Consider the following 112,700-nt stretch of genomic DNA (forward strand, 5'->3'; position numbering starts at 1 on the left):
CAACATGATCGGCGGCCAGGACGAGCTGGTCTTCGAGGGCGACTCGATGATCGTCACGGCGGACGGTGAACTGCTCACCCGGGCCCCCCAGTTCGTCGAGCACCTGCTCGTGCACGACGTCGAACTGCCGGCCGCCACCGACCTGCCGGCCACCGGGTCCGTCACGGACAGCATGCGGATCGTGCGCAGCACGCTCGACGGGATTCCGGGCGCACCGACCGGGCCGGCCGCCACCGGCGGTCTGATCGAGCCGGTGGCCGACGAGGCCGAGGTGTGGCAGGCACTGGTCCTCGGTCTGCGCGACTACGTCAACAAGAACCGGTTCCCGTCGGTGGTGCTCGGCCTCTCCGGCGGCATCGACTCGGCGGTGGTGGCCGCGTTGGCCGTCGACGCCCTGGGGCCGGACCGGGTGGTCGGGGTGTCGCTGCCCAGCCAGCACTCCTCCGAGCACTCCCGGGAGGACGCCGCCGACCTGGCCAAGCGCACTGGCCTGGACTACCGCGTCGAGCCGATCCAACCGATGGTGGACGGTTTCCTGGCCAACCTGTCACTGTCCGGCGTGGCCGTGGAGAACCTCCAGGCCCGGGTCCGTGGCGTGATCCTGATGGCGCTGTCGAACCAGGAGGGCCACCTGGTGCTGACCACCGGCAACAAGAGTGAGCTGGCGGTCGGCTACTCCACCCTGTACGGCGACTCGGTGGGCGGCTTCAACCCGGTCAAGGACGTCTGGAAGACGCTGATCTGGCGTCTCGCGAAGTGGCGCAACACCGACGCGGCGCGGCGCGGTGAGACCGCCCCGATCCCGGAGAACTCGATCGGCAAGCCGCCGAGCGCCGAGCTGAGCCCCGGCCAACTGGACAGCGACAGCCTGCCCGACTACGACGTCCTGGACCCGATCCTGATCGGCTACGTCGACGGCGACATGGGCCGCGACGGGCTGGTCGAGTCGGGTCACGACCCGGCGGTGGTGGACAAGGTGCTGCGGCTGGTGGATACCGCCGAGTACAAGCGACGGCAGTCCGCACCGGGCACGAAGATCTCGATGAAGGCGTTCGGCCGGGACCGCCGTCTGCCGATCACCAACCGGTGGCGCGAGCGCGGCTGAGGCGTACACCGTGGGGTGTCGGGTCGGTGGCACGACCCGGCACCGCCTCGCGGCGCTGCCCGCGGCGGCCTCGCGTCGCGGTGGAGTGACATCTTGCACTGGGCCCTGCCATCGCCCCGTCTCGCGGTGCGACGATCGCGACAGAACCCGGGGACCGCGCAGGCGGCCTCGAGGAAGGGAGACAGAGATGGTGGAGTCCACTCCGAACGAGGTGACCGCGCTCTACGGCGGCCCGGCCACCCGACGGGTCCGCACCCGCGACCTGATCGCCGCCAAGGAACGCGGTGAGCGGTGGCCGATGCTCACCTCGTACGACCAGTACACGGCGTCGATCTTCGACCAGGCCGGCGTCCCGGTGCTGCTGGTCGGTGACTCGGCCGCGAACAACGTGTTCGGCTACGAGACGACCCTGCCGATCACCGCCGACGAGTTGCTTCCGCTGGTGCGGGCCGTGGTGCGGGCGACCCGGCAGTCACTGATCGTGGGTGACCTGCCGTTCGGCTCGTACGAGGAGGGGCCGGCCCAGGCGCTGCGCACCGCCGTCCGGTTCATGAAGGAGGGCGGCTGCCACGCGGTGAAGCTGGAGGGTGGCCGTCGCTGCGCCGCGCAGATCGCCGCGATCGTCGGCGCCGGCATTCCGGTGATGGCGCACATCGGCTTCACCCCGCAGAGCGAACACACCCTGGGCGGCTACCGCGTGCAGGGCCGCGGCGACGCCGCCGACGAGGTGCTCGCCGACGCCCGGGCGGTGGCGGAGGCGGGCGCGTTCGCGGTGGTGCTGGAGATGGTGCCCGGCGAGGTGGCCAAACGGATCACCAATGAGCTGCCGATCCCGACGGTGGGCATCGGCGCCGGCCCGGAGACCGACGCGCAGGTGCTGGTGTGGCAGGACATGGCCGGCCTGCGCACCGGGAAGACGCCACGCTTCGTCAAGCGGTACGCGGACCTGGCCGGCGCCCTCACCGACGCCACCCGCCGTTTCGCCGACGAGGTCCGCGGCGGGGAGTTCCCGGCGGCCGAACACACCTTCTGACCCACCCGGGGACCACGGCCCCGGCACGGCCCTCCGGCGGTGTCGGGTCCGCGTTCCCGCACCGGCGGGCGTGTGCCAACAAGCGGGTATTCGCGTTCTGATCGAACGGGCGGCGGCACCTCCGAGATATCGATCATGATGCCGGAAAGTGTCGTACGTCTGTTCTAATCTCGGGTCATGGTGGAGGGGTTGGCGCAGGCGGAGGACGCCGTCGCGGCCTGCGCCGACTCGGCCCCTTGGGCGCTTGCCGAGCCGCACCTCATCGCCGCTCTCGACGCCGTTCACCGCCTCGACCAGCGTCTCGCCGCCGTCAAGCTGGCCCTGGTCCGCGAGCTGGACGGTCGCGGCACGGCCACCGCGCAGGGCGCGTCCAGCACCGCGGTCTGGCTCCGCGAACGACTCCGCCTCACCGTCCCGGCCGCCCGTCGCCTCGTCGATCTCGCCACCACGATCGACACCGGAAACCCAGGGGTACGACAGGCGCTGGCCGACGCGACCATCACCCTCGACCAGGCCCGGGTCATCGCCGAAACGGTCGACACCGTGCAGACCACCGCCGGCGCCGACGCCGCCGACAAGGCGGTCGGTGTGCTCGTCGACTGGGCCGGGCAGTTCGACCCCACCCTCCTGCGCAAGCTGAGCACGCGGATCCTCGACCACGTCGCACCGGAGGTCGCCGACGCCGCCGCGAAGGCCGCCCTGGAGGCCCAAGCCCGCCGAGCCGCCCGCGACCGGCATCTCACCCTGTCCACGATGAGCGACGGCCGTCTCCGCCTCACCGGCACCCTCGACACCGAGACCGGCGGTCTGCTGCGCGCGGCCATCGACCCGCTGACCGCGCCCTCCGGGCCTGGTGACAGGCGTTCGCCGGGACAACGACGGCACGACGCGCTCGCCGACGTCTGCCGACTCTCCCTGCGCACCGGTGAGTTGCCCGAGCACGGCGGCGTACCCGCGCAGATCGTCGTCACCACCGACTACGACGCGGTGGCCGGACAGCTCGACACCGGCGCTCTCGACACCGGTCTCACGCTGACGCCGGACACCGTGCGACGCCTCGCGTGCGACGCCGCCATCCTGCCCGCCGTCCTCGGCGGTGACGGGCAGGTCCTCGACGTCGGCCGACAACGAAGACTGTTCACCGGGCCGGTTCGGCGCGCGCTGGTGCTCCGCGACGGCGGCTGCGCCTTCCCCGGTTGCGACCGCCCGCCGCGATGGTGCGACGCCCATGTGCGCCGTGAGGCGCTGATTGATCGAGTGGAGGTGAGAGACCACCACCGCCGTCCTGTCGCGGCAGGACGGTGAAGCTGAGGGGCAGCCGGGTTCGGGAGGTGCCGGGCCTGGCGGCAAGCGGCCCCTGACGACGCCGAGGCGTGCCAGTACTGCCAGATGGTGCGGGTTCGGCTAGCGAGTCGGAGAGGTGTACGTGAGGAACTGGTGTGTGAAGCCCCCTAATGGACCACCAGCTGGGAATCTGGCAGATGGCTGGGCGCGGTGCGTACCCGCCCCTGATGGGCGGGGAACTCCGGGTCGGTGATGTGGACGGCCGGCTGGAGGCCACGACGAAGTGCCGCGGGGTAGTCGTGGCGATGCCGCGGGGGTAGAGCCAGGCGCCTCCTTCGACGATCGATCGGTCAGTGAACACGGGAACCGTCACGGACGTGCCTGATACCGCGTGGCCAACGCGGGTGGGGCTGGGTCCACCGTCGGCCGATCCGGCCGTGACGGGGCGGAGTCGCCGTAGTAGTCCGAGGTCGGGAGAGCCGGCCGCATGGCGAAGGGCGACAGCGAGGTCAGCAAGGAAGGGACTGTGATGGTCGAAGATCCCGGAGTGAATGTTCCGGGCGCGTGGCCTGACGCCGGGTTGGCGCAGGCGCGGGTACGACGGATGCAGACCAAATTGCACCAATGGGCGACGGCCGATCCGTGCCGTCGCTTCGATGATCTGTACAACCTGGTGTATGACCCGGCGACGCTGATGATGGCGTTCGACCGGGTCGCGGGCAACGCCGGGGCCCGTTCTGCGGGTGTGGACGGCTCAACCGTCTTTGACATTCGGGAGCGGGTCGGTGAACAGGCGTTCTTGGAACGCATTCGAGAGCGGTTGAAAGCGCGAGAGTTTCAGGCGTTGCCGGTGCGGCAGCAACTGATTCCGAAGCGCGGGTCGGGCAAGGTCCGCAAGTTGGGGATCCCGACGGTTACCGACCGGGTGGTCCAAGCGGCGCTGAAGCTGGTGTTGGAGCCGATCTTCGAGGCGGACTTCAAGCCGTCATCGTTCGGTTTCCGGCCCAACCGGCGAGTGCACGACGCGATTGCCGAGATTCAGATGTTGGGCACGAAGGGTTATCAGTGGGTCCTGGATGCCGACATCGAAGCGTGTTTCGATTCCATCGACCACACCGCGTTGATGGATCGGATGCGTCTACGGATCTCGGACAAACGTGTACTGGCCCTGGTGAAGGCGTTCCTGAAAGCCGGAGTCATGACCAGATCCGGTGATCGGGAGGACAGCCTCACCGGCACTCCTCAAGGGGGCATTCTCTCACCGCTGCTGGCCAACATCGCTCTGAGCGTGCTCGATGAGCACTTCGACGCTCAGTGGCGGTCATGGAGCCACGAGCGCCGCAAGACCCGGCGTCGCAACGGGCTGGGCACCTGGCGGATGGTCCGCTACGCGGACGACTTCGTCGTGCTGGTGTTCGGTACCCAAACCAACGCCGAAACGGTGCGCGAGGAGGTGAGCAGGGTGCTGGCACCTGTGGGACTTCGCCTGTCCGTGGCGAAAACCCAGGTGGTGCACATGAGCGACGGGTTCGACTTCCTCGGCTTCCATATCAAGTGGATGCGTAAACGGGGAACGGATAAGAGCTACGTCTACACCTTCATCGCAGACAGGCCAGTCCGCGATTTCAAGGCAAAGATCCGAACTCTGACCCGCAGATTGTCCCAGGCCGAGTACCGGGCAACGCTGATCCGGATCAACCAGATCCAGCGTGGCTGGGCGAACTACTTCAAACACGCGGTGGCCAAACACACCTTCGACAAACTCCAGACCTTCGTCTGGTGGCGCGTCGTGCACTGGGTGATGCGCCGCCAACGCATGCCTTGGAGAGACGTCCGGCGATGGTTACGCGGCCCTACTGGCTGGCGTCCCATCGCCCTGGACGGGATCGAACTGTTCAACATCGCCTCAACACGAGTCAGCCGATACCGGCTGCGAGGCAACACGATCCCATCCCCTTGGCCCTTACAGATCACCGACCAGATGGCATGACCTCGTGGAGAGCCCGGTGCGGTGAAAGTCGCACGCCGGGTTCGGAGAGCGGCCCGGGGAAACGGAGCAGCGGCAACGCCGCCACCGCGCCCCGGGCCGACTCAACCACATCCAGCACTGGGCGGCCGGCGGCACCACCAGCCTGGCGAACGCCGTCCTGCTCTGCGCTCACCATCACCGCCACCTTCACCGCGGCGAGTGGGTCGTCCGCCTGGCCGGTGACGGTCGTCCCGAATTCATCCCACCGGCGTGGCTCGACCCCGACCAACTACCCCGCCGCAACCAGTACCACCGGCGGACGTGAGCACAACCCGCGCCCACCGCCCATCGCCCACCGCGGCGAGGTAGCCCTGCCCGGAACACGGGCCGCACCCACGCGGACGCCAGGAGCACGAGCAGCACCGCGATGAGCCGCCGGTACGGGTGTGACCAAGTCGGCGTTCATGGCGACGATGACGCCGGACGGAACGGCCCGAGCAGGCTTGAGCGAGGGTCCGCAGTGACCGACGTGGCCCGCGTGATCAGATGTCGGTGACGCGGACTCCGGCGTGGGCCTTGTAGCGCTTGTTGATGGCGATCAGGTTGGCGGTGAACGCCTCGATCTGGTGGGCGTTGCGCAACCGGCCGGCGTAGATGCCGCGCATACCCGGGATCCGGGCGGCGAGCGCCCCGACGATGCCGACCAGTTCGCGGTCTTCGGTGCAGATCAGCACGTCCAGGTCGATGCGGTCGACCTCGGGGTCGGCCAGCAGCGGAGCGCTGACGTGGTTGAACGCCGCGCAGACCCGCGAGTCGGGCAGCAGCGCGGCGGCCTGCTGCACGGCGCTGCCCTCGGCGACGGGCAGCGCGTACGGGCCCTGCTTGTCGAAGCCGAGCGGGTTGACGCAGTCGACGACGATCCGGCCGGCGAGCGGTTCGGCGAGGGCGGCGACGGTGGCGGCGTGCCCGTCCCACGGCACCGCGATGATGACCACGTCGCTGCGTCGGGCCACCTCGTCGTTGGCCGCGCCGGTGACACTGCCATCGGCAGGCACGCCGGGCAGTGCGGCGATCTCGGCGGCGGCCTCGGCGGCCCGCTCGACGTTGCGGGAGCCGATCAGCACCGTCTGCCCGGCCCGCGCGAACCGGTAGGCGAGGCCCCGCCCCTGGTCGCCGGTGCCACCGATGATGCCGACGGTCAGCCCGGACACGTCGGGAAGCGTGCTCGCGTCGTATGCCATGGGTTCATCCTCGCAAACCGTCCGGTCCGGCAGCGCGCCAGGCCGTCGAGCGTCAGGTCAGTCAGGCCAGCTCGGAGAGGCCGGTGCGGCACCGAGTCGGGCCGCCGCCGGTCGGGTCAGTCAGGCCAGCTCGAACAGGACGGTGCGGGCCGCCGGGTCGGCGGTGACCAGACGGACCCGGACCCGTTCGCCGAGCGGCAGTTGCCCGAGGCAGCGGGCGCGAACCGGTGGGGTGTCCAGGGCGACGGTGCCGCCGGGTGGTCGGGGCCGGGACTTGCCGTTGGGCGGGGCGTCGACGTCGAGTACGGCAGCGTCGAACGTCTCGCCCACCCGGTGCTCCAACACGGCGGCCTCGGCCAGCTCGACCGCACCCCGGGCAGCCGCCGAGGCGGTCCGGTCGGTGCTCGCCATCACCTCGGGCAGCCGAGGCAGCGCGGCACGGGCCCAGTCGGGCACCGGCCGGCCCGCGTGCAGCGCCAGGCAGACCTCGGTGGCGTACCGGTCGGCCAGGCGTCGCAGCGGCGCCGTGACGTGGGCGTACGCCGCTGCCACGCCGCCGTGCTCCGGCTGCTCCGGCGGCGTCCCGTCGAAGGCGGTGTACGCGGCACCGCGCATCAGCTCGGCCGCCTGGTCGATGAACGCGGCGGCGCGCGGCTGGGCGGCGTCCAGGCCGGCGATCACCTGCCCCGGGCCCACCTCGTCCGGCCAGTGCACGCCCAGCGGCGCGGCGGCGGCCCGCAGTCGCTGCACGGCCTCCGGTTTCGGCGCCGGCATGGTCCGCAGCAACCCGATCCGGCCGGCCAGCATGATGTCGGCGGCGGCCATCCCGGTCAGCAGCGAGATCTGCGCGTTGTGCTCCTCCATCTGCTCCGGCGCGCGCAGCACCAGCCGCCACCCGTCGCCGTCGGGCTCCAGGTCCTGCTCGGGCAGCGGCAGGTTGATCGCGCCACGGCGCAGGCCCCGGGCCGTCAGTCGGTCGCCGATCTCCGGCAGCAGCGCGATCGGCTCGGGTAACCGACCGGCCTCGGCTGCCGCCTGCACCCCGGTGTAGTCGAGTTTGGCCCGGCTGCGGACCAGGGCGCGTTCCAGCTCGACCGCCACGGTGCCGCCGTCGGCGTCCAGGTCGATCGTCCAGATCACCGCGGCCCGGTCGTCGTCGGGCAGCAGACTGGCAGCGCCCTCGCTGAGCGTGTGGGGGTGCAGCGGCACGTTGCCGTCGGGCAGGTAGATGGTCTGCCCGCGCCGCCAGGTCTCCGCCTCCAACGCCCCGCCCGGCCGGACGTGCGCGGCGACGTCGGCGATCGCGTACCGCACCCGGTAGCCGCCGCCGGGGCGACGGGCCAGGTGCATCGCCTGGTCCAGGTCCCGGGAGGTCGCCGGGTCGACGGTGACGAACGGTACGTCGGTGCGGTCGACGGGCGGACGAGGCGGCGCGCTCGCCGCCTCGTCCGCCTCACGCTGGGCGTCGGGTGGGAACTCCTCGGGCAGGCCGAGTTCGCGGCGCAGCGCGCTGAGGTCGATGCGGGGCGCGAGTACGCGTCGGATGACCACGGGTCAATCCTGACAGCGCCACCGGTGATCCGCTTCCGGTGACCGGCCGAGATGTCCGCCCGGCGAACCGGGGCGGCCCGCTCAGCCGGTCGCCTTCCGGGCGGCGCTGCGGGTACTCCGGGGGGCGGTGGCGCGTGCGCCGACCGGGCGGGCCGGCGACTTGCGGGCGGTGGCCTTGCGGGCCGGAGCCTTGGCCGCGACGGTCTTCTTCGCCGGGGCCTTCTTCGCCGCCGCCTTGCGCGCGGTGGTCGACGAGGTGCCGGTCACCTTCGCGGCGGGGGCCTTCTTGGCCGGGGCCTTGCGGGCGCCGCCGCTGGGTCGCGTGGACGCGGCCTTCTTCGCCGGAGCCTTCTTCGCCGGGGCCTTCTTGACGGCTGCCTTGGTAGCGGCCGTATTCCTCGCCGCCGTCTTCTTGACGGCGGACGCCTTCGTCGCGGTCTTCCGCGCCGGCGCCTTCGCCGCGGTGGCGGTCTTCCGCGCCGGCGCCTTCGCGGCAGCGGCGGTCTTCTTCGCTGCGGCGGTGGTCTTCCTCGCCGCCGAGCTGGTGGTCTTCTTCGCGGCGCTCACCGTCTTCTTCGCGGCGCCGGTGGTCTTCTTCGCCGTACCCGTGGTCTTCTTCGCGGCGCTGGTCTTCTTCGCGGTCGCGGTGCTCTTGCGCGTCGCGGGCCGCGTCGCGGCGGCGGTGGAGGTGCGCGATGCGGGAGCCCGCTTCGCGGCGGCGGTCGTCGTGCGGGTGGTGGTCTTCTTCGCCGGAGCCTTCTTGGCGGTCGTGGCCCTGCTCGTCGTGCCGGTCCGGCTCGTCGTGGTGGCCTTGGTCGTGGCCTTCTTCGCGGGGGTCTTCTTGGCCGCCGTGGTGGTCTTCTTGGCCGGGGCACGCCCCGCGCCGCCGGCTGCCTTACGCGCCGGGGCCTTCGCCGCCTTCGCACCAGCGGTGGACTTACGGACGGGAGTGGTCCGGCTCGCCGCCGTGTTGCGCTCCGCCGCGGCGGTCTTCTTCGCGGTGGTACGTCGGGCAGCCGGGCGGGTGGTGGCCTGCTGTGCTTCGGCCATCGTGGTTCCCTCCTTGGGGACGTGCTCTCGCGTGCGTCCTCGCGGAGCACGAAATGCCTCGGCGCGAGCCGTCCCGCGCCGCCTACCTGTCCTCCCCGGCCCAACGAGCGTCCTCGGCGTCCCACGCCTCGTTCCGCTCCTGCACTCGTTGCAGGGCGTTCTCCGCGTCGGCCGCCGAGTCGTACGGGCCGAGTACGTGCTTCGCCGGACACACGTTGTCGTCCGTCTCGACCCGGTGATGCCGGGTGCACCAGTAGAAGTGCCCACCACGTCCGCTGTCGCTCATGGGAATCACTGTGCACCGCGATCCGTCCGGCCGCCACCGGATCGCACAAGTCGCCGACCTTCTCCACAGTAGATATGCATTGCGTTCGTCGGGCCGAAACGGCGAAAGAAGCCCCAGGCCAGGACACTTTCCCCAGCATCGACCGTCGGCTGAACGGCCAGTTCCGCCGTACCGCGGGGCTGGTGCAGGATCGTCCCGTGATCAACACGGTGACCGGTACGGGGGCGTGCCCGGGGTGTGGGGCCACGACGACAGCCGTGCGCGACGCGGTGCCCTGGTGCCCCCGTTGCGAGTGGAATCTGGACACGTACGACCCGGTGCGGCGCGAACGCGAGTTCGGCTGGACCTGGGTCGACAGGTGGACCTACCGGATGGCGTTCCGGGCTACCACTCGGCAGTTCACCGAGTTGGCCGGGCGACCGCTGGGCGCCAACGGGTCCAATCGCGCCCGAATGCTTACCGCGTTGGCGTCCCTGGTGCTCGTCGCGGGGGCGCTCGCGCTCGCGATCACCGGCGTGTGGCTGACCGTGGCGTTTCCGTTTCCCAACCTGGCGATCCTGCCCGGTGTCGTGATGGTCGGTCTGGCGATCGCGCTGCGGCCTCGCTTCGGTCGGCTCGACCCGGACCTGGAGGTGCTCTCCCGGGACCAGGCGCCGGAGTTGTTCGCGCTGATCGACGAGGTGGCCAGCGCGATCGGAGCGCCGGCGCCCGACGTGGTCGGCGTCGACAGCGGGATCAATGCGTACGCGGGCGCGGTCGGCCTGCGGCGACGAAAGGTGCTGTGCCTCGGACTGCCGCTGTGGGGTTCGCTCACCGCCGGGGAGCGGGTGGCGCTGCTCGGCCACGAGTTGGGCCACTTCGTCAACGGTGACCCGCGCCGGGGCCTGCTCACGCAGCCCGCGTTCACCATGCTCGGCTCCGCCGCGGACCTGTTCCGGCCGGTGCAGACCGGCGGCGGTGGTGGGCTGGTGGAGATGGTGGGCGACGCGTTGGGGCGGGCGTTCCAGTGGGTGATGTCCCGGGTGCTGTTCGTCGGCCACCTGGTGTTGGTGAGCGTGGCGCTGCGGGACAGCCAACGGGCCGAGTACCTCGCCGACGAACTCTCCGCCCGGGTGGCCGGTTCGGCTGGCGCGACCGAGTTGCTCGACGCCGCGCTCAGCGTCGAGTCGATGGCGCTGGTGGTGCGCCGGGAGACCCGGGCGGGGCACGGCCCGGAACGGTGGCGTTCGGCGTTGGCCGAGGCCCGCGCCGCGAACGCCGATCGGCTGCCGCTGCTGCGCCAACTGTCGGTCCGCGACGAGGCGTCGCTGTTCGCCGCCCACCCACCGGCCGGACTGCGTCGCCGGATGCTCACCGACCGACAGTGGCAGGACCCTTCGGTGGTGCTCACTGAGGCCCGCATGGAACAGATCGACGCCGAGCTCGCCCGGGAGTACGAGCGCTTCCGCCGTACCGTCAGCTGGTCGGCCTGACGCCCGACGTGACGTGACGGGACGGCGCCGGCCGGTGGGCTCCTGCCTATGATCGCCGGATGGGAACACCGGACTACATCGTGGGCATGCGCAAGCATGTCGGGCACGACCTGCTCTGGCTGCCCAGCGTCAGCGCGGTGGTCCGCAACGACGCCGGTGAGCTGCTGCTCGGTCAGCGTGCCGACGACGGCCGCTGGTCGGTGATCAGTGGTTTCGTCGAGCCGGGCGAACAGCCGGCCACCGCGCTGGTCCGTGAGGTGCGGGAGGAGACGGGTCTGGAGGTCGCGCCGCTGCGGTTGTCCAGCGCCGTCTCGCACCCGCACACCTACCCCAACGGGGACCGCTGCGAATACCTCAACCTGGGCTTCCTGTGCCGGCTGGTGTCCGGCGTCGCCCGGGTCAACGACGACGAGTCGTTGGCCGTCGGGTGGTTCCCGGTGGACCGGCTGCCCGAGTTGGACAAGCACGCCCTGCTGGTCCTCGCGTACGCGTTGCGGGAGAACCCGGTGGCCGGTTACCTGGAGCCGGGCATGACGTGGGACGACGTGCCCGACTGAGGCTTCGCATCGGGGTTGCTACGAGGGGTGGGTACCCGTTCGACGGGAATCCACAGCTCGGCGTCCGCCTCGGTGCCGTCCGCGGAGACCCTGACCCGGGAGATCTCCGGTCCAGGTCGGCTGCGGTACGGGTTGGACGGAAACCACTGGGTGAACACGTCCCGCCATAGGTACTGCACCGCCTGCGGGAACGCGCCCGACGTGGTGAACACCGCCCACGTGCCGGCCTGCACCGGCAACGCGTCCAGGTCCTCCGGCGGGACGGCGCCGGTCACCACCCCGTGCCAGTAGTCCAACTCGGTGCCCTCGGCCCGACTGTCGGCGAGGTTGTCGCTGACGTTCACGATCCCCTTCGGCTCCTGGTCGGAGAGGGCCGCGATCCGCCCGGTCGTCTCCTTGTCGATGCCCTTGACGAACGCGACGATCGCCGGGTTCATCCCCTCGTGCACCAGCGGGACCCGGGCCTTGCGCCCCACCAGCGCGAACGCGTCCTTCTCGACGATCCGGTACTCCATGCTGCCGCTCCCTTCGACGGTGAGTCGGAAGGACATCCGGGGCTGGGCGCGCAGCGTCGCCCCCGTACGCCGAGCTTCTCCGGGCCCCACGCCGTGTACGGCCTGGAACGCCCGGGCGAAGGCCTCGGTCGACCCGTAGCCGTAGTGCACCGCGACGTCGAGCAACGTCCGCTCCCCCGCCAGCACGTCCGCCCCGGCGACGGTGAGCCGACGGCGACGGATGTACTCCGACAGCGGCATCCCGGCCAGCGCGGAGAACAGCCGCCGGAAGTGGTACTCCGACGTCAGCGCGATCCGCGCCAGCTCGGCCAGCTCGATCTTCTGGTCGAGGTGCCGCTCGATGTACGTCATGGCCTCGTTGAGCCGCTCCAGCACCAGGATCTCCTTCCCTTTCGAGCAGTAACGCTAGGCAGCGACACCCCTGCCGCACCCGACATCCGGTGCCCGCAATGGTCGGGTCGACCGTCCTGTCGTAGCCTGGCGGACTTTGCTTCTTCGAGGAGGTCGACGTGGCCGAGTACCCGCAGGACGTCGTGCAGCGCTTCCACGGCACCCCGGAGCAGGTGGACGCCGGCCTGGTCGGCGAGCCGCCACGGACCTGGGGGTCCGTCGTCATCGAGGAGTACGACAGGGCCTGGGCGCAGCTGTTCATCGCCGTCCACGCGTCGCTCACCGAGGCGTTGGGACCGCTGGTCGTCGGTGTGGAACACGTCGGGTCCACGGCTGTGCCGGGGCTGGCGGCCAAGCCCGTCGTCGACGTCGACCTCGTCATCGAGGACACCGCCGAGGAGTTGAGCTATCTTCCGACCCTGGAACGGCTCGGCTTCCGGCTCGTGCTGCGGGAGCCCTGGTGGCACGGGCACCGGATGCTGCTCAGCCCCGCCGAGGACGTCAACCTGCACGTCTGGCCCCGGGGTGCGCCGGAACCCGTCCGGCACCGGCTCTTCCGCGACTGGCTGCGCGCGCACCCGGAAGACCGGGAGCGGTACGCCGCGACGAAGCGACGCCTCGCCCGGGACACCGCGCACCGGCCGCGCGACTACAGCCTGGCGAAGAACGACGTCATCGACGAGATCTACAGGCGCATCTTCGCCGCCTCGGCGGGCAGCAGCGGAGGTCGAGCAACCACCCGGGCCGACGGTTGATAATCCTGGCGGTCACTCAGTCGGAAAAGGGGTCTTCGATGCTGCGATGGCACTGGGTCGTCGGGGTGGTGGCGGCGGCGATACTCGCTGGCTGTGACACCGACGCGGATGCCCCTGTCGACGCCGCGCTACCCCGCGGGGAGAGCCTCGGCGAGCTGCGTCAGCAGGCACGGGAGACCTTGGCCCGGTACGACCGGGCCGTCATCGAGGCAGGTGGCGCTGGCGCCGTCACCCCGACACCACCACCGTGGAACTCCCCGCCGGGAATCGCCATCGAGTCGGCGACCACAACCGGGGCCGGTACGCAGCTGACCGTCGACTTCACCGGCGCCGTCGGGCCGGCGACCGGACGCTGTGGTGCCGACTACCACGCGGAGTCGGTCGAGTCGGCCAACGCCGTCGTGGTCATCGTTATCGCGCAGCACCACAACAGTGGCGAGGTGTGCACCCTGCTGGGTGCCTCGCGTACCGCGACCCTCAATCTGGCCCAACCGCTGGGTAGGCGGCCGGTCCTCGAGATACGCCAAGGGCAACCGGTCCCGCTCACCCTCAGGTGAGCGCGCCGTGCTCAGCGCGGCGGCTGCTGCATGATCCACGTGGGCACCGGCTCCGACAGCGAGCCCACCACCTCCCAGCCGGCGCGGCGGTACAGCTCGACGTTGCCCGGGTTGCTGGTCTCCAGGATCGCCGGCAGTCCGTTGGCGGCGGCGCGAGCCAGCCCGGCCCGCATGACGGCCCGACCCCAACCGCGTCCGGCGCTGTCCGGGTGGGTGCCCAGAACGCCGAGGTACCAGAACGGGTACGTCGGCAGGGCGGCGTGCACCGTGTCGTCGTAGTCCTCGACCCGGGCCAGGACGTCGGCGGGGTACTGGGCGGCGGCGACCCCGTCGCCGGAAGGGACATGCCCGACCGCCGGTGGTTCCCAGATCGCCACGGACGCGCCGCCGTCGATCGTCCAGATCGACGACCGGTGCACCCGCTTGTCGAAGAGGTGGCCGAAGAAGGCGGCGGCGTAGCGCGGGTAGATGTCCTCGTCGGGGAACAGGTGCCGCAGGACGGGATCCTTGACGAACGCGGCGACCAGGGTGCCGACGATCGCCTGGCGGTCGGCCGGGGTGGCGATGGTGATCTCGGGCGTCGTCATGGCAATCGACGAGATTGTAGGCCGAGCGACCCCACCGGCCCGCCACGGGACGGCAGACTCGTCGTATGAACATCGATGACTATCGGCAGCACTCCTCCTACAGCGACCCGGGTCGGCATGCCGCGCTGCTCGACGCGGTCCCGGCCGACATCGCCTCGGTGGCGGCGACTGCCCGCAACGTGATCGTCCACTACCGCGCCGGTGGCGTCGAGTTGCCTCCCGACCGGCTCGCGGAGGTCGACTGCCGTTGGGTGGACCGGATCCTCGACACCGACCAGTCCCGCTTTCCGCTGCCGCTCGGCGTGGAGCGTCCGGCCGTCGACCGGGTGGCGGGCTGTTGTCGGGACCACACGCTGCTCTCCGTCGCGGTGCTGCGTCAGCACGGCATTCCCAGCCGCAGCCGGGTCGGTTTCGCCTCGTACTTCGCACCCGACTGGCACCACGACCACGTGCTGGTGGAGTACTGGGACGGCCACCGGTGGGTCTGGGCCGACCCGGAGCTCGACCCGGCCGGCGACTGGGGGTTCGACGGTTACGACATCGACCCGAAGGCCGGGCTCTTCGACTCGGCGGCGCGGGTGTGGTCGGCGTACCGGGCCGGGACGATCGACCCCGACCGCTACGGCGTGAGCCCGGAGCTGCCGGTCCGGGGCGACTGGTTCATCCACGACTACGTCCTGATCGAACTGGCCCACCGGCAGAAGGACGAGCTGCTGCTCTGGGACGGCTTCGGCGCGATGACCGAGGATCTCAGCACCGCCGACCTCACGCTCGTGGACGAGATCGCCGCGTTGCTGCTCGCCGCCGACGACGGCGACGAAGCCGCGGAGAAGGCCCTCGCCGACCGGTACGCCAGCGACGCCCGACTCCGCCCCGGCCCACAGGTGCACTGCATGTCGCCGGTCTCCGGCAGCGTCAGCGTGGTCGACCTGCGTCGGTGACGGCCGGGGCCGCACTACCCGAAGGTGAAGGCGTACGCGGCCGCGCCGGGCTCACCGAACGTGATCTCCAGGGTCCGCTCGCGGACCGCGTCGTCCTGGCGGACGAGCTGGTAGAGGCGACCGTCCCGGAGCACTCCGTTGCCGTCGGCGTCGACGTCGACGCCGTGCGACGGGCCGGGAGCCGCGCCGTCGAGAAGCACCCGGAACGGGATCGACCGTCCCGGCCCGGGGGCCAGCACGAGGTGGGCGTCACGGGCGTGGAACCGGAAGGCGATGCTGCCGCCGGCCTGGTCGACCACGACGCTCTCCGCCCCGATCGTCCACTCCCCCGTCAGCGCCCACTGGTTGAGGCCCAAGCGCTCAGGCAGCTGGTAGGCGCGGCGTTCGTCGAGCGCCGGGCCGTTCGGCGAGGCGAAGTGTTCGCCGCGACTGAAACCGAGGTACGTCTCGGGCGTCCGCAGGTTCGCCCAGTCGGCCTCCGCCTCCGGGCCGACACCGTCGACGGGTACGGGCTTCCGCTCGATGCCCAGCAGTTGCTGGAGCACCCGCTCGGACTGCTCGTAGCGGCCCTCGCCGAAGTGCTCGTCCCGGAGGACACCGTCGCGGTCGACGAAGTAGAGCGCCGGCCAGTAGTGGTTGTCGAAGGCCTGCCAGATCGCGTAGTCGTTGTCGACGGCGACCGGGTAGTCGATCGACCGTGCCGTGACCGCCCGGCGCACCTGGTCGACATCGTGCTCGAACGAGAACTCCGGGGTGTGCACCCCGAGCACCACCAACCCGTCGTCGCGGTACGCCTGCGACCAGGCCCGGACGTACGGCTCCTGGCGTAGCCAGTTGATGCAGGTCAGCGTCCAGAAGTTGACCAGGACCACGCGCCCGCGCAGGTCGTCGGGGCCGAGTGGATCGGAGTTGAGCCACTCGGCCGCCCCGTCGAGCGGGGGCAGGTGCACGGCCATCTAGCGCAGCGACCGGAAGGCGGTCCGAAGCTCCTCGGAGAAGATCTTCGGCTGTTCCCAGGCCGCGAAGTGCCCGCCGACGTCGAGCTTGTTGTAGTAGATGAGATTGGGGTACGCCTGCTCGGCCCAGCTCTGCGGGGCCTCGTACAGCTCGTCGGGGAAGACGCTCACGGCGACCGGCACCTTGACGCCCTTGGCGGCGAAGAACGAGAGCTTGTTCTCCGCGTACAGCCGGGACGCGGAGACCGCCGTGTTCGTCAACCAGTAGAGCGAGATGTTGTCCAGGATGTCGTCGCGGGTCAGGCCCGCCTTGGCACCCTCGAAGACCTGCGCGATCAGGGCCAGACTCTTCGCGTCGTGGTCGAGCAGGAAGGACGCCAGGCCCACCGGGGAATCCGCCAGCCCGGTGAGCGTCTGCGGACGCGTCGCCATCATCAGGGCGTACGCGACGTGCTTCCAGACGTAGTTGGCTTCCTCGGCGGCACGCATCTCGTCGGCGGAGAGACCGGACGGCAGTGCGCCCATGGCGTTGTTCGCGCCGGTGGTGTCGCCCTGGAACAGCAGGTCGATCTCGGGTGGGATCGCACCGGGCATGTTGGTGTGGATACCGAGCAGTTCCGGGGGCGCCTGGAGGCCCATCTGGTCCACGATGACCGCACCCCAGTCGCCGCCCTGCGCGACGAACCGAGAGTAGCCGAGGCGCTTCATCAGCTCGGTCCAGGCGGTCGCGATCTTCTGCGGGTTCCACCCCGACTCGGTCGGCTTGCCGGAGAAGCCGTGCCCCGGCAGCGACGGGATCACCAGGTGGAAGGCGTCGGCCGCGCTGCCGCCGTGGGCGGTGGGATCGGTGAGCGGTTCGATGATCTTCATCTGCTCGATCACCGACCCGGGCCAACCGTGGGTGACGATGAGCGGCAGCGCGTCCTCGTGCTTGGAGCGCACGTGGATGAAGTGGATGTCCACCCCGTCGATCGTCGTCAGGAACTGCGGCAGGGAATTCAGCCGGGCCTCGACCTTGCGCCAGTCGTACTCCTTCTCCCAATAGCGGGCGACGGCCTGAATGGTCGCGAGTGGCACGCCCTGCGACTGGTCGTCCACCGTTTCCTTGTCCGGCCAGCGGGTCGCCTTGATGCGCCTTTTCAGGTCGTCGAGGTCGGCCTGGGGAATGTCGACCGAGAACGGCCGAATCTCCGTGGTGCCCGGACGGATCTTGGTTTTGACCGCCATGCGTGTTCCTCTCCGTCTAGGTTCGCGCCCTGCGAGGAGAATTCGTGGGCCCGTGCGCCATTTCAGAAATGGGCACGCCGCCGCGATATCTCGGAGCCTAGAACGGCGGACCCGAGGCCCGTGGCGATACGGCGGTCAGGGGGCCGCGACCGCCCGCTCGGCGGCTCGGCTGACCTGCTCCCAGCCCGCCCAGGTGTCCATCCGCCGGCGGGAGATGTCGAACGCGAGGTCGTACACCATGCTCCCGAGCAGGAGCCGCAGCGGCGGGTCGTCGCTGTCGACAAGCCGCAGCAACGCCTCGGCGGCCAGCCGGGGTTCGCTGTCGACCGAACCTTCCGCCCACTGTCGTTCCAGGTCGGCGCGCAGCGGCGCGTACGCCTCCAGCGGGGTGGTGGCGGCGATGCTGGTGTAGAGGTCGGTCCAGTAACCACCCGGCTGCACGATGCTGACCGTGATGCCGAAGGCCGCTGCCTCCATGGCCAGCGCCTCGCTCATGCCCTCCAGGGCGAACTTGCTCGCGCTGTACATGCCGGTGCTCGGGAAACCACCGAGCGCGGCGATGCTGGACACCTGCACGATGTGGCCGGACCGCTGGGCGCGCAGGTGCGGCAGCACGGCCTGACCGACCCAGAGCGCGCCGAAGAAGTTGACCTCGAACTGGGCGCGCGCCTCGGCCTCGGTGAACTCCTCGACCATGCCCATGGACATGGTGCCGGCGTTGTTGACGACGATGTCGAGCTGCCCGAAGTGCGCGGCGGCGGTGTCCACGGCGGCGACGACCGCCGCCCGGTCGGTCACGTCGAGGGGCAGGGCCAGCAGCCGGTCGGCGTGCCGCTCGGCGAAGTCGCCCGCGGCGATGCTCCGGGACGCGGCGACCACCCGGTCGCCTCGGTCGAGCGCGGCGTCCGCGAAGGCACGGCCCAGGCCACGGCTGGCGCCGGTGATGAACCAGGTACGCATGGAGGTCTCCCCGTCACTTGCGAGACGAGACGGTCCGTCTCGTTAACCAGAACGTTAGGCGCTGCTGACGCCGCCGTCAAGACGAGACGGTCCGTCTCGCCACTGGTATCGTGTCGGCCATGACGCCCAACACGGCCCGCCGCAACGAGACGTCGCGGCGCGCCATCCTCACCGCCGCCTTCGACCTGCTCCAGGAGATCGGGTACGCGAAGGTCAGCATCGAGGGCATCGCCACCCGGGCCGGCGTCGGCAAGCAGACCATCTACCGCTGGTGGCCGTCCAAGGGCGCTGTCATCTTCGACGCCTTCCTCCTGCTCAGCGAGAGCGCCGAGGGCGAGCCGCCGACGCTGCCGGACACCGGCGACCTTGCCGCGGACCTCAGCCTGGTGCTCCGCGCCACCGTCGAGGAGATGAACGACCCCCGGTACGAGCCGCCGATGCGCGCGCTGGCCACCGAGATCACGCTCGACCCCGAGCTGGCGGCGGCGTACGCCGAGCGGTTGGACGGGCCGTTGCGGGAGGCCAAACGGCAACGCCTCCGCAGCGCCCAACAGGCCGGGCAACTCGCCGACGACCTCGACCTCGACGTGGCGGTGGACCTGATCTGGGGGCCGGTGCTCAACCGGTGGCTCTACCGCACCGGTCCGCTCACCACCGAGTACGCCGACCGCGTCGTCACCACCGCGCTGAACGGCTTGCGACCCCGCCGATTCGGCGAGTAACGGCCTTTGCGTTGCCGCAGCCTGGTGCGGCAACATCAGGCGCCGTGACGGCACCAGGCGCGGAACCGCAGAACGACACCCCGGCCAGCACACAGCGGATCAGCCGGCGGGTCCGGCACTGGTTGGCCGGCGCCGGCATCACCGCCCTCGCCGCCACCCTCGGCATCACCCTCGCCGTCCGCGGCGGCGCCACCCCGGCCTGCGCCGCGCCGCCGTCGGGGAACACCGTCCACAAGGGAAAGGCCAGCTTCTACGACGCGGGTCGCTCCGGCGGCAACTGCTCCTTTCCCGGCCCTCCGGCGGATCGGCTCTACGTGGCCCTCGGCGCGTCGCAGTACTCCAAAGGAGCGGCCTGCGGCAGCTACCTGGACGTGACGGGCCCCAAGGGCACGGTCCGGGTCATGGTCATGGACCAGTGCGGCGGCTGCGGGCCGACGAAGATCGACCTTTCCACCGAGGCGTTCACCCGGATCGCCGACCGGTCGCAGGGCATCGCGTCCGTGACGTACCGGGCGGCACTCAACCCGCCGCTCGACGGCGGCCTCACCTTCCGGATCAAGGGCGGCGCCTCGCAGTGGTGGTTCGCCGTGCAGGTCGGCAACCACGGCAACCCGCTGCGCTCGGTCGAGGCGAAGGGGACCAGCGGCGGCTTCCGCAAGGCGATCCGCCAGACCGACAACTACTGGACCGTCGAGGGCGGGCTCGGCCCCGGGCCGTTCAGCATCACGGTCACCGACGTGTACGGGCACCAGGCGACGGCCACCGGCATCCGGATGGTCACCAAGCAGGTGCAGCGCAGCACGGTGTCCCTCGTCAGCCCGGCCACGCCCAGCAGCTCACCCTCGCCGTCTCCCCCGGCCACGCCCTCGGCCCCGTCCTCACCGAGCGCTGCCCCGCCCTCGCCCGCGCCCACGGCGACAGTCGAAGCGCTCGCCGGGCCCGCGCCGCTCGGCAGCCCGCGCTGCTGACCCGGTACGCCGAGGACCCCGGCTCGCACGCCGTGCGCCCGGGAGTCGGCGGCGGGCCGAAGCCCGCCGCCCCCGGCCCGTTCCGGTTCGAGCGGACCTAGACGTCCCGCACCAGGCGTACGCAGCTATAGGCGACGTACCCGAAACATCCCAGGCAATCGGGGTGCACGACGATCCATCTGTTACCGCCACCGCAAGCCGAGTAGGAACCACCGGAGACATTGGAGCAGGCCGAAGAGGCCCACGTGCCGGAGCGGAGAACACCGTCAATCGGGTGGTTCGTGCCTGCACCGAGGCGGATGTTGATGTTGCCCATTCCAGACTTCGGCGTCACCGCGCAGGACGCCGCGGCCGCATCGACGGACCGGTTCGGCTCGGCGGCCTGACCTGGTGCACCTGACACCAACAGGAGTGTCGCGACGGCCACGGCGACGACCCCCGACTGCCTGATCCCCGTTCGGAATTGCATAGGACTTCCTCTCCAGGTGTGCTCACGAGGTGGTTCCTCTAATCGACATTCTTGTATAGGTGAAGCCCGCAATCACATGAATGTCGCGTCCGAGACAAGGAGCATTCCTGACAGATCGATGCGCTGCCGACGCAGAAGTCGGTCCGACGAGCCGGCGACCACCGCGCAGAGACGGTCCGAGCGCCACGGCCCATCAGCACTGGTCAGCATTCGTCCTCTGCGAGGCTCGCGAACTCCTCCATGGACACGGTCCGCTGCTCGTCGAGGTTGTCCACGACCTCGGTGATCAGGATAGATCCGGGCCGCAGGTCTGCCACCTCAGCGAACCGGAAGCTCACCGCGTGCGAGGTGAAGCTGTTGTCATCGGCGACTCCGTACATCCGGAAGGCCTCGTCCGGCTCAGGGGCCGGATCAGGTGGGAACCCCTCCAGGCGTACCGCGGTCGGCGAGGTCGCGGCACGCGGCACGGCATACCGTTGTCGCAGCCAGGAGGGCTGACTCTGGGAGGCCGCCGTGCCGGACGGCGAGGGCGAAACCGAGCGTTTCTCGGCAAGGAGGATGACCTTGCCTGGTGGCCGGTCCGCGCACCAGGACAAGACCGCGAAGGGCCGACCGTCAGCGTCCACGGTCAGGCCGGTGACGGCCTTGATCACAGGAGTGCAACCGGTCGCCCCGGCCAGCACGAGCATCGCAACGATCAGCGAAGCGCTGATCCGCCGCGCACTCATCAGCATCTGAGTCGTCACACCCCGACGGTCGCAGCACCACGTCAATCTCCGACCCCGACCACGTCACAGACCGATGACGGTTAGTGACCATGTCGCACCCGAGGCTGTTCGCGTTCGGCCGCCGATCGTGCGTTGGAGGTGGCCCGCGATCGACGTCCGATCCGTTCAGTCGGCGAAGGGCAGCGGGCAGCAGGAGGTCCCAGCGCAGGCGATCAGGTCGTCGCAGCCAGCCGAGATGGCGGCCCGCAGGGTGTCGCGGACGACTTTCAGGTCCGCCAACTTCTGCTCGACCTCTATCAGTTTGTCGCTGGCGCGTGCCTGTAAGCCAGTGCCGGACCGCCGATGCCGGAAGGCGTCGACCAAGTCGGCAACCTCGTTGAGGGTGAAGCCCAGACGTTGCGCGGTCTTGATGACTCGCAGCAGGGTGACCGTCTCGGTCGGGTAGAGCCGGTGCCCGCCCGGTGAGCGCTGCGGCGGGTCGAGCAGACCCCGACGCTCGTAGTAGCGCAGCGTCTGCTGGTTGACTCCGGCCGCGTCGGCCGGTTGCCCGCTGCGTAGTCCCGGTCCGGTCACCGATGGCCCCGAACAGACGCGGCCCGCTCGGCGAGGGCGTCGAGCACGTCGGCGTGGGCCGCTGGGACCCGAACGTCCAGCGACAGCGAATTCCCGTCTGGCCGGGAGAGGTCGAAGGTGAAGAACGAGCAGCAGGACGACTCCCGGGCCGCCAGGTCCCGCGTCGTCTCTTCGACCTGCGTACCGCCGTCGAGATATAACCGCAGATGCTGGGCCGACAGCCGGTCGAGGCCCCGTACCGCCTCGGCGATGAACTGGTCGAACTCGGCGAGCCGCAGCGGCCGTTCCGCCGTCGGCAGGGTGCAGGCCTCCGGCACCCAGGCGTCGTCAGTAGTGATGTGGTGGCCACTCATAGCCCGACGGTAAGCCTGTACCTACGTATCGGATGCAAGCCCGAGAGCCTTACAGCGCGCGCCTGCCATACGGGCACGGACCACCGACGAAAGAGAGAAGGGACACCCTCGGAGGGCAGTTGACATGCGTTTCGCGCCAGTGACAGCGTTGTCATCGACTCATTTCCTCCATTTGAGACGAGGAGCGCATCTTGCTCTATCGGAACTCACCGCGCCGTCGCGCGACAGCAGCCGCCGCAGCCGGCATCCTCCTCACCGGGCTGGCGCTCGCCCCGTCCGCGCCGGCGCAGGCCAGCCGTCACAAGGCGCAGGACGGAGCCGTTCGGTCGGGCAACGCACGTTTCGAGGTGCTGTCCCCTACCCTGATCCGCACCGAGTACCAGAAGGACGGCAGGTTCACCGACGCCGCCACGTTCAACGCCATCGGGCGCGACGACTTTCCCCGTACGCGTTTCACCAAGCACGTCGAGCACGGCTGGCTCACCATCGACACCGGTGCGATGACGTTGCGCTACCGGGTCGGCTCGGGCGCGTTCACCGCCGACAACCTCACTGTGCAGCTCAAGGCCGGCAAGCAGCTCGTGCAGGGCCGACCCTGGGCCGACCACACGGCTCCGGCCTGCGCGTTCGGCGCTCTTTGCGAGGCCGAGTCGCTGCAGCTGAACGGCCCCGGCGTGGCCACCGACCACCAGGGATACACGGGCCGCGGCTTCGCGGCCGGCTTCGCCTCGTCCGGCGACTCGGTCACCTTCGCGCTCGACGCGCCGGAAGACGGCACGAAGCAGCTCACCGTCCGCTATGCCAACAGCACCGGCGGCGACGGCCAGAACGTGGCCCGCACCCTGACGGTGCAGCTCGACGGCGACGCCGGCCGCACGCTGACGCTGCCGCCCACCACGAACTGGGACACCTGGGGCCTGGCCAGCGTGCCGGTCGACCTCACCGCGGGCCGGCACGAGATCAGCGTCGTTCGGGGTGCCAACGACTCCGGCAACGTGAACATCGACAGCCTCGCGCTGGTCAACCCGGGTGATGCGTTCCCCGCGCCGTCCACGCCCCAGCCGCAACCGCTGCGGTTCGGCACGCTCGGCGAGGCCGAGACCGGCGCGCTGACTGGCGGCGCACGGCCCGCGAACGACCACAACGGCGCTTCGGGTACGGGATTCCTGGCCGGCCTGGAAAGCACCACCGCCGCCGTGGCACTCACCGTGACCGATGTTCCGTCCGCGGGTGACTACCGGGTGCAGATCCGGTACGCCAACGGCCAGGCCGGCGCGCAGCCGAGCCAGACACGCACCATGTCGGTCACGGCCGACACGGCGACCCCGGTCACGGCAACCCTTCCGCCCACCAGCGGGTGGGACTACTGGAACACCGTTGCCGTCCCGGTCCACCTCGACCGCGGCACCAACACCGTGACGTTGGGCTGCCCCACCGACGCCAGTTGCAACGTCAACGTGGACACGGTCGCCGTCACGAGCAAGGCCTCACCGCTGCTCGCCCCGCACGCGCCGCTCGGCGGCTACCGCCGGGGCCTGGACGGCGTGACCGGTTCCGCGCTCACCGCCCCGGGCCTGCTCTACCAGGACGGCTGGTACCTGCTCGACGACTCCGCCTCGGCCCTGAGCACCACCAAGCCCCGGCCCAACCCCGAGCAGGACGGCTACGTCTTCGCGTACGGGCAGGACTTCACCCGTGGCCTCAAGGACCTGTCGACGCTGACCGGACCCACGAAGCTGCTGCCGAAGTGGGCGTACGGGGTGTGGTACTCCGAGTACTACGACCGCACCGCTGCCGAGTTCCAGGACCTGGTGGCCCGGGCGACGGCCGAAGGCGTACCCCTGGATGTTCTTGTCCTCGACACGGACATCAAGGCGCCGGACAAGTGGAACGGCTGGAGCATCGACAGCACCCGGATCCCCGACCCGAAGGCGTTCTTCGACTGGGCCAGGAAGCAGGGCCTGCACACCGGCATCAACATCCACCCGAGCATCCTCGGTTCGGACCCCAAGTTCGCGCAGGCGCAGGCCACCGCCAAGGGCAAGCTCCAGCGCGTCGGCTGCAACGGCGGCCCCGACTGCTACACGTTCGACCTCGGGGACCCGGACCAGCTCAAGGCGTATATGCAGCTCCACGACGGAATGCTGCCCAAGGGCACCAAGGGCCCGGACCTGTGGTGGCTGGACTGGTGCTGCGACAACACGACGTCGTCGCTCGCCGGGGTGACCGCCGACGCGTGGATCAACCAGCAGTACGCCGACAAGACCGGCTTCGCCTTCTCCCGGGCGTACGGCTCGTTGCAGGCCGGCGGCTACAGCAGCCCGACCCCGGTGTCGACCGGCCCGTGGGCAGACAAGCGCACCACCCTGCACTTCACCGGCGACACCACCTCCGACTGGTCGACCCTCCAGATGGAGGTCGGCTACACGCCGGGCGAGTCCGCCGCGACCGGGCTGGCCGCGGTCAGCCACGACATCGGCGGGCACACCGGCGGCCTCCAGGAGCCGGGCACCGAACCGGGCAGCACCAAGCTGCCCGACGACCTCTACGCCCGGTGGGTCCAGTTCGGCACGTTCCAGCCGATCGACAGGCTGCACTCCAACCACAGCGACCGGCTGCCCTGGCAGTACGGCCCGGCGGCGAACGCGTCGGCCAAGAAGTTCCTCAACCTGCGCAAGGAACTACAGCCGTACACGTACGCCGCCGCCAAGGAGGCCACCCGCACGGGTACGCCCATCGTCCGCTCGATGTACCTCGCGTACCCGAACGAGCAGGCCGCGTACGCCACCGCCGGTTCCCAGTACCTCTACGGCCCGGACTACCTGGTGGCACCGGTGACGACGCCGGGCACCACCGCCACCACGTCGGTGTGGTTCCCGCCGGGCAACAGCTGGACCGACATCTTCACCGGGAAGACGTACCGGGGCGGCACCACGCAGAACATCACCACCACGCTGGACACCATGCCGGTGTTCAAGAAGCACTGAGGTCTTAGGGATCCGGTTGCCGGCCGGGTGGGGGCGACCCACCCGGCCGGTTCTTTTCCTGGCTATCGGTGTGGCCGGCGGGCCAGGGACAGCCAGCCGAGGAACCGGGCGTGCAGCGCGGGCAGGTCCGGGCGCAGACCCAGGCCATACACGTCGTCGATCGCCTCCTGCATCGACGCGGCCAGGTAGAACGCCAGCGCGATCGAATGACCGTAGAACTCGGTCGCGAGATCGAGCCGAGCCCTACCGCACGGCCAGGGCGCGGCGCAGTTGCGGCACAACCACGCCGGACGCATCGGCAGGTGCGGCGTCATCCGACCCGCACCAGACGTCGGCGGCCTCTGGCCGGCAGGGCCTGCATCCGCACACCCGCGCGCATCACGTACAACTCGCGCCGCGCGACCGCGTCGCCCGCCGCGTTCAGCTGGTAACCCTCGATCCAGACCCAACTGTGGTACGTGTGCCGCTCGGGCAACTCACGGATGACGCGCACGAAGATCGGGCGCAGAAACCGCACGCTCGCCGCGGTGGTCAGGTAGATAACGTCGCCGGCCGTCATCTTTTCAATCACGGCAACCACCAGGGGTACGCGTAAGCGCGGTTCGCGTGCGGTCGGCTCGCTGGATTCGGCTCGGGCTTGTCGTCGGGCACGCTCTCCCCCTTTGTGCCGTTGGGAAGGGGCCGCTCCCGTGAGTGCTCGTCCGACAGGGGCGGCCCCGCTGCGAACGCGACCACCAGGTTTCGTGGTCCCTACCAGCCGCGCCGCCTGGTGACACTCTGCTGTGGAGGCCACTACGCTCGGAAGGCATCGCAGGTGGTCGGGCCGGGGCTGGCGGGACAGGCTCCAGGCGTGTGGCACCTCGGGTAGTCGATCTCCGACGTGAGGAGCATTGAATGGCTGACGTGCCAAGTCCGCTCGCGAACTTCGTCGTGAGCGAGATCCGCCGCGCCCGTGGAGCGTCGGGGATGACGCAAGAGTCGTTCGGCCGTGCGGCGGGGTTCAGCGCCTCACACGTCAGCGCCGTGGAGAGCGGCACCCGAGCACTGACGATGGACTTCATCAAGGGCGCTGACCGGGCGCTGAACAACGGCGGACTCTTCGAGCGCCTGGCAACAAAGTTCGGCGCGCCGTCGTGGTTCCTGCCCTGGCTGGATGCCGAGCGAGAGGCGACCCAGCTTCGCTACTTCGAGCCGAACCTGATTCCCGGGCTGCTACAGGTGGAGCACTACGCCCGTACTGTCCTCCGGACAGACGAAAGCCTCACCGATGACGAGGTTGAGCAGCGCGTGCAGGGGCGTATGAGCAGGCAAGCGATTCTGACAGGCGAGCGCCGGCCACAGTTCGTCGCCGTGCTGGACGAAGCCGCGATCCGGCGCACGGGTGATGGTCTGGGCGGGATCATGGCCCAGCAGGTGGCTCACCTGGTCGCGACGGCCGAGCTTCCGCACGTTCACGTCCACGTCATTCCGATCGGCAGCGGCCTGCACATCGGGCTGTCCGGACCGTTCGCCCTGGCCCGGTCCAGCGAGGGCGTGTGGGTTGGGCACCTCGAAAACCAGCTTGGCGGTGACGTCATCGACAAGGACGATGAGGTAGCTACGCTTCAGGCAAGGTGGGAGAGCGTCCGAAACGAGGCTCTACCGCGCCGGCAGTCCATCGACCTGCTGAAGGAAGTTGAGAGCCATCATGGACCTCAGTAACGCCCGGTGGCGCAAGTCCAGCCGCAGCGGCGCAAGCGGTGGGAACTGCGTCGAGGTCGCAAGCAACCTGCCCGGCGTCATCGGCGTCCGGGACAGCAAGGACCCCGTAGGTCCGGCCCTCACCTTCGGTCCGGCGGCCTGGCGGGCGTTCGTCGCCCAGCTCGCCGAGCGGCCATAACCAGCGCACTACAGGCGAAAGCGTCCGTGCCAGACGCCAAGGCTGGCACGACGTGGCGTGTCCCGGCATCTGCCTGTGATACGGCAACGCTCCTGCCGCTCAGCTGGTGGCACAGAAGCCGTCACGTATTAGGTGAGACCTTGATGGTCGGCGCGATCGGCGAACAGACTCGCGGCATTGTTCGAGCGTGGCCCCCAGTGGCGCAAGGGACCTGCGGACGGAGTGCCATTGAGACCAGGGCGACGATCCCGCCCCGGTCACCGAGCAAGTCCATGCGACGTGGTGGGACGGACGATCTTCGCCGTCGAGACTCACCCAGAGTGGGTGGCGCATCTGGCCTGTAGACCTGCCGCCGTTGTGCGGCCGTCCACGTCCGAGCCGACCTCTGACCGGCCAGGACGAGAGTGACCCTACATCTACACAGGAGGAACCTGGCCACCTTGCCGAGGAATGATGCTGACATATTCACAGACCTGGGTCAGTTGGATCGCCTTGGTAACCATCCACTCCCTGTCCGCGGCCCCACCTTTAGCGGCAATCACTATCTTCGCGTTTTCGGCCAGTATCATTCCTCGGATGTTGACCTCGCTGTAGGACGATTTGGCTGCGGTCTGACCGATCGACAGCATCTCCTCCGGGTCCAGATCGCCTCCAGCACGCGTGGCTTTCGCCACCTGGTTGCATGCATCCTTGGCGTAGTCGTCGACCCCGACAGCCACAACACCAGTGGGAGTCGGCGCAGAGGCACTCGGGGTGACTGCGGCCGAGGCAGTGGCCTGGGTTTCCGGACGGTCGGCCCCAGAGCAACCCCCCAAGCTGGCGATAGCGGCCGCAGCAGCAACTCCGATGACGCACCTACGCACCAGTTGGTCCCCCTTGATCTGCGGCCACACCCGTTGGCGGGATTGCCCCGGGAGCGTACGGGGCTCTGCGCGAGATGATCAAGAGGTGGCTGCCAGCGCGGAGAAAGACACCGGCACCCTGACTGCTAGTCGTCAAACTCAAACCCGCTCACCTTGGCCTGCGAGACCAACCGCCGCAAGCGTTCGCCGTCGGTCGCGACCACGTTCATCCGAGCTGCCACTCTTCCAGCGCGCCTCGATCGGCGCCGTCGGCGCAGAACATGCCAGCCTCGGAGTCATAGGCAAACCGGCCTTCGAGCGTCTGGGCCTCGGTGCTCACCAGAACTTCCGCGACGCCTTCCCAGAAGTACCCGTTGGGCTCGTGATCGAGCTCCCGAATCAGGTCGTCAACCGGTGTGGTCCCCGCCTCCAGCAGCAGCGAATACTGTCCTGAAGTCGTCTCGATCAGGCTAAGCAAGGTCATCTCACCGCGCCGGCAGCTTCCATGATCGGCACGCTAGCAGCGAACACCGTTGAGGCAGATCGGCCTGTCGGCGAACACCAACCCACGGACAAGCCGGCGGCCGACCATGTCGGATCTCAGGACCTGCGTGACAGATCAGTCTCGGGACGTATGTGACACGTCCGGCTAGTCGATCTTGTCGTCTTGTAGCTCCGTCAGGATCGAGGACTCACGGGCTGTCCTCGGTCAGGATGGGGAACTGCTGGCGGACGTTGGCGGCGATGCCAGCATGGCCATGTCGACAAGGAAGCAGGCGACAGCGCCGGTAGTCGTACGACCGATCCAGACCGGATAGCCGCCGTCGCCCCAGCCGGTGTTGAACGCGATGAGGTTGGCGCCGGAGGCGCGGTCATGCAGCTCGACCGGTCGGTCCGCCTGGTCCACGTAGTAGGACGGGTCTTCCTCTGTCCGTCGGGCCATTGCCTCAAGCGCCACCGTGTCGAACAAGGCGATGGTGGCCACATCGACGCCGACAGTGAACACCTCACCGTCGCGAAGGGTGCCGGGGTCCTGACCGGGTCGTAGCGCCATTTCCCAGGCCGCTACGGGCTGGTCGTGGATCGTCAACTTCGCCGCCGCCACGCGCTTGTCCTCCGGCCCTTCCACCAGGGCCAGTGTCAACGGATACCTGCGGGGCGGCACCGTTGCAGTGAAGGAGGCAATGCCTGATCGTTCCCAGCTCCAATTTCTGTCAAGAGAGCGGGTAGGCCGCGGGTCATGCCGCGTCGATCAGCAGGTGGCCGGTCGGGGAGTAGTCGATCTTCCAGTCGGTGTAGACGCCAAGGGTGCCATCCTCGGTGCAGCGGAGTCCGACGCTGACCCACCGGACTTCACCGTCGGTGCGCAGGGCGAACCCGACGGCGACCTGGAAGGCTTCGCCGCCGCATGGGCAGGCGCATTCCTCAGGGTCGGCGTCTTGCCAGTAGTCGGCGCTGTCCGCGATCAAGGCGTGGTCACCGCATGTCAGACACCGTGTCTGTGCGCACCCGTTCTCGTCATCGGCGAGGACCGCGAAGCTCTTGTCGCCGCACCGTTGGCAGATCATCTCCCTAACCCGAGCCACTGGGTAGCCGCCGGGCTGGTACTCGCGGAGGTAGTCGGCGAGGTCGGTGAAGTTGTCGCCGCGCCAGAATGTGCCGGTGGTGTCGATCGCCACCGGTGCAGCGTGCCTGATCTGGCTAGTGGTGTCGAGACCGATGTTGGCTATCCGGAGTTCGTGAGCAGCCGGTAGGCGTCTCGGGCGATGTTGCGCTTCAGGCAGCGCATGATCTCGGTCATGGTCTTGCCTTTTACGGTGCGGCGGGTGACGTAGTCCTTGGTGGGTTGGTGGCAGCGCATGCGGACGAGGGTGATGCCCCAGAGGGCGCGGTTGGCGTCGCGGTCGCCGCCACGGTGCAGGCGGTGGCGGTCGGTGCGTCCGGAGCTGGCCGGGATGGCGGCGACGCCACAGAGCCGGGCGAAAGCCGCTTCGGAGTGCAAGCGGTGGGGGTTGTCGCCAGCGGTGACGAGGAGTTGCCCAGCGGTGTCGACGCCTAAACCAGGCAGCGCGACCAGATCCGGGGCGGCGGCGGTGACGAGGGCGACCAGGTGGCTGTCGAGGTCATCGATCTCGGCCTGAAGGGCGAGCCAGCGTCGGGCGAGGCTGCGCAGCGCAAGCTGGTGGCAGTCGCCGGATCAGAGACCGTGCCGGGCCTGAGAGCGGCGCAGAAGCGGCTGACCTGGCGGCGGTGGCGGGATTGCGGTCACTGCGCCTCCGGCGGGGGCGCTCCGGCTCCAAGATGGCGTGGGGATCGTCGGCGGGTCGCGGTCCGTGGGTGGTTACGCGGGCCATCCCGCCCGCCACCGACCCGGGCAAGCCGAGCAGACCACCGCCCGCTCCCCACGAGGGCGGGTCGACGGCAGACACGGATGGCTCGAACCAGCGATGTACGCCTCCAGGGCGGGACGACACGTCACGAGAAACGAGGAAGCCGAACCGCCATGTCCACCGTGCGGCAGAGGCCCCGGTAGAACTCGACCATCTTCTCGTCTGTCGGCTCCTGCTCCTGCGTCTTCTGCAAGGCCCTGCGGGCACCCACGGACAGCGCACGCACGAGCCGCTTGGCAGCCTCCGGATCTTCGATCTTCCGGATGTCCAGATATCCCATTGCCCGGCCGGGGCTGAGCCACTCGTCGAACTCATCGACTGCGGCCACGTCGGCGGGGACCAGCCTCATGACGTGCGACAGCACCCTGCCCTGGATCCACCACTCCAGGTCGTCGTCGAACAGCACCGCCAACACCAGGACCCCCATGCCGAGCAACAGAACTGGAATACCAGAAGCCGATGCGGATGACGTCTTTCCGCCCCTAGGCGTCGGCTCTCTTCGCCATCGCGATCCGCCACTCCATCGGATCTGCGTACCGGATGTCGACCACGGCCACCGTGATGTTCCGCTTCAACGTCTGACACCCTAGCTGGGTGACCAACTGAGTGACGATGAGCACGAGCAACGCTGGACTGCGGTGGACCGCCCGGACAGCTCAGCCGTGCTGCTGGCCCAGCTCATGCGCTTGAGCTGATGCAGCCGGCGGACCATGGCGGTAGCCGACACCTTCCAATATGCCTTCAGTTCCATGACGTCAGGCAGGGAAGGACTTCCCACAAGCTGAGGGATAAGTCCGTCCGCAGGCATCAAGAAGGTGCTGGCGAATGTCTTGGCATCCAGCTCGTACTGACGATTCCTGTTCGTTCGTACGTCGCGATGAATACGGAGGTGGCCAAGTTCATGCGCTAGATCGAACCGCAGCCTTTCGGGCCGAATTCTCTGTTTTGGATCAAGCCCGGCCGGCGGCAAGCCGCCCCGGCCGCCTACGGCGCCGGGGCGGTGAGCCACCGACAGCCGCCGGGACACGCCCTACAAGCCGCCAGAATCGTCGAGGCGGTTGGAGCGTAGAACTGCTGCTAGGGCCCTCAGTCCTCGTCAAGGAGGCCGAAGCTCTCCGGCAGCTCATCCAGGAGCTCACGCACGGCACCGGTCGCCTGGATCGCCCGCTCCCGCACAAGTCTGGTAAGCACCTCACACTCGTCCGGGCCCAGAGCATCGAGGATGCCGGCCACTCGATGTTGGACCGACGCCGCCTCATCCGGATCGACCACATCGTCATCGCTCAGCTCCAGGAACACCAGACACTCAAGTAGGGCATCCAGAAGCACGCCAGTCAGCATCGGGCGATCGTAGCGCCGGGGTACGAAGCCGACGCGGGTGGCGTTCGTCGAGGCCAGGGCTTCCGGCTGCCGCGCCCGTCCAACCCCGGGACTGGCTTGCCGCCGGATCACCGGGTCGCGGCACCAGCTCCACCGCCAGGACGTGCCCCGTCCCTCCCCCACCGCGGCCGTCTCCACGCCGAAACCACCGAGGCAGGCCCTCAGCGGCCCACCGCCGTCCAGCCAGCCCGACCCGAGATCGAGGTCAACTGAGCCGGCGCTCAGGGCGTCTCCAAGGCGTCAGGGCGTCGTCAGGGCGTCAAACGCCGGCCAAAGTTGACCAACGACGACCATCGACGCCCGGACATAGAACTAGGTCAGAGCCTTGATCAAAGCTCTGAGCTGGTGGGCGACGGACGAGTCGACCTGTACGCCGGATTCTGTGCGCGACGCGTACCCCGAGGGGGTTGCGCCGGCGGCGGCCATCCATCTCGGCCTGCCGTTGCCGGCAGGCTCTAGCGGCCTACCCGCAGACATCGGGCGGGCAGCCCTCAAGCGTCTGCGCCGGGTCGTCATCTTGCGGTGACGGCCCTTGCTTGGCCTTGCTCCGGGTGGGGTTTACCGAGCCACCCCGGTCACCCGGGGTGCTGGTGGGCTCTTACCCCACCGTTTCACCCTTACCGTCCCCGTTGGGGTCGGCGGTCTGTTTTCTGTGGCACTGTCCCGCGGGTCGCCCCGGGTTGCCGTTAACAACCACCCTGCCCTGTGGAGTCCGGACGTTCCTCGGCGGCGGGCCGGAGCCCGCCGACGCGACCGCCCGGTCGACTCGTCCGTCGCGCTCTCATCCTAACGACGAGCGTGCTGCCGGTATTGCCGCCCCGCCTGAGCAAGATCGCGCAGCTCACGGGCGGTCCGGCGGAGCTGCCTCGCAAGGCGACGGCTAGCCTCGTGGGGCTATGGATCTCTCCCACGCCGCGCTGCTGCTCGCCGCCGGTCTCGCCGCTGGCACTGTCAACGCGGTGGCCGGTGGTGGATCGTTGATCACTTTCCCGGCGATGATCGCGGTCGGGTTGCCCCCGGTGCCGGCGAACGTCAGCAACTCGGTCGCCGTGTTCCCCGGGTACGTGGCCAGCGTGGCGGGCAGCCGGCTGGACCTGCCGCGCCCCCGCGCCCTGGCCACGCTGGTGCCGACCACGATCGTCGGCACGATCCTCGGGGCGTTGCTGCTGCTGGCCACGCCAGCCCGCGCGTTCGAGGTGGTCGTACCCTTTCTGGTCCTCGCCGCGACAGCGGTCCTGGCGTTCCAGGATCCGCTGCGCCGGCTGGTCGGTCACCCCCGGGACCTGTCGCCACGCCAGCGGACGGTCGCGGTGCAGACGATGGTCGCGCTCGGTGGGGTGTACGGCGGGTACTTCGGCGCGGCGCTCGGGGTGATGCTGGTCGCCGGGCTGGCCCTGGTGCTCGACGCGACCCTGGCGCGGGTGAGCGCGATCAAGAATCTGCTGTCCGCGGTGGTGGGGTTGACCACGCTCGTGGTGTTCGCCCTGTTCGGCCCGCTGAACTGGGCGGCGGTCGCGGTGGTCGCGCCCGCCACCCTCATCGGGGGGTACGCGGGCGCGCGTCTGGTCCGTCGGCTGCCGCCGGTGCTACTCAAGTCGGTGATCGTGGTGTTCGGTACGACGATCGGCCTCTACCTGCTCTACCGCGCCCTGAACTGAGGGCGCCCGCGCCGGCGTCAACGCCAAGATCCGCGCAACTTCCGGGAAAGTGCTGCCTCAGCAAGCCCGGAGGCAGCACCATCCCCGAAAGTGCGCGGATCTTGCGGGCACCCGCGGGACGAGCCCAAGCGTCAGTACGCCTCGCCCACCGGCTCTTCGGCGGCCTTCTCGGTGCTGGCGGCGGCGCGGTTCCAGCGGGACCAGAGGACCCGTTCGCCGTAACCGGCGGCCATCACGTGCGCAAAGGCCAGGTAGACGAGGACACCGGCGGCGAGCACCCCGAAGCCCACCCAGAACGGCAGGGCCAGTGAGTGTTCGGCGAGCTTGCCGGAGATGATCGGGGCCGGCGCGGCGGCACCCCAGCGGACCAGGTTGAACGCGCCGGTGGCGACGCGCCGGTCGGTGGACCCGAGGCCGAGGGCCAGGTCGGTGAGGTTGGCGTTGGCCAACCCCATGCAGAGGCCGGCGAGCACGAGCACGACGAGCGACTCGGCGGTGCTGGTGGAGGTGGCGAAGAGGACCATGCAGACCAGCAGCCCGGCGATGGCCACGCCGACGGTCTGCACCGCGCCGATGCGGTGGGCCAGGCGGTGACCGATGACCAGGATGCCGGTGGCCAGGCCGAGACCCCAGCCGGTGAACGCGAGCCCCAGCGGGATGATGTCCAGGCCGAGGAAGAGCGGCGTGTAGCCGAGCACCACGAAGAACACGAAGTTGTACGCGGCGGTGACCACGCAGAGGGCGATGAACGCCGGCCGGCGGTAGGTGGCGAAGATCTGGCCGACGCGTACCGGCTGTTGCCGGTTGGTGGGCTCGCGGAGCTTGCGGGAGGCCACGCCGAGGGCGAGGACCATGAAGACGCCGCAGACGAAGAACGGCAGCCGCCAGCTGATCTCGCCGAGCAGGCCGCCGATCAGCGGGCCGACGGCGAAGCCGAGCCCGAGGGCGGTCTCGAAGAGGCCGACCACCCATTCCCGGTCGACGGCCAGGTTGACCAGCACCACCATTGCGGTGGCGAAGAACATCGCGTTGCCCAGGCCCCAGACGCCGCGCAGCACCGACAGCTGCACGATGTTGTCGCTGAACGAGGCGAGGATCGCGGCCAGGCCGACCACGGAGACGCCGGTGATCAGCACCGGCTTGAAGCCGAACCGGCCGCTGGCCAGCGTCGCCGGGATCATGCCCAGGGCCATGACCGCGATGTACGCGGTGAACAGCAACTCGACCTGCCAGGCGGTGACCCCGATCGCCTCGCCGATGGCGGGCAGGATCGGGTCGACGACGGCGATGCCGGCGATGGCGAGGAAAGCCACCAGGGTGGTGGCGTAGATGGCACTGCGGTTCGGTTCGGAACGCCGATCCACTCCGACTCCTTAGATAACTGTATAGTACAGGTACTTATTCTGTATCATACAGCTATGAGCGACGACCACGAGATCACCCTCGGCCGGATCGAGACCGAGGTGGCCCTGTTGATGCGCTTCGGCGAGGCGACCCGGCGGGCCACCGGCACCGCCGAGCACCGGGTGCTCGACCGGGCCGCGTACGTGATCCTGCGGCACCTGGACAACGCCGGCCCGCAGAACGTCTCCGCGCTCGCCGCCCAACTCAACCTGGACGGCTCGACCGTGACTCGGCAGGTGTCCGCCCTGCAACGCGACGGCCTCATCGTCCGCGCCCCCGACCCGACGGACGGCCGTGGCACGGTCATCTCCCCCACCGCGGCCGGCCTGCAGCGGATGGCCGCCGTGCAGACCGCGCGCACCCGGCTCTACGGCGACATGCTGGCCGACTGGAGCGACGAGGACCGGGCCACGCTGGCCACCCTTCTGGGCCGCCTCAACCAGGCCCTGGTGCGCCGCAACCGCCGCCGCTGACCACGCGCGGCGGTGTCGTGGTGGCCCATCGCTCCACCCGGCCACACCACACGCTCTTCCACCGCCTGACCGCCGCCGGCGTCCACGGTGATCGTCACAGTCGCCACGATCGCCCAAGATCCTGGTTGTAGTGGCCTGCTGCGTGGTCCGACACCACTACGACAAGGATCGGGCACGATCTTGGCAGCCAAGGCGCGCTCGGTCGCCGGTCTGGCCCGGCCCGGCAGCCCTCGCTGACGGGGCAACCCTCGCTGCCGATGTCGGAGGTCGCGTGATTCGTTTACGGCATCAGCTCGATAGCACCTGAAACCACCTCACCGCCCCGCGACAACGACCCCCACGACGACCACCCCGCCGACGCGGCCCCCAGACGACGGCGCCCAGACGACGGCCGTGGACACGGATACGCCCGGGCACCGACCGACGTCGGCACCCGGGCGTACCAGCGGTCAGGCGACCGGTTCGCGGGCCGAGTCGGCGTCGCGCTCGGTGCCGGGGGTGATCCGGGGGTCGCCCTCGTCGGCGAAGTAGTCGTCCGGCGTGGTGCCGTCCACTCCCTCGTCCGCCTTCGCGGCTCGCAGCGCCAGCGTCACCAGGGCAGCGACCGCCAGGTTGACCACCACCGCCACGATGCCGACGTAGATCGTCTTGGTGGTGTCGAAGCCGAACTCCGACAGCGGGAACGCGGAGCCACCGAAGTGCTTCCGGGTCGGGCTGGCGACCTGGTAGAGCATCCACATGCCCAACCCCATGCCGACCGCCCAGCCGACGATCAGGCCGGTGCGGTGGAACCAGCGGGTGTAGAGACCCAGCGCCACCGCCGGCAGCGTCTGCAGGATGATCACGCCGCCGATGAGTTGGAGGTCGATGGAGAACTGCGGGTCGAGGAAGACGATGCAGGCCACCGCGCCGACCTTCACCACCAAGGAGGTGATCTTCGAGACGTTGGCCTCCTGGGCCGGGGAGGCGTCCCGCTTCAGGTACTCCTTGTAGATGTTGCGGGTGAACAGGTTCGCCGCCGCGATCGACATGATCGCTGCCGGCACCAGTGCGCCGATGCCGATCGCCGCGTACGCGACGCCGGCGAACCAGTCCGGGAACTGCTGGTCGAACAACACCGGTACGACGGTGTTGTTGTCGACAGTGCCCTCCTTGGCGCCGGGCAGCGGCTTCACCCCGGACGCGATGGCCATGTAGCCGAGCAGCGCGATCAATCCGAGGATCAGGCTGTACGCCGGCAGCGCCGACATGTTCCGCTTGATCACATCCCGGTTCCGGCTGGCCAGCACACCGGTGATGCTGTGCGGGTAGAGGAACAGCGCCAGCGCCGAGCCGAACGCCAGGGTGACGTACTGGAGCTGGTTGTTGGCGTTGAGCAGGATCCCGTCGTTCGGGTTCTGCGCCGTGGCCTGGAACTTCGCCTCGGCGGCGTCGAAGATGCTGCCCCAACCGCCCAGCTTCTGCGGCAGCCAGATCACCGCGACCAGGATCACCACGTAGATCAGGGTGTCCTTGACGAACGCGATCAGCGCGGGCGCGCGCAGCCCCGACTGGTACGTGTACGCCGCCAGGATGGCGAACGCGATGATGATCGGCAGGTGCCGGGCCAGCGCGCTCTCGCCGGTCACCCCCATCGTCTTGAGCACCGCCTCGATGCCGACGAGCTGCAACGCGATGTACGGCATGGTGGCCACGATGCCGGTGATCGCGACGAGCAGCGCCAGCACCGGCGAGTCGAACCGACTGCGGACGAAATCCGCCGGGGTGACGAAGCCGTGCCGGTGCGAGACCGACCAGAGCCGGCAGAGCACCAGGAACACCATCGGGTAGATCACGATGGTGTACGGCACCGCGAAGAAGCCCATCGCGCCCGCGCCGAACACCAGTGCCGGCACCGCCACGAATGTGTACGCGGTGTAGAGGTCGCCGCCGACCAGGAACCAGGTGATCCAGCCGCCGAAGCTGCGCCCGCCCAGGCCCCACTCGTCCAGGTGTGCCATGTCCTTCGGGGCGCGCCAGCGGGCGGCCACGAAACCCATCGCGCTGACCAGGAGGAACAACAGGGTGAAGACGATGATCTCGGTGAGATGGTCCCGCCACATCAGCGGTCACCCCGCTTCTTGGTCATCTGGTACACCAGCGTCGTCGTGCCGACGCCGAGCAGGATGAACGCCAGTTGCAGCCAGTAGAAACGCGGGAACCCGAAGATCCGAGGCGAGTCGGCGTTGAAGAAGGCCGGGACCAGCGGCACCACGATGGGGATGAAGAGCAACCAGTTCCAGGGGCTGTGGTCCTTCGCCCTGGTCGGCGCCGTGGTGGGCGCCTCCGGTTCCGGTGCAGCCATCTGACACACCTCCGGGGAGTCGAGGCTCTCGATGTAACGGCCGGAGGCTACGACTTTGTGACGGCCGTCACGCGACCCGTTCGGAGGGTGCTGCGCCGAACGGCTGGCCGGCTGCGCCGAACGGCGCGACCGACCAGCCGAAGGGTGAACGGCTCAGAGAGCGGCGAGGTGGGAGGTGTCGTTGACCGTGCGGACGGCCACTCCGCCGTCGGGCCACATGTCGAGCACCGAGATCCCGGCCGCGTCCAGGAAGAGCCGGTGCAGGAACCCGTCGCCGGCGGCGAGGGCATCGCGCAGCACCAGCTTGATCGGCGAGACGTGCGAGACGATCACCACGGTCTCCCCGGGGTACGCGGTGAGCAGCCCGGCGACGACACGGTGGGCGCGTTCGGCGACGTGGGTGAACGACTCCCCTCCCGGCGGGGCGATCCGGGGTGAGGCGAGCCACGCGTCCATCTCCCCCGGCCACTGCTGGCGCACCTCGGCGAAGGTGCGCCCCTCCCACTGACCGAAGTCGCACTCGATCAGATCGTCCTCGGTGCGCACCGGCACGTCACCGAGTGCCCCGGCGATCGCCGCCGCGGTGGCCGTACACCGGGACAGCGGTGAACTGAGCACGGCCGCGACGGACGGGGCCAGCGCGGCCACCCGGGTGGCGGTCTCGCGGACCTGGGCCCGGCCCTTCTCGGACAGTGGCACGTCGCCGCGACCGGAGTAGCGGCGCTGCTCGGTGTACTCGGTCTCGCCGTGCCGGACCAGGATCAGCCGGGTGGCGGTGAAGGTCGGCCGGGGTTCCCAGGACGCCGGGGCGGTCGCCGGGTCGCTGCCGGTCGCGGTCGCCGCCGAGGGCTGGCCGGTGACCGCAGTCGCCGCAGCGCCGCCGGGGGCCGCCGGCGTCGTCGCCCGGGCGGGGGTCGCGCCGGCCGGGGGACGACCCGCGGCGGCGTCCATGGCCGCGTTGGCGAGGGCGTCGGCGTGCCGGTTCTGGTCGCGGGGGATCCAGGTGAACCGCACCGCGGCGAAGCGGCCCACCAGCCCGGCCGCCTGGGCGGCGAGGGGCCGCAGGCCGGGGTGCTTGATCTGCCACCGGCCGCACATCTGCTCGACCACCAGCTTGGAGTCCATCCGGACGTCCACCTCGGCGGCACCCAGCTCGGCGGCGGCGGTCAGCCCGGCGATCAGCCCTTGGTACTCGGCGACGTTGTTGGTCGCCGTGCCGAGCGACTCGGAGCGCTCGGCCAGCACCGCGCCGGTCTCCGGGTCACGGACCACAGCGCCGTAACCGGCGGGGCCGGGATTGCCCCGGGACCCACCGTCGGCCTCGACGGTGACCACGCGCGGCGCCACGACCTACAGACCCGACTCGTTGGTGCGGACCATGATCCGTCGGCAGTCCTCGCAGCGGACCACGTCGTCCGGAGCGGCCCCGCGGATCCGGGCCAGGTCGGCACCGGAGAGCTCCAACCGGCAGCCGCCGCAGCGGCCCGCGGTGAGCAGCGCGGCACCCAGCCCGGTGTCCTCACGGATCTTGTCGTAGAGCTTGACCAGGTCGCCCGGGAGGTCGGCGGCGAGCGGCTGACGGGCCCCCCGCTTGAACTCCTCCTCCTTGGCGATCTCGGCCATCGCCTCGTCGCGGCGCTGCTCGGTCGCGGCCCGCTTGTCGCGGGCGTCGGCCAACCGCTGCTCCACCCCGTCGAGGACGCCCTGCGCGGTCTCCCGCTGCTCCATCAGCTCCAGCTCGGCGTCCTCCAGGTCGCCCTGGCGGCGGTTCAAGGAGACCAGCTCGTGCTGGAGCGCCTCCAACTCGCGGGCCGGGCCGGTGCCGGCGGCGAGCCGGTTCTCGTCCTTCTCCTTGCGGGCCCGGACCTGCTCGACGTCCTTCTCCATCCGGGCGATGTCCCGGTCCAGGTCGTCGACCGCCACCTGGGCGCGAACCCGCTCGTCCTCCAACGCCGACAACTCCCGGGCCAACGCCTCCAGCTCGGCCCGCTCGGGCAGCGACCGCCGACGGTGGGCGAGCTGGGCGAGGTTGGTGTCGATCGCCTGGAGGTCGAGCAGGCGGCGCTGCACCTGAGGGTCAGCCTTCACGGTCGGGCTCCTTGTCGTCCACAACGGGTGCGGCGGCGTGCACTGTCCACGGGTCGGTATCCAGGTCGGACACCAGCGTCTCGACGCCCAGCGCCTCCCGGAGGAGGGCGGCCAGGTCGTCCAGCCACGGTCGTTCGGTCGCCCAGTGGGCGGCGTCGATCAGGGCGGGACCATCGGCGGCGAGGTGCTCGCCGGCCGGGTGGTGCCGCAGGTCGGCGGTGAGGAACGCGTCCACCCCGGCGGCGGTCGCGGCGCCGAGGAAACCGTCCCCCGACCCGCCGCTGACGGCGAGGGTACGAACCATACGCTGGGGATCGCCCGCAGCGCGAACTCCCCAGGACGTGACGGGAAGCACGGCGGCAGCGTGCCGGGTCAGCTCGGCGAGGGTCATCGGCTGGGGCAGTTCGCCGATCCGACCGAAGCCCCGGTCGTCGCCGTGGGCGGGCGATCCGGGCGCGGGTCGCAGCAGCGGACGCAGTTCGGTCAGCCCGAACCGGGCGGCGAGGGCGTCGGAGACGCCGGGGGCGGCCACGTCGGCGTTGGTGTGCGCCGCGTAGAGCGCCACCCCGGCTCGGATCAGATCGTGGATGATCCGCCCCTTGAAGGTCGTCGGAGCGACCGACGAGACGCCCCGCAGCAGCAGGGGATGATGCGAGACGATCATGTCCGCGTCGGCGGTCAGCGCCTCGGCGACCGTCTCGGGCACCACGTCGACGACGCAGAGCACCCGGCGCACCGGCGCGGACGGCTCGCCGAGCACCAGGCCCACCCGGTCCCACTCTTCGGCCCAGGCCGGCGGAAAACGCCGTTCCAGCTCGGCCACCACCTCGGCCACCGTCGGCGCGGATCCGCTTGTGCTCACGGCGGGCCAGCTTACCGGCGCGGGGGCCGTCGGGCGGTGACGCCCGCCCGGCCGGGTCGAGCGGAAGCCCAGCCGTCGAGCCCCCAGGCGGCGTGGCAAAGCCCCGCCGTCGGACCCTAAGCGGCGTGGCAAAGCCCCGCCGTCAGACCCTAGGCGGCGTGGCAAAGCCCCGCCGTCGGACCCTAAGCGGCGTGGCAAAGCCCCGCCGTCAGACCCTAGGCGGCGTTCGCGGCGACGGTGTGCAACGCGGCCAGAGGCTTCGCCCACGGGAACGCGGAGAGGTGCTGCTCGCCCGTTCCCGGCGGGTGCAACGCGACCACGTGCTCACCGAAGAGCACCGTGACACCCCACTCGGCCAGCCGGGCCACCCCGGCCCGAAACGCCGGGTGGGCGGCCATCGCCACGTTGGTGTACGGCACGGCCACGATCGGCACGCCCTTGCCCTGCGCCTCGACCAGCAGGCCGAGCGCGAGGGTGTCGGTGATCCCGGCCGCCCACTTGTTGACCGTGTTGACGGTGGCCGGGCAGACGATCATGGCGTCGGCGGGCGGCAGCACATCCGGGTCACCGGGGTTCTTGTAGTGCGTCCGCACCGGGTGCCCGGTCTGCCGAACCAGTGCCGACCGGTCGACGAACTTCGCGCCGTCCGGCGTGGTGACCACGCAGACGTCCCAACCATCCTGTTGGGCGAGGTCGACCAGGAGGCCGACGTGCCGTGCCAGCGGCGAGCCGCAGGCGATGACATAGAGCACCTCGCGGTGCCCACTGGTACGCGGTGAACCGGCCATCACACCGGCTCCGCGCTCATACCCCTACTCCCATGTGCTCAGCCAACTCCGCTACCGGAGAAGGCGGCGCACCACGTGTGCGACGCAGGACGTCCGACATCACCTCGTGCGCGATCGGCCGGCAGCGGATCTCCGACGGGGCGAGCCGATCGCCGAGCAGCAGCATCTCGCCGGCGTTCGCCACGTCGCCGATCTGGGCGTACCCGCGGGCGATGTCGAGCAGGTGGTGGGCGCGGCGTTCGGGCAGCAACGCGTTGAAGGAGGGCTCCGCGATGCGCAGCTGGTGCACCTCCACGGCCCGACCACCGTCGCCCAACTCGACAGCGGCGGCAGCCCGGTGCAGCTCGACATTCGTCGGACCGAAGGACGTCCAGTAGTGGTTGTAGTCGCCACCGAGCAGGGTGGCGGCCTCCTGCGCGCAGTTGATCAGGTCGTCGACGCTTGCCGTGTCGCCGATCCGCGACGCGGCCATCGCACCCTGGAGCAGCAGCATCCCGTAGACGGAGAGCCGGGCCGGGGAGACCTCGTTGCCGCCGCCCGGGGCCAGCCGGTTGGCGATCTGGACGTTCAGCTCCAGCGCGGGCCGGGCCCGACCCATCGCGACCAGGGCGTTGCAGACCCGGGTGGTGGCGATCCCGGCCAGCAGCGGGTCGTCGGCCCGCTGGGCCACCGCCATCGACCGGTCGGCGGCCAGCCAGGCGAGCTCGCACTCGCCGAGCTTGCGCAGCACAGAGGAGGCGATCTGGTAGACCTGCCCGAGCAGGTGTGCCGCCTCGACGGCCCGCTCACCGCCGTACGCGGCGTCGGCCGCCTGGGCGTCCCGCAGCAGTTTGGGTAGCGCCCGGGTGAGCATCCCGTAGCGGCCGTACTGGTAGGTGAGCCAGGCGTGGTTGACGGCCTTGCGCATGTCGTCCAGCGGTGGCGGGGAGGGCGCCGCGTCGAAGTACGCGCTCATCGAGTCGTAGCGCTCCAACGCCGCCCGGATCTCCTGCACCTCGACCTGGTCGATGCAGTTCAGCGCGTCGGTACGCCGCTCCGGGTCCTTGCCCATGAGGAGTTGGACGTCCACCTGGAGGATGTCGGCGATCTCGTACAGGACGGAGAACTTGTCCAACCGGCGGACGCCGCGTTCGACCTTGTCCACCCAGCTCTTCGACTTGCCCAGCCGGTCCGCGAAGACCTGCTGCGACATCTTGCGTCGCCCGCGCCAGTAGGCGACCCGCCGTCCAATGGGTAGCTCGTCCATCTCCCCATCCTCCCCTGCGCGACGACCGATCGAGCCGAAGCGATGTACACGGGCGCGGCGGCCTTCATTCACATTCACGTTTCCGCTGGTCGCACAGGATGTACGTCAGCCGGACAGCCAGTCCTCGTACTTTTCGTGCAAGTTGCACGAGCCGTTCGTCAACCTCAACGATCGTGGGTTACGGCAGTGACGGTGCTCGACATAGGACCTGGCGAACGCCGGGCCCGACGAGGGGAGATGGCACACATGTGGGGGAACGTCGCACCGCGCGTCGCCGAACTGTCGCCGCTGGAACGGGTCCGGCTGCGCCGGGTCGCGACGCGGTACGCCGCACACGGCTGGCAGGTCACCCCGGGTGCCTGTCTGGCCCGCAGCCGCTTCGTCTGCGGGCGGGCCGGCTGTCCCACGGTGGGCTGCCACCCCGCTCTGGAAAACTGGGAGCTGGCCGCCAGCACCGATCCGGCCCGGGTCGCGACCTGGTGGCGGAACCGCCCGCACGGGGTCCTGCTGCCCACCGGCCGGGCCTTCGACGTGTTGGAGGTGCCCGCCCACCTCGGTCGGCTCGTCCTCGACGCGGTGCAGATCCACCCGGCCGGCACCGGCGTACGCGGACCGGTGCTGGCCACGCCCACCGGGCGGTGGATGTTCCTGGTCCGCCCCGGCGACCCGCTCCGGCCGGAGTTGGAGCACTGCTTCCACGTGGTCCGGCACGGGCCGGGCTCGTGGATTCCCGCGCCGCCCACCCGGCTGCCCGAGGGCACGGTCCGTTGGGCGGTCGCCCCCGAGCAGGCCCGCTGGCGACTTCCGGACTCGTACCTCGTGCAGAACACGTTGATCGGGGCACTGCGCGCCACCGGGGTGACGCTCGCCCCCGACCTGATACCCGGTCACCTGCCGCTGCCCCGACGAGGAATGTGAGATAGGAGCCGTCCGACGGGTCCATCCGGTGCCCGACAGCGTCGCCGGGGCGTCGGTCCTCGTTGACAGGGGGACGGCGCGAACGCGCCACGATCGGGGGAAAGATGTCCACGCACGACAGAGCGTCCCATCCCGGCGGCACCGAACCGCCCCGGCGCGGCCACCGACGACACCGCTGGGCCGGCACCCGACCGTCCGGCTCGCGCCCCGGCCGTCCCCGCCCCACCGGGTCCCGCCCCGCCGGCACCCACCGCCCGCTCCGCTAGTCGGTCACGGGCAGGCCGGCGGAGTGGTACTGCCGGGCGTCGTCGGTGACGACGGCGTGGGCGTGGTCGTCCCGGCGGTCCAGCCAGCCGCGACCGGCGGCCCCCATGGCCAGGGCGGCGGTGGCGTACGCGTCAGCCACCCCCAGGTCGGTGCCGACCACGGTGACCGAGCGCAGCCCGCCGGCCGGCGCGCCACGGCGCGGGTCCAGCACGTGCCGCCCCCGCTCGTAGACACCTGAGGTGGCCACGGCCAGGTCGGTCCCGGTGAGCACCAGGCAGGTCGCCATCGCGTCCCACGGGTGCCGGATACCGATCCGCCACGGCTCCCCGGACGGGGACAGGCCCCGCACCCGCACGTCGCCTCCGGCGTTGACGCAGTGGTTGCCGGCTCCGGCGGCGAGGAGCCGATCCGAGGCGACCTGGGCGGCCCAGCCCTTCACGAAACCGGACGGGTCGAGCCGCCCGGTGGCGTACGCGTCGAAGAACCCGTCGGTGTCGCCCCACAGGTCGGCGCAGGCCTCCAGCACGAACCGCAGGTCCGCCGACGCCTCGGAGAGCAGCACCTCACCCCGGTCGAAGCGGCACACCTCGCTGTCCGGCTTGTACGTGCTGAACCGGGCGTCCACCTCGCGCAACCAGGCGAAGACGTCGTCCGCCAGCTCACGCAGGGTCGCCGGGGGCAGGTCGTCGGCGAGATCCACTGTGATCGCCGTACCCATGATCTGCTCGACCCGGCACAACCCCGGTCGGGTCAGCGTGGCCCGCACGTCAGAACGCCTGCTCGATCGCGGAGCGCAGCGACTGCTTGTACGAGTTGCTGGTCTCGGTGGCACCGGAGACGGTGTTGAGGTTCGCGTTCTGTTTGCGCACCACCTCGCCGCCGGTGCCGTCGTACGCGCTGCTGACGTCGCCGCTGTGGATGTCGGATTCACCCCCGCTGGGCAGCGACAACGCGACGGCGTCGACGATCCGGCTGCCGGAGACCACGATCTGCACCTGCACGTACCCGTACTCGTTGTCGAAGCCGGCGCCGGTGACCCGGCGGTTGGTCGACTGGGGTGGCTTGGTGGTGCGCGGCGCGCTGGGGGCCTTGGTGGCCTTGGTGCCCGACGGGCGGGCGGTGGTCTTGCCGGGCTTGGGCGACACCGGCGCGTCGGCGCTCTTCGACGGGGTCGCGCCATCCGTCGGGTCGGTGCCCGGCGCGTTCGGGTCGGCGCTCGGGTCGACGCCCTGTCCGGTGGGGTCGACCGGCTGGGCGGTCGGCAGGTTCTGGGCGACCTGGTTGGTGGCCGGGGAGCCCTTGAAGACCACCAGTGCGGTGGTGCTGGCGGCGAGACCGGTGATCGCGAGGAACGCGCGACGCATGGGGATGCCCTTCCTACAGCTCGAACGTGGCCAGGTGGATCTGCCGTCGGGGCACGCCGGCGCGGCGCAGCGCGCGCACCGACTGTTCCACCAGCCCGGGCGGCCCGCACAGGTAGACGTCGCGCCGGGCCACGTCGGGCACCAGCTGACGCAGCCCGTCCGGGCTCATCAGCTGACGGGGACCGGGGTCGTCGCGGGAGCCGATGACGTACCAGACGGAGGTGTCCCGTTCCTGGGCCAGCCAGTCCAGCTCACGGCTGAGCAGCACGTCGGCCGGGGTACGGGCCCGGTAGATCAGGGCGGCACCCGGGGGCAGCTCCTCCAACATGGCGCGGATCGGCGTGATGCCGCTCCCGCCGGCGATCAGCAGGGCCCGCTCCCGGACCCGGTGCGCTGCGGTGAAGGTGCCCGACGGGCCCTGCGCCCAGACCCGGGTGCCCTGCTCCAGATCGCGCAGGTCCGCGGTGTGCGTGCCGACCACCTTGACGGTGAGCCGCAGCCAGCGACCGTTCGCGGCGGCGGAGACGGAGAACGGGTGCGACTGCCACCAGCATCCCCGGGTGAGGAAGCGCCAGCGGAAGTACTGGCCGCCGAGCATCGTCAGCCGACCGAGACGGTCGCCGGTGAGGTAGACGGAGATGGTGTCCGGGCTCTCCGCGACGACGTCGGCGACCCGCAGCTTGTACCGCAGGTTGAACGCCAGCGGCACGATCACCCGCCCCCAGAGCAGGGCGGCGACCACCAGCACGTACATCGCGATCCAGCCGGTGCGTACCGGGCCGGGCTTGTAGAGCTGCGCGCCGTGGGTGAACTGGTGCCCGAAACCGAGCAGCAGGATCAGGTAGCTGGACCGGTGCAGCAGGTGCCACAGCTCGTAGGGCAACGCCCGGCGGATCGCCCGGACGCTGCTGAAGCCGACCAGCATCATGATGCCGGTGGCGACGAACGCCGAGACCATGTCCTCGTAGTCGCCGAGCAGCGTGCCGACCTCGGCGAGGATCGACTGGTTCCGCAGGTCCGCGTAGCCGACGAGGATCAGCGACATGTGCGCCAGCACGGCGACCAGCAGCGTCGCGCCGACGTCGCGGTGCCAGCGGGCCATCTGCTCGCCGCCGATCCACCGTTCCAGCACCGGCAGCCGGCTCATCATCAACACCTGCACCAGCAGCAGGTATCCGGCGACCAGGCCGGTGATCCGACCGGCCGCCGTGACGGTGGCGGCGGAGCTGCGCAACGAACCGGCGGGGGTGCCCAGCCACCACGGCAGCACGCTGGCGATCAGGCCGACCAGGAGCAGCGCGGCCAGCAGCCGCCGGCCGCCGGGTCCGCGCCGGTCCGGGATCTGCGGGGGTACGGGTACCGCCGACCGGCCGCCGTGCCGGGACGAGGTCCCGGTACGACGGCCGGCGGCGTGGGTGTGCTGGTACGTCACGCGTACAGCTTCATCGGGGCGTACTTCTGGCGGGGGAAGACCTTCTGGACCTCCGCGTTGGTGAGCCCGAACCGGCCCTGGGCCACCGCGCCGTACACGTTGAACATGTTGTTGTACTCCGGCACGTCACCGGAGTCCAGCTTGTCCAGACCGTTCCAGGTGCCGAGCAGGGAACCGGCCAACTTCTTGCCGGAGAGCACCGTGACCACCCCACCGTGCCCGTGGTCGGTGCCGCCGGTGTTCGAGCCGACCCGGCGACCGAACTCACTGGACACCATGATCGTCACGTCCGCGGCCTGCGGGCCGAGGTCGGTGAAGAACGCCGCCATGGCGCTGGCCAGCTCGTTCAACCGGCGGTGCAGTTGGCCGCCGGCACTGGTGCCCTGGTTCTCGTGGGTGTCGTAGCCACCCATGCCGACGGTGGCGACCCGGACGTTCGCGCCGCCCTTGATCAGCTGGGCGAGCTGCTTGAACGCGTTGCCGACGCCCTCGTACTTGACGCCCTCGGCAGGCTGGTACGGCTTGGCGGCCAACTGCTGGGCGGTGGCCAGCGCGCCCATGCCCTCCTGCACGGCCTCCTCGACCGGGTGGTTGATCCCGGTGAAGAGCCCCTTGATGGCCTTCTCGGTGGCCGCCCGGTACCGCTCGTCGCCGTTGAGCCGCAACGATCCCACGCTGTTCAGCGACAACGCGCCGTTGGTGCCGACCAGCGAGCGGGGCAGCGTGCTGCCGATGCCGACGCTGCGGAACGCGGTGCCCTTGCCCAGGTGGTCGACCAGACCGTCCAGCCAGCCCCGGCCGCCGGTCTCGTTGGGCAGGCCACCCAGGTTGCAGGCGTCCGCGGCCTGGAAGTGGCTGCGCGACAGCCGCTCGTCCGAGGTCCCCGGGATGAAGCCCAGCTGACCGGCCGTGAGCCACTTCTCCAGCGGCTTGAACGCGCTGGTCAGCTTGAAACCGCGGTCCAGGGCCAGCGAGTCGTTGCCGAGCAGCAGGTCGGGGCGGGCCTTGGTGAGCACGGCGTCGTTGTTCGGCGCGACCAGGCTCAGCCCGTCCAGGCCGCCGTAGAGGAAGACGTGGATCAGCGTGCCGGTCTTGGTCGCCGCGAACGACGCCGACGTGGTCACGAACTGGGCGGTGGCCAGCGCGGTGGCGGTGGCCGCGGCACCCGCGACGAAGGTGCGGCGGGTGACGCCACGACCGTCCTGCTGGGCCTCCTCCAGGTTCTCCAGAGTGCGGTAGCGGTCGCGCTCTGCGGCGCTCTCGGCGGCGACGATGTCCGCCTCCGCGCGCAGCAACGCCTCGGCCGGGTTGTCGGCCAGCCGCCGCACGTCGGGGCATTCGGGGTGCAGGGGGAAAGAGTTGTACACAGTCTTCTCCATCGGGTGCCTCACCGGAGGTGGTGCTGGGGGGAAGCGAGGATCGCCCGCGCGACGGCGGTGATGGCCCCGTTGAACGTGGCGTCGACCTTGGCGGTGGCCGCGACTCCGGCCACACCGAGGATCAGGTTCTTCTCCCGGGTGCTCAGCTTCTGACCCACCAGGCGCGCCGAGAGCGCGTCCACGTACGCCCCGGCGGTCGCCGGCGGCTTGGCGACCAGCTTCTCCGGTGCCGTGTACGTGAAGGTGGTGCGGTAGCCGGCGACGATCTCGCCCGCCTCGTTCCACCCGTTGACCATGGTGCCGGCCGACGTCCAGGCGACGTAGACATCCGGGTAGCCGTCCGGGGTGGGCTGACCCATCGGGTAGTGGCCCAGCTCGCGCAGCTTGTCGTGGATCTGCCGCAGGCCCCGCGCGTACGGGGTGCGCTTGCTGTCGCCGTTGTTGTGCTTCGGCGACGCTTCCGGCGAGACGCCCAGGGTGCGGTACGTGGCGACCAGGTACTCCATCGGGCGGCGCACCTTCTGGCCCACGCCGGCCCAGAACTCGGTGGAGCAGAACATCGCCATCAGCACCGGCTTGATCAGGCCGTTGTTGGTGATGTAGATCTTGGCCAGGCGGTCCACCAGGGACTTCGGCGGGGTGTCCGAGACGAACCTGGTCGCCAGGCTCTGCGCCACGTACTTCGCGGTCGACGGGTGCAACGCGATGTAGGTGATGTACGCGTCGATCGCCGCGTCGGCCTTCTTCGGGTCCGACGAGTTGTTCGCGTGGCTGAAGCCGAGGATCTTCACCTTGCCGACGTAGTGCTGCTCCGGCTTGAAGACGTACTTGCCGTCCTTGTCGATGCCACGGCCGGTCTGCAACATGGCGGCCTGCCGCACGTCCGGCTCCTTGTAGCCGCCGTCGACGCCGACCGAGTACAGCTCGAGGTTCTCCCGGGCGAGGTTCTCGTTGATCGCGTCCTTGCGGGAGTCCTTCTGGTTCAGGTAGATCAGCAGCGCCGGGTGCTTGTTCGCGGCGATCAGCATCTCCGGGTAGCTGCCCAGCGCGTGCTTGCGCACGACGTCCTGGTCGAACGAGTTGCGGTAGACCTCGCCCCCGTCGAAATCGGCGGCGACGTGCAGGAAGTCGTTCCAGAAGTCGACCATCACCTCGAACAACTGGCGCTTCGACCAGATCTGCCGGGCGATGGTGGCGTCGACCATCTCCCGCTCCGGCTGGGCGCCCTGCTCGTTGAGCTGGTCCCGCTGGGTCCGCAACTGCTGCACGCTGAGCTTCTGGGTGGGCAGCTCGGCGAGCTTCAACTCGGCCTTGCTCGGCGCGATCTTGTCCGGTTCCATCTGGGTACGGATCCAGGCGTCGATGCCCTGCTTCTTGATGTCGGCGACCACCTCGGGGGTGGGCCCGAAGGTGGCCCGCCGAGCCAGGTGCAGGATCGGGTCCTTGGCGAGCACCGTCTTCACGGTGACCTCGGTCGCCGCCGCGGCGGCGGCCGGGCCGGAGAGGGTCCGTCCGCCGGCCGGCGCGTTCTTCTTCAGCGCCTCGCCGGCCCGGGAGCCCATGTAGCTCTCGTTCTGCTCGGTGTAGGTACGCACCGTGCTCGGCTGCTGGCCACTGGGTCGCGCGGCGGTGCCGTCGGTCACCGTGCTGGCGGTGGCGTCACCGGCAGCCTCGCCACCGAAGATGCCGCGCAGCTGCGGGGTCATGGCGAGCGCGGCGCCACCGGCGACGACGGCGGCGGTACCGCCGAGGGCCACCATCGCCTTACGTCGGCCGACCTTGCGACCCGAATCGTCGTCGTCGTCCAGAGTGGGTAGTCCGGTGCCGGACCCGGCCGGAACCGGGCGACCGAGCCCTTCCGGGCCGACCCACTGCGGCCCGCGTGGGGCGGGGGCGGGTTGTCCGGCGTACGCGTAACCCTCGCCGTACTGCTCACGCGGGTCGGCCTGTGCGGGGTAACCGCCCTGGTAGGGGTGCGGCGAGTCGTACCCGTAGGGCGCGGACGCGTTGGGGTCGCCGTAACCGTCCGAGTTGTGGTGCTGGCGTCCGTCCCAACCGCGGTCGTCCCGCGGTCGACGTGGTGGCACATTCTGGTCGGCCATGTACCAATCCCGATTTCTGATGAGCGCCGGAAGCTGCGACCGGGCAGGTGCGGCAGGTGCGGCGACTGTTGCCTGAGGGGGTTGCTACGGCAAGGTAACCAAGCCCTCAGGGCCCTTCAAGGTGGGTCGAACACCCTCGTGAGGGCACTTAAGACAGCCCTCAGTGCGACGTCCACGACCGCCGGCGGGCCGGGGACCGACGCAGACCTTCTCAGCAGGGCAGACGCGCGGCAGCCGGGTACGGATCGGACTCCGCCGCCGTACGCGCCGCTTTCCGCGCCGTTCACGACCACAGACAAACTTAAGGTTCAGGTAAGCCGGACATGAGGCGACCTCGCGACGGCCGCCGCTCCGGACGCCACCCCACCTCGCGAGGAGGAAAAGTAGCGGCAGCAGGCGAGCGTGAGCCGCCACCGCAGCGGGTATGCCGCCGAACCGCTGAACGCGTGAGGGGAAGGCAGCGCCATGCTCAGCAAAGAGGATCAGCGCAGGTTCGACCAGATCACCCGTCAGCTCCGCGAGAGCGACCCGGCGTTCTTCAACCGGCTGGACCACCGGGTCCGGGCCCGTAGGGGCCGTTACCTGATGTTGTTGACCATCGTGCTGTGGGCGTCGCTGCCGGCGATAGCCGTGTTCGCCGGTCGGTTGACCGGCGCGATCTGCGCGGTGGTGCTGGTGGTCAATGCCGCGATCATGTGGCGGTTCCGCCGCCGCTGGACGTGACGGCTCACCGGTCGTCCGGGCCGAACGCCCGGTACGCGCGACGTAGCCGTTCGAGCAGTCCGGGCCCTCCGATGGCGGGGGCCGGCGCGCCAAGCTGGCGTAGCAGCAGGTCGGGGCCGGTCACCAGTCGAGGTGGCCGATCCGGCAACGGCACCGGCGGCAGCCAGAACCGGTCTGCCGCCTCCGGTAGCGGTGTCGTCGGGAGCCCGACGAGCGCGCGGGACGCGCCGACCGGGGCCACCGCCGACTGGTCACCGTCCGGTTCGGACGGTGCATCGACCGTCTCGGGTAGCGCGACCGCGCCGGTGGCCTCCACCCGCCGGGCGCGCAGCTCGTCCAGCAGCTCCGCGCGGGACCGACCACGCCAGTGCAGCAACTCGAACGGATCCGCGTCGAACGCCTCGGCCAGCAGATAGAACGTCGCCGCGAGGTGCTTGCACGGGACCGCGAAGTCGGGGCAGTTGCACCGCTGGGTCAGCTCGTCCACGCCGGCCGGAAACAGCGGCGCGCCGGCGGCGGCGAACAGCTCCTCCAACTCGTCGGGGAGGTCTCCGGCGAGCAGCCGGGCGCTGAAGAACGCCTGCCCGGCCAGCTCCTGCTCGATTCGGGACCAGAGCGCGTCCGGGAACGGCCGCAGCGCGATGGACACCTGGTACGGCTTCGGTCGGGAACCCTGCACCACCGCGCTGACCCGGCCGGGTGCGATGTCGAGCGACAGCACCTGGCCGGCTCGTGCGTACGAGCGGCCACGGGTCAACCGGGTGCCCAGCGCGAACGACTCCAGCACCTCCAGGAAGCGCCGGGACCACCAGGAGCGCCCGATGGCACCCCGGGCGCTGCGCGCCCGCAGACCCCCGTCGACCCGGCGGGGGCGCCCGTAGTCGGCGAACCGGTCGGTGCCCACACCGGCGCTGGGCTCGCTCACTCCACCACCGACCCGGCCTCCAGGGCGAACAACTCCCGCAACTGGCCGGTGGACAGCTCGGTGATCCACTGCTCGCCGGTGCCCACCACCCGCTGGGCGAGGGCGCGCTTGTCGTTGATCATCGCGGCGACCTTCTCCTCGACCGTGCCGGCGCAGACGAACTTGCGGACCTGCACCCGGCGGCGCTGCCCGATCCGGAACGCCCGGTCGGTGGCCTGGTCCTCCACCGCCGGGTTCCACCACCGGTCCACGTGCACCACGTGGTTGGCCGCGGTCAGGGTGAGGCCCGTGCCGCCGGCCTTCAGGGAGAGGACGAACAGCGGCGGACCGTCCGCCGACTGGAAGCGCTGCACCATGGCGTCCCGCTCGGCCTTCCCGAGCCCACCGTGCAGGAACAGCACCTCCCGGCCGAACCGCGCCGACAGGTGGCCGCGCAACATCGCACCGAACTCGGCGTACTGGGTGAACAGCAGCGCCCGCTCCCCCGCCGCCAGCACCTCCTCCAGGATCTCGGTCAGCCGGGCCAGCTTGCCGGAACGCCCCTCCAACGCCGAACCGTCGCGCAGCAACTGGGCGGGGTGGTTGCAGACCTGCTTGAGCCGGGTCATGGTGGCCAGCACCAGGCCACGTCGTTCGATGCCGTCGCTGGTCTCGATCCGGGCGAGCATGTCATCCACCACCACGCGGTACAGGGCGGCCTGCTCGGCGGTGAGGTTGCAGAGCACCTCCATCTCCAGCTTCTCCGGCAGGTCCGCGATGATCGACGAGTCGGTCTTGAGCCGGCGCAGCACGAACGGGCCGGTGATCCGCCGTAGCCGCTCGGCGGCCTCGGCGTCGCCGTTGCGCTCGATCGGCTCGGCGAACCGCTTGCGGAACGTCGCCGCCGGCCCGAGCAGGCCCGGGTTGGCGAACTGCATGATCGACCAGAGGTCGGCGAGCCGGTTCTCCACCGGCGTACCGGTCACCGCCACCCGCTGCCGGGCCGGCAACGCGCGGACCGCCTCGGCCTGCCGGGTGGACGCGTTCTTGATCGCCTGCGCCTCGTCCACCACCACCCGGTGCCAGTCGATGCCGGCCAGGTCGGCGGCGTCGCGGGCGGCCACCGAGTAGGTGGTGAGGACCAGGTCCGCGCCGTGCGCGGCCGCGGCGAACTCCGCTCCCCGCGCCCGCTCCGCCCCATGGTGTACGTGCACCCGCAACGTCGGCGTGAACCGCGCCGCCTCCCGCTGCCAGTTGCCGACCAACGACATCGGACAGACCAGCAGGGTCGGGCCGGACTCCGGTGGGTCCCCGGCGAGCAGCGCGAGCAGCTGCACGGTCTTACCCAGCCCCATGTCGTCGGCGAGCACGCCACCCAGCCCGAGCGAGCGCAGGAAGGCCAGCCAGGCCAACCCCCGCTGCTGGTACGGCCGCAGCGTCCCCTGGAAGCTCGGCGGCGGCTCCAGCGGCGTGAGCCGGCGTTCGACGGCACCGGCGAGCAGGTCGCCCAGCGCCCCGTCGGCGGTCACCTCCAACACCGGCAGCGCACCGGTGGCCTCGCCGTCGGCCAGCCCGAGGCGGAGCAGGTCGGCGACGCTCAACTCACCGGAGGAGCGGAGCAGGCGCAGACCGGCGGCGAGCCGTCCCGGATCCAGCTCCACCCACCGGCCACGCAGCCGCACCAGCGGGGTCTTCATCTCGGCCAGCGCCGCCAACTCCTCGGCCGACAGCGGCTGGTCGCCGAGTGCGATCTCCCAGCGGTAGTCCACCAGGGCGTCCAGACCGACACCCGCCTCAGCGCCACTCACCGTGCCCGGCGCGGTGCGGCTACGGGCGCGCAGGCGGGCACCGAGCCGGGCCGACGGGCGCTGCCACCAGGACGGCAGCAGCACCCCGAACCCGGCCGCGTGCAGCACCGGGGCGCCCTCGCTGAGGAACCGGTGTGCCCCCTCGACGTCGAGTTCCATCACCTCCGGCGCGGCGGTACGCAACGCGGCGTCCAGGTCCGGCCAGAGGCGGCTGGCCCGCCCCAGCTCGGCGAGCAGTGTCTCCTGTGGGCTGGTCGTACGCCCGGTCAGGCCACCGAGCGTGTGCGGTGCCCGCCAGACCTGCCCGGCGTCGACGTGCAGGCCGGGCTCGTCGGCGGCCTGCAGACCGAACTCCAACCGCCAACGCCCGGCACCGATCGACTCGGCCGGCACCGGCGTGCTGTCGCCCGGCTGCGGCGCGGTGGCGGGCTGCGGCCGGGTGGCCAGGATCGGTTCGGTGACCTCGTCGGGGGCCGGCTCCACCAGGCGAAAACTGGCCCGGACCGGGCCACCGGCGGCGTCGCGCTGCCAGGCGTCCAGCTCGGCGTGCAGGGTGGCCAATCCAGCCGGGTCGAGGGTGAAGTCCCGCTGCGGGCCGGCGAGCGCGGCCAACCAGGCTGGTGCCGGCCCACCCGGTCGCAGCCCTCGCGCCAGCGTGGTGGTCGCCAACGCCGCCCGCGCGGCGGCGTCGGTCAAGGCGTCGAGCGCATCCGCGACCAGCGCGGCGGCCGTCAGCTCGGCGGTCACGCCGGCCGAGGAAGCGGCGGCAGGCGTGGGCAGCACAGCGGCGGCCGTCAGCTCGGCGGTCACGCCGGCCGAGGAAGCGGCGGCAGGCGGCAGAGAGGCGGCGCGCGTGGGCACCACAGCGGCGGCGGGCACGACGGTGGCTCGGGCGGCGGGTGGCAGGGCCAGCGCCAGCGACCGCGCCCAGGCGGCGTCCGTGCCGGTCAGCAGCGGACGCCAGATGGCCTGCGCGGACACCTGCCCCCCAGCGTCGATCGTCTGGTCGCTCGCCGTGGTACGGACGCCGGGGAGCACGCGGCCACGGGTCACCAGGTCGGCGGCGAAGTCGGCCAACTCGGCGAAGTGCCGCACTGTGGCTCCGGGCACCGCCGGGAGATCGTCCAGGGCCCGGAGCAGCGACAGCGCGTCGTCCGGGGCGTACACCAGGACGGGGACCCGCCACCCGGCCAGGGTGAGCCGGCCGCGGGCCCCGGGTGCGACGGTCGTCCGGATCAGCTCGGGTGAGTCGGTCGGCGCGCCCGCCAGGGTGGGCAGGGTGAGCAGCGCGGTGTCCAGCCGGGTCGGCTCGGCGGCGTCGGCGAGAACGGCGGCCAGGTCGCCGTGCCCGGCGGCGAAGGGGTGTGGGCGGTCTCGGGCCGGCCGGCCCGGGCGTGCCCGGGGAATCGGCGCGGCGCTGTCCTCGGCCCAGACGGCGAAGCCGCCGCCAGTTGAGCCGTCGCCGGGCAACCACAGCCCGTGGATGACCAGCACCTGCTCCCCCTCGTCGCCGCCCCGGCCCAGGATAGGCCGCCCTGCCGCACCCAGACCGACGCCACCTGCGCGATCTTGCAGTTCGTGTCGGTGTTCGGCGGAGAGTGCCCATTGTGTCGCCACGGAAAGTACAAGATCGCGGGGTCTGGAGGCGGGCGCGGTATCGGGCTAGCGTCGGTGGCGTGGTCGATCTGCTGGTGCTTGGCGGGCTCGGGGTGGATGTGCGGGTGCGGGTGCCGGCACTGCCGCTGCCGGCCGCTGACTCCCACACGGTCGAGCCGATCGAGTTGCGGATCGGCAACACCGGTGCCGGGGTGGCGCTGGCCGCCCGGGCGCTCGGCCTACGGGTGCAGGTGGTCGACACCCTCGGCGCGGACTCGGCCGGTGAGCTGGTCCGGGCGGCGCTGGCCCGGGCCGGGGTCCCGGCGGTGCTGGCCGATCACCGGGGCGGCACCCGTCGCTCGGTGAACCTGGTCGATCCGGACGGGCGACGCACGTCGCTGTACGACCCGCGCCCGTGGCAGGGCGCCGCACCGTTTCCCGCCCCGGAGTTGGCCGCGCTGGTTCGCGACGCCCGGCACGTACATCTCTCGATCATGGATTGGGCGGTGCCGCTGCTGCCCGCGGTACGGGCTGCCGTTGCGGCGGGTGTGACGCTCTCCACCGACCTGCACGACTGGGACGGCGAGAACACCTACCATCGGCCGTTCGCCGAGGTCGCCGACCTGGTTCTGGTGAGCGGGGTGCGGCTGGGCGACCGGGCCGCGTCGCTCGCCGGCAGGCTGGGCCCCCGAACGGTGGTGGTGACCCGGGGCGCGGACGGCGCCGAGCTGTTCCGGGGCGACGGCACGGCGGTGCCGGTGCCACCCGCCACCCCACCAGGGCCGGTGGTCGACAGCAACGGAGCGGGCGACGCCTTCGCGGCCGGGCTGATCGCCGGCCGGCTGCGTGGCGAACCGCTGGCGGAGGCGGCCCGGTACGCGGCGCGGGTCGCCGCTGCGGCCTGCACGCATGACGGGATGGAGTACCCGCCGGGCCTGCTGCCCACCGGTTGACGCCACGCCGCCCGGCCGACGACGTGCGGGCCGGGGCTCAGATCGCGCCGCACTCGCCGTCGGTCAACTCGCGCAGGATGTCCGCGTGACCCGCGTGCCGGGCCGTCTCCTCGATCAGGTGCACCAGAATCCAGCGCAGCGACACCTCACCGAGCTGCGGGTGCGGCACCACATGGTCGAGGTCGAAGCTCGCGGCGACCTCCCGGGATCGGGCGCAGGCCCGCTCGTACGCCTCGACGAGCGCGGCAACGGTGTCCTGGTCGCCCAGGGTGAAGCTCGCCACCGCGTCCTCTTCCGAGTTCAGGTAGACGTCGCCGGGCTCGGGTGCCAGCAGGGTCGGGAACCAGTTCCGCTCGACCAGGGTCAGGTGCTTGACCAGCCCGGCGAGCGTGGTGGCCGAGGGCACCAGCCGGCGGCTGGCGTCGGCGTCGGAGAGACCGCGCAGCTTGCGCAGCAGCACCCCACGGTGGAAATCGAGGAACGAGCTCAGCACGGCGCGCTCGTCGCCGGTGCGGGCGAGCACCGGACCGAGCGATGGATCGATCGTCTGCTCCATCCGCCGACCCTAACCACGGAGCGGGGCAGCCGCTGCCCCGCTATCCGCTGCGGACCGGCGGCACGACGGGCAGGATGGGCGCATGGCTTCAACCGTGCAGATCCCTCTCGTCGGCGGCACGGCGGACGGGCAGACCATCACCGTCGAGCTGGACAGCAACGGCCGCCCCCCGCTCACCCATCACCATGTCGGCCCGGGTGGGCTGGCCGAGGCGCAGATCTACGAGTTGGAGACCGCCCGCGAGGAGGCCCGCGAGTGGCGCTACCGGTGGACCGGCCCGGCGGTGTGACCGCCCCGGCTCAGACCCGGGTGAGGGTCTGGCTACGCAGGCTCTCCAACACGCCCCGGGTGACCTCCGAGGTGCCCCGCGCCTGGTCGCACACCTCCGCGACCCGTCGCGCGGTGCCCTCGGCGCGTTGCTCCCGCTCGTCCCACAACCGGTCGACCTCGGCCAGCAGCGGGCCCTCGACCTCCCGCTCCACGCCGCGCAGGGCCGGCACGCCGAGCCGTTGGGCCAGGTCGAAGACCTTGCCGGCGTACGGCAGGGGCAGGAACGGTGTGCCGACCATCGCCGCGAAGATCAGGAAGTGCAGGCGCATGCCGACGGCCAGGTCGAAGTGGCGCATCAGCCCGAGCACCTGCTGCGGCGAGTAGGTGCCGTGCAGGATCCGACCCCGGTCGGCGGCGACCATGTGCGACAGCACCCCGTGGGAGTGCCGGATGTCGTCGCGTTCCATCGGCACGAACAGCACGTACGCGTCGATCCGGTGCACCAGGAAGTCACCGATCTGGGCGAGCAGCCGGTGGTAGCCGTCCACGTCGAGGCGTTCGGCGGCGCGGCCCGGCTCCCGCACGCTGATCCCGACCAACCGCTTGCCGACCGGCACGCCCTCCTCGGCCAGCAGGTGGGCCGGGAACTCCTCCGGTTGCAGGAGGAACGCCGGGTCCGCGGTGACCGTGATCGGGTTCAGCAGGCCGGCCTCCTCCAGCACCATCCGGGACTCCTGGTCCCGGACGGTCACCTGGGTCGCGCTGGAGAGCGTTTCCCGGACCATGCCGGTGTCCACCCCGTCGCTGAGCGGACCCACCCCCACCGCGTACGTGATCAGCGGCAGGCCGCGCTCCTGGGCGACCCGGACCACCCGCAGGTAGCGGCGGGCCTCCCGGTCGTAGAGGATGCCTCCCCCACCCAGGATGAGCAGGTCGAGCTGGGCCAACACCAGCGCGGAGTCGGTACGGCTGACGCCCTCCCAGGGCACCGCCTCGACATCCGGGTGGGCGGCCCGGGTGTGCTCCGGGTTGCGGGAGAAGACGATGATCCGGGCGTTGGGTTCCTGCGTGCGCAGATCGGTGAGCAGGCCGGTCAGGATCGCCTCGTCGCCGAGGTTTCGCCCCCCGTACGAGCCGAGCACGCCGATGGTCAGTCCGCCGCCATGCGTCATCCGTCGCTCCTCCCCAGGTGCGGTCCGCGCCGGTTTCCCGCTGGGCAGGTGAACAGTCCTGCCGGGGGGACCGTCCTGGGTCTCCGTTCCGGCCCGTGTCACCGACTCAACCGCTGCGCTCGCCCCGGGCCGGGTCGGCTCAACCCGCCGGGTCGATCCGCTTCGCCATCTGCTGCGAGGTGACCTCGAAGCCCAGACTGCGATAGAGCCCGATCGCCGCGGTGTTCGTCCCGAAGACGTTCAGCCCCAACTCGGGTACGCCGCGTTGGGCGAGTTCGACCTCGATGAGCTGGATCATCCGCCGCGCGTACCCGTGTCCCTGGTGCTCCGGATGCACGTCGATGTTGTGGATCCAGGCCTGACGTGAGCCGGCCGCGGCCGGCAGGGTCACCCAGATCCAACCGACCTCGGTGTCGTCGACCCGGCCCACCCGCAGGAGCGCCCCGGCGGTCGCCACGCCCGCCGGCAGCAGTTCCCGGAGCTGCTCGACCGACCGCTCGCGGGCCGCCTCCGGGCTCATCCCCCGGTGTGCCACCAGGTCCTCGGCGTACCCCTGCTCCAGCGACACCAGCAGCCGGGCCAGCTCCGGTGCCGTCATCGGCGTCAACGTCAACTCCACGCGGCTCCCCTTCGTCGTCGCCAGCGGACAGTGGAGCAGAACCGCCCCGGATGCGCCAGCCGGCCCCCGCACCCGTCCGGACGCGACGGCCCGGGGTGCGCGGACCGGCGACGATGGTGCCGTGCGGATCGCCCACGTCAGCGACAGTCACCTCGACAACCCGGAGGGAGTGGCGACCTCGGTCGGCACGACCGTGGCGCTGCTGCGCGCCTCCGGGCACCGGGTCGTGCTGCACTGCCCTGGCCCCCTGTTCCGGCGTCGCCGCCGACCGGGCGAGGTGCCCTCGCTGGCGATGCCGACCCGCCCCTACCGGCTGGCCCTGCCCCGGCCACCGCACGCAGCGGTCGACGTGGTGCACGTGCACACCACCGGTCCACTCGGCGTCGCCGGCCTGCGGTGGGCCGCCGCGCGGGGCGTACCAACCGTGCTGACCTGGCACACCGACCTGGTCGCGTACGCGGCGCACTACCCGGAGATCCCGATCGGGGCCGCGTACGCGGGCCTACGGTTGGGCCTGCGCTGGCGCGCGCGGGACCTGTGGGCGCTCCGGCGCCCCGGCCCTGACCGGCAGACCCGACTGGCGGAACTCGGGCAGTGCCTGCTCGCGCACACCAGTGTCCTGATCGCGCCGTCGGCGAAGACCGCGACGATGATGGCGGCGATGGCGGGGCGTACCCCGATCGTGGTCCTGCCGACCCCGACCGCCGTGCCGCACCCCGACGCCGACGACCGGCGGCGGCTGCGGGCCCGGCTGGGCATTCCGACGGACGCGCCGGTGCTGCTCGCGGTGGGCCGGGCCACGCCGGAGAAGAACCCGGAGCTGCTGCTGGCGGCGTTCGGCCAGGTCCGCCGGACGTTGCCGACGGCCCGCCTGGTCTTGCTGGGTGCCCGACGGAACCGGCTCGCGATCCGCCGGGTGGCTCACCGGTACGGGGTGGCCGGCGCGCTGCACCTGCTGCGCCCGGTGCCCCACGACCGGGTCGGCGCCCACTACCGGGCGGCGGACGTGCTCGCGTTCACCTCCACCACCGACACGCAGGGTCTGGTGCTCTCCGAAGCCGAGGCGTACGGGCTGCCGGTGGCCATGGTGGACACCGCGCTGGCCCAGCGGCAGGGCACCGGCACCACCCGACCCGTCGCCGAACCCACAGCGGCGGCGTACGGCGCGTTGCTGACCCGGCTGCTGACCGAGCGGGAGCTGCGCGCGAATGTGATCCAGGACGGCCGGGCGGCGGTGACGGCCTGGTCCGGCGAGCGCTACCTGGCCGAGCTGGTCAGGCTGTACGAGGCACTGCCCCCAGCGGAGGCGACGGCGTGACAGCGGCGGAACCAGGCCGGGACATCCGCCGGGTCCTGCGGGTGAGCGTCACGGCGGTGGTCGCCGTCGGGCTGGTCCTCGCCCTGGTCGCCGCCCGTGACGAGCCCGTCGAGCTGCTCTTCTACTTCACCGTGCAGGTCAACCTGGCCTACCTGGTGGTGTTGCTGGCCGGTGGCGGTGACCGGCTGCGTACCGCGCTCACCGTCTACCTCGTCGGCACCGCAGTGGTCTTCGTCCTGGTGCTGGCCAACCCGTGGAGCCGCTACGCCATGGTGGCGAACGCCGACGCCCGAGAGACGATCTCCGACGCCGGCAACCTGCTGCTGCACGTCGTGGCACCGCCGCTGGCCGCCGCCCACTGGCTCAGCCGTCGACCCCGGGTCGCGCTGCGCCCGGCGTACGCGGTCGGCCTGCTCGGTTATCCGCTGTTGTGGCTGACGGTCATCCTGCTCCGGGGCGCGCTGAAGGGTGGTGAGGACCGCTATCTCTACCCGTTCCTCGACGTGCCCCGACTCGGCTATCCCACGGTCGCCCTCAACGCCGTGCTCTTCGCCGTCAGCCTGCTCGTGATCGCCCTGACCGCCGTGCACCTGACCCGCCGTCACGCGCGATGAGGCGGCTGCCCGTCAGGGTGCCGTTGGCGCCGACTCCAACTGTCTCGTCAGCTGCGCCAGGTCGTGCAGGCGCAGGTCGCCGTCGAGTCCCTTCAGCGCGGCGGTGAGCGCGCCGGCCGCCCGCCCGGCCCGCAGGCCGACCTCGGCGTCCTCGACGACCAGGCACCGCGTCACGGGTACGCCCAGCAGGGCGGCGGCCCGCAGGTAGCCCTCCGGGTCCGGTTTGCCGACCCGCACGTCGTCGACAGTGACCAGCACCGGGGCGACGATCCCGGCCGCCCCGAGCCGCGCCTGGGCCAGCCGGACGTCGGCGCTGGTCACCACGGCCCAGGGCAGCCCCAACCGGGCCAGTGCGTCCAGGAGTTCGTGCGTTCCGGGGGTGGCGACCACGTCGGACAGGTCGTCGTACTGCAACGCGAGCTGCCGTGCCGCCGCGGTGGCGACCGCGTGGTCGTCGAGGTCGGGCAACAGCCGGCGGATGGTCCGGTCGGCGGGGCTGCCGTGCGCGATGGCCAGCGCCGCTGCCGGGTCGACCGCGTACTCGGCCGCCCACCGCTCCCAGGCCCGCTCGACGGCCGCGTCCGAGTCGACCAGGGTGCCATCCATGTCGAACAGCACCGCACCAATGCCTGCCAGTTCCACGCTCACGCTCCCCTTGTTGCTCGCACCGCGAGGATAGGTCCTCAACCATCGGCCGCACGGGAGGCGTTCTTCTCACCGAGGGGGTGGGCATGACCGAGACGTTCCACGAGTTCGTGGTGCAGCGTTCGCCGGCCCTGTCCCGGACCGCCTACCTTCTCACCGGCGACCACCAACTCGCCGAAGACCTCGTGCAGACCGCCCTGGCGCGCACCTACCGCCACTGGCGACGTATCCGCGACGGCGACCCGGAGGCGTACGTCCGGCGGGTCATGTACCACCAGCAGGTCTCCTGGTGGCGACGCCGACGCCTCGCCGAACGACTCGAAGCCGAGCCCACCGAACGGGCCGGCGGCGACCACACCGACACCACCGCCCTGCGGCTCACCCTCACCGCCGCGCTGCGCCACCTCACCCCCCGCCAACGGGCCGTCATCGTGCTGCGCTACTACGAGGACCGCACCGAAGCGCAGGTAGCCGACCTGCTCGGCTGCTCCGTCGGCACCGTCAAACGCCACGCCCACGACGCGCTGCGCCGACTCCGAGCGGTCGCTCCTGACCTGCTCGACGCCACCGCGGAGAGGAGCACACGATGACCGCCCGGCTCCGCGACGCTCTGCGTTCCGCCGCCGAGGACGTGCCCACCTACCCGGTGTACGAGCGCGCCCTCGCCACCGCCCGCCGAAACCGCCTGCGCCGGGTGGGCGTCGGCGCGGCGGCGTTGGTCCTGCTCGCGGTGGCCGGCGTCGTGGTGCCGCTGACCCGTACCCCCGGCCTCGATCCTGCCGCCACCGCGAACGCCGCGCTGCCCGACCACATCGCCCTGCCGCCGCTCGGCACGCTGCACGTCACCGACCGCCCCCGGCTCGGTCCCGCGTCGGTCGTCTTCGACGGGCCCGCACCGCGTCTGCACGGCTGGAACGACGTGAACGTCGTCGGCGTGATCGACGCGGACTCCGACCGCTACCGGATCATGCGGATCGGCGGTGAGTCCGTGGCGGGCAGGACGGTGCACCTCTCCCCCGACGGCCGGTACCTGGCCCGGCCGGACGGAGTCCAGGACGATCCCCCGGGTGTCGAGGTCGTCGACTTGGTCACCGGGCGGACCCAGCGGCTCTCGTCGCCCGTGGACCGCAGTGTCTGGAGCACACCTGTCGGCTGGTCCGCCGACGGCCGGTCGCTGGTGGTCACTGACGACGTGCCGGTCGCCTTCGAGGGGGCGACGTACACCACAGTGCTGAGTGCGGTGACCCTCGCGGGGAATCACTGGACCAGGCTGACCGCCACCGCTCAGGAGGCGCACGTCGGCTCGACCATCGCCGCTGCCCCGGGTCGGCTCGCCTACCAGTACGGCCGCACCGTCGCCGTGACCGACCTGGCCGGCCGGGAACTCTCCTCGTTCGCCCTGCCCGGCGACACGTGGCTGGCCGGAAAGGGCGCGTGGCGTCCGGACGGCACGAACCTGACGCTGGCCACTCGTGGGGCGGACACCGGGTGGACCCTGCGCCAGGTCGATCCCGCCAGCGGACGGGACGTCGGTCCGCTGGCGCTGCCGGCCGTGTCCGGGGTCGTCTCCATCCGGCTGCTCGGCTGGACCCCGGACGGGTCGGCGCTGGTGGCGGCCTACCTGCCGGACCCCGCCGCCCCCGACCTGCCGCTGGAGGAGCAGACGGACCCACCCACGAGCGACCAGCGCGTGCGTACCGTGCGGGTGCTGGCGCTGACGCCCGGTGCCACCGCGCCGCGAACCGTGCTGACCGCGCCGGACCAGGTGACCGCCGTCGACGTCGCCGACCAGGTGATCCGCAACGGACGCGTCCGCGACGCACAGCCACCAGGCGGGGTGGGCGGGCGGTTCTGGTTCTGGACGTTTCTCCTCACCATGCTGGTCACGGTGGGGGCGCTGTACGCGAGCCGACGACAGATCGCGCTGTGGCTCGATGATCGGCGGGTCAGGCGGGCGCGTCGAGATGGTGGGTGAGAGGCGTCACTCGCCCCCGTCCAACACCTGGCGTACCGCGTCGACGAAGGAGAGCCGGTGCTTCGTCCGTGCCTCGATCGCGGCGATCCACCGCTCCCTGTGCCCCTCGCGTAGCGGCGTCGCCGGGTCGCCCGGCTGGTCACGGAAGCGGCGCTGGTCGGCGTATTCCAGGGTGAGGCTGGTCAGCACCGACCGGGCCACCGAGTCCACAGCCGCCGGGCCCTCCAACAACACCAGGTTGTACGCCTCGTCCACCGCGCGCATCGCCGCGTACGCCTCGTCGTAGCCGGGCACCGGCTCACTCCCGCCAGCTTCGAGCCACCGCCGGTCCAACTGCCGGTACGCCTGGTCGCAGGCGCTCAGGAACCCGACGTACGCGTCCCGGCGGAGCTCGTCCCGGCGCGTCGCCCGGCGCTCGACGCTCTCCTGCCGGGCGACGGTGAGCTGGTGGGCCAGTTGCCGGCGGGTGCTGAGCGCGCCGACCAACCCGGTCAGGCCGGCGGCGGCCAACGTGGACAGTGAGGTGATCAGCGCGACGGCGACAGTGTCCTGCACCGGCCCATCATGGCGTGAGTGGTGCCGCCGGCCGGGGCGGGTCCTCCCCGGTGAGCCCGTCCACCGATTCGCGGATCAGGTCGGCGTGGCCGACGTGCCGGGCGTACTCCTCGATCAGGTCGACGAGGATCCGCCGCAGGCTCGGCACTCGGCCGTCGGGCCACTCGCCCCGGGCCAACTGCTCCGGTCCGGCGTCGGTCAGTAGCTCGGCCACGATGGCGCGGGAGCGGGCCACCGAATCCCGCCAGAGCGTGTAGAGCTGCTCCGGGGTGTCCTCGGCGGCTGACCGCCAGTCCCAGCCAGGGTTCGCCTCCCAGTCGATGGTGTCCCAAGGGGCGCCGGGCGAGCGCCCGGCCAGCTTCAGTGAGAAGTAGAAGCTCTCGACGAGGGCGAGGTGCTTGAGCAGCCCGCCCAGGGTGATCGACGACGGACCGAGCGTCGCCCGCAGACCGTCGGCGTCGAGCCCACCGGTCTTCCACGCGAAGGTCGCGCGCTGGCGCTCCAGGGAGCCCAGCAGGGTGGCGGTCTCGTCGCCCGCGATCGGTGGCTCGCAGTGACCGTGCTCGTCTGCGTTGGTCATGGTGATCGAGGCTAACGAGCCGCCCGAGGGAGGTCCATCCCGCGCGGACACGAATGGAGTTCCGACGGCTGGTTCGGCTGGACCTCAGGCGTCAGGCAATTCGTAACCCGCTTCCTCGACTGTGGCCCGCACGTCGGCGACGTCGAGGAGACGGTCGCTGTGCACCGTGACAGTGTCGTTCTCGACATCCACCACCACGGCGGTGACCCCGGGGATTCGCTCGATCTCCTCGGTGACGAAGCCTGCGCAGTGCCCGCAGGCCATGCCGACCACACGATAGGTTCGGACGCTCACGTCGCCACGCGTCCCTGATCTCCGGCCTGAACGGGAACCGAGCGGGTGAGCATGTGCGCCCGACGCATCCGCCCGTCGTCGGTGAACTGACCGAAGAAGTGAACCTCCACACTGCCCTCGCGCTTCGAGGTCTGGAAATGCAGGGTGTAGCGAGCGGCGATCCGATCCCCGTCCGCTATCGCCTCGTGCACCTCCCACCGGGCGCCGGTCTGGTGCTTGCGCGCCGGACGGGTGTGTGCGATGAGCTTGGCGCGGTCCATCAGGTTGCCGTCGGCGACCTGCACAATGTCGGGCGTGTGGTAACGGTCGACGACCACTGCCGGATCCTCGTCGCCGCGAACCAGGTCGTTCATGAAAGAGGTGAAGAAGTCTGCGATGAACTCTTTCGGATTGGCGCCCTCAAGACCGTTCATGCCACCCACCGATCAGCCCGCGGCAGGCCGGCGCTGCTTCGACCACCGCAGGGCATCCCACCGTTCGCGCGTTTCAGCAGGCCCAGGCCGACGCCCTGCTCCCCTGGCTGGCCACCCGCCTCCGTGACCCGGCGGGCGGGTCAGGGCGCCGTCGGCGTCGACTCCAGGTGGCGTGCCAGTTGCGCCAGGTCGGCAAGGCGCAGGTCGCCGTCGAGGCCCTTCAGCGCGGCGGTCATCGCCCAGGGCAGCCCCAACCGGGCCAGCGCGTTCAGCAGCACGCCTCCCGCCGCAGTTCGCCCCGGCGGGTCGCCCGCCGCTCGACGTTCTCCTGCCGGGAAAGGGTGAGCTGATGAGCACGTTGCCGGCGGGTACTGAACGCCCCGACCATGCCGGTCACGGCCACCGCGGCCGACGTGGACAGTGCGGTGATGAGCGCGACGGCGACGGTGTCCTGCACCCGCCGATCATGGCGGTGCCAGGAATGGGTGTTCAGCGGGAATTACCGCCGGGAGCCGAGCTGCCACGCCGACACGGCCCCCTCCACACCGGGCAAGAGCCGACCTTGCACAGGCAGTCGCATGCGAATAGATTGATCTCTGCGAGAGAGCCCTGTTCCCGAGACCGTCGGGTGGTGTGCCTTCATCCGAACGGGGCTGCTCGCGCATTTGATGCGGCAGATGCCGCACCACCAAGTCACACGGGGGTGTCTATGAAGTTGCACAGGACGAAGCAGGCAATCGGGGCCACAATGGTGGCGTTGACGCTGATCTGGCCGGCAACCGCCAGCAGCGCGGCGGTACCCGACGAGACGGCGACGAATTCATCTTTTGTCACCGATGACGAGACTCGGGCAATGCGGCAGGCGCTGCAGGCCGAGGTGAACCGGCGCACGACGCTGTCCGCGACGGGCTCCGTCTGCTACGCCGTTCACCTTCAGAACATCGACGGTTGGCTTTACCCGTATTGCGATGGGCAGATCGCCGGCACCACCGGCCAGAATCGACAGATCGAGGCGTTCGCCGTCACCGGCACGGGCGGCGTCTGCTATTCCGCCCACGTGCAGAACATCGGTTGGCAGTCAGAACGCTGCGACAACGAGGATGCTGGCACCATGGGCAGGAACCTCCAGTTGGAGGCCTTCAAGGTCAAGGCCACCGGGGCAATCCACCGAATCTGCTACGAGGCCCATGTGCAGAACCTCGGCTGGCAGGGGCAGCGTTGCGACGGTCAGGTGGCCGGCACCGTCGGGCAGAACCGCCAGATTGAGGCAATGGCCATCGACATGAAGTAACACGCGGGGTGTGGTCGCGGGGCCGGCGGCCCCGCGACTGCGCCGTGGCGGCTCGTCGACCGAGGTGCATCGGCCCGTCCTGCTCGGCACCGAAGGACCCCGATGGCCGACCCGGCATCTCGGTCGCCCCTGCCGCCCGCGACCGGCGGCAGCCCTACCGCGAGCGGTCAGCCCGACCACAGCGAGGAGCCTATGGCACAGGGGCCGCAGGCCAGCGCGTACCCGGCGGGGAAGGTCGAACAGACGTGGGCGGGGCGGCGATCGCGGCGCTGCGGAACCTCGTGAACAGGTAGCCCTCTGAAACGGGGCTGGTCGTCCTCATGGTGAAGGGTGGGCGCGGCAGGTTTCGAACCTGCGACCCCTCGCTTGTAAGGCGAGTGCTCTCCCACTGAGCTACGCGCCCGGATCGCCCGTACGGCGGGCCGGTGGCTGGCAAGCTTACCCTGCCCGCCGCCGACCCGGGCGCACGGCGTACCCCGGTCAGATGGTCGCTTCGGCGATGGCCTTGCGCCAGCCCTGCTGGTCGCGGGCCTCGCCCGGGCCGTTCATCTCGGCGAAGCGGACCACGCCGGTCTTGTCGATGACGAAGGTGCCCCGGTTGGCGAAGCCGGCGGTGTCGTTGAAGACCCCGTACGCCTGGGCGACTGCGCCGTGCGGCCAGAAGTCGGCCAGCATGGGGAACTGGTAGCCCTCCCGGTCCGCCCAGACCTTGTGGCTGTAGACCGAGTCGACGCTCACCGTCAGCACCTGGACGTCGTCGTTCACGTACTCGGCGAGGTTGTCGCGCACCTCGCCCAGCTCACCCTGACAGACGCCGGTGAACGCGAGCGGGTGGAAGACCAGCAGGACGACACGCCTGCCCCGGAAGCCGGAGAGCCGGACCTCCTGGTTGTTCTGGTCCTTGAGTACGAAGTCGGGTGCCTCGGCACCAACTTCGACGGGCATGCGGACCCTCCTCGGCTCGGTCAGGGAGACAGCACCAGGCTGCCACCCGGCGGCGTGGACCGCCGGGCGTGCGAAGCGAGGCGGGCTACTTCTTGGCCTTGGCCCCTCGCCGCAGCACCAGTCGTGCCCCGCTCCAGTCCCGGCCGGCGTTCACGGTCGAGGTCTGCTGCAGGCCGGCGGTGGGTGCGGACTCCGCGACCTCGCTCGGCTCGACGTGCCCGTCACGCCCCGCCTTCGGGGTGAGAAGCCACACCACACCGTTGTCGGCCAGCGGGCCGAGGGCATCGACGAGAAGCTCGAAGAGGTCACCGTCGCCGTCGCGGTACCAAACCAGCACCGCGTCGACCACCTCGTCGGTGTCCTCGTCGACCAGATCTCCACAGCGGTCGGTCAGGGCGTCTCGGAGATCCTGGTCGACGTCGTCGTCGTACCCCATCTCCATGACGACCATCCCCGGTTCGATCCCGAACCGGTCCGCCAGGCTGCGTACCCCGTCGGCGGCCTGACCAGCGGTCGCGCTCACTGTCGCGTGCCTCCTCATCTCGTCCCTGCTCGCGGCGTCGGTGCGACGCCGTCAGGCAAAGTCCACACAGTTGTTGGTCTGCGCGCAAGTGGCGCACCGGGTGGAACGGAATTTACCGTGCCAGCAGCGTACGGGCACCGTCGGTAATGGCTTCCGTGGAGACCAGAACATGACGTGCTGCCGGACCTAATGGTACAAACGAGTCAACTCCGGCTACTCGCCGCGCGGCACCGACATATCCGGCGTCGACCAGAGCGGCGATCACCCCCTCGCCGACCCCGCCGGAGCGGCGCGTCTCGTCCACGACCAGCACCCGGCCGGTCGCCGAAGACTCCCGGATGATGTCGGCCACCGGCAGCGGGGCCAGCCAGCGCAGGTCCACCACCCGGGTGCCGACCCCCTCCTCGGCGAGGACGGCCGCAGCCCGCAGCGACATCCGCACCCCGTTACCGAAGGTGATGATGGTCAGGTCGTCCGCCGAGCCGACCTGGTAGACCCGGGCACGGCCGACCGGCACGTGCCCGGCGACCCACGCCCCCGGCTCGGGATAGCCCGCCAGCCACTCCCCGTCACCATCGGCGTACAGGTCGCGGGTGTGGTAGAGCGCGATCGGCTCCACGAACACGCACACGCTGCCGTCCACCGCCGCGCTGGCCAGGCAGGTCCGCAGCATGGGCGCGGCGTCGTCCGGCCGCGCCGGCACCGCGACCACCAGACCGGGCACATCCCGGAGTACGGCCACCGAGTTGTCGTTGTGGAAGTGCCCGCCGAACCCCTCCTGGTACGCCAACCCGGCCACCCGCACGACCATCGGGTTGCGGAACGCCCCCTGCGAGAAGAACCGCATGGTGGCCGCCTCACCACGGAGCTGGTCCTCGGCGTTGTGCAGGTACGCCAGGTACTGGATCTCCGGCACCGGCAGCATCCCGGCCAGCCCCGCGCCCAGCCCCAACCCCAGCACCGACGTCTCGTCCAGCAGGGTGTCGAAGACCCGGGCCGGCCCGAACCGGTCGCGCAGCCCCTTCGTCACCCCGTACACGCCACCCTTGGCGGCCACGTCCTCACCGAAGACCGCCATCTGCGGGTGGTCGAGCATCCCGTCGGCGAGCGCCGCGTTGATGCTCTGCGCGAGGGTCATCGGACCGGTCAGCTCCGGCGGCTTGCCGCCGAACGCCTCCGCCCGGGCGCCCGCGCACGGCCCGCTGGCCCGCGCCGCGGCGTCGGCCACCGCCCGCGCCACCCGCACCGGGCGGCGGGGCGCCAGCGCCGACACCACGTCGGCCGCCGACGTCAGCTTCGGCTCCCCCAGCACCTCCTCGGCCAACCGGCGGACCTGCCAGCCGGTCTCGTCGTACCGGGTCAGCAGCTCCTCGCCGGTCGCCACCCCGGCGTCGACGAGCAGGCGCGCGGTCGCGGCCACCGGATCCCGGTCCAGGTCCTCGGCCAGCTCGGCCGGGCTGCGGTACGCCGACTCCGCGTCCGCCCCGGCGTGCCCCATCAGCCGGACGGTGCGCAGGTGCAGCACCGCTGGACGGCGGTTCCGGCGTACCCAGGCCGCGGCCTGGGCAGCCACCTCGTACGTCCGCACGGGGTCGGCCCCGTCGGCGCTGAAGTAGCGGATGCCCGGCTTGGCCCGCAGCGTCGCCTCCACCCAGCCCTCCGGTGACCGGACGCTGATGCCCAGCCCGTTGTCCTCGCAGACGAAGAGCACCGGAATGCGCAGCCCGGCGTGGTCGTACCACCCGGCGGTGTTGAAGGCGGCGGTGGCGCTGGCGTGGTTGACCGAGGCGTCGCCGAACGAGCAGACCACTATCGCGTCCGGCGGCCACGGGACGGGTGCGTCGCCCGCGCCACTGCCGACCCGCACCCCGGCCCCGGTACGCCGCCCGGCGCTGTCCAGCCGGCGCAGCCGTTCCACGGCCAGTCCCATCCCGACCGCACGAGGCAGGTGCGAGGCGATGGTGGAGGTGGTCGGCACGATGGCCAGGTCGGCCCGGCCGAACACCTTGTGCCGGCCGCCGGCGATCGGCTCCTCGCGGGAGGCGACCATCCCGCGCAGCACGTCCCGGGCCGCGTCCGCGTACACGGCGAACCCACCGACACTCGTCGGAGCCAGCTCGGGCGCGGACGGATCGGGACCGGTGGTCGTCTCGGCGGCGGTCGGCGCTGAACCGGTGCTCGGCTCCCGATCGCCGGCCTCCGCCGCATCGACGGTCGAGCCCCGGCCACCGGTCACCGGCGCATCGACGGTCGAGCCCCGATCACCGGTCGCCGCCGCATCGACGGTCGAGCCCCGGCCACCGGTCACCGGCGCATCGGCGGTCGAGCCCCGGCCACCGGTCACCGGCGCATCGGCGACGGGCCCCGGCGCGCTGGTCGACGCTGGACCGGCGGCGGACTGGGCGGCACGGAGGCAGTAGAAGGCACCGGAGCGGTAGTGCAGCAACGCCGGATCGGTCGGGCGCAGCGCGGCGGCGACCGCGGCGTTGCCCTCGTGCCCAGCCGAACCGATGGTGTAGAAACCCTCCCCGAAGCTGCGCAGCCAGCGGCCGGCCAGGTCGAGTTGCCGGCTGGTCACCTGCGCGTCGAACAGGTCGAGCACCTGCGCGCCGGTCAGTGGGGCGTCGTCGGTGATCGGGTCGGCGGGGTCACGCCGACGCTCGGCGGCGGGCAGCGCCGCCAGCGTCTCCCGGAACCGGTCGTCGAGGTCTTGCGGGGTGGTCACGCCGCCCAGCATTACCGACGGGGGGCCCGCTCGCCCAGTGGGACACGGCCGCCACGGGTCGACTCACTCCGGATCGCAGGGCTCCGGAAAGCCACCGTCGGACACCTTCCAGACCAGGTCACGCAGGGTGCCGAGCTCCGCGTCGCTCAGCGCGGACAGGAGTCGGGAGTCGGACATCACCTCGGTCACCCGGTTCCGTTCGACGCGGCCCCGCTCGGTCACCACCAACGTCTTCTGCCGCCGGTCCGCCGGGTCGGTGCGTCGTTCGACCAGCCCGGCCTGCTCCAACTTGTCGACCAGCACCGTCACGTTCGACCGGTCGCAGCCCAGTTGGCCGGCGAGATCACGGGCCGGCAGCGGGTGATCCGGGTCCAGCTGGTGCAACGCCCGCGCCGCAGCCGGGGTGAGCCCCAACTCGGCGAACGCGGCGCCCTGCCGGTGCCGCAGGGCGTCGCTGACGTGGGCCATCCGGCGCAGCACGTCGGCGGCGAGACCAGCGCGGTCCACCGGTCCACCTGCTACGGAACCCGCCTCCTGCGTCACCGCCACATCGTACGCACCGGGCCCGCCTGATCAGCTCAGCGATCAGGTTCGCGCACGCCGCCCACCGGGGCGACGCCGTGCACGCCTCGGCCCGACCGCGGAGCAAGCCCTCGCCGACAACCCCGACCGATCCGCAAAATCCGCGCAACATCAGGGAAACTGCCGCTTCGGCACACAGCGAGGCAGCACTTTCAGGGAAGTTGCCGCCTCGGCGGGCGACGAGGCGGCACTTTCAGGGAGGTTGCGCGGATCTTGAGGGCCCGACGGCGGAGTAGGGCGGCGATCAGCCGGCAAGGACGGGCGGTGGCGCCTCCGCCTCGCGCAACATCCTGGATGTAGTGGCATCCCCGCGCGACCGACACCACTACAACCAGGATCGAGCACGATCTTGGCGCGGGGCGCGGGGCGCGGGGCGCGGGGCGCGGGGCGCGGGGCGCGAGGCGCGAGGCGCGAGGCGCGAGGCGCGAGGCGCGAGGCGCGAGGCGCGGTCAGCCGGGGAGGAAGGAGAAGCGGACCTGACGGGTCGGGTTGTCGCCGTTGGTGTCGACGAGGCAGATCGACTGCCAGGTGCCGAGCGCCAGCCGGCCGGCCAGCACCGGCAGCGTGGCGTACGGCGGGACGAACGCCGGCAGCACGTGGTCGCGGCCGTGGCCGGCTGAGCCGTGCCGGTGCCGCCAGCGGTTGTCGGTGGGCAGCAGCGCGTCGATGGCGGTCAGCAGGTCGTCGTCGGACCCCGAACCGGTCTCGATGATCGCCACACCGGCGGTGGCGTGGGGCACGAAGACGTGCAGCAGGCCGTCGCCCGCACCGGAGACGAACTGCTGGGCCTCCGCGGTGATGTCGCGGACGGCCGGGCGGGACCCGGTCTGGACGGTGATGACGTCGCTGCGCATACCCCGCATTCTGCCGCAGCGGCGGATCAGGAACTGCCACCACCGCTATCGCAGTCGCCGCCGCACTGGGTCAGCCCGCGCCGGCGTCACCCACCCCGACCCGGGTCACGAACTGCCACCACCGCCACCGCCACCGGAGTCGCCGCCGCCGGACCAGCCACTGCCCGAGTCACTGCCGGACCAGCCGGACCAGCCTCCACCGGCGTCACCGCCTGTACCGCCGACCGATTCGCTGCCGCCGGAGCTGTCGCCGTCGCGCTGACGGTTGACGTGCCACTCGCTGCCGACGTCCCCGGTCGGCCCCGGGTAGACGTGGTGGCCGCTGTCGTCGGTGTCCGGACGGCGTCGGCCGGACCCGCCCGGTACACGGGCCGCGCGGGCCGTGTCCCGGAGGAAGACGGCGCCGAGCACCGCCACGAGCGCGCCGATGGCCGCCAGCCCCACCAACACCGCCTCACCGGAGGCGACGGCCACCACGCCGACCACCAGGCCCACGCCCCCGAGAACAATCATGGTCGCGGCGACCGCGACATGCCTCCTGTTCATGTCCGCAACGGTAGGAGTGGAGGGCAAACCGCCCAGAATCCACAGCGTCGTCGCGCTAAGTTACCGACGGGTACCTGTGTTGAGCGTCGCGTCAGGGGCCCCTAGACGTGACGACAGGTGCCACCAGGGGGCAGGATGGCGCTAGAGACCTATCCCACACACAACCGAGGGAACGCCTGTGGCTACGGAACGCAAGCGCCCGGTGATCAGCGACGGCCTACCGAGCCAGCTTCCGGACATCGACCCTGAAGAGACCAGCGAATGGGTCGAGTCGCTTGACGGTGTCATCGACGAGCGTGGCGCCAAACGCGCCCGGTACGTCATGCTGCGCCTGCTGGAGCGGGCCCGTGAGCGCCAGGTCGGGGTTCCGCCCCTGACCACCACCGACTACATCAACACCATCCCGTCGGAGCGCGAACCGTGGTTCCCGGGTGACGAGCATGTCGAGCGGCGGATCCGGGCGTACGTCCGGTGGAACGCCGCCATGCTGGTGCACCGGGCACAGCGCCCGGAGATCGGCGTCGGTGGGCACATCTCGACCTTCGCCAGCTCGGCGTCGCTCTACGAGGTGGGCTTCAACCACTTCTTCCGGGGCAAGAACCACCCGGGCGGCGGCGACCACATCTTCTACCAGGGTCACGCCTCCCCCGGCATGTACGCGCGGGCGTTCCTGGAGGGGCGGCTCAGCGAGCACCAGCTCGACGGGTTCCGCCAGGAGCTGTCGCACCCCGGCGGTGGGTTGCCGTCGTACCCGCACCCGCGGCTGATGCCGGACTTCTGGGAGTTCCCCACCGTCTCGATGGGTCTCGGCGGTCTGAACGCGATCTACCAGGCCCGGTTCAACCGGTACCTGCAGCACCGGGGCATCAAGGACACCTCGCAGCAGCACGTGTGGGCGTTCCTCGGCGACGGTGAGATGGACGAGCCGGAGACGCTGGGCGCCATCGGCGTGGCCGCCCGCGAGGAGCTGGACAATCTCACCTTTGTGATCAACTGCAACCTGCAGCGGCTGGACGGCCCGGTCCGGGGCAACGGCAAGGTCATGCAGGAGCTGGAGGCGTTCTTCCGGGGCGCCGGCTGGAACGTGATCAAGGTGGTCTGGGGCCGCGAGTGGGACCCGCTGCTCGCCGCGGACACCGACGGCGCATTGGTCAACCTCATGAACACCACGACCGACGGCGACTACCAGACCTACAAGGCGGAGTCGGGCGCGTACGTACGGGAGCACTTCTTCGGGCGCGACGCGCGTACCCGCAAGATGGTGGACCCGCTCAGCGACGACGAGATCTGGAACCTCAAGCGGGGCGGGCACGACTACCGCAAGCTCTACGCGGCCTACAAGGCGGCCACCGAGCACACGGGTCAGCCCACCGTCATCCTGGCGAAGACGATCAAGGGCTGGACGCTCGGCTCGCACTTCGAGGGCCGCAACGCGACCCACCAGATGAAGAAGCTGACGCTGGAGGACCTCAAGACCTTCCGCGACCGGCTCTACCTGGACATCCCGGACTCGGCGCTGGAGGAGAACCCCTACCTGCCGCCGTACTACAACCCGGGTGAGAAGTCCGACGAGATCCAGTACCTGAAGGAGCGGCGCGAGCAGCTCGGCGGCTACCTGCCGTCCCGGCGGACCAGCACCAAGCGGCTGACCATCCCCGGCCCGGAGCGGTTCGCCGACGTCAAGCGCGGCTCGGGCAAGCAGAAGGTGGCCACCACGATGGCCTTCGTCCGCTTGCTCAAGGACATCATGAAGGACAAGGAGTTCGGCAAGCGCTGGGTGCCGATCATCCCGGACGAGGCCCGCACCTTCGGCCTCGACTCGATCTTCCCCACCGCGAAGATCTACTCGCCGCACGGCCAGCGGTACACGTCCGTCGACCGGGAGCTGTTCCTGTCGTACAAGGAGTCGACGACCGGGCAGATCCTGCACGAGGGGATCAACGAGGCCGGTTCGGTGGCCTCGTTCACCGCCGCCGGCTCGGCGTACGCCACCCACGACGAGCCGATGATCCCGATGTACATCTTCTACTCGATGTTCGGGTTCCAGCGGACCGCCGACGGGCTGTGGGCCGCGGCCGACCAGATGGCTCGGGGCTTCCTGCTGGGCGCCACCGCCGGCCGGACCACGCTCAACGGTGAGGGCCTGCAGCACGAGGACGGTCACTCGTTGCTGATCGCCGCCACCAACCCGGCGGTGGTCGCGTACGACCCGGCGTTCTCGTTCGAGATCGCGCACATTATGGAGCAGGGCCTGCACCGGATGTACGGGGACGCGCAGGAGAACGTCTTCTACTACCTGACGGTCTACAACGAGCCGATCCTGCAGCCGGCCGAGCCGGCCGGGGTGGACGTGGAGGGCCTGCTCAAGGGCATCTACCGCTACTCCCCGGCACCGCAGGTGGACGGCCCGAGGGCCAACGTGCTCGCCTCCGGCACCGGCATGCAGTGGGCGCTCAAGGCCCAGCAGCTGCTCGCCCAGGACTGGGGGGTGGCCGCCGACGTGTGGTCGGTGACCTCCTGGACCGAGCTGCGTCGCGACGCGGTGGAGACCGAGGAGTACAACCTCCTCAACCCTGGGGCCGAGGCGAAGATCCCGTACATCCAGCAGAAGCTGGCCGACGCGGACGGCCCGAAGGTCGCTGTCAGCGACTGGATGCGGGCCGTACCGGACCTGATCGCCCGGTGGGTGCCCGGTGACTACACGTCGCTCGGCACCGACGGCTTCGGCATGTCGGACACCCGGCACGCACTGCGCCGGCACTTCCACGTCGACGCAGAGTCGATCGTGGTGGCCACGCTGCGGCAGCTCGCGCGCAGCGGCGCGGTGGCGGCCACCGTGCCGGCCGAGGCCGCGAAGAAGTACGCGATCGACGACGTCAACGCCGCCCCGGTCGGCGAGACCGGCGGCGACAGCTAGACCCGTACGACCAACGAGGGGCCCGGGCGCATCCGCACCCGGGCCCCTCGCCACGCGCACCCCCACGCCCCCACGCCCTCGCGCCCCCGCGCCCCCGCGCCCCCGCGCCCTCGCGCCAGCGTCGATCATGGAGTTGTGGTGGGGACGAAGCGGTTGGAACGCCGCGAATCAGGCACCACAAGTCCATGATCGACGCCGAGCAGCGCCAGCGGGAACGGTGAGGGTGGGCGGAAACGGCAGCGGCGGGGGTCCGGGGTCCCTGGCGGGGATCCGGACCACCGCCGTCGCGGGTGACGCCGGGAGGATGGGCGCTCGTCAGCCGACGGCGGCCAGGTCGGTGAGCCGGGCCAGCGAGTCCTCCAGGTCGGCACCGACCCGACGTAGTCCGAGGCGCAGCAGGGCCGCCTTGACCGGGCCGGCCGGCCAGCGGACCACGATGAGCCGCACGATGGTCCCGCCCTCCTCCTCGTCGGTGGTGAGCTGGACGTAGATCTCGGTGCGTGCCTCCGCCCGAGAGCCGGCGCCCTTGGCCCGTTCCCGCCAGCCGATCAGCGTCGGCTCCTGGTAGGCGATCACCTCGGCCTCGTGCGCCGAGCCGCGCCCCGCCTGGACCAGTTGTCGCCGGCCGAAGCCCTCTCCCGAGAGCACTTCGGCCGCGCGGACCCCCGCCAGCCAGGCCGGCAACTGCTCGGCCCGCTGGACGACATCCCAGACCACTTCAATTGGCGCCGCCACGTGCGCACTGCGTTCAACGAGGATCATTTCCGTCTTCCTCCGGTGAGGACATCACACGATATCGGCACTCTATGCGCTAAATCGGACTTACCTGGACGGGTTTGGAAAAAGACACGCCGATCAGCCATTGCGGATTGCGCCAGGCCGGCCTATGGCGCATTCATCGAGAGCGCTTTAAAGTCCCGAACACGTTTCACGTTGACCGGGAGGGCGCATGTCGACCGCACCGATGCCCCAGTTCCCCACCGGCTTCCGTTGGGGCGTATCCACCTCGGCCCACCAGATCGAGGGCGCCACCACCGCCGGCGGGCGTGGTCCGTCCATCTGGGACACGTTCGCGCGCTCGCCCGGCCGGATCAGCGACCACAGCACCGGTGCGGTGGCCTGCGACCACTACCACCGGCACACCGAGGACGTCGCGTTGCTGGCCGGGCTGGGAGTCTCCGCCTACCGGTTCTCCATCGCCTGGCCCCGGGTCCAGCCCACCGGCAACGGACCGGCCAACACGGCCGGCCTGGACTTCTACGACCGCCTGGTGGACGAGCTGCTGACCGTCGGCATCGACCCGGTGGCCACCCTCTACCACTGGGACCTGCCCCAACCGCTCGAAGACGGCGGCGGCTGGCTGGACCGAGACACCGCCGCCCGATTCGCCGAGTACGCGGACCTGACCGCCGCCCGGCTCGGCGACCGGGTCCGGCTCTGGATCACCCTGAACGAGCCGTTCATCCACATGAGCATGGGCTACGGGATGGGCGTGCACGCCCCCGGCCGGATGCTGCTCTTCGACGCCTTTCCGGTCGCCCACCACCAACTGCTCGGGCACGGGCTCGCCGTCGCCGCGCTGCGGGCCCACACCGCCAACCCGGTCGCGATCGCCAACAACTACTCCCCGGTGCGGGTGCTCGGCGACAGCGACGCCGACCGGGCCGCCGGTGCCGCGTACGAGGCGCTGCACAACCGGCTCTTCACCGATCCGCTGCTCGGCCGCGGCTACCCGGAGCTGCCCGGCCTCGAACCGGGGATCGTCCAGCCAGGCGACCTCGACACGATCGCCGCACCGATCGACGTGCTGGGGGTCAACTACTACAACCCCACCGGGGTACGCGCTGCCGAGGAGGGCTCGCCCCTGCCGTTCGACCTGGTCCCGCTGGACGGCTACCCCCGTACCGCCTTCGACTGGCCGGTGGCCCCCGACGGGCTGCACGAGCTGCTCGGCTGGCTCCGTGACACCTACGGAGACGCGCTGCCGCCCATCGAGATCACCGAGAGCGGTTGCGCGTACGACGACGCGCCGGACGCGGACGGGCAGGTGGCCGACCCGGAACGGATCGCGTACCTGGACGGGCACCTGCGAGCCGTCCGGGCGGCCATCGACGACGGAGTCGACGTGCGCGGGTACTTCGTCTGGTCGCTGCTGGACAACTGGGAGTGGGCCGAAGGGTTCACCAAACGCTTCGGCCTCGTGCACGTCGACTACGGCACCCAGACCCGTACGCCGAAGTCGTCGTACACCTGGCTGCGGGACGTCATCGCGGCCAGCCGGCCGGGGTCGGCGCGGTGACCACCCTCGACCCGACGCCGGCGTCGCTGCCGGCGGCGCTCGCCGAGCCGACGGTGCCGGTGCGGCGCGGCTGGATCGGGCTGATCTTCGCCGCCAACCTCGGCGTCTGGATGGCGTTCTTCACGCCCATCCAGGTGCTACTGCCGCAGCAGATCGAGCAGATCGCGCCCGGCGACAAGGAGAACATGCTGGCCGTGGTCACCGGCCTCGGCGCTCTGGCGGCGGTGCTCGCCAACCCCCTGGCTGGCGCGTTCTCCGACCGGACCTGCCTGCGGATCGCCGGGCGGGAGTTCGGTCGCCGGCACGTCTGGACCGCGGGCGGGGCGCTGCTCGGCGCGGCGGCCCTGGTGCTGCTGGCCCAGCAACGGACCATCCTCGGGGTCGCCCTCGGCTGGGTCGCCGCCCAGGTCTGCTTCAACGCGATGCTGGCAAGCCTCACCGCCGCCATCCCGGACCGGGTGCCGGTGACGCAGCGTGGCGGCGTCTCGGGTTGGGTGGGCATCCCGCAGGCGCTGGGGCTGGTGCTCGGCGCGGTGCTGGTCACCGCCCTGGTCACCGGGAACGCGGCCGGCTACCTGGCCATCGCCGTGGCCATGCTGCTGCTGTCGCTGCCGTTCGCGCTCCTCACCCCCGACGAGCCGCTGCCGCGTACGCATCGGCCGGCGCTGCGCACCCGGGCGCTGCTGGCCTCGATGTGGATCAGCCCGCGCCGGCACCCGGACTTCGCCTGGGCGTGGATCACCCGGTTCCTGGTCCAGCTCGGCAACGCCCTGGGCACCCTCTACCTGCTGTACTTCCTCACCGACGGGGTGCGCCACCCCGACCCAGAGGGCTCGCTGCTGGTGCTGATCCTGCTCTACACGCTCGGCATGATGCTGACCGCGGTGGTCGCCGGCCGGTTGTCGGACCGTTCCGGGCGTCGGAAGATCTACGTGATCGCATCCGGGCTGATCATGGCGGTGGCGGCGCTGCTGCTCGCGGTCGCGCCGGTCTGGCCGATGGCGATCGTCGCGGCGCTGCTGCTCGGCGCGGGCTACGGCGTCTACCTCTCGGTGGACGCCGCGTTGATCACGCAGGTGCTGCCCCGGGCCACCGACCGGGCCAAGGACCTCGGCGTCATCAACATCGCGAACTCGGCTCCGCAGGTGCTCGGGCCGGCGCTCTCCGCCCCGCTCGTGGTGTACCTGGGCGGCTACCCCACGCTCTACGCGGTCACCGCCGTGGTCACCCTGATCGGCAGCGCGTTGGTCGTCAAGATCCGCTCGGTCCCCTGAGCGGTAAGGAAGGGCCCCCTGTACAACACCAGGCGATAAGAAGGGGCCCTTCCTTACTCGGTCGACGGTCGCCGTAGGCTGGGGGTGTGACGGTACGTGTGCGCTTCGCCCCCTCCCCGACCGGTATGTTCCACGTCGGCGGCGCCCGCTCGGCGCTGCAGAACTGGATCTACGCCAAGCAGCAGGGCGGGGTGTTCGTGCTGCGTATCGAGGACACCGACGCGGCGCGCAACAAGCCCGAGTGGACCGAGGGCATCCTCTCCGCGCTGGACTGGATCGGCATCTCCCGGGGCAGCTACGAGGGCCCGTACTTCCAGTCGGAGAACGCCGGTGAGCACCGGGCCGCCGCCGCCCGGCTCTACGAGTCGGGCCGCGCCTACTACTGCGACTGCACCCGTGAGGACGTGCAGGCCCGCACCGGCTCGCAGTACCAGGGCTACGACGGCTACCACCGCGACCGTGGCCTCGGCCCAGGCCCGGGGCACGCGCTGCGCTTCCGTACGCCCGACGAGGGCACCACAGTGGTGGTCGACCTGATCCGCGGCGAGCCCACCTTCGAGAACAAGCTCATCGAGGACTTCGTCATCGCCCGGGGTGACGGATCGCCGGTCTTCCTGCTGGCCAACGTCGTCGACGACATGACCATGGGGATCACCCACGTGATCCGGGCCGAGGAGCACCTGCCCAACACCCCCAAGCAGCAGCTGCTCTGGGAAGCCCTCGGCGTCAAGCCGCCGGTCTGGGCGCACGTTCCGGTGGTGGTCAACGAGAAGCGGCAGAAGCTCTCCAAGCGCCGGGACAAGGTCGCCCTGGAGGCGTACCGCGACGAGGGCTACCTCGCCGGAGCGATGCGCAACTACCTGATGCTGCTCGGCTGGGCCCCCTCCGGCGACCGGGAGATCGTTCCCTGGTCGGTGATCGAGGACGAGTTCCGGCTGGACGAGGTCAACCTCTCCTCGGCGTTCTTCGACGAGAAGAAGCTGCGCGCGTTCAACGGCGAGTACATCAGGGCTCTGCCGGTGGCCGAGTTCGTCGACGCCTGCCAGCCGTGGCTGACCGGCACCGGGACCATCGCGCCACCGCCGTGGCAGCCCGAGGAGTTCGACGCCGACGCGTTCGCCGCCGTGGCGCCGCTGGCCCAGACGCGGATCGCGGTGCTCAGCGAGATCGTGCCGAACGTCGACTTCCTCTTCCTCGCATCGCCACTGATCGACGAGGCCGCGTGGACCAAGACGATGAAGGACGGCTCCGGGGAGCTTCTGGACGACGCCGTCGCGGCGTTCGAGGCGCTGGAGTCCTGGGACGCCGAGTCGCTGAAGTCCACGCTGGAGGCGGTCGGCGCCGAGCGGGGGCTCAAGCTCGGCAAGACGCAGGCGCCCGTGCGGGTCGCGGTGACCGGCCGCACCGTGGGTCTGCCGCTGTTCGAGTCGTTGGAGGTGCTCGGCCGCGAGCGCACCCTGGCCCGGATGCGCGCCGCCCGGCTCCGCCTGGTCTGACCTCCGAGCACCGGGCTCCTGCGCCGTCTCCGCCGCCGGCAGCCAGCCGGGCTGGTGCCCGGCCGCTCAGCGGCGTCGGGCTCGGAGCCACCGCTGCAATCCGACGACGAGTGCGCCCACCAGCAGAGCCGCCACGATGGTCCACAACCAGCCGCGTACCTGGCTGCCCTCCTGCGCGGCCGGCACCGGGCTGGCCGCCGGGGTCGCGTCGACGGCCGCGGTGGCGACCCGGGAAGTGTCGGCGGTCGGACCCGCCGCCGCGGCCGTCGGGGCGGTGCCACCGGCGGTCGGGGCGACGCCGCCGGCGGGCGCGGACGGGTCAGCGGCCGTACCGGTGGTCAGGGTGAACCGCACCTCGCCCTTCACCGGGTGCCCGTCGGAGGACGCGAGCTGGTAGCCCACGATGTAGAGACCCGCCGCTGCGGGCTTGAACGGCACCCGCACGCGGCTGCCGTCGAAGACCGGTGGGCCGCCAGCGACCACATTGTCCGGCCCGGTTATTGTGATCTTCGTCGTTGCCGGTGCCGGCTTGGCGAGGAACCGCAGCTCGATCCGGGCGGGTGCCGTCGCCACTCGGGCACCGTCACGCGGGTCGCTGCCGGTCAACGAGTTGTGCGCGGCCGCTGGCGTCGGCGGTGCCAGAAACGACACACCGAACGCCACGCCGAGCACCACTGGCACAACCCGCGCCGTACGTGTAACCCTGCCCCCCATGAACCCCTCCGTAAGGGTACGATCCGCCCGCTGATCAAACGGCTCCTCATTAGTCGAGCCGAGATCGCAGATAGTTCCAATTACTGTTCCACAAGCTGCAACTCATCGACGTTCCCCGGAGTCTGTAAGGATGACCCCGGCATCCGGTCGGCTTCGCACCGGCAGACCGGTCCGGACGTCACAACGATGCCATCCATCGAACGGGGCGAGGAGGCGGGATGGTCCGACAGATGAGGCGGTTGTCCGCCGTGCTGGCGGGCGCGCTGGCGACGGCGCTGCTGTCACTCGGCACCACAGGCCCGGCCTCGGCGGCGCCGAAACCCGCACCCGCCGCAGTGGACATCACCGGCGTGGGGCTGTCCGCGCCGCTGCGGTTACGCGCGGAAACGCAGCCCGCCCACGTCGGAGCGGTCATCGACCAGGTCAACTTCCTCAGTGGTACCGGCATGGCCAACGGGCCGAAGCCGGCCGACCTCGGTCCGAAGTACACGGTCGTGGTGCTCGCCGGGGAGACGCCGAAGCAGACGTATGACCTCTATCCGAAGGCAGTCGGTGGCCCCCGGGTCTACCGGCCCGCGAAGCAACCGGACGGGCGCAAGATCAGCGCCGGTTGGTTCCTGGGTCGACTCAGCATGTCCGAGACCCTGCGCACCGCCGGCGTGCCGCTGGAACGGCAGTTCGACACGGTCAGCGGCGGCGTGGGCGGCGGCGAGCGGGTGCTCCCGGAGGACACCCTCGACCCGGCCAAGGATCTCAACGAGGCGCTCGGCGACCTGCAACGGCTGCTGCTGCTCAACGTCGGGGTGATGCTCACCATCACGGTCGGCCTCGCCGGGATCGCCCTGCTGATCCGCCGCCGCACGCGCTGATCCGCCGCCGCACGCGGGACGACCGCCGCACGCGCGGAACGACCGCCGCACGCTGCACGGCAGCGCACCCAGGTCAGCGACGGGCGGTGGTCAGCACCAGCGGCGGGGTGGGCGTTCGCGGCGGGTGGCCCGCGGACGCGGCCGGACCGGGCCGTGCCGATGCGCCCCGGCCCAGCCGGGAAGTTCGCTGAGGCAACCAGCCGGGACGTCGACGTCAGACTCACCGAGGACGGTGGGCTCGCCGGAGCGCTGCCGCGGAAGAGGGCTCTCGTCGTCGGCCCGACCGGCGAGCGGCTCCGCCGGGTGCGATGGCACGCCGCCGACCGACCGGCGGTGCTTACCTGCCGGCTGTGGGTCGTGGTGCCCCGGCCGGCCGGGCTCGCCCTGGGCGCAGCCGTGTTCGGCCTCCCCGTGCGCCATCCCCGGTCTCCTCACGTTCGTCTACCCCCGGGTGCTCCCCGACGTGCCCTGTCACCGTACTGGCCGGGACCGACGGGCCGCGCACGGCGTACCCGCGTCAGGACCGGGCGGCACCCGGAGACGACGGTGAGCTCGGGAACCCGTTGCGCAGTTCACAGCTTCTTTTCGCGCCGTTCATCCGTGGTTCGCGACCGGGGCGGTCCGGCGGTCAGTGGACCCGGTGAGCCTCCAGGTCGGCCCGGGTGAAGAGCGCCCGCAGCGTCACGCCGTGACCGGCGAGCGTCTGCGCACCGCCCTCGGCCCGGTCGATGACACAGAGGGCGTGCTCCACCCGGGCATCCAGTTCGCGTAGCTGGCCGGTCGAGATGACCACCTGACCGCCGGAGGTGACCACGTCCTCGACCACGAGCACCCGCCGGCCGACCAGCTCCGCCCCCTCGGCCAACCGGGCCGTCCCGTACGGCTTGGCGTTCTTGCGGACGAAGGCGCAGGGCAACCCGGTGTGCCGGCCGAGCGCGGTCACCACCGGGATTCCGCCCAGCTCCAACCCGGCGAGCACCTCGGTGTCCGTCGGAACGAGAGGTGCCAGCTGGGCGGCCACCCGGTCCAACAGGCGAGGATCCGCCTCGAAGCGGTACTTGTCGAAGTACTCGTCGGCGGTCCGCCCGGAACGGAGCACGAACGTTCCCGTCAGCCGGCAGGTGGCGTCGATCTCACGGGCCAACGCGGCCCGAGCTTCCACATCAGTCATGATGATCATTCTTCTGTCATCGGGGCGCTTTCCGCGTACCCCTTTCGGCGCATACCGGGGACGGCGGCGTCCTCCCCCGGTCGGAGTCCGACCGGGTGCGGCTGTGGTGGGATCGGGGCATGCGTCCGCCACCGTGGCTCGGCTCCGGCACCCGCGGCCGGGATCTGGCGCTGGCCGGGGCGTCGCTGGCCGGGGGCCTGGTGCTGTGGACCCTCGGCTGGCAACCGCAGATCCGTCCGCACCCGGACGTGCCGCCCGCCCTGTTTCTTCCACCGCTGCTGGCGATGTGCGTCGCCGTGGGCCTGCGCCGAGTCGCTCCGCGCACCAGCCTGACCATCGGCACCGCGGCAGTGGTGGTGGACATCGCGCTCGGCGGATCGCTGGGGACGATCCTGATCTACACCCAGGTGCTCTACGACGCCTGCGTCTACGGCCCGCCACGGCTGTGGCGGTGGCTGCTGCGGGCGACCGTCGGGCTGAGTCTGGTCGGTGCGATCGTCGGCGTGGTCCTCGCCGACCAGTGGAGCGGGGTGGCCATCGGGGTGCTGGTGGTGCTCGTCGGCCTGCTGCCGGTCCTGACCGGGATCAGCGTGCGGCAGTACCGCGACCAGGCTGCCGCCGAACGCGCCCGGGCCGAACAGACCGCACGGCTGGTCGAGTTGGATCGGCGGCAGGCGGTGAGCGCGGAGCGGGCCCGGATGGCCCGAGAGCTGCACGACGTGGTCGCCAACCACCTCAGCGCGGTGGCGATCCACGCCACCGCCGTGCTGTCCGTGCCCGGGCTGGACCGCGGCCAGGTCGAGTCGGCGTTGCGGGTGATCCGGGAGAGCAGCGTGCAGGGCCTGGCCGAGATGCGTCAGATGATCGAGGTGCTACGCGAACCGGGGCCCGGGGGCGGGCCCGCCCCGACGGGCGACGGCGCAGCCCTGCCGGAGCTGGTCAGCGCGCGGCTCACCGAGACCGACGAGCTGGTCGAGCGGGTGCGGGCCGCCGGCCTCGCGGTCCGGGTGCACACCGACGGCGCACCGGGGCCGCTGCCGGTGGGGGTGGACCTCGCCGCGTACCGGATCGTGCAGGAGTCGCTGACCAACGCGCTCAAGCACGGTACGGGTGAGGCGGACCTCACGATCGCGTACCGGCCGGCGGAGGTGGTGCTGACGGTGGAAAACCCGGTGTGCCGGGACGGGGCCGGGCTACCCGGCGCCGGCGCCGGGCTGATCGGGATGCGGGAGCGCGCCACCCTGCTGGCCGGTCGGTTCAGCGCCGGACCGCACGACGGCCGCTGGCAGGTACGCGCCGCGCTGCCCATCGGGGAGGACGGGTGAACAGCGACACGGTGGCGGCGACGGTACGGGTGGTGCTCGCGGACGACCAGCCGGCGGTACGGGCGGGTCTGGCCCTGATCCTGGACGGTTCGCCGGGTATTCAGGTCGTCGGCGAGGCGGCCGACGGTGACGAGGCGGTGCGGTTGTGTCGCGAGTTACGTCCGGACGTGGCGGTGCTGGACGTCCGCATGCCTCGTCGGGACGGGATCTCCGCGACCCGGGAGATCGCCACCGACGTGCTCGCCGACGTACTGGTGCTCACCACCTTCGACCTCGACGAGTACGTCTTCGGCGCGTTACGGGCCGGCGCTGCCGGATTCCTGCTGAAGGACACCGACGCCGAAGGTCTGGTGGATGCGGTGCGTACGGTGGCGCGTGGCGACGGGTTCATCGCTCCGCCGTGACCCGCCGGTTGATCACGGCTTTCGCGGCCACCGCGCCGACTGCGTCGGCCGACACCCGGGCCACGCTGGGCACTCTCACTCCACGTGAGCGGGACGTGCTGGCCTGCCTCGGTCTGGGTTTGTCCAACCAACAGATCGCCGATCGGCTGGTGTTGGCGGAGAGCACCACCAAGACCCACGTGAGTCGGATCCTGGCGAAGCTGGGCCTGCGGAGCCGGGTGCAGGCCGCGATCCTGGCCCAGGAACTGGGCCTGCCCGCTCCCCCGCACCCGTGAGCCCCGCGGACCGGTGCCGACGTGGATGGCCTGCTCAGAACGTGTCAGGCTAGGGCGGTGAGCACGCCGGGCGGTGGAGACCTGTCGGCCACGCTGCGCCGGATCGAACGTTCGGCGGGGGCGTTGGCCACCTCCAGCGTGGCCCGGATGGACGAGACCCTGCCGTGGTTCCGGGCGTTGCCGGCCGACCAGCGCTCCTGGGTGATGTTGGTGGCCCAGGCCGGCGCCCGGTCGCTGGTGCAGTGGTTGCAGGACGGCGGCGGCACGGCGGACAGCACCCAGGAGGTCTCGGACGAGGTCTTCGCCGCCGCTCCGCAGGCGCTGGCCCGGTCGATCACCCTCCAGCAGACCGTGGCGTTGATCAAGGTGACCATCGACGTGGTCGAGGAGCAGGTGTCGCACCTGGCCGCCGAGGGCGAGGAGCAGCAACTACGCGAGGCGGTGTTGCGTTTCTCCCGGGAGATCGCGTTCGCCGCCGCCCGGGTCTACGCGCGGGCCGCCGAGTCGCGTGGCGCCTGGGACGCCCGGTTGCAGGCACTGCTGGTCGACGCGCTGCTGCGTGGTGACTCGCCGGACGTGCTGGCCAGCCGGGCCGCCGCGCTCGGCTGGGCGGATGCTCCGCCGGTCGCGGTGGCGGTCGGTCGGTCGCCCGGCGGGGAGGTCTCCGCGGTGCTGCACGTGGTCTACCGGCAGGCCCGCCGGATCGGCGTGGAGGTGATCGGCGGTGTCCACGGCGACCGGCTGGTGATCGTGCTGGGTGGCGCGGCGGACCCGATGACCGCCACCGCCAAGTTGCTGAGCGCGTTCGGGGACGGCCCGGTGGTGGTCGGACCGGCGGTGCCGAGCCTGGACGAGGCGACCGAGTCGGCGCGCGCCGCGTTGTCCGGTTTCCGGGCCGCGCCGGCCTGGCCCAGCGCGCCCCGGCCGGTGCCGGCCGCCGACCTGTTGCCGGAGCGGGCTCTCGCCGGCGACGCCGAGGCCCGCCGGCGGTTGCGACACGACGTGTACGCGACGCTGGTGCGCGCCGGGGGCGAACTGCTGGCGACGCTGGACGCGTTCCTCGCTGCCGGCGGCACTCTGGAGAGCGCCGCGCGGGCGCTGTTCGTCCACCCGAACACCGTGCGGTACCGGTTGCGGCGGATCGCCGAGGTGACCGGATTCTCGCCGTTGTCTCCCCGGGACGCGTTCGCCCTCCAGGTCGCGCTGACCGTGGGCCGGCTGGATCCGGTCGCCCCGCTCACCTCACCCGTCCCGACTCAGACAATGACCCCGGCCGCCCGGAAAACCGCTCAAAACGAGGATGACAGTCGCCGATCTTTGTAGGAAACCTCCAAAGGTTCTAGTGCGGTTTGGTCGGGGGCGGCACAGCGTTACCCGCGCGTATCCGGGAGAGTCATAGGCGTGCTCGCCGTACTTAGTCCCGGCCAGGGTTCGCAGAAACCCGGCTTCCTGACCCCCTGGCTCGACCTGACCGGCACCGAGGCGCGTCTGCGTGAGTGGTCGAAGTTGGCTGGGGTCGACCTGGTGCATCTGGGCACCGACGCCGACGCCGACGAGATCAAGGACACCGCCCGCACCCAGCCGCTGCTGGTCGCCGCGGCGCTGCTCGCCGGCGAACATTTGCCGCTGGGCGACGTCGCGCTCACCGCCGGCCACAGCGTCGGCGAGTTGGGTGCCGCCGTCCTGGCCGGCGTGCTGTCGCCCGAGGCCGCGATCAGCCTGGCCGGAGTGCGTGGCCGGGAGATGGCGGCCGCGTGCGCGCTGGAGCCGACCGGCATGGCCGCGGTGCTCGGCGGCGACCCCGACGAGGTGCTCGCCGCGATCGAGGCGAACGGGCTGTACCCGGGCAACCGCAACGGCGCCGGGCAGATCGTCGCCGCCGGCTCGCTGGACGGGCTCGACAAGCTGGCCGCCGAGCCGCCCGCGCGGGCGCGGATCATCCGGCTCAAGGTGGCCGGAGCGTTCCACACCCCGTACATGGCCCCGGCCGAGGCCGCGCTCGCCGCCGTCGCCGCCGAGATCACCCCCGCCGACCCGGCCCGCCTCCTGCTGTCGAACCTGGACGGCACGGCGGTCGACAACGGCCCCGACCTGCTACAGCGCCTCGTGCGCCAGGTCACCGCGCCGGTGCGGTGGGACCTGTGCATGCGTACGCTGGCCGACCTCGGGGTCACCGGCGTGATCGAGTTGCCACCGGCCGGCACTCTCGCCGGGTTGGTGAAGCGGGACCTCAAGGGCGACGGCGCCCCGGAGATCGTCACCCTGAACACCCCGGACGACCTGCCGGCCGCACGGGACCTGATCGCCCGCATCGGAGGTCGTTCATGACTGGCAGTCGCATCGTCTCGATGGGGCACTACCAACCCTCGCGGGTGGTGACCAACGACGACATCGCCCAGCTCGTCGACACCAACGACGAGTGGATCCGTGACCGGGTCGGCATCGTCAGCCGGCGGATCGCCGACACCGAGACGGTGGCCGACATGGCCGCCGCCGCCGCCGGCAAGGCGCTGGCCAACTCGGGCCTGACCGCCGCCGACATCGACCTGGTCGTGGTGGCCACCTGCACCTCCGTCGACCGCAGCCCCAACGTGGCCTGCCGGGTCGCCGCCAAGCTGGGCATCGCCGCCCCGGGCGCGTTCGACGTCAACACCGCCTGCTCCGGCTTCGCGTACGCGCTGGGCACCGTCGACCACGCCATCCGGGCCGGCGCGTCGCGCAACGCGATCGTCATCGGCGCGGAGAAGCTCTCCGACTTCACCGACTGGACCGACCGCTCCACCTGCATCATCTTCGCCGACGGCGCTGGCGCCGCGGTGGTCTCCGCCACCGCCGACGACGAGCCGGCCGGGATCGGGCCGGTGGTCTGGGGTTCGGTGCCGGAGAAGAGCGACGCGGTCCGCATCGAGGGCTGGCGCCCGTACGTCCAGCAGGAGGGGCAGGCGGTGTTCCGCTGGGCCACCACCGCGCTGGCGCCACTCGCGCTGCAGGCCTGCGAGCGGGCCGGGGTCGACCCGTCGGAGCTGGCCGCGTTCGTGCCGCACCAGGCCAACGCCCGGATCATCGACGGCATCGCCAAGCGGCTCAACATCCCCAACGCGATCATCGCGAAGGACATCGTCGAGTCCGGCAACACCTCCGCGGCGAGTGTGCCGCTGGCCCTGTCCAAGCTGGTCGAGCGCCGGGAGGTGCCCTCGGGCGCGCCGGTGCTGCTGTTCGGTTTCGGCGGTGGCCTGACCTACGCCGGTCAGGTCGTCCGCTGCCCCTGATGACCCCCTCGGGCGCGTACGCGTCCAGGAGTGGCGGTCGGCGACGCCGTCCGCCGGAAACCCCGATGAAAGGAACCAACCGCAATGACCCGTGACGAGATCACCACCGGCCTCGCCGAGATCCTCGAAGAGGTTGCCGGGGTGAACCCGGACGACGTGGCCGAGGGGAAGTCCTTCACCGACGACCTCGACGTCGACTCGCTCTCCATGGTGGAGGTCGTGGTCGCCGCCGAGGAGAAGTTCGGCGTCAAGATCCCGGACAACGAGGTGCAGAACCTCAAGACCGTCGGTGACGCCGTCAGCTACATCGCGGCGCAGTCCTGATCATGAGTCGTCCTGACGTCGTCGTCACCGGGCTCGGCGCGACGACCCCGCTTGGCGGGGACGTCGCGTCGACCTGGGACGCCATGCTCGCCGGCCGCTCCGGGGTGAGTGCCCTCACCCAGGAGTGGGCCGCGCAACTGCCGGTCCGGATCGCCGCCCAACTGGCCGTGGAGCCGTCCGAGGTGCTGGACCGGGTCCGACTGCGCCGACTGGACCGTTCCGAGGCGATCGCGATCATCGCGGCGCAGCAGGCCTGGGCGGACGCCGGCCTCGCCGGCTCCGACCTCGACGGGGAGCGGCTGGCCGTCAGCGTCGGCTCCGGCATCGGTGGCGCCACCACCCTGCTCGCCCAGGACGACATCCTGGAGGCTTCCGGGCCACGGCGGGTCTCCCCGCACACCATCCCGATGCTGATGCCGAACGGTCCGGCCGCCTGGGTCGGGCTGGAGTTGGGCGCGAAGGCCGGCGTGCACTCGGTGGCCAGCGCCTGCGCCACCGGCGCGGAGGCGATCGCCCTCGGCCTGGACATCATCCGCTCCGGTCGGGCCGACGTGGTGGTGGCCGGCGGCACCGAGGCGGTCATCCACCCGCTGCCGATCGCCGGCTTCAGCTCGATGCGGGCCATGTCGACCCGCAACGACGAGCCGGAGCGCGCCTCCCGCCCGTGGGACCGGGGCCGGGACGGTTTCGTCCTCGGTGAGGGCGCCGGCATCGTGGTGCTGGAGCGGGCCGAGCACGCGGCTGCCCGGGGCGCCCGGGTGTACGCGCGCCTCGCCGGCGCCGGTATCACCTCCGACGCGTACGACATCGTGCAGCCGCACGCCGAGGGCGAGGGTGCCGTCCGGGCCATCGCCAAGGCGATCGCGGACGCGGACGTGGCGAAGCGGGACATCGTGCACGTCAACGCGCACGCCACGTCGACCCCGGTCGGGGACATGCTGGAGATCGGCGGGCTGCACAAGGCGCTGGGTGACCACCCGGTGCTGTCCGCGACGAAGTCGATGACCGGTCACCTGCTCGGTGCGGCCGGAGCACTGGAGTCGATCGCCACCATCCTGGCCATCCGCGACGGTGTCGTCCCTCCGACGATCAACCTCGACGACCCGGACCCCGATCTCACCCTGGACGTCGCCGCGCACAAGGCCCGCCACATGGAGATTCCGGCCGCGCTGAACAACGCGTTCGGCTTCGGCGGCCACAACGTGGCGCTGGTCTTCGCCCGGCCCTGAGGCTGCGGTGAAACGGGCCATCTCCGGTCGGAGGTGGCCCGTTCTGCTCGTTCAGCCCCGGTTGCGGGGGTGCTGCTTCGCGGTGCGCTCGTTGCCGTGGCGGTAGTTGCCGGTCCAGCGGGCCATCACCAACTGCGGGTCGTCGTCGACCTCGGCGAGGAATTCCGCCGCCCGGGCACCGCGCAGTGCGCCGGCCACCCGCCCGTGGTGGGTAATCACCACAGTGCCGTCGGCCCGTTGCACGTACCGGAATCCTGCTGCCGCTCCCATGCCTGGAGACTGTCAGGCGGCCCGAACCGGGGCGACCCGTTTTCGCGGCCGGCCGGCCCGCGGCCGAGGGCGGACGCCGATCCGTCCGCGCCTGTTCAGGTGCCGCAGGTGGTGGCGGGCAGGCCGGGTACGGCCACCGGGGACCGGCCGCTCGGCCGGGCCTTGCCGGCCAGCACGGCGGCCAGCCCGGTCATCGACGCCCGGCTGGACGAGTAGGTGGCCAGCAGCGTCGGTGACTTCGCGCCGCTCAGCACGTACGGGGTGTCCATGGCGACCGTGACCGCCGCGTCGGGCCGCAGGTCGTTGGCGCCGTCGCCGTAGCCGACCAGGTGCACGATCGTGCCGCCGCTGGGCTTCACCTGCACCCCGGCTGCGGTCAGTGCGGCGGTGAGCGCGGCCCGGGTGCCGTCCCGACCGCCGGAGGAGGTGACGGTGATCGGCCCCGGCACCGCCCCGCCGCAGGTGCCCCGCAGCATGGTGACGGCGGCGGCGGCCAGCGCGTCGGCCGCCGCGCGGTGCTCCGGGGAGTTGAGCGTGGACATCTGCGCGGCCGGGGTCTGCGCGAGACGGAACTTCATGGTCAGCACCCGGGTGACCGCCTCGACCAGCCGGGTCCGGGGCAGCGACCCACCGCGCAGCGCGGCGAGCAGCCCGTCGTACGCCTGACCGACGTTCGGGGTCATCAGGATGAGGTCGTTACCGGCGTTCAGCGCGCGGACGGCCGCCTCGCCGGGGGCCCAGCGCTTCGCGGGCGGCATGTTCATCCCGTCGGTGATCACCACGCCCTTGAAGCCGAGTTGGCCGCGCAGCACGTCGGTGAGCAGCTTGTGCGAGAACGTCGCCGGGGTTCCCGGGTCGATCGCCCGCGCGTCCAGGTGGCCGGACATCACCGCCATCGCTCCGGCGTCCATGCCGGCGGTGAACGGCGGCCAGGCACCGGTCTGCAACGCCTCGGCGGACTGGGTGAGCACCGGCAGGTCCTGGTGCGAGTCGTCGGCGCTGTGGCCGTGGCCGGGGAAGTGCTTCAGGGTGGCCGCGACCCCGACCGCCTGCAGGCCCCGGACGGCGCCGCCCACCTGCGCCGCCGCCTGCTTGGGGTCGGAGCCGTACGACCGGGACCCGATGACGGTGCTGCGGGTGGCCAGCACGTCGGCCACCGGCGCGAAGTCGACGTTGATTCCCATCGCCGCCAGCTCGGCGCCGGCGGCCCGCCAGGCAGCCTCGGTCAACGTCGGGTCGCCGGCCGCGCCCGCCGCGAGCGCGCTGGGCAGCACTGTGACCCCGTCGGTCACGCGGGTGACGACGCCGTACTCCTGGTCGGTGCCGATCAGCAGCGGCGCGGGGCCGGCGGCGAGCCGACCGGCGGCGGCGCGCAGCCCGGTGGTGAGGTCGTGGACCTGCTTCGGGTTGTCGACGTTCGTGGTCTCCTGGTTGCCCTTGGTCGGGTCGTCGGCGCTGAAGCCGACCAGGATCAGGCCACCCAGCCGGTACTTGCTGATCATGTCCGCGGGGGTGTCGACCCCGGCGAGGGCCTGGTTGCCGGCGGCCGAACCGGCGGAGACCTTCGTCGCCGAGTCGCCGTATGCGTACGGCATCAGCACCTGGCCGACCAGGTCTTCGTCGGACAGCGTGGCGACCAGCTCGGCGGCCTGAGCGGCGGGGTCGCTGGCCGGCGGCGCGGCGGAGATGCTCGGCGCGGCGGAGGTGCCGGCCGGGCTTGGCGTCGGGGCTGGACGTTCGGCGGCACCCGAGCAGCCGGAGACGAGCAGCGCGGTCAGAGCGGCGACTGCGACGGCGGCACGCCGCGGGCGATTCGACACGCCGCCTATCCCATCAGTTCCCCCTTATCGGGGCAACTTGACCTTTCTGCCCGCAGGGCCCGTCGACGACGTGCACGCAGGTTGCCCGACCCGGACGCGTACCAGTCAGCCGACCCGGGTGAGCAAGGTCACCGGCGCGCCGTCGCCGGCGTAGCGGTAGGGCTCCAGGTCAGCGTCCCACGCGGTGCCCAGCGCCTTGTCGAGGGCGTGCGCCAGCGCCTCCGGAGCCCGGGAGGCAGCCATCAGCGCCCGGAGCCGGTCCTCGCCGAGTTGGATGTCGCCGGCCACGCCGACAGTGGCCCGGAACAGACCACGGGCCGGCACGTACATGAAGCGTTCACCGTCGGCGCCGGGACTCGGCTCCTCGGTGACCTCGAAACGGATCATGGGCCACTGCCGTAGGGCAGCAGCCAGCTCGGCGCCCGTCCCCGGACGACCGGTCCACCCGCACTCGGCCCGGCGTGCGCCGGGGTCGACGGGCTGAGCCGTCCACTGCAGGTTGACCGGCGCGGCTAGGACGCGCGCGATCGCCCACTCGACGTGCGAGCACACGGCGAGCGGGGTCGAGTGGACGTATACGACGCCACGCGTTGGCACGGTGACCTCCCGGAGAGCGAGGTGCGTCTTCCCCTACGACCTCGACCACCCAGGTGGCTCGTGCAACACATGATGACTGGTGTGACGCGTGGTGCGCCAGGGAATCGGAAAAAACGCCGGGCGGAATAGCCGGACGGGTGGCTGCCGTTGCCTCTCAGGACACCGCGACGACCAGCATGATGTCGTGGTCCTGTACAGTTCCACCGGCGGCTTATGCCGCGTTACACCTACGCGAGCCGAGTCCACGTTCGGCCCGCACACAGCCCCCGGACGTTCAGTCCTCCCGTACGTCTTGCAAGGAGTACCTCCGTGGCGAGCAACACCTCTAAGACCGCGCGCGCGTCAGTCCGGGCCGGCCAGGCTGGCCAGGGTGGCGCCCTCAGCGTGCTGGGCGAGTTCAAGTACCTCATCCCGCTCAACGGCGGCAAGCACGCCTACGTGCGGAACCTGACCAACGGCAAGACCGCGCACCTGCGCACCGACTCGGACGCCTTCGTCGAGGAGATCCGCGTGCTGGCCGCCGCCGGCCACGCCGCCAAGATCCGGGCGGAGATCAACAACCTGGCTGCCGCCCACCCGGGTGACGGCTGGGAGGCCACCGAGAAGCGCCTCGTCGCGGCCGGTGTCTTCGAGGGCTGAGCCCTCCCCCACCGCATCATCTGAAACCGCCCGCCGGGACTCCCCGGCGGGCGGTTTCGCGTGCGCGAGCATCTGCCTCGTCGATCATGGAGTTATGGTGACCGGTTTGTAGTTATCCAGTCCGGTTTGTTACCCACCACAACTCCATGATCGACCGGGGCGGGGGGCGGGGGCGGGGGCGGCGGGGGCGGGGGCGGTTCTCGGGCCGGGCTGGTCAGCCGGGGTCGAGGAGGGCTACCTCGCCGGTGGCCAGGTTGTAGAGGCCGCCGACAATCGCCACCCGGCCGGTGGCCACCGGCCCGGCCAGCAGGTCGTCGGCGCGCAGCGCGCGGACCGTGCCGCGGACGTGCTGGCGAATGGCCAGCGGGTGCACCGCCGGGTCGTCGATCCCGACCTCGGTCACCGCCGGGGCGATCTCGTCCACCAGGTACGCCAGCGACCCCCCGGGCCGTTCCCCGGCGCGCAGCGCGTCCACCGCGGCACCCACCGCACCGCACCGCTCGTGGCCGAGGACCATCACCAGCGGTACGCCCAGCTGCCCGACCACGTACTCGATGGAGCCGCACACCGCCCGGTCGAGCACGTGCCCTCCGGTACGGATCACGCAGATCGCCCCGAACGTCTGGTCGAAGATCGCCTCCAGCGGCACCCGCGAGTCGATGCAGCCGAGCACCACCGCGTACGGCTGCTGGTCACCGGAGGCGGCGGCTGCGGCCGTGACGTCGTGCCCGTGGATCGGCTGGCCGCTGACGAACCGCCGGTTCCCGGCGAGCAGGTCGGCCAGCGCGGCGCGGGGCGTGCCGCCGGCCTGCCGTCCCTGACCCGGCGTCCCACCCATGGGTGCTCCCGACGACCCCATGTCGTTCAGCTTGGCCTTCCTCGGACGAGCAGGGGCGAGGTCGGGAATGTTCGACCGGGCGCGATTGGCGTGGTGTCATGGCGGGTAGCCGTTGTTACCGCCGGGTATCCCGGTGCTGGTGGTGCGGGGGCGGCCCTGGGGAGGTGGCGATGCCGGAACGGTTCGAGGTTGCCATGCCGGACGGCGTACGGCTCAACGTCGAGGTGACGGGGCCGACGGACGCCCAGGTGACGGCTGTCCTGCTGCACGGTTGGACGCTGGATGGGCGCGCCTGGCACCGGCAGGTCGACGCGCTCACCGCCGCGCCGGTCGACGGGGCGGTGCGGGTGGTCGCCTACGACGCGCGGGGGCACGGCCGCTCCAGCTGCATGGCGCTGCCCACGGCCACCCTGGCCCAGCTCGGCGACGACCTGGCCACGCTGATCGACACGGTGGCGCCGACCGGGCCGGTGCTCCTGGTCGGGCACTCGATGGGCGGCATGACGATCATGGAGTACGCCCACCGCCATCCCACGCACTTCGCCGCCCGTACGGCCGGGCTGGTCTTCGTCTCGACCACCGCCGAGGGGCACGCGCACACCGTCTACGGGCTGTCGCCGCGGATCGCCCGGCTGATCCGGCTGGCCGAGACCACCGGTGCCGGCGTGTTGGCCCGGTGCGGTTCGTGGCGGGCGCCCCGGGCGCTGCTGAACGCGCTGCGACCGAGCATCCGCTGGATGCTCTTCGGGGACCGCTGCGAGTCGTCCGACCTCCGCCTGGTGACCTCGGCGGTGGCCCGTGCCTCGCTGCGCTCGATCGGCGGGTTCCGCGCCTCCATCGGCGCCCAGCACCGCCTGGACACGCTCGCCGCGCTGGCCCATCTGCCGGCCGCCGCGCTGGTCGGCGACCGGGACCGGCTGACGCCACCGCCGTGCGCCGAGTCGATCGCGGCGGCTCTCCCGGCCACCGAGCTGACCGTCTGCCCCGGTGCCGGGCACATGCTGATGATGGAGCGCCCGGACGAGGTCAACGCCGCGCTCACCGCCGTCCTGCGTCGGGTGCTCGGCGAAACGCCGTCCCGCGGCCTCGGCGCGACTCCCGCCGCGAGCGGTGCCTGACCACGTTCCCGCACCTCGGGCGCGGCGGGTCGGGCGCGGGGCCGTACCCTTCTGCGGTTGGCTTGCGCGGTTCCCGCCGCCTGCCGGCGACAGTCGAAGGAGCGTGCGTTGACCGACCAGACCGGCCTGGAGCAGGAGATCGCCGTCGAGCAACGCCACCTCGACCGGGTGTACGCGCGGTTGGCCGAGCTGCGGCAGTCGGCGGTCCGCGCCGAGCGCGACGGCTACCGGATGGCCCGGGTGGGCACGCACGGCGCGTTGGTCGAGCGCGACGCGATGGTGTTCCACGCGGCGCAGCGGCGGCACACCCTGGACGCCGAGCACGAGGGGCTGGTCTTCGGCCGGCTGGACCTGCGCGACCGTCAGGTGCTGCACGTCGGGCGGCTCGGCATCCGGGACGAGGACGCCCGCACGCTGGTCGTCGACTGGCGGGCGCCGGCCGCCGCCGCCTTCTACCAGGCCACCCCGGCGCAGCCGCTGGACGTGGTGCGTCGCCGTACGATCCAGTCCCGCGCCGAACGGGTCACCCGGATCGAGGACGACCTGCTGGACCCGGGCGCCGCCCCGGAGGGGATGACTGTCGTCGGTGACGGCGCCCTGCTGGCCACCCTGTCCAAGGCCACCGGCCGGGGCATGCGGGACATCGTGGCGACCATCCAGCGGGAGCAGGACGAGGCGATCCGCTCGCCCGGCTCCGGGGTGACGATCGTCGCGGGCGGCCCCGGCACCGGCAAGACAGCTGTCGCGCTGCACAGGGCCGCGTTCCTGCTCTACTCCGACCGCAGCCGGTACGCGGGCGGCGGCATCCTGGTGGTGGGCCCGTCGTCGGTCTTCGTGGAGTACATCGGCTCGGTGCTGCCGTCGCTCGGTGAGGACACCGCGACCCTGCACTCGCTGGGCACCCTCTTCCCGGGGATGACCGCCACCCGCCCCGATCCGCCGGAGGTGGCGGCGGTGAAGGGTTCACTGCGGATGCGTCGGGTGCTGGAGCGGGCGGCCCGGGACGCGGTGCCGGGTGGCCCGGCTGAGCTGCGCCTGCTCTACCGGGGCACGCTGCTGCGGCTGGACCGGACGACGCTGGACCGGATCCGGGACCGCGCGCTGCACCGGGGCGCCCGACGCAACGAGGTGCGCCGGGCCGGTTTCGACGGGGTGTTCGCCGCGCTCTGGGCGCAGGCCCGTGAGGTGGGCATCACCCGACTGCCGGAGCAGCGGGCCTTCGAGGCGGAGATCGCCGAGCGGTCGGAGTTCCGGGAATTCCTCAAGGCCTGGTGGCCTCGTCTGCACCCTCGGCACGTGCTCGGCTGGCTGACCCAGCCGGACCGGCTGCGTCGCTACGCCGGGGGCATCCTCTCCAACGCGGAGATCCGGATGCTCACCGCCGCGTACCGGGACCTCGACTCGACCGGGCTGACCATCGCCGACATCGCGCTGCTGGACGAGTTGGACGCGCTGCTCGGCAAGCCCGCGCAGCCGGCCCGGGCCCGTCGCGACCCGTTCCAGCTGGCTGGCGGCGTTCGGGAGCTGAGCACCGCGGCCGACCGGCAGCGGGCCGCCCGGGCCGCGGCCCGGGAGCGTCCGGAGGACTACCGGGACTACGCCCACGTGGTGGTCGACGAGGCACAGGACGTCTCACCGATGCAGTGGCGGATGATCGGTCGCCGTGGTCGGCTGGCTTCGTGGACCGTGGTGGGTGACCCGGCGCAGACCGCGTGGACCGGCGACCCGGACGAACTGGACCGCGCTCGGGACCAGGCACTGGGCCGGCGCAAGCGGCACGATTTCACGCTCACCACCAACTACCGCAACTCCTCGGAGATCTTCGCGGTGGCGGCGGCGGAGATCCGGCGGCTCTACCCGGACCTGCCGCTGCCGACCGCCGTCCGCTCCACCGGGATCGATCCGGTCGAGCTGGTGGTGCCCCCGACGGGGTTGGCGACCGCGACCGTGCAGGCCGCCACCGAGCTGCTGGCCGAGGTGGAGGGCACGGTCGGCGTGATCACGCCGGTGCCGCGTCGGGACGAGGTGGCCGGTTGGCTCGACGCGCTCGACGCGCCGAGGTTGCAGGTGGTCACCAGCCTGGAGGCCAAGGGCATGGAGTACGACGGAGTCGTGCTGGTCGCCCCGAGCGAGATCCGGGCGGATCCGGGTGCCGGGGTACGCACCCTGTACGTGGCGCTGTCCCGGGCCACCCAGCGCCTCACCACCATCGACCCGACCGGCTGACCTGTCCGGGTGCCGTCGGGGGGAGACGCCACCCAAACACTTGCACACATTGCGATGCGAACATACATTGGACCGGACCCGGGATGGCGGCGGAAGGTAATTCACGTGGGCGCAGGTCATGACCACCACCACGGGTCCGTCGCCAATGCCGCACACCAGCACCGGGGTCGACTCTGGGCGGCATTCGGACTGCTCGCCACCCTGATGGTGGTCGAGGCGGTGACCGCCCTGCACACCGGATCGCTCGCCCTGCTCTCCGACGCCGGGCACATGTTCACCGACGTGCTCGGCATCGGGATGGCACTCGCCGCGATCACCGCGACCCGGCGGGCCACCGGCGACCCGCAGCGCACCTTCGGGCTCTACCGACTCGAGGTGCTCGCCGCGCTGGCCAACGCCGTCCTGCTCTCCGGCGTCGCGGTCTACGTGGTGATCGAGGCGATCCGCCGCTTCGGCAACCCGCACGAGGTCATCACCGGCCCGATGCTCGCGGTGGCCGTGCTCGGCCTGCTCGCGAACGTCGTCGCCTTCGCCCTGCTCCGCTCCGCCGCACGGGAGAGCATCAACATCCAGGGCGCCTACCTGGAGGTGCTCGGCGACCTGCTCGGCTCGGTCGGCGTGATCGGCGCGGCGCTGCTCATCACCGTCACCGACTGGTGGTGGGCCGACCCGCTGGTCGCCGTCGCCATCGGCGTGTTCATCCTGCCGCGCACCTGGCGGCTGGCCCGGGCAGCCATCCGCATCCTGGTGCAGGCCGCACCGGAACACCTCCAGGTGACCGCCGTGCACGACCGGCTGGCCGCGGTCCCCGGCGTGGTCGAGGTGCACGACCTGCACGTCTGGACGCTCACCTCGGGCATGGACGTGGCCTCCGCACACCTGACCATGGAGCCCGGCGCGGAGGTCGGCGCGGTGCTCACCGCCGCGCGCACCGCCCTGCACGACGACTTCCGGATCGAGCACGCGACCCTGCAGATCGAGCCGGGCGCCGCTTCCGGGGCGTGCGGCTCCACTGAGTGGTGACGGCGGCTCCCCGTCACGACGCACGCACCGTCCGTCACATTCGCTGCAGCCGCCCCACCGGTACCGGTAGGCTCGGTCCCGGCCGCCACCAGGCGGCGCCTCCCGGCGCCGGTGGTGGTCGTCGCCTAATCGCCCGCACGGGCGAACCGGGGAACCATGTTCCTGGGGTGCATCCGCGTCAGCGGTAGGGATCTTCCGTCCCGAACCCGTCAGCTAACCCGGTCGGCGGCTGACGGAAGGACTGCACAGTGGCACCAGCACGACCACCTGCCGCCCGACTGGCGGCCCTGATCGTCGCGATGTTCGCCCTCGGCGTCGCGCTCCCGGCCGGCACCGCCTCGGCCGCTCCCCCGGCCGGCCAACGGGCCGCCGCACCCGACTCCGACGAAGAGGGCGGCACTCCGGCGCTTCGCGCCCAACTCGAGGCCGCCAGCAAGGGCTACCTGGACGCGAAGCGCGCCCTGGACGCCTCCGTGCAGCGGCAGCAGCAGCTCACCACCCAACTGAAGACCCTTGAGGTGGAGCTCGACCAGCGCAGCGGCAAGGTCGGCGAGATCGCCGGCGTCGCGTACCGCACCGGCCGACTCAGCGCGATCTCGGCGCTGCTCAACAGCGACAGCCCGGAAGGCTTCATGGATCGGGCCGCCGCCCTGGACGCGGTGGCCGCCAACGAGGACCGGGTGCTGCGCGACCTCCTCGCCAGCAAGGAGCAGGCCAACCGCACCCGGGTCGCCCTGGACGGTGAGATCAACGAACAACGCAAGCAGGTCGCGGTGATGGCCAAGCGCAAGGAGCAGGCCGAACGGGCCCTGACCGTCGCCACCGCCCCGAAGCCGCAGACCACCGCCGACACCGACTCCAACCGGGGCACCTCCACCAGCAACGCGAAGGCCGCACCGCGCAACTCCGACGGCTCCTGGCCGAAGGAGTCGTGCAGCGTCGACGACCCGACGCCGGCCAGCGGCTGCATCACACCGCGTACCCTGCACGCCCTCAACCAGGCCAAGGCCGCCGGCTTCACCCGGTACGTCTCCTGCCACCGCAACGGAGGCTCCGGTGAACACCCGAAGGGCCGAGCCTGCGACTTCGCCGCGCAGAAGAGCGGCTTCGGCGGGAACGCCACCGGCGGCGACAAGACGTACGGCAACAACCTGGCCGCGTACTTCATCCGCAACGCCGACCGGCTCGCCGTGCTGTACGTGATCTGGTACCGACAGATCTGGCTACCCAGCAGCGGGTGGAAGTCGTACAGCGGCGCTAACGGCACCCCGTCCACCGACCACACCAACCACGTACACCTGTCGGTCTACTGACCACCCGTGGCCGGCGCCCCGGTCGCGGGGCACCGGCCACGGCTACGTCGCCGGGCGTACACCTGATGTCGTCGGTGGTCGGACGACCCGGCCGAGGTCGGCGGGCAGCATCGCGGTATGCCTCGGATCCCACCCACGGCCCGCAAGGCGCTGCTCACCCTGCATCTGGTCACCTCGCTGGGCTGGCTCGGCGCCGACCTGGTGCTGCTCACCCTCGGCATCGCCGTGCAGCGGGGTGGCGACCCGGCCGTCTTCTACCCGGTCGGCGCGGTGGTCGGCACCGTCCTGTTCGCGCCGTTGAGTGTCCTGGTCTGGCTGATCGGTGTCGCCAGCGCGCTGCTCACACCGTGGGGCCTGCTGCGTTACCGGTGGGTGTTGGTCAAGCTCGTGCTCACCACCGTGATGGTCGGACTGGTGCTGTTCCTGCTCACCCCGAACCTGCGACACGCCGCAGCACTGGGCGCCGCCCTGCCCGACCGGGATCGCGCCGACCTGGTCATCGCGCCGGCGGTGTCGACCAGCCTCATGATCATCGCGACGGCGCTGTCCACCTACAAGCCGTGGGGCCGACGGCAGGTCACCCGGACGACGACCGCGAGCAGCGCCCGCAACTCGGCGCCCAGGGTGCCCTGACCGCGCCATGATCGCGCTGCAACCATGATGTAGTGGTCTCCTCACGCTCCGAGGCCACTACATCCATGATGAAGCGTGACCTTGGGATCTTGTGCGGACCCGCGCGCTCGGCACGGACCCGGGCGCTCGGCACGGACCCGGGCGCTCGACACGGACCCGCGCGCTCGGCACGGGTGGGTCAGGCGGCGGGCGGGGGGTTGTCGGCGCGGTCGAGGGCCGCGCCCAGCCGGGTGGCCAGGGCGAGGTGGGCGGCTCGGGCCTGGCGAAACGCGTAGCGGAACAGCGGCGTCGGCGCGGTCAGAGTGATCTCCACGTCGATCCGGACCAGGCCGTCCGGCTCGGCGCGCAGCCGGGTGTGGTTGCGTACCGTGGTGGCCGGCCACTGGCGGGCCACCATGACGATCTCGTCGGCCTCGCTGATCAGCACGTCCGCGTGGTAGGTGGTCCGGAGGCGCAGCGGCCCGGCCGCCAACCGGTCGTTGATCGTGTAGCTGGCCTGGGCGCCGGGACGGGGTGGCACCCGGCGGACCCGGACGATGAGCGGGTGCAGCTCGCCCTGCCGGGTCAGGTCGCTGAGCAGCGCCGCCGCCTCGGCGGGTGAGCACCGGGCCTGGACGGTGTAGCTGAAGGTATCGCTGCTGAGCACACCGTCTCCCGCCGCCGTTGGTCGCCCGATCGTCCCGTACCGATGTCTGGCTGGCAACGCCTCCGGGGGCGGACCCGGCGCGATCGGACACCACGTCACCGGCTGTCGCATTAGGGTCGTTCAAGAAGAAAACCCCCAACCGCGTCGGAGGCGGACACCATGGACGGCGACGATCCGGCGGGCGGCCACGTGATGGTCTTCGCGCCCACTCCACAGCTGACGGTGACTGTGGACCAGCCCAACGAACACCCCGAGCTGCACCTGCACCCCGGCGGGCAGGGCGTCTGGCAGGCCCGGATGGTGATCTCCCTCGGTGTCGACGTGGTGCTCTGCGCCGCCCTCGGCGGTGAGATCGGCCAGGTGTTGGAGCCGCTCCTGGTCAGCGAGGGCGTCGACCTGAAGGTGGTGGTCCGTGACTCCGGCAGCGGCGGGTACGTGCACGACCGCCGGGGCGGATCCCGGCAGGAGATCGCCGACGTACCCGGGCAGCCGTTGAGCCGACACGAACTCGACGAGCTGTACAACCTCGCCCTCGGGGAGGGCCTGCGGGCGGCGGTGAGCATCCTCAGCGGACCGAACGCGCCGTGGCTCGTCCCCGCCGACCTGTACCGGCGTTTCGCTGCGGACCTCGGCGCGAACGGCGGTCGGGTGGTGGTCGACCTCTCCGGCGATCATCTCTCCGCGGTGCTGGAGAGCGGCGTGTTCTTCCTCAAGGTGAGCCACGAGGAGTTGATCCGCGACGGCCGCGCCCGCACCGACGACAGCGTGGAACTGACCCGGGCCATGTACGAGCTGCACGCGGCCGGTGCCGAGACGGTGGTGGTGAGCCGGGCCGACCAGCCGGCGCTCGCGCTCATCGACGGGGAACTGTTCGAGGTCGAGATGCCCCGCCTGGAGGCCGCCGACCCGCGTGGCGCGGGCGACTCGATGACCGCCGGGGTCGCCGCCATCGTGGCCAGCGGCGGGGACATCCGGACCGCCATCCGGACCGGCGCTGCGGCCGGCGCGCTGAACGTGACCCGGCACGGCCTGGGTACCGGGCGGCTGGACTCGATCAACGGCCTGGTGGATCGGGTCCGACTGGTGCCGGCGGACAGCCGGCAACAGGAGCGGACCACCCCCGACGAGTTGGCCGACCGGGTGGTCGACCGATGACCCTGCGGGTGCTCATCACCAACGACGACGGCATCGCTGCGCCGGGCATCCAGGCACTCGCCTGGGCGGCCGTGCAGCGCGGCCTGGACGTGGTGGTCGCCGCGCCGCTGGAGGAGGCGAGCGGCACCAGCGCCGCGATGAGCGCCATGGAACGGGATGGACGGGTCGTCGTGAACGACCACCCGCTACCGGACCTCGCGGGAGTGCCGGCGTACGGAGTCGGCGGCTCCCCCGGCTTCATCACGCTGATCGCCCTGCACGGCGCGTTCGGCCCACCGCCGTCGGTGGTGCTTTCCGGCATCAACCGTGGCGCCAACGCCGGCCGAGCGGTGCTGCACTCGGGAACGGTGGGGGCCGCGTTCACCGCGGCCACGAACGGGTGCCGCGCGATGGCGGTCTCCCTCGACGTGCTCTCCGCGGGTGAGGCGACCGCGGCGAGCGGCGGCGCTGCCGTGGATGCCGCCGCCCGGGTACGGGACGCCGAACGGCACTGGAGCACCGCCGCGCGGGTCGCGCTGGATCTGCTCCCCCGGTTGACCTCCGCGCCGATCGAGAGCGTGCTGAACGTGAACGCACCGGACCTGCCGCACGAGCGGCTGCGCGGCGTGCGTCGGGGCGCGCTGGCCAGCTTCGGTCAGGTGCAGATGACGGTGGCCGAATCCGGCCACGGCTTCGTGCGTACCTCGCTGGAGGAGCCGGGGCAGGCCGCGCAGCCCGGCACGGACGTGGCGTTGCTGGCCGCCGGGTACGCCTCGGTGACGGCCATCCGGGCGGTCAGCGAGGCGACCGACGTCGACCTGACCGGGCTGGACGAACAACCGTGACGGGTGGCCGGTGCGCTCAGGCGCCGGGCAGCACCTCGGGGGTGGCGGCACCGGCGAAGTAGGGCTCCGGGGCACCGAACAGGCCGAGCAGGCCGGTCACCCAGAGCTGCCGGTGCACGAACCGGCTCGGTTCGGTGACCACCAGCTTGACGTCGCTGACCTCAGCCGTCTGGAAGCCGGCGACCATGGCGCTGATGCCGACGGAGTCGATGAAGGTGACCAGCCTCATGTTGAGCTCGATGCGCAGGGGTCGGCCCTTGGCCAGCACCTCCGCGATCGCTTCGCGCACCTCGTACGCTGTGTCTACGTCGATCTCACCCCGCGGGGCGATCTCCACGACACCACCGGACAAAACCGACTTCACGATCGACAGGCTCACGCGAGCACCTCCACCCGCCCGTCCCCCGGGCGCCTCATCAGTACGCGGGCCGCGACCGAGAGTATTCCTCCAACGGCCTCGGTCGCCACCCCTCGGGATGAGCAATTCGCGGATCCGAGCCCACAAAGGGGCCCATATCCGTACTTTTCAGTATCTGATTACTCAACACTTTTCGTTATCTGCGCCTCGCCGATCATGTCGTAGCCGACGCGTCGCCGGACCAGGGTAGCCGTCCGGGCCCGGCACGCCCGACAACCGGCCCACGACGTACACCTATCCCGTGTGCGACCGGCGTGTCGTCCGCGACCGCCCGCCCCGATCGGTGCCCATGGTTGCCGACCCGTCCTAGCATCGGCCGGGACACCCCCCGTGACGGAGAGGACCTTCAATGATCAAGCGACTTGCCGGGCTGGCTGGAGTCGGCGTCCTGCTTGCCCTCGTACTGGCCTGCGGTTTCGGCGGTGGCGACGGGGATGACGACGATGACGACGACGATTTCGCCCGAGGCGTTGCGGCAGTGGCGGTGCGCTGACTTCTCGGCGCGCCGGGTTTGCGCCCGGGCACCCCTGGGCACTGGCGGGGTAGGCGAACCGTGACGCGCTGAACAGACGCCGAAGTCCGAAGTGGCCGGCGGCTTCGGCACCCGAGGAGGTAACCACGATGTTCGGAACCAACCTGCTGGACCGCCGCAGCAAGCCGGAGCGGATCGCGGACCTGGCCTGGGAACACCTGGCCTCCGCTGTCAGCCACGCCGGAGACAGTGTGCGGGACACCGCGCGGTCGGCCCGTCGCAACAGCGGCGACCTCGCCGATGGAGCCGGTGACCTGGTGGGCTCCGCGGCCGAGGAGGCGCGCCGTCGCGCCTCGTTGGCCTTCGACGCACTCGCCGGTCGCCAACCGGCTCTGCCCTGGACACTGCTGATCGGTGCGGCTCTGGTCGGCGCGGCGGTCGGGTGGGCCGTCGGTTCCGCCGCGCGGGCCGCCGGCAGCCGGGACGACTCCCCCGTCGACGACGTGGAGTTCGTCGACGTCGACCGCCCCAACTCCCCGGCGGTCTGACCACCACGCTCCCCCGCACCGCATCCCACGGGCCCCGATCGACCCAGGTCGAACGGGGCCCGTACCGCTGAGGTCGGTACGGGGTGGGGCCGGTCCGCCGGGTGCCGGACCCCTCAGGCGGCCCGGCGGACCGGTGCTCGGGTGGTGGTGATGGTGGTGGTGGTGGGGCACACCCCGGGGGACGGGGTCGACCGATCGGGAACGCCGTGGCCCGGGGGACGGGCACGACGCCGGGGACGGACGGAGCTGCCCTGGCTCCACCACCCGACGCGACGGCTCCCGCGATCGAGGAACGCAATTACCGTAACCGAAACACGCTCGTGATGGAAGCGCTCCCATGGACGGACATCATCGAGCATCCGTGCCGTCACCCATTCCGGGCGAGGACGGTTCACCCGGTGCGGCGGCAGGTTCGACGTCGGCGGGCCTCCGGCTGCGAATCGCCGCCCGGTTCGCCATCGGAGCACGGGAGGAGGACAGATGGCCATCGCGGAGATCAGCCGCACCGACCAGGACATCCAGTCCGCCGTACTCGACGAGCTGACCTGGGAACCGCGGGTGCAGCCGCACGAGATCGGCGTGACCGTCGCCGAGGGCGTCGTCACGCTGACCGGCCGGGTGGACAGCTATGCGAAGAAGTGGGCTGCCGAACGCGCCGCGCACCGGGTCGCCCAGGTCCGGGCCGTCGCCAACGACCTGGCCGTACAACTGGCCACCGGCGCGGAGCGCACCGACCGCGACCTGGCCGCCGCCGCCAGCCACGCACTGGAATGGGATGCGTTCGTGCCCATCGAGAAGCTCCAGGTCACCGTCTCGGCCGGTTGGGTGACGCTGCACGGCGACGTCGAGTGGGAGTACCAGCGCCGCGCCGCCGAACGGGCGGTCGGCCGGCTGACCGGCGTACGCGGGGTGAGCAACGGCATCGCCGTCCAACCGGCCGCCGCGCCGGACGGTCGAAACCTGGCCGAGCGGATCGTCGACGCCCTCGCCCGAGCCGGGGCGACCGAGGCCGAACGGATCAGCGTCCGGGTGCACGGCGACACGGCGGTGCTCGCCGGACTGGTGCACTCGATGCCCGAGCGGGCCGAGGTCGAGCAGGTGGCGTGGTCCGCGCCCGGCATCCGCGAGGTGCAGAACCACATCGCGGTCACCCCGGTGCTGCGTTGAGCGAGCGACTGGCGAGCGCTGAGTAGACGCTGTGCGGGCGGCCAGCGCCGGGTGGGCGCTGCGCGAGCCATCGGCGAGTGGAAACCACCCGGGGTGGGTGAGTCCGCCTCACCCACCCCGGGAGCAGGCTGGAGGCATGAGTGATCCGAACGGGTTGATCCAACCGGGACACGCCGCCCCCGGCTTCACCCTGCCGGCCACCCCGGACGGGGACCTGGTGGGGCCTGAGCAGTTCCGGGGCCGACCGGTCGTGCTCGCCTTCTACCCCGCCGACTGGAGCCCGGTCTGCGGTGACCAGATGTCGCTCTACCAGTCCGCGGCACCCGTCTTCGCGCAGTACCAGGCGGTCGTGCTCGGCCTCTCGGTGGACGGCATCTGGTCGCACCGGGCGTTCGCGCAGAGCCAGGGCATCGAGTTCCCACTGCTGGCCGACTTCGAGCCCAAGGGAGAGGTGGCCCGTGCCTACGGCGCGTACCAGCCGCGGGGTGAGGCCGCCCGCGCGCTCGTGGTCCTCGACCCGGCCGGGACGGTGGCCTGGAGCTACCTCTCGCCGCCCGAGGTGAACCCGGGCGCCGACGGCATCTTCGACGCACTGGACCAACTCGCCGCCGACCGGAAGGTGACGACCGGATGACCACGCCACTGCAGGTCACCGCCCGACTCCGGGATCCGGTGACCGCCGAGGACCACGTCCGAGGGCCGGCCGACGCCGCGGTCACCGTCGTCGAGTACGGCGACTTCCAGTGCCAGTTCTGCGGTGCGGCGTACCCGAATCTGCACGAGTTGTTGCGGCAGCGGGCCGACACCGTACGGCTGGTCTACCGGTACTTCCCGATCGCCAACGTGCACCCGTACGCCGAACGCGCCGCCGAGACGGCCGAGGCCGCCGGGGTGCGGGGGCGGTTCTGGGAGATGCACGACTGGCTCTACGAGCACCAGGACCAGCTCGACCCGGTGCACCTCTCGCTCGGTGTCGAGCAGGTCGGGTTGCCCCCGGAGGAGTTGAACGCCGAGGTGGAGGCCCGTGCGCACGCGGACCGCGTACGCCGGGACTTCGTGGGCGGCATCCGCAGCGGAGTGAACGGCACACCCACCCTGTTCGTCAACGGCGTCCGGCACGACGGCGGCTACGACCTGCCCGACCTGCTGACGGCCGTGGACGCCGCCGGCAACGCCTGACCGCCGACCCGCTCAGATCAGCCGCAACTCGCGCGCCCGCCGGACCGCTTCACGTCGGCGGGTCGCGTCGAGTTTTCGGTAGATGTTGCGGACGTGGGTCTTCACCGTGTTGACCGAGAGCGACAGTTCACTGGCGATCTCCACGTTGGACAGGATGCTCTGCAGGTAGCGCAGGATGGTGAGCTCCCGCTCGGTGAGCGGCTCGTCGAGCATGCCCCTGGGCGCGGCGGCCGGCCGGGCAGTTGTCGTGCTGGCCCCTCGGACCAGGTCGCTGACCAGCGCGAAGTGCGCGGTGCCCGCGTCCAGGTGGGCGGCCAGCAGGTCCCGCACGGGTGGCGCGGCGCGGGTGAAGACCCGCCGGCAGCCCTGCGGGCCGGCCAGGTCCAGCACCTGTTCCAGGACCCGGCCGGCCCGACGCCCGTCCCCGGCCTGCTCGGCCAGCACGGCGTCCAGCAGTCCCGCGTCCAGGCGTACCGGCAGCGGCCAGGCCGTGGCCGTCGGCGACTGCCAGCCCGGTAGGGCCCGACCAGCAGCGGCGGTGTCGCCGGCGAGCAGTTCCACCTTCGCCACCGTCACCGCGAGCACCGGGTCGGTGCCGTCCGCGGCGGCACCGGTCAGCAGGTCGCGGGCGGCGTCCAGGTCGCCCCGCTCGGCGCGCAGTTCGGCCTCGGCGGCGCGCAGGAGGCTGGTCAGCTCCGTGGCGGAGGGCCGGTCGACCAGTGCCGCACCGGCCCGGACGAGCAGCCGCTGGCCGGCTGCCGGGTCGCCGGCGTCGCGGTGCAACTGCGCCCGGCACAGGGCGGCCACCGCCGCCGCCACGGGCTCGCCGGGGGCAGCGGCGAGCCAGTCGTCGCCGGTACCCGTCTCGGCGCTGCCGACCCGCCCGTCGGCGACGCCGAGCGCCGGGCCGGCGAGAGCGAGGTTCGCGGTAGCCTCTTCGGGCTGGTCCCGCAGCAGCGCCACCAGGGCCAACGCCAGGTACGCGTAGGCACAGTCGAGCCGACAGGACCAGCCCCGGCAGGGCGGCATGCCCAGTGCGTCCCGGGCCGCCTGCTCTGCTGCTCGCAGCTCACCGCGAACTGCCAGCAGCAGTGCGGCGCGGCTGGCGCCGACCAACTCGGTACGCGGCCGGCCGGCCTCCCGAGCCGCCGCCCGGGCCCGGACGAAGCGGGCGGTCGGCAACGCACCGTCGGCCAGCTCGACCAGCCCCAGGGCGGTGCCGGTGAACGCCCTCAGGTCCGCGTCGTCGGCCGCGCCGCCCCCACCGGTGGTGGGCGCGGAGTTGGCCGGCGCGCTCGGCGCGGAGTCCGGCACCCGGGTCGGTGTGGCGCCCGCCGGGCGGGTTCGCAGCAGTCGGGCGGCGGCGGCCCTCACCTCCGCCGGGTCGTCGGCGAGCCGGGCCACGCTCACCTCCAGCGCGGTGACCAACCGCAGGAACCGGTCGCGACGCGGCACGGGAAGGCCCGCGGCGTGTCCGGCCGCCGCGCGTAGGTGGCCGGTGGCGGCCGCCAGATCGCCGGCGTACGCGCGCTCGGCGGCACAGGCCAACGCCACCTCCGGATCGGCGCGGACCACCTCCGCCGGTGGTGACCCGGGGGCCGGGGCGGGCACCGGATCACGGTCGTAGCGGGTCAGCTCCGGCCAGTGCGCGACGAACAGGTCACCGGCCAGGTCCCACCGGCCGGCGGCCAACGCGTGCCGCAGACCGTCGGACGGCCGGCCGTCGCCCACGTACCAGTCGGCGGCCCGAGCGTGCAGCTCGCGCAGCTCGTCGGCGGGCAACCGCGCCAGGTCGGCGCGGAGCAGGTCGGCGAGCAGGGGCTCGCACCGGTACCAGGGCGGGCGGGTGTCCTCCCGGTGCAGCAGACCACCGGCCCCGGCGAGATCGGTGAGCGCCTGCCCGGCGTCGGCGCGGCCGGTCAGCGCCTCGGCCAGGTCGGCGCAGACGGTGTCGACCAGGGCGGTACGCCGCAGCAGGTCCTGCTCGGCCGGGTCGAGCGTCGAGAGCACCTCCTCGTGCAGGTAGCCGGCGATCTCCGGTTGGTCGCCGCCGAACTGTCCCACCCAGCGCTCCGGGTCGGGTTGACCGCGTACCGCCAGGGCCGCGATGCGCAGCGCGGCCGGCCACCCTCCGGTCCGATCCCGCAGACGGTGCACGGCGGCCGCCGGTAGCGCCGCACCGTGCGCGGTGAGCAGGTCGGCCACCTCGTCGTCGGTGAACGCCAACTCGTCCGGGCCGATCTCGGTCAGCTCGCCGGCGAGGCGAAGCCGGTGCAGCGGAAGGTGCAAGCCGGCCCGCGCGCCGATCACCAGCCGCAGCCGCTGCTCGGCGTGGCGCAGCAGGAACTCCAACCCGCTCAACGCGGCCGGGTCGGTGACCCGGTGCAGGTCGTCCAGGATCAGCAGCACCGGCCGGTCCGCGGCAGCGAGCGAAGCGGCCAGCGCCTCCAGGTGCTCCGGGCGCGGCGACCGGTCGGGCACCGGCCCGCTCTCCGTCGAGCCGGTCGCCGAACGCAGCGCCGCCGCGAGGTACGCCCAGAGCCGGTCGCCGTCGTCGCCGACCTCCACGGACACCCACGCCGGGACGGGGCCCGCCTCGGGGGTCAGCTGACCGGAGTCGGGCACGACCGCGCCCGGTTCGACGTCGGCCGGAGCGCCACCCAGCCGCACCCAGGAGGCGAGCAGGGTGGTCTTGCCCCAACCGGCGGGAGCAGCGATCCGGGTGACCGGTCCCGCGCTGCCCTCGTCCAACCGGCGCAGCAGGCGGGGCCGGGCCACCACCGGTGCCGGCGGCACGGCCGGTGTCAGCCGGGACGCGAGCAGCGGCGGCCCCGCCGCCGGCTCGACCCGCACGCGTTCCTGTTCCGGCACCCGGCCCCACCCCCACCGCACGTTCCGCCCCCGGTCGGCGGGCGGTTACCCGGCGCAGGGCGGTTCACCCCTTCCGGGCGAGCACGCTTCACCCGACCGGGACCGACGATCGGGGGACGTGGCAGCCGCCCTGGTGGTGGCGGCCGCGGTGTGCGGACGGGGAGGACGGATGGGACCGATGGGACGGCTGGCGCGGGCGGGACCCGCCCTGGGCAGCGGTGCGCTGGCCGGGGCGGCGCGGCTGCTGCGCGTACCCCGGTGGCTGGGTTGGCCCGGCGCGGACGGCGATGCCGCCGCGCGCCGCCCGACCGACGCGGACGGCGACCCTGTCGCGCCGGCTCGGTGGGAGGTGGTGACGGTCGACCGGCCGCCGGAGCAGGTGCTTGCGGACGGTCGCTGGCCCGAACCCCTACGCCGGTTGGACGGGGCGATCGAGGTGCGGGTGCGGCCGGCGCCCGGCGACCGGGGGACGGAGTTGGCCGCTCGGCCGGTGGCCGGCGGCCCGCCGCCCGCCGGGCTGGCCGCGCACCTGGTCGGCGACGACCCGGGGCTGCTGGTGCGCCGGACGTTGCGCCAGGTCAAGCAGCGCGTGGAGGCCGGCGAGGTGCTGCGTGCGGACCGGTCCCCGCTGGACCGCCCCGAGGTGCGCGGGTGAGGGCGCTGTGCTGGGTCGCCGCCGACGAGGTGGCGGTACGCGAGGTGCCCGACCCGGAGCTGCGCAACGAACGGGACGTTATCGTCCGGGTTCGGCGCAGCGCCACCTGCGGCGGGGACCTGCCGATGCTGGCCGGTCGGGACCCGCTACTGCGGGCCGGTGACGTGCTCGGGGCCGAGTTCCTGGGCGAGGTGGTCGAGGTCGGGCCCGGGGTCCGCCGGCACCGCACCGGCGACCGGGTGGTCGTGGCAGCGATCGTCGCCTGCGGCGGCTGCTGGTACTGCCGTCAGGGCCTGCACTCCTGCTGCGACAACGGCAGCGCCGACCCGCCGAGCGCGGACCCCGACTGGGAGCGTTCCGACGCCGGTTGCTTCGGCCGGCCCCGAGCGGCGGGCGGGTTCGCCGGTGGTCACGCCGAGTACGTGCGGGTGCCGTACGCCGACGTGGGCGCGTTCGGAGTGCCGGACGAGGTCGACGACGACCGGGCGGTGTTCGCCGCCGACGCCGCGCCGAGCGGGTGGCTGGCGGCGGAGTTGGGGACGGTGCGTCCGGGCGACGTGGTGGCGATCTGGGGCGCCGGGGCGGTGGGCCAGTTGACCGCCCGGGCGGCGGTGCTGCGCGGTGCCGCCCGGGTGCTGGTGGTGGACCGCCACGAGGAGCGGTTGCGGATGGCCGAGCGGCACTGCGCTGCGGAGCCGCTGAACTACCGCCGCACCGACGTCGCGGCGGAGCTGCGCGACCGCAGCGGCGGACGTGGTCCGGACGTGTGTGTGGTGGCGGTCGGTACGCCGCCCGCCCGATCGGTGGTCGACCGGTTCGGTGGCCACACCGCCGACCGACCGGACGCGCTGCGGGAGGCCGTACACGCCTGCCGCAAGGGCGGCGCCGTGGTGGTGCTCGGCGCGACCGCCGGCTTCGTCGACGCGTTTCCGCTGGGCACGGTGACCGACCGCCGACTCACGCTGCGCGGTGCGCGTCGGCCGGACCTGCGCGACGTGCCGATGCTGCTGGACCGGATGGCCCGCGACGAGCTGCGTACCGAGCATCTAGCCACCCACCGGTTGCCGTTGGAGCAGGCCCCCCACGGGTACGCGTTGTTCCGGGACCGGGCCGACGGTTGTGTACGCGCCGTGTTCACGCCCTGACGGCCGCTTCGTGATCTGCCATCGGGGGCCACGAATGGCAGACTCCGGGGATGGCTGGGGAGCGGACGTACGACGTGGTGCTGTTCGGGGCGACCGGGTTCACCGGCGGTCTGACCGCTGAATACCTGGCCCGGCACGCGCCGGCCGGGCTGCGCTGGGCGCTGGCCGGGCGCAACCCGCAGCGTCTCGCCGCCGTCCGGGACCGGCTCGCCGCGATCGACCCGACGCTGGCCGGGCTGCCGCTACTCACCGCCGACGTGACCGACGCGGCGTCGCTGCGTGCGGTGGCGGAGAGCACCCGGGTGGTGGCCAGCACGGTCGGCCCGTACATCCACCACGGGGAACCGCTGGTCGCAGCCTGCGCCCGGGCCGGCACCGACTACCTGGACATCACCGGCGAACCGGAGTTCGTCGACCTGATGTACGTGCGTCACCACGCCGAGGCGACAGGCACCGGCGCGCGGCTGGTGCACGCCTGCGGCTTCGACTCGGTCCCGCACGACCTGGGAGCCTGGTTCACGGTCAAGCAGCTGCCCGCCGACGTGCCGATCACCGTGGACGGGTACGTGCGCGCCGGTGGTCGGTTCTCCGCCGGCACGTACCACTCGGCGCTCACCGCGTTCTCCCGTACCGCCCAGGCCAGCCAGGCCGCCCGGGACCGCCGGGCGGTCGAGCCGCGCCCCACCGACCGCCGGGTCCGGGCGGTGCCCGGCCGGCTGGCCCGCTCCGCCGAACTGGGCATCTGGACCGTCCCGCTGCCGACCATCGACCCGCAGGTGGTCCGCCGTTCGGCTGCGGCCCGCCCGGAGTACGGCCCGGACTTCCGCTACCGGCACTTCGCGGCGGTGAAGCGGCTGCCCACCGTGCTGGCCGGCGCGGCCGGGCTCGGCGCGCTGATCGGGCTGGTGAAACTGCCACCCAGTCGACGCTGGTTGCTCGGTCGACTCGCCTCCGGGCAGGGGCCCAGCGCCCAGCAGCGGGCGGCGTCCTGGTTCCGGGTGCGGTTCGTCGGCACCGGCGGCGGACAGCGGGTGGTCACCGAGGTGGCCGGCGGCGACCCGGGC

The 112,700-nt window shown here is 71.6% G+C and carries 112 protein-coding genes, 1 tRNA gene, 1 other RNA gene, 5 pseudogenes and 1 riboswitch (2 of these 120 running past the window's edge); of the genes and pseudogenes, 53 read left to right on the top strand and 66 right to left on the bottom strand.

All coding sequences use genetic code 11. The features are described from left to right. The 5 genes and pseudogenes from O7614_RS25140 to O7614_RS25160 form a co-directional block, all read left to right on the top strand. A protein-coding gene (locus tag O7614_RS25140) for an NAD+ synthase (RefSeq protein WP_278140908.1) crosses the window boundary here: on the top strand, positions 1–1,105 show its 3' portion. It extends 653 nt beyond the left edge of the window; 1,105 of the gene's 1,758 nt are visible here — the last part of the coding sequence; its start codon lies off the left edge, out of view; the stop codon is at positions 1,103–1,105. A 187-nt stretch (positions 1,106–1,292) separates the two neighbouring features. Beyond that, positions 1,293–2,138, top strand: a complete 846-nt coding sequence (gene panB, locus O7614_RS25145) for a 3-methyl-2-oxobutanoate hydroxymethyltransferase (RefSeq protein ID WP_278140909.1) — start codon at positions 1,293–1,295, stop codon at positions 2,136–2,138. 177 nt (positions 2,139–2,315) lie between these two features. Then, positions 2,316–3,443 (top strand): DUF222 domain-containing protein, encoded by a 1,128-nt coding sequence (locus O7614_RS25150; RefSeq protein WP_278140910.1) that lies wholly within the window; start codon positions 2,316–2,318, stop codon positions 3,441–3,443. Between the two features lie 466 nt (positions 3,444–3,909). After that, entirely contained in the window at positions 3,910–5,412 is a 1,503-nt protein-coding gene (gene ltrA / locus O7614_RS25155; protein ID WP_278137201.1) for a group II intron reverse transcriptase/maturase, read from the top strand. 103 nt (positions 5,413–5,515) lie between these two features. After that, positions 5,516–5,716, top strand: a pseudogene (locus tag O7614_RS25160) (HNH endonuclease); the annotation flags it as partial. A gap of 217 nt (positions 5,717–5,933) precedes the next feature. Here O7614_RS25160 and npdG read toward each other — a convergent pair. The 4 genes from npdG to O7614_RS25180 all read right to left on the bottom strand — a co-directional run bounded on the left by npdG (position 5,934) and on the right by O7614_RS25180 (position 9,519). Beyond that, a complete protein-coding gene (gene npdG / locus O7614_RS25165) occupies positions 5,934–6,632 on the bottom strand; it encodes an NADPH-dependent F420 reductase (protein WP_278140911.1) in 699 nt (232 codons plus the stop codon). Positions 6,633–6,752: 120 nt separating this feature from the next. After that, a complete protein-coding gene (locus O7614_RS25170) occupies positions 6,753–8,183 on the bottom strand; it encodes an RNB domain-containing ribonuclease (RefSeq protein ID WP_278140912.1) in 1,431 nt (476 codons plus the stop codon). An 81-nt stretch (positions 8,184–8,264) separates the two neighbouring features. Then, complete coding sequence (locus tag O7614_RS25175) at positions 8,265–9,233, bottom strand: histone (protein WP_278140913.1); 969 nt, start codon at positions 9,231–9,233, stop codon at positions 8,265–8,267. Between the two features lie 82 nt (positions 9,234–9,315). Then, on the bottom strand, positions 9,316–9,519 hold the full coding sequence (locus O7614_RS25180) for a hypothetical protein (protein ID WP_278140914.1): 204 nt from the start codon (positions 9,517–9,519) through the stop codon (positions 9,316–9,318). A 197-nt stretch (positions 9,520–9,716) separates the two neighbouring features. On the opposite strand from O7614_RS25180, the gene O7614_RS25185 reads away from it, so the two are divergent. Beyond that, the gene (locus O7614_RS25185; protein ID WP_278140915.1) at positions 9,717–10,991 is read left to right on the top strand and encodes a M48 family metallopeptidase; all 1,275 of its coding nucleotides are present in this window, start codon (positions 9,717–9,719) and stop codon (positions 10,989–10,991) included. 59 nt (positions 10,992–11,050) lie between these two features. Beyond that, positions 11,051–11,548 (top strand): NUDIX domain-containing protein, encoded by a 498-nt coding sequence (locus O7614_RS25190; RefSeq protein ID WP_278140916.1) that lies wholly within the window; start codon positions 11,051–11,053, stop codon positions 11,546–11,548. 35 nt (positions 11,549–11,583) lie between these two features. On the opposite strand, the pseudogene O7614_RS25195 reads toward O7614_RS25190, so the two are convergent. Beyond that, positions 11,584–12,438, bottom strand: a pseudogene (locus tag O7614_RS25195) (AraC family transcriptional regulator); the annotation flags it as partial. 134 nt (positions 12,439–12,572) lie between these two features. On the opposite strand from O7614_RS25195, the gene O7614_RS25200 reads away from it, so the two are divergent. Together O7614_RS25200 and O7614_RS25205 are read left to right on the top strand one after the other, a co-directional pair. After that, positions 12,573–13,208 (top strand): GrpB family protein, encoded by a 636-nt coding sequence (locus O7614_RS25200; protein WP_278140918.1) that lies wholly within the window; start codon positions 12,573–12,575, stop codon positions 13,206–13,208. Between the two features lie 38 nt (positions 13,209–13,246). Then, on the top strand, positions 13,247–13,765 hold the full coding sequence (locus tag O7614_RS25205) for a hypothetical protein (protein WP_278140919.1): 519 nt from the start codon (positions 13,247–13,249) through the stop codon (positions 13,763–13,765). 11 nt (positions 13,766–13,776) lie between these two features. Here O7614_RS25205 and O7614_RS25210 read toward each other — a convergent pair whose 3' ends face one another. After that, positions 13,777–14,352 carry a GNAT family N-acetyltransferase gene (locus O7614_RS25210; protein WP_278140920.1) on the bottom strand — a complete coding sequence of 192 codons (576 nt, stop codon included), beginning with the start codon at positions 14,350–14,352 and terminating at the stop codon, positions 13,777–13,779. Between the two features lie 65 nt (positions 14,353–14,417). Here O7614_RS25210 and O7614_RS25215 point away from each other — a divergent pair, with 65 nt between their 5' ends. Further along, positions 14,418–15,293: a transglutaminase domain-containing protein gene (locus O7614_RS25215; RefSeq protein ID WP_278140921.1), complete on the top strand. Its 876-nt coding sequence runs from the start codon at positions 14,418–14,420 to the stop codon at positions 15,291–15,293. Between the two features lie 14 nt (positions 15,294–15,307). On the opposite strand, the gene O7614_RS25220 is transcribed toward O7614_RS25215, so the two are convergent. The 3 genes from O7614_RS25220 to O7614_RS25230 all read right to left on the bottom strand — a co-directional run bounded on the left by O7614_RS25220 (position 15,308) and on the right by O7614_RS25230 (position 18,436). After that, positions 15,308–16,249, bottom strand: a complete 942-nt coding sequence (locus O7614_RS25220) for a redoxin domain-containing protein (RefSeq protein ID WP_278140922.1) — start codon at positions 16,247–16,249, stop codon at positions 15,308–15,310. Continuing rightward, positions 16,250–17,476 (bottom strand): epoxide hydrolase family protein, encoded by a 1,227-nt coding sequence (locus O7614_RS25225; RefSeq protein WP_278140923.1) that lies wholly within the window; start codon positions 17,474–17,476, stop codon positions 16,250–16,252. It abuts the gene before it with no gap. A gap of 135 nt (positions 17,477–17,611) precedes the next feature. After that, on the bottom strand, positions 17,612–18,436 hold the full coding sequence (locus O7614_RS25230; protein ID WP_278140924.1) for an SDR family NAD(P)-dependent oxidoreductase: 825 nt from the start codon (positions 18,434–18,436) through the stop codon (positions 17,612–17,614). Between the two features lie 119 nt (positions 18,437–18,555). On the opposite strand from O7614_RS25230, the gene O7614_RS25235 reads away from it, so the two are divergent. Both O7614_RS25235 and O7614_RS25240 read left to right on the top strand, forming a co-directional pair. After that, on the top strand, positions 18,556–19,158 hold the full coding sequence (locus tag O7614_RS25235; RefSeq protein WP_278140925.1) for a TetR/AcrR family transcriptional regulator: 603 nt from the start codon (positions 18,556–18,558) through the stop codon (positions 19,156–19,158). A 44-nt stretch (positions 19,159–19,202) separates the two neighbouring features. After that, positions 19,203–20,126, top strand: coding sequence for an expansin EXLX1 family cellulose-binding protein (locus tag O7614_RS25240; protein ID WP_278140926.1), 924 nt, complete (start codon positions 19,203–19,205; stop codon positions 20,124–20,126). 672 nt (positions 20,127–20,798) lie between these two features. Here the strand turns inward: O7614_RS25240 and O7614_RS25245 are convergent. From O7614_RS25245 to O7614_RS25255, 3 genes are all read right to left on the bottom strand, one after another. Next, positions 20,799–21,341: a hypothetical protein gene (locus O7614_RS25245; protein WP_278140927.1), complete on the bottom strand. Its 543-nt coding sequence runs from the start codon at positions 21,339–21,341 to the stop codon at positions 20,799–20,801. A 147-nt stretch (positions 21,342–21,488) separates the two neighbouring features. Beyond that, positions 21,489–21,896 (bottom strand): MerR family transcriptional regulator, encoded by a 408-nt coding sequence (locus O7614_RS25250; protein WP_278140928.1) that lies wholly within the window; start codon positions 21,894–21,896, stop codon positions 21,489–21,491. Then, positions 21,893–22,249: a hypothetical protein gene (locus O7614_RS25255; protein WP_278140929.1), complete on the bottom strand. Its 357-nt coding sequence runs from the start codon at positions 22,247–22,249 to the stop codon at positions 21,893–21,895. Before O7614_RS25255 ends, O7614_RS25250 begins: the two co-directional genes overlap by 4 nt. Positions 22,250–22,440: 191 nt before the next feature. On the opposite strand from O7614_RS25255, the gene O7614_RS25260 reads away from it, so the two are divergent. Next, positions 22,441–25,236: a TIM-barrel domain-containing protein gene (locus O7614_RS25260; RefSeq protein ID WP_278140930.1), complete on the top strand. Its 2,796-nt coding sequence runs from the start codon at positions 22,441–22,443 to the stop codon at positions 25,234–25,236. 62 nt (positions 25,237–25,298) lie between these two features. Here the strand turns inward: O7614_RS25260 and O7614_RS25265 are convergent, their stop codons facing one another. Both O7614_RS25265 and O7614_RS25270 read right to left on the bottom strand, forming a co-directional pair. Continuing rightward, a complete protein-coding gene (locus O7614_RS25265; RefSeq protein ID WP_278140931.1) occupies positions 25,299–25,550 on the bottom strand; it encodes a hypothetical protein in 252 nt (83 codons plus the stop codon). Further along, on the bottom strand, positions 25,547–25,807 hold the full coding sequence (locus O7614_RS25270) for a hypothetical protein (RefSeq protein WP_347404373.1): 261 nt from the start codon (positions 25,805–25,807) through the stop codon (positions 25,547–25,549). Before O7614_RS25270 ends, O7614_RS25265 begins: the two co-directional genes overlap by 4 nt. 323 nt (positions 25,808–26,130) lie before the next feature. Here O7614_RS25270 and O7614_RS25275 point away from each other — a divergent pair, with 323 nt between their 5' ends. Both O7614_RS25275 and O7614_RS25280 read left to right on the top strand, forming a co-directional pair. After that, a complete protein-coding gene (locus tag O7614_RS25275; protein WP_278140932.1) occupies positions 26,131–26,937 on the top strand; it encodes a helix-turn-helix transcriptional regulator in 807 nt (268 codons plus the stop codon). After that, on the top strand, positions 26,924–27,115 hold the full coding sequence (locus O7614_RS25280) for a DUF397 domain-containing protein (RefSeq protein WP_278140933.1): 192 nt from the start codon (positions 26,924–26,926) through the stop codon (positions 27,113–27,115). Before O7614_RS25275 ends, O7614_RS25280 begins: the two co-directional genes overlap by 14 nt. A gap of 416 nt (positions 27,116–27,531) precedes the next feature. On the opposite strand, the gene O7614_RS25285 is transcribed toward O7614_RS25280, so the two are convergent. The 8 genes from O7614_RS25285 to rnpB form a co-directional block, all read right to left on the bottom strand. Further along, on the bottom strand, positions 27,532–27,834 hold the full coding sequence (locus O7614_RS25285) for a hypothetical protein (protein ID WP_278140934.1): 303 nt from the start codon (positions 27,832–27,834) through the stop codon (positions 27,532–27,534). A gap of 349 nt (positions 27,835–28,183) precedes the next feature. Then, entirely contained in the window at positions 28,184–28,441 is a 258-nt protein-coding gene (locus O7614_RS25290) for an Imm51 family immunity protein (RefSeq protein ID WP_278140935.1), read from the bottom strand. 225 nt (positions 28,442–28,666) lie between these two features. After that, positions 28,667–29,143: a DUF4241 domain-containing protein gene (locus O7614_RS25295; protein ID WP_278142376.1), complete on the bottom strand. Its 477-nt coding sequence runs from the start codon at positions 29,141–29,143 to the stop codon at positions 28,667–28,669. A 52-nt stretch (positions 29,144–29,195) separates the two neighbouring features. Beyond that, positions 29,196–29,636, bottom strand: coding sequence for a hypothetical protein (locus O7614_RS25300; protein WP_278140936.1), 441 nt, complete (start codon positions 29,634–29,636; stop codon positions 29,196–29,198). A gap of 47 nt (positions 29,637–29,683) precedes the next feature. Beyond that, complete coding sequence (locus O7614_RS25305; RefSeq protein WP_347404408.1) at positions 29,684–30,130, bottom strand: transposase; 447 nt, start codon at positions 30,128–30,130, stop codon at positions 29,684–29,686. Between the two features lie 302 nt (positions 30,131–30,432). Beyond that, on the bottom strand, positions 30,433–30,753 hold the full coding sequence (locus O7614_RS25310; RefSeq protein WP_278140937.1) for a hypothetical protein: 321 nt from the start codon (positions 30,751–30,753) through the stop codon (positions 30,433–30,435). A 680-nt stretch (positions 30,754–31,433) separates the two neighbouring features. Further along, the gene (locus tag O7614_RS25315; protein ID WP_278140938.1) at positions 31,434–31,688 is read right to left on the bottom strand and encodes a hypothetical protein; all 255 of its coding nucleotides are present in this window, start codon (positions 31,686–31,688) and stop codon (positions 31,434–31,436) included. A 392-nt stretch (positions 31,689–32,080) separates the two neighbouring features. Next, positions 32,081–32,496: RNase P RNA component class A (gene rnpB, locus O7614_RS25320), an RNA gene on the bottom strand. A gap of 127 nt (positions 32,497–32,623) precedes the next feature. Here rnpB and O7614_RS25325 point away from each other — a divergent pair. Next, positions 32,624–33,385: a sulfite exporter TauE/SafE family protein gene (locus O7614_RS25325; protein ID WP_278140939.1), complete on the top strand. Its 762-nt coding sequence runs from the start codon at positions 32,624–32,626 to the stop codon at positions 33,383–33,385. 131 nt (positions 33,386–33,516) lie between these two features. Here the strand turns inward: O7614_RS25325 and O7614_RS25330 are convergent, their stop codons facing one another. After that, the gene (locus O7614_RS25330) at positions 33,517–34,749 is read right to left on the bottom strand and encodes an MFS transporter (protein WP_278140940.1); all 1,233 of its coding nucleotides are present in this window, start codon (positions 34,747–34,749) and stop codon (positions 33,517–33,519) included. A 54-nt stretch (positions 34,750–34,803) separates the two neighbouring features. On the opposite strand from O7614_RS25330, the gene O7614_RS25335 reads away from it, so the two are divergent. Continuing rightward, the gene (locus O7614_RS25335) at positions 34,804–35,262 is read left to right on the top strand and encodes a MarR family transcriptional regulator (protein WP_278140941.1); all 459 of its coding nucleotides are present in this window, start codon (positions 34,804–34,806) and stop codon (positions 35,260–35,262) included. Between the two features lie 449 nt (positions 35,263–35,711). On the opposite strand, the gene O7614_RS25340 is transcribed toward O7614_RS25335, so the two are convergent. From O7614_RS25340 to O7614_RS25370, 7 genes are all read right to left on the bottom strand, one after another. After that, on the bottom strand, positions 35,712–37,364 hold the full coding sequence (locus O7614_RS25340; protein ID WP_278140942.1) for a sodium:solute symporter: 1,653 nt from the start codon (positions 37,362–37,364) through the stop codon (positions 35,712–35,714). Continuing rightward, complete coding sequence (locus O7614_RS25345; protein ID WP_278140943.1) at positions 37,364–37,606, bottom strand: DUF3311 domain-containing protein; 243 nt, start codon at positions 37,604–37,606, stop codon at positions 37,364–37,366. The genes O7614_RS25340 and O7614_RS25345 overlap by 1 nt, the downstream gene beginning before the upstream one ends. 153 nt (positions 37,607–37,759) lie before the next feature. Continuing rightward, entirely contained in the window at positions 37,760–38,953 is a 1,194-nt protein-coding gene (locus O7614_RS25350; protein WP_278140944.1) for a bifunctional RNase H/acid phosphatase, read from the bottom strand. Positions 38,954–38,956: 3 nt separating this feature from the next. Beyond that, positions 38,957–39,694 (bottom strand): C4-type zinc ribbon domain-containing protein, encoded by a 738-nt coding sequence (locus O7614_RS25355; RefSeq protein WP_278140945.1) that lies wholly within the window; start codon positions 39,692–39,694, stop codon positions 38,957–38,959. Then, positions 39,684–40,556: a Nif3-like dinuclear metal center hexameric protein gene (locus tag O7614_RS25360; protein ID WP_278140946.1), complete on the bottom strand. Its 873-nt coding sequence runs from the start codon at positions 40,554–40,556 to the stop codon at positions 39,684–39,686. The genes O7614_RS25355 and O7614_RS25360 overlap by 11 nt, the downstream gene beginning before the upstream one ends. A gap of 215 nt (positions 40,557–40,771) precedes the next feature. Further along, complete coding sequence (locus O7614_RS25365) at positions 40,772–41,344, bottom strand: flavoprotein (protein WP_278140947.1); 573 nt, start codon at positions 41,342–41,344, stop codon at positions 40,772–40,774. 16 nt (positions 41,345–41,360) lie between these two features. Further along, positions 41,361–42,590 (bottom strand): helix-turn-helix domain-containing protein, encoded by a 1,230-nt coding sequence (locus tag O7614_RS25370; protein ID WP_278140948.1) that lies wholly within the window; start codon positions 42,588–42,590, stop codon positions 41,361–41,363. A 246-nt stretch (positions 42,591–42,836) separates the two neighbouring features. On the opposite strand from O7614_RS25370, the gene O7614_RS25375 reads away from it, so the two are divergent. Continuing rightward, positions 42,837–43,508 (top strand): bifunctional DNA primase/polymerase, encoded by a 672-nt coding sequence (locus O7614_RS25375; protein WP_278142378.1) that lies wholly within the window; start codon positions 42,837–42,839, stop codon positions 43,506–43,508. A 262-nt stretch (positions 43,509–43,770) separates the two neighbouring features. On the opposite strand, the gene O7614_RS25380 is transcribed toward O7614_RS25375, so the two are convergent. The 5 genes from O7614_RS25380 to O7614_RS25400 are packed head-to-tail and all read right to left on the bottom strand — an operon-like array spanning position 43,771 to position 50,052. After that, positions 43,771–44,493 (bottom strand): FAD:protein FMN transferase, encoded by a 723-nt coding sequence (locus O7614_RS25380; RefSeq protein WP_278142379.1) that lies wholly within the window; start codon positions 44,491–44,493, stop codon positions 43,771–43,773. A 49-nt stretch (positions 44,494–44,542) separates the two neighbouring features. Further along, a complete protein-coding gene (locus O7614_RS25385) occupies positions 44,543–45,139 on the bottom strand; it encodes an FMN-binding protein (protein ID WP_278140949.1) in 597 nt (198 codons plus the stop codon). A gap of 13 nt (positions 45,140–45,152) precedes the next feature. Continuing rightward, positions 45,153–46,571: a ferredoxin reductase family protein gene (locus tag O7614_RS25390; protein WP_278140950.1), complete on the bottom strand. Its 1,419-nt coding sequence runs from the start codon at positions 46,569–46,571 to the stop codon at positions 45,153–45,155. Further along, a complete protein-coding gene (locus O7614_RS25395; RefSeq protein WP_278140951.1) occupies positions 46,568–47,950 on the bottom strand; it encodes a DUF1501 domain-containing protein in 1,383 nt (460 codons plus the stop codon). The genes O7614_RS25390 and O7614_RS25395 overlap by 4 nt, the downstream gene beginning before the upstream one ends. 8 nt (positions 47,951–47,958) lie before the next feature. Beyond that, positions 47,959–50,052: a DUF1800 domain-containing protein gene (locus O7614_RS25400; protein WP_278140952.1), complete on the bottom strand. Its 2,094-nt coding sequence runs from the start codon at positions 50,050–50,052 to the stop codon at positions 47,959–47,961. Positions 50,053–50,517: 465 nt separating this feature from the next. On the opposite strand from O7614_RS25400, the gene O7614_RS25405 reads away from it, so the two are divergent. Next, a complete protein-coding gene (locus O7614_RS25405) occupies positions 50,518–50,775 on the top strand; it encodes a DUF3040 domain-containing protein (protein ID WP_278140953.1) in 258 nt (85 codons plus the stop codon). Positions 50,776–50,779: 4 nt separating this feature from the next. On the opposite strand, the gene O7614_RS25410 is transcribed toward O7614_RS25405, so the two are convergent. Both O7614_RS25410 and O7614_RS25415 read right to left on the bottom strand, forming a co-directional pair. Beyond that, positions 50,780–51,700 (bottom strand): SWIM zinc finger family protein, encoded by a 921-nt coding sequence (locus O7614_RS25410; RefSeq protein WP_278140954.1) that lies wholly within the window; start codon positions 51,698–51,700, stop codon positions 50,780–50,782. Next, on the bottom strand, positions 51,697–54,981 hold the full coding sequence (locus O7614_RS25415) for a DEAD/DEAH box helicase (RefSeq protein ID WP_278140955.1): 3,285 nt from the start codon (positions 54,979–54,981) through the stop codon (positions 51,697–51,699). The genes O7614_RS25410 and O7614_RS25415 overlap by 4 nt, the downstream gene beginning before the upstream one ends. 182 nt (positions 54,982–55,163) lie before the next feature. Between O7614_RS25415 and O7614_RS25420 the strand changes: the two genes are divergently transcribed. Then, positions 55,164–56,036, top strand: a complete 873-nt coding sequence (locus tag O7614_RS25420; protein ID WP_278140956.1) for a carbohydrate kinase family protein — start codon at positions 55,164–55,166, stop codon at positions 56,034–56,036. 37 nt (positions 56,037–56,073) lie between these two features. Here the strand turns inward: O7614_RS25420 and O7614_RS25425 are convergent, their stop codons facing one another. Then, complete coding sequence (locus O7614_RS25425) at positions 56,074–56,592, bottom strand: DinB family protein (RefSeq protein ID WP_278140957.1); 519 nt, start codon at positions 56,590–56,592, stop codon at positions 56,074–56,076. Positions 56,593–56,674: 82 nt separating this feature from the next. Here O7614_RS25425 and O7614_RS25430 point away from each other — a divergent pair, with 82 nt between their 5' ends. Further along, positions 56,675–56,881, top strand: a complete 207-nt coding sequence (locus tag O7614_RS25430) for a hypothetical protein (RefSeq protein ID WP_278140958.1) — start codon at positions 56,675–56,677, stop codon at positions 56,879–56,881. Between the two features lie 10 nt (positions 56,882–56,891). On the opposite strand, the gene O7614_RS25435 is transcribed toward O7614_RS25430, so the two are convergent. Further along, the gene (locus O7614_RS25435; RefSeq protein WP_278140959.1) at positions 56,892–58,034 is read right to left on the bottom strand and encodes a polysaccharide pyruvyl transferase family protein; all 1,143 of its coding nucleotides are present in this window, start codon (positions 58,032–58,034) and stop codon (positions 56,892–56,894) included. A 139-nt stretch (positions 58,035–58,173) separates the two neighbouring features. Continuing rightward, positions 58,174–58,653: an N-acetyltransferase gene (locus O7614_RS25440; RefSeq protein WP_278140960.1), complete on the bottom strand. Its 480-nt coding sequence runs from the start codon at positions 58,651–58,653 to the stop codon at positions 58,174–58,176. 121 nt (positions 58,654–58,774) lie between these two features. Between O7614_RS25440 and O7614_RS25445 the strand changes: the two genes are divergently transcribed. Both O7614_RS25445 and O7614_RS25450 read left to right on the top strand, forming a co-directional pair. Next, complete coding sequence (locus O7614_RS25445; RefSeq protein WP_278140961.1) at positions 58,775–59,971, top strand: glycosyltransferase; 1,197 nt, start codon at positions 58,775–58,777, stop codon at positions 59,969–59,971. Further along, the gene (locus O7614_RS25450) at positions 59,968–60,585 is read left to right on the top strand and encodes a Pr6Pr family membrane protein (RefSeq protein WP_278140962.1); all 618 of its coding nucleotides are present in this window, start codon (positions 59,968–59,970) and stop codon (positions 60,583–60,585) included. Before O7614_RS25445 ends, O7614_RS25450 begins: the two co-directional genes overlap by 4 nt. 12 nt (positions 60,586–60,597) lie before the next feature. Here the strand turns inward: O7614_RS25450 and O7614_RS25455 are convergent, their stop codons facing one another. Beyond that, complete coding sequence (locus O7614_RS25455) at positions 60,598–61,227, bottom strand: HAD-IA family hydrolase (protein WP_278140963.1); 630 nt, start codon at positions 61,225–61,227, stop codon at positions 60,598–60,600. 89 nt (positions 61,228–61,316) lie between these two features. Between O7614_RS25455 and O7614_RS25460 the strand changes: the two genes are divergently transcribed. Both O7614_RS25460 and O7614_RS25465 read left to right on the top strand, forming a co-directional pair. Next, positions 61,317–61,820 (top strand): SigE family RNA polymerase sigma factor, encoded by a 504-nt coding sequence (locus O7614_RS25460; protein ID WP_278140964.1) that lies wholly within the window; start codon positions 61,317–61,319, stop codon positions 61,818–61,820. After that, positions 61,817–63,205, top strand: a complete 1,389-nt coding sequence (locus O7614_RS25465; protein ID WP_278140965.1) for a hypothetical protein — start codon at positions 61,817–61,819, stop codon at positions 63,203–63,205. Before O7614_RS25460 ends, O7614_RS25465 begins: the two co-directional genes overlap by 4 nt. A 6-nt stretch (positions 63,206–63,211) precedes the next feature. Here the strand turns inward: O7614_RS25465 and O7614_RS25470 are convergent, their stop codons facing one another. From O7614_RS25470 to O7614_RS25495, 6 genes are all read right to left on the bottom strand, one after another. Further along, the gene (locus O7614_RS25470; protein WP_278140966.1) at positions 63,212–63,760 is read right to left on the bottom strand and encodes a hypothetical protein; all 549 of its coding nucleotides are present in this window, start codon (positions 63,758–63,760) and stop codon (positions 63,212–63,214) included. A gap of 7 nt (positions 63,761–63,767) precedes the next feature. Then, positions 63,768–64,340, bottom strand: a complete 573-nt coding sequence (locus O7614_RS25475) for a DinB family protein (protein ID WP_278140967.1) — start codon at positions 64,338–64,340, stop codon at positions 63,768–63,770. An 84-nt stretch (positions 64,341–64,424) separates the two neighbouring features. Further along, the gene (locus O7614_RS25480) at positions 64,425–64,634 is read right to left on the bottom strand and encodes a heavy metal-associated domain-containing protein (RefSeq protein WP_278140968.1); all 210 of its coding nucleotides are present in this window, start codon (positions 64,632–64,634) and stop codon (positions 64,425–64,427) included. Further along, a complete protein-coding gene (locus O7614_RS25485) occupies positions 64,631–65,047 on the bottom strand; it encodes a nuclear transport factor 2 family protein (RefSeq protein WP_278140969.1) in 417 nt (138 codons plus the stop codon). The genes O7614_RS25480 and O7614_RS25485 overlap by 4 nt, the downstream gene beginning before the upstream one ends. Positions 65,048–65,187: 140 nt before the next feature. Then, entirely contained in the window at positions 65,188–65,325 is a 138-nt protein-coding gene (locus tag O7614_RS25490) for a hypothetical protein (protein WP_278140970.1), read from the bottom strand. Then, on the bottom strand, positions 65,316–65,504 hold the full coding sequence (locus O7614_RS25495) for a hypothetical protein (protein WP_278140971.1): 189 nt from the start codon (positions 65,502–65,504) through the stop codon (positions 65,316–65,318). Before O7614_RS25495 ends, O7614_RS25490 begins: the two co-directional genes overlap by 10 nt. Before the next feature lie 300 nt (positions 65,505–65,804). Here O7614_RS25495 and O7614_RS25500 point away from each other — a divergent pair, with 300 nt between their 5' ends. Then, positions 65,805–66,338 carry a hypothetical protein gene (locus O7614_RS25500; protein ID WP_278140972.1) on the top strand — a complete coding sequence of 178 codons (534 nt, stop codon included), beginning with the start codon at positions 65,805–65,807 and terminating at the stop codon, positions 66,336–66,338. Between the two features lie 331 nt (positions 66,339–66,669). Here the strand turns inward: O7614_RS25500 and O7614_RS25505 are convergent. The 7 genes from O7614_RS25505 to O7614_RS25535 all read right to left on the bottom strand — a co-directional run bounded on the left by O7614_RS25505 (position 66,670) and on the right by O7614_RS25535 (position 72,513). After that, positions 66,670–66,741 (bottom strand) — tRNA-Val (locus O7614_RS25505). 77 nt (positions 66,742–66,818) lie between these two features. Next, positions 66,819–67,283, bottom strand: coding sequence for a peroxiredoxin (locus O7614_RS25510; protein ID WP_278140973.1), 465 nt, complete (start codon positions 67,281–67,283; stop codon positions 66,819–66,821). An 85-nt stretch (positions 67,284–67,368) separates the two neighbouring features. Beyond that, a complete protein-coding gene (locus O7614_RS25515; RefSeq protein WP_007463483.1) occupies positions 67,369–67,806 on the bottom strand; it encodes a DUF3052 domain-containing protein in 438 nt (145 codons plus the stop codon). 112 nt (positions 67,807–67,918) lie between these two features. Continuing rightward, positions 67,919–70,543 (bottom strand): thiamine pyrophosphate-dependent enzyme, encoded by a 2,625-nt coding sequence (locus tag O7614_RS25520; protein WP_278140974.1) that lies wholly within the window; start codon positions 70,541–70,543, stop codon positions 67,919–67,921. Positions 70,544–70,594: 51 nt separating this feature from the next. Then, complete coding sequence (locus O7614_RS25525) at positions 70,595–70,999, bottom strand: MarR family winged helix-turn-helix transcriptional regulator (protein ID WP_278142380.1); 405 nt, start codon at positions 70,997–70,999, stop codon at positions 70,595–70,597. 563 nt (positions 71,000–71,562) lie between these two features. Then, positions 71,563–71,967 (bottom strand): YjbQ family protein, encoded by a 405-nt coding sequence (locus O7614_RS25530; RefSeq protein ID WP_278140975.1) that lies wholly within the window; start codon positions 71,965–71,967, stop codon positions 71,563–71,565. A 105-nt stretch (positions 71,968–72,072) separates the two neighbouring features. After that, the gene (locus O7614_RS25535) at positions 72,073–72,513 is read right to left on the bottom strand and encodes a hypothetical protein (RefSeq protein WP_278140976.1); all 441 of its coding nucleotides are present in this window, start codon (positions 72,511–72,513) and stop codon (positions 72,073–72,075) included. Positions 72,514–72,691: 178 nt separating this feature from the next. Here O7614_RS25535 and aceE point away from each other — a divergent pair, with 178 nt between their 5' ends. Further along, entirely contained in the window at positions 72,692–75,430 is a 2,739-nt protein-coding gene (aceE, locus tag O7614_RS25540; RefSeq protein WP_347404374.1) for a pyruvate dehydrogenase (acetyl-transferring), homodimeric type, read from the top strand. Between the two features lie 315 nt (positions 75,431–75,745). On the opposite strand, the gene O7614_RS25545 is transcribed toward aceE, so the two are convergent. After that, a complete protein-coding gene (locus tag O7614_RS25545; RefSeq protein ID WP_088988232.1) occupies positions 75,746–76,192 on the bottom strand; it encodes an SRPBCC domain-containing protein in 447 nt (148 codons plus the stop codon). 187 nt (positions 76,193–76,379) lie between these two features. Between O7614_RS25545 and O7614_RS25550 the strand changes: the two genes are divergently transcribed. The 3 genes from O7614_RS25550 (at position 76,380) to gltX (ending at position 80,499) form a co-directional block, all read left to right on the top strand. Continuing rightward, positions 76,380–77,729 carry a GH1 family beta-glucosidase gene (locus O7614_RS25550; protein WP_278140977.1) on the top strand — a complete coding sequence of 450 codons (1,350 nt, stop codon included), beginning with the start codon at positions 76,380–76,382 and terminating at the stop codon, positions 77,727–77,729. Then, positions 77,726–79,003: an MFS transporter gene (locus O7614_RS25555; RefSeq protein WP_278140978.1), complete on the top strand. Its 1,278-nt coding sequence runs from the start codon at positions 77,726–77,728 to the stop codon at positions 79,001–79,003. The genes O7614_RS25550 and O7614_RS25555 overlap by 4 nt, the downstream gene beginning before the upstream one ends. Positions 79,004–79,089: 86 nt before the next feature. Then, positions 79,090–80,499, top strand: a complete 1,410-nt coding sequence (gltX, locus tag O7614_RS25560) for a glutamate--tRNA ligase (RefSeq protein ID WP_278140979.1) — start codon at positions 79,090–79,092, stop codon at positions 80,497–80,499. 66 nt (positions 80,500–80,565) lie between these two features. Here gltX and O7614_RS25565 read toward each other — a convergent pair whose 3' ends face one another. Further along, a complete protein-coding gene (locus O7614_RS25565) occupies positions 80,566–81,162 on the bottom strand; it encodes a copper resistance CopC family protein (protein ID WP_278140980.1) in 597 nt (198 codons plus the stop codon). Positions 81,163–81,431: 269 nt separating this feature from the next. On the opposite strand from O7614_RS25565, the gene O7614_RS25570 reads away from it, so the two are divergent. Next, positions 81,432–82,082, top strand: coding sequence for a hypothetical protein (locus O7614_RS25570; RefSeq protein WP_278140981.1), 651 nt, complete (start codon positions 81,432–81,434; stop codon positions 82,080–82,082). 90 nt (positions 82,083–82,172) lie between these two features. Here the strand turns inward: O7614_RS25570 and O7614_RS25575 are convergent, their stop codons facing one another. Together O7614_RS25575 and O7614_RS25580 are read right to left on the bottom strand one after the other, a co-directional pair. Continuing rightward, complete coding sequence (locus O7614_RS25575) at positions 82,173–82,502, bottom strand: hypothetical protein (protein WP_278140982.1); 330 nt, start codon at positions 82,500–82,502, stop codon at positions 82,173–82,175. Between the two features lie 208 nt (positions 82,503–82,710). Beyond that, complete coding sequence (locus tag O7614_RS25580) at positions 82,711–83,253, bottom strand: orotate phosphoribosyltransferase (protein ID WP_278140983.1); 543 nt, start codon at positions 83,251–83,253, stop codon at positions 82,711–82,713. A 119-nt stretch (positions 83,254–83,372) separates the two neighbouring features. On the opposite strand from O7614_RS25580, the gene O7614_RS25585 reads away from it, so the two are divergent. The 7 genes and pseudogenes from O7614_RS25585 to fabF all read left to right on the top strand — a co-directional run bounded on the left by O7614_RS25585 (position 83,373) and on the right by fabF (position 90,079). Next, positions 83,373–84,578, top strand: a complete 1,206-nt coding sequence (locus O7614_RS25585) for a histidine kinase (RefSeq protein ID WP_278140984.1) — start codon at positions 83,373–83,375, stop codon at positions 84,576–84,578. A gap of 11 nt (positions 84,579–84,589) precedes the next feature. After that, a pseudogene (locus O7614_RS25590) lies at positions 84,590–85,257 on the top strand (response regulator transcription factor). Between the two features lie 42 nt (positions 85,258–85,299). Then, positions 85,300–86,580, top strand: a pseudogene (locus O7614_RS25595) (helix-turn-helix domain-containing protein); the annotation flags it as partial. 78 nt (positions 86,581–86,658) lie between these two features. Then, a pseudogene (locus O7614_RS25600) lies at positions 86,659–87,567 on the top strand (ACP S-malonyltransferase); the annotation flags it as partial. 14 nt (positions 87,568–87,581) lie between these two features. Then, entirely contained in the window at positions 87,582–88,526 is a 945-nt protein-coding gene (locus tag O7614_RS25605) for a beta-ketoacyl-ACP synthase III (RefSeq protein WP_278140986.1), read from the top strand. Positions 88,527–88,610: 84 nt separating this feature from the next. After that, positions 88,611–88,850 (top strand): acyl carrier protein, encoded by a 240-nt coding sequence (locus O7614_RS25610; protein WP_030330276.1) that lies wholly within the window; start codon positions 88,611–88,613, stop codon positions 88,848–88,850. A 2-nt stretch (positions 88,851–88,852) separates the two neighbouring features. Then, positions 88,853–90,079 carry a beta-ketoacyl-ACP synthase II gene (gene fabF, locus O7614_RS25615; RefSeq protein ID WP_278140988.1) on the top strand — a complete coding sequence of 409 codons (1,227 nt, stop codon included), beginning with the start codon at positions 88,853–88,855 and terminating at the stop codon, positions 90,077–90,079. A 51-nt stretch (positions 90,080–90,130) separates the two neighbouring features. Here the strand turns inward: fabF and O7614_RS25620 are convergent, their stop codons facing one another. The 3 genes from O7614_RS25620 to O7614_RS25630 all read right to left on the bottom strand — a co-directional run bounded on the left by O7614_RS25620 (position 90,131) and on the right by O7614_RS25630 (position 92,766). After that, complete coding sequence (locus O7614_RS25620; protein ID WP_278140989.1) at positions 90,131–90,349, bottom strand: hypothetical protein; 219 nt, start codon at positions 90,347–90,349, stop codon at positions 90,131–90,133. Between the two features lie 95 nt (positions 90,350–90,444). Continuing rightward, complete coding sequence (locus O7614_RS25625; RefSeq protein ID WP_278142382.1) at positions 90,445–92,178, bottom strand: glycoside hydrolase family 3 N-terminal domain-containing protein; 1,734 nt, start codon at positions 92,176–92,178, stop codon at positions 90,445–90,447. Positions 92,179–92,274: 96 nt separating this feature from the next. Next, on the bottom strand, positions 92,275–92,766 hold the full coding sequence (locus O7614_RS25630) for a DUF3145 domain-containing protein (RefSeq protein ID WP_091409261.1): 492 nt from the start codon (positions 92,764–92,766) through the stop codon (positions 92,275–92,277). Positions 92,767–93,075: 309 nt separating this feature from the next. Between O7614_RS25630 and O7614_RS25635 the strand changes: the two genes are divergently transcribed. Continuing rightward, on the top strand, positions 93,076–93,405 hold the full coding sequence (locus O7614_RS25635) for a hypothetical protein (RefSeq protein ID WP_088988216.1): 330 nt from the start codon (positions 93,076–93,078) through the stop codon (positions 93,403–93,405). 214 nt (positions 93,406–93,619) lie between these two features. Here the strand turns inward: O7614_RS25635 and O7614_RS25640 are convergent, their stop codons facing one another. Beyond that, positions 93,620–94,243, bottom strand: a complete 624-nt coding sequence (locus O7614_RS25640; protein WP_278140990.1) for a carbonic anhydrase — start codon at positions 94,241–94,243, stop codon at positions 93,620–93,622. 170 nt (positions 94,244–94,413) lie between these two features. Between O7614_RS25640 and O7614_RS25645 the strand changes: the two genes are divergently transcribed. The 5 genes from O7614_RS25645 (at position 94,414) to O7614_RS25665 (ending at position 100,556) form a co-directional block, all read left to right on the top strand. Further along, a complete protein-coding gene (locus O7614_RS25645; protein ID WP_278140991.1) occupies positions 94,414–95,361 on the top strand; it encodes an alpha/beta hydrolase in 948 nt (315 codons plus the stop codon). A gap of 108 nt (positions 95,362–95,469) precedes the next feature. Then, positions 95,470–97,587: an AAA family ATPase gene (locus O7614_RS25650; protein ID WP_278140992.1), complete on the top strand. Its 2,118-nt coding sequence runs from the start codon at positions 95,470–95,472 to the stop codon at positions 97,585–97,587. Positions 97,588–97,692: 105 nt separating this feature from the next. After that, a complete protein-coding gene (locus O7614_RS25655; protein ID WP_278140993.1) occupies positions 97,693–98,610 on the top strand; it encodes a cation diffusion facilitator family transporter in 918 nt (305 codons plus the stop codon). Positions 98,611–98,722: 112 nt separating this feature from the next. Next, positions 98,723–98,854: riboswitch (cyclic di-AMP (ydaO/yuaA leader) on the top strand. A gap of 55 nt (positions 98,855–98,909) precedes the next feature. Beyond that, entirely contained in the window at positions 98,910–99,923 is a 1,014-nt protein-coding gene (locus tag O7614_RS25660) for a hypothetical protein (RefSeq protein ID WP_278142383.1), read from the top strand. Between the two features lie 117 nt (positions 99,924–100,040). Next, positions 100,041–100,556 (top strand): hypothetical protein, encoded by a 516-nt coding sequence (locus tag O7614_RS25665; protein WP_278140994.1) that lies wholly within the window; start codon positions 100,041–100,043, stop codon positions 100,554–100,556. A 178-nt stretch (positions 100,557–100,734) separates the two neighbouring features. Here the strand turns inward: O7614_RS25665 and O7614_RS25670 are convergent, their stop codons facing one another. Continuing rightward, positions 100,735–101,202: an SRPBCC family protein gene (locus O7614_RS25670; protein ID WP_278140995.1), complete on the bottom strand. Its 468-nt coding sequence runs from the start codon at positions 101,200–101,202 to the stop codon at positions 100,735–100,737. A 159-nt stretch (positions 101,203–101,361) separates the two neighbouring features. Here O7614_RS25670 and O7614_RS25675 point away from each other — a divergent pair, with 159 nt between their 5' ends. Both O7614_RS25675 and O7614_RS25680 read left to right on the top strand, forming a co-directional pair. Continuing rightward, positions 101,362–102,357: a PfkB family carbohydrate kinase gene (locus tag O7614_RS25675; protein WP_278140996.1), complete on the top strand. Its 996-nt coding sequence runs from the start codon at positions 101,362–101,364 to the stop codon at positions 102,355–102,357. Next, a complete protein-coding gene (locus tag O7614_RS25680; RefSeq protein ID WP_278140997.1) occupies positions 102,354–103,181 on the top strand; it encodes a 5'/3'-nucleotidase SurE in 828 nt (275 codons plus the stop codon). The genes O7614_RS25675 and O7614_RS25680 overlap by 4 nt, the downstream gene beginning before the upstream one ends. A gap of 16 nt (positions 103,182–103,197) precedes the next feature. On the opposite strand, the gene O7614_RS25685 is transcribed toward O7614_RS25680, so the two are convergent. Together O7614_RS25685 and O7614_RS25690 are read right to left on the bottom strand one after the other, a co-directional pair. Next, positions 103,198–103,560, bottom strand: a complete 363-nt coding sequence (locus O7614_RS25685; protein WP_030330302.1) for an STAS domain-containing protein — start codon at positions 103,558–103,560, stop codon at positions 103,198–103,200. Between the two features lie 385 nt (positions 103,561–103,945). Next, positions 103,946–104,134 (bottom strand): hypothetical protein, encoded by a 189-nt coding sequence (locus O7614_RS25690; RefSeq protein WP_278140998.1) that lies wholly within the window; start codon positions 104,132–104,134, stop codon positions 103,946–103,948. Between the two features lie 86 nt (positions 104,135–104,220). On the opposite strand from O7614_RS25690, the gene O7614_RS25695 reads away from it, so the two are divergent. From O7614_RS25695 to O7614_RS25710, 4 genes are all read left to right on the top strand, one after another. After that, positions 104,221–104,619, top strand: a complete 399-nt coding sequence (locus O7614_RS25695; protein WP_278140999.1) for a hypothetical protein — start codon at positions 104,221–104,223, stop codon at positions 104,617–104,619. Between the two features lie 480 nt (positions 104,620–105,099). Then, entirely contained in the window at positions 105,100–105,786 is a 687-nt protein-coding gene (locus O7614_RS25700; protein WP_278141000.1) for a BON domain-containing protein, read from the top strand. A gap of 136 nt (positions 105,787–105,922) precedes the next feature. Further along, positions 105,923–106,420, top strand: coding sequence for a redoxin domain-containing protein (locus tag O7614_RS25705; RefSeq protein WP_278141001.1), 498 nt, complete (start codon positions 105,923–105,925; stop codon positions 106,418–106,420). Next, positions 106,417–106,965, top strand: coding sequence for a DsbA family protein (locus O7614_RS25710; protein ID WP_278141002.1), 549 nt, complete (start codon positions 106,417–106,419; stop codon positions 106,963–106,965). Before O7614_RS25705 ends, O7614_RS25710 begins: the two co-directional genes overlap by 4 nt. A 12-nt stretch (positions 106,966–106,977) precedes the next feature. Here the strand turns inward: O7614_RS25710 and O7614_RS25715 are convergent, their stop codons facing one another. Beyond that, complete coding sequence (locus tag O7614_RS25715) at positions 106,978–109,836, bottom strand: LuxR C-terminal-related transcriptional regulator (RefSeq protein ID WP_347404375.1); 2,859 nt, start codon at positions 109,834–109,836, stop codon at positions 106,978–106,980. Between the two features lie 169 nt (positions 109,837–110,005). On the opposite strand from O7614_RS25715, the gene O7614_RS25720 reads away from it, so the two are divergent. The 3 genes in view from O7614_RS25720 to O7614_RS25730 are tightly spaced (at most 50 nt apart) and all read left to right on the top strand, a layout consistent with a single transcriptional unit that may run on beyond the window. Beyond that, entirely contained in the window at positions 110,006–110,491 is a 486-nt protein-coding gene (locus O7614_RS25720) for a hypothetical protein (RefSeq protein WP_278141003.1), read from the top strand. Beyond that, positions 110,488–111,636 (top strand): alcohol dehydrogenase catalytic domain-containing protein, encoded by a 1,149-nt coding sequence (locus O7614_RS25725; RefSeq protein ID WP_278141004.1) that lies wholly within the window; start codon positions 110,488–110,490, stop codon positions 111,634–111,636. The genes O7614_RS25720 and O7614_RS25725 overlap by 4 nt, the downstream gene beginning before the upstream one ends. 50 nt (positions 111,637–111,686) lie before the next feature. Further along, a protein-coding gene (locus O7614_RS25730) for a saccharopine dehydrogenase NADP-binding domain-containing protein (RefSeq protein WP_278141005.1) crosses the window boundary here: on the top strand, positions 111,687–112,700 show its 5' portion. 168 nt of this gene lie beyond the right edge of the window; 1,014 of the gene's 1,182 nt are visible here — the first part of the coding sequence; it begins with the start codon at positions 111,687–111,689; its stop codon lies off the right edge, out of view.

Origin of the sequence: Micromonospora sp. WMMD961, assembly GCF_029626145.1 — a bacterium.
Taxonomy (GTDB): Bacteria; Actinomycetota; Actinomycetes; order Mycobacteriales; family Micromonosporaceae; genus Micromonospora.

Coding starts and splice junctions, on each gene's coding strand:
- O7614_RS25340 (WP_278140942.1), bottom strand. CDS start 37,364: ATGTGGCGGGACCATCTCACCGAGATCATCGTCTTCACCCTGTTGTTC.
- O7614_RS25395 (WP_278140951.1), bottom strand. CDS start 47,950: ATGGAGAAGACTGTGTACAACTCTTTCCCCCTGCACCCCGAATGCCCC.
- O7614_RS25605 (WP_278140986.1), top strand. CDS start 87,582: ATGACTGGCAGTCGCATCGTCTCGATGGGGCACTACCAACCCTCGCGG.
- O7614_RS25545 (WP_088988232.1), bottom strand. CDS start 76,192: ATGATCCTCGTTGAACGCAGTGCGCACGTGGCGGCGCCAATTGAAGTG.
- O7614_RS25400 (WP_278140952.1), bottom strand. CDS start 50,052: ATGGCCGACCAGAATGTGCCACCACGTCGACCGCGGGACGACCGCGGT.
- O7614_RS25255 (WP_278140929.1), bottom strand. CDS start 22,249: ATGAGTGGCCACCACATCACTACTGACGACGCCTGGGTGCCGGAGGCC.
- O7614_RS25385 (WP_278140949.1), bottom strand. CDS start 45,139: ATGCGTCGCGCGTTCCTCGCGATCACCGGTCTCGCCGCCAGCACCACC.
- O7614_RS25510 (WP_278140973.1), bottom strand. CDS start 67,283: ATGCCCGTCGAAGTTGGTGCCGAGGCACCCGACTTCGTACTCAAGGAC.
- O7614_RS25325 (WP_278140939.1), top strand. CDS start 32,624: ATGGATCTCTCCCACGCCGCGCTGCTGCTCGCCGCCGGTCTCGCCGCT.
- O7614_RS25220 (WP_278140922.1), bottom strand. CDS start 16,249: ATGGCCGTGCACCTGCCCCCGCTCGACGGGGCGGCCGAGTGGCTCAAC.
- O7614_RS25710 (WP_278141002.1), top strand. CDS start 106,417: ATGACCACGCCACTGCAGGTCACCGCCCGACTCCGGGATCCGGTGACC.
- O7614_RS25435 (WP_278140959.1), bottom strand. CDS start 58,034: ATGACGCATGGCGGCGGACTGACCATCGGCGTGCTCGGCTCGTACGGG.
- O7614_RS25345 (WP_278140943.1), bottom strand. CDS start 37,606: ATGGCTGCACCGGAACCGGAGGCGCCCACCACGGCGCCGACCAGGGCG.
- O7614_RS25235 (WP_278140925.1), top strand. CDS start 18,556: ATGACGCCCAACACGGCCCGCCGCAACGAGACGTCGCGGCGCGCCATC.
- O7614_RS25610 (WP_030330276.1), top strand. CDS start 88,611: ATGACCCGTGACGAGATCACCACCGGCCTCGCCGAGATCCTCGAAGAG.
- O7614_RS25475 (WP_278140967.1), bottom strand. CDS start 64,340: ATGACCAACGCAGACGAGCACGGTCACTGCGAGCCACCGATCGCGGGC.
- O7614_RS25645 (WP_278140991.1), top strand. CDS start 94,414: ATGCCGGAACGGTTCGAGGTTGCCATGCCGGACGGCGTACGGCTCAAC.
- O7614_RS25720 (WP_278141003.1), top strand. CDS start 110,006: ATGGGACCGATGGGACGGCTGGCGCGGGCGGGACCCGCCCTGGGCAGC.
- O7614_RS25175 (WP_278140913.1), bottom strand. CDS start 9,233: ATGGCCGAAGCACAGCAGGCCACCACCCGCCCGGCTGCCCGACGTACC.
- O7614_RS25225 (WP_278140923.1), bottom strand. CDS start 17,476: ATGGCGGTCAAAACCAAGATCCGTCCGGGCACCACGGAGATTCGGCCG.
- O7614_RS25205 (WP_278140919.1), top strand. CDS start 13,247: ATGCTGCGATGGCACTGGGTCGTCGGGGTGGTGGCGGCGGCGATACTC.
- O7614_RS25535 (WP_278140976.1), bottom strand. CDS start 72,513: ATGAACAGGAGGCATGTCGCGGTCGCCGCGACCATGATTGTTCTCGGG.
- O7614_RS25405 (WP_278140953.1), top strand. CDS start 50,518: ATGCTCAGCAAAGAGGATCAGCGCAGGTTCGACCAGATCACCCGTCAG.
- O7614_RS25230 (WP_278140924.1), bottom strand. CDS start 18,436: ATGCGTACCTGGTTCATCACCGGCGCCAGCCGTGGCCTGGGCCGTGCC.
- O7614_RS25210 (WP_278140920.1), bottom strand. CDS start 14,352: ATGACGACGCCCGAGATCACCATCGCCACCCCGGCCGACCGCCAGGCG.
- O7614_RS25705 (WP_278141001.1), top strand. CDS start 105,923: ATGAGTGATCCGAACGGGTTGATCCAACCGGGACACGCCGCCCCCGGC.
- O7614_RS25280 (WP_278140933.1), top strand. CDS start 26,924: ATGGACCTCAGTAACGCCCGGTGGCGCAAGTCCAGCCGCAGCGGCGCA.
- O7614_RS25190 (WP_278140916.1), top strand. CDS start 11,051: ATGGGAACACCGGACTACATCGTGGGCATGCGCAAGCATGTCGGGCAC.
- O7614_RS25335 (WP_278140941.1), top strand. CDS start 34,804: ATGAGCGACGACCACGAGATCACCCTCGGCCGGATCGAGACCGAGGTG.
- O7614_RS25520 (WP_278140974.1), bottom strand. CDS start 70,543: ATGCTGGGCGGCGTGACCACCCCGCAAGACCTCGACGACCGGTTCCGG.
- fabF (WP_278140988.1), top strand. CDS start 88,853: ATGAGTCGTCCTGACGTCGTCGTCACCGGGCTCGGCGCGACGACCCCG.
- ltrA (WP_278137201.1), top strand. CDS start 3,910: ATGGCGAAGGGCGACAGCGAGGTCAGCAAGGAAGGGACTGTGATGGTC.
- O7614_RS25580 (WP_278140983.1), bottom strand. CDS start 83,253: ATGACTGATGTGGAAGCTCGGGCCGCGTTGGCCCGTGAGATCGACGCC.
- O7614_RS25575 (WP_278140982.1), bottom strand. CDS start 82,502: ATGGCGCACGGGGAGGCCGAACACGGCTGCGCCCAGGGCGAGCCCGGC.
- O7614_RS25660 (WP_278142383.1), top strand. CDS start 98,910: ATGTTCGCCCTCGGCGTCGCGCTCCCGGCCGGCACCGCCTCGGCCGCT.
- O7614_RS25620 (WP_278140989.1), bottom strand. CDS start 90,349: ATGGGAGCGGCAGCAGGATTCCGGTACGTGCAACGGGCCGACGGCACT.
- O7614_RS25695 (WP_278140999.1), top strand. CDS start 104,221: ATGTTCGGAACCAACCTGCTGGACCGCCGCAGCAAGCCGGAGCGGATC.
- O7614_RS25585 (WP_278140984.1), top strand. CDS start 83,373: ATGCGTCCGCCACCGTGGCTCGGCTCCGGCACCCGCGGCCGGGATCTG.
- O7614_RS25465 (WP_278140965.1), top strand. CDS start 61,817: ATGACCGCCCGGCTCCGCGACGCTCTGCGTTCCGCCGCCGAGGACGTG.
- O7614_RS25290 (WP_278140935.1), bottom strand. CDS start 28,441: ATGACCTTGCTTAGCCTGATCGAGACGACTTCAGGACAGTATTCGCTG.
- O7614_RS25370 (WP_278140948.1), bottom strand. CDS start 42,590: ATGGACGAGCTACCCATTGGACGGCGGGTCGCCTACTGGCGCGGGCGA.
- O7614_RS25375 (WP_278142378.1), top strand. CDS start 42,837: ATGTGGGGGAACGTCGCACCGCGCGTCGCCGAACTGTCGCCGCTGGAA.
- O7614_RS25485 (WP_278140969.1), bottom strand. CDS start 65,047: ATGAACGGTCTTGAGGGCGCCAATCCGAAAGAGTTCATCGCAGACTTC.
- O7614_RS25700 (WP_278141000.1), top strand. CDS start 105,100: ATGGCCATCGCGGAGATCAGCCGCACCGACCAGGACATCCAGTCCGCC.
- O7614_RS25680 (WP_278140997.1), top strand. CDS start 102,354: ATGACCCTGCGGGTGCTCATCACCAACGACGACGGCATCGCTGCGCCG.
- O7614_RS25525 (WP_278142380.1), bottom strand. CDS start 70,999: ATGGCCCACGTCAGCGACGCCCTGCGGCACCGGCAGGGCGCCGCGTTC.
- O7614_RS25365 (WP_278140947.1), bottom strand. CDS start 41,344: ATGGCCGGTTCACCGCGTACCAGTGGGCACCGCGAGGTGCTCTATGTC.
- O7614_RS25550 (WP_278140977.1), top strand. CDS start 76,380: ATGTCGACCGCACCGATGCCCCAGTTCCCCACCGGCTTCCGTTGGGGC.
- O7614_RS25315 (WP_278140938.1), bottom strand. CDS start 31,688: ATGCTGACTGGCGTGCTTCTGGATGCCCTACTTGAGTGTCTGGTGTTC.
- O7614_RS25665 (WP_278140994.1), top strand. CDS start 100,041: ATGCCTCGGATCCCACCCACGGCCCGCAAGGCGCTGCTCACCCTGCAT.
- O7614_RS25275 (WP_278140932.1), top strand. CDS start 26,131: ATGGCTGACGTGCCAAGTCCGCTCGCGAACTTCGTCGTGAGCGAGATC.
- O7614_RS25430 (WP_278140958.1), top strand. CDS start 56,675: ATGGCTTCAACCGTGCAGATCCCTCTCGTCGGCGGCACGGCGGACGGG.
- O7614_RS25380 (WP_278142379.1), bottom strand. CDS start 44,493: ATGGGTACGGCGATCACAGTGGATCTCGCCGACGACCTGCCCCCGGCG.
- O7614_RS25180 (WP_278140914.1), bottom strand. CDS start 9,519: ATGAGCGACAGCGGACGTGGTGGGCACTTCTACTGGTGCACCCGGCAT.
- O7614_RS25150 (WP_278140910.1), top strand. CDS start 2,316: ATGGTGGAGGGGTTGGCGCAGGCGGAGGACGCCGTCGCGGCCTGCGCC.
- O7614_RS25530 (WP_278140975.1), bottom strand. CDS start 71,967: ATGCGCAGCGACGTCATCACCGTCCAGACCGGGTCCCGCCCGGCCGTC.
- npdG (WP_278140911.1), bottom strand. CDS start 6,632: ATGGCATACGACGCGAGCACGCTTCCCGACGTGTCCGGGCTGACCGTC.
- O7614_RS25460 (WP_278140964.1), top strand. CDS start 61,317: ATGACCGAGACGTTCCACGAGTTCGTGGTGCAGCGTTCGCCGGCCCTG.
- O7614_RS25215 (WP_278140921.1), top strand. CDS start 14,418: ATGAACATCGATGACTATCGGCAGCACTCCTCCTACAGCGACCCGGGT.
- O7614_RS25570 (WP_278140981.1), top strand. CDS start 81,432: ATGGTCCGACAGATGAGGCGGTTGTCCGCCGTGCTGGCGGGCGCGCTG.
- O7614_RS25640 (WP_278140990.1), bottom strand. CDS start 94,243: ATGGGTGGGACGCCGGGTCAGGGACGGCAGGCCGGCGGCACGCCCCGC.
- O7614_RS25675 (WP_278140996.1), top strand. CDS start 101,362: ATGGACGGCGACGATCCGGCGGGCGGCCACGTGATGGTCTTCGCGCCC.
- O7614_RS25265 (WP_278140931.1), bottom strand. CDS start 25,550: ATGACGCCGCACCTGCCGATGCGTCCGGCGTGGTTGTGCCGCAACTGC.
- O7614_RS25425 (WP_278140957.1), bottom strand. CDS start 56,592: ATGGAGCAGACGATCGATCCATCGCTCGGTCCGGTGCTCGCCCGCACC.
- panB (WP_278140909.1), top strand. CDS start 1,293: ATGGTGGAGTCCACTCCGAACGAGGTGACCGCGCTCTACGGCGGCCCG.